The following is an 88,927-nucleotide window of genomic DNA, read 5'->3' as shown; positions in this document are numbered from 1 at the left end:
TGAAACGGCAGGCCTATGGCTTCAGAAACATGGAATACTTCAAGCTCAGGCTCTACAACCTTCACAACTCCAGGTACCCGTTTGCCGGATGAACCATAAAAATTAATACCGAACCGTATCGTCTGCGACACGATTCTCAATCCTCCTCTGGCGTGCTCCTCTCGGGAAGCAACTACAGCTGATTTTCATTAATGATCCAGAGCAATTCGATGATTATTCACTCGGTTATCAACGGGTCAGCACCACAAACCTTCTACAATCCGACGGGACAAACGCGGAAAGTCACTGACGACCGGGCATACCGGGAAAACAAGGCGTATCCAGCTTCCAAATGGCAAAGTGCCCCAAATCGCCATTCTTTCTTTAGTGCCGTGAGCCAATATCGCGGTCTTCATGATTCCCAGATAGAAGCCGTGTTAGTTCATCACAATTTGTCAAACGATTATTTTGAACTGTAAACTGGGCGATTACTTTTACCTGTATGGTCGAACCATCTTTTTTGTTTGCGGTTACGATGTGATTGGTGAAAACCGTATCACCATCCTCGGCTATTGCGAGAAACTCAACTGATAAAGAAGCGACAACCTGCTTCTGTTTTTCCATATGTTCAATAAATCCATCGTAATCAAGCACTACCCCGTCGACATTCTGTACATATGAAGGGGCAATGTATTTGTCTATGACAGAAACATCGACGACTGGCGACTCAAGAACATCCCTGAACAGGTTGATGACTACATCTTTGGCTGTTTTCTTTTTCAATTCACATCGCTCCTTCAAGGACACACCCAGCAGCATTGACAAGCAAAAATTTTTTCATAAGAACAAGACTAAAGAACACTTGCCGTGAACGGTACACGTCATGGCATCCAGCGCACTACCCTCCTAAAAATCCATCACAAAACTGTAGACCCCTTCCTCCAGGCGGCTTTGCACCTTGAGGGCCGAGTGGTTGAACACCGCCTGCATGCGCTCGTTTTCCCGCAGGACCTCGGCGGTGAAGCCGGCGATGCCGTTGCGCTTGGCGATCTTGGTCAGGTGCTGGAAGAGGAAGGTGCCCAGCCCCCTGTTCTGCCAGCCGTCGCGGACCACGAAGGCCACCTCGGCCATGTTGGTCTTCTCGTTGAGGTAGTAGGTGCCGACCGCGATGATCTGCTCGCCGTGCGCTTCCGGAATGGTGCCCACCAGGGCCACGTCGCGGCGGTGGTCGATGTAGACGAAATCCTGGATCTGGCGGGGCGTGAACCGTTGCTGGTGGCTCATGAACCGGTAATAGATGGTCTCCTGGCTGAGGTTGTAGATCAGGTCGCGCATGTGCGGCTCGTCGGTGGGCTTGATCGAGCGGAAGGTCACCTCGGTGCCGTCCTGCATGAGATAGGTGGTGCGGACCGATTCCTCCACCGGCGCCAGGAAGCGGTTGGCGAAGCGGGCCAGGTTGGGCCGCAGGTACTTGGCCTCCACCGCCTCCCGGAACAGCTGTTCCCGGAAATCGGGATGGGCGATGGAGATGAGCGCCATGACCCGCTCCTGGATCGACTTGCCGTGCAGGTAGGCGACGCCGTACTCGGTGACCACGTAGTGCACGCTGGCCCGGTTGATGGTCACCCCGGAGCCGGGTTGCAGGGTGCAGACGATGCGCGACTCGGTGCCCTCCCGGTTGAGCGACGGCAGGGTGATGATCGCCCGGCCCGCTTCCGAGCGGGCGGCGCCGCGGTTGAAATCGATCTGACCGCCGATGCCGGAGTAAAAGCGGCCGCCCACCGAGTCGGAGCAGACCTGGCCGGTGAGGTCGATCTCCAGGGCCATGTTGACCGCCACCATCCGTTTGTGCTTGCCGATGACGTTGGCATCGTTGATGTATTCGGTGGGCCGGAAGCTGAACAGGGGGTTGTCGTTGATGTAATCGTAGAGCTTCTTCGTGCCCATGCAGAAGCTGGCGGTGATCTTGCCCTTGTCGATGGACTTCATCGCCCCGGTCACGGCGCCGGCCTCGACCAGGGGAATGATCGAGTCGGAAATCATCTCGGTGTGGAAGCCGATGTCCTTGCGATCGTCGAGGAATTCCATCACCGCCTGGGGGATGCGGCCGTAGCCGGGTACCCGGCCCAGGCCCAGCTCGATGGTCGAGCCGTTGGGGATGAGCGCCGCGGCTGTGCGGGCGATCTTGCGGCTGATCTCGTTGGGAATCTGCAACTCCCGCTCGAGGATGGGCTTGTCCACCGGCACCAGGATGTCGAGGTCGTGGATGTCGATCTGGGTGTCGCCGTGGGTCCAGGGCATGTTCGGGTTGACCTCGGCGATCACCAGGGAGGCGTTGTCAATGGCGCTGCGGGTGATGTCCACCGAAATGCCCAGGCTCACCTGGCCGTACAGGTTGGGTGGGGTCACCTGGACCAGAGCGATGTCGATGGGCAGGCTGCCGGAGTTGAACAGGCCGGGCACGTCGGAGAGCAGGATCGGGGTATAGTCGCCGAAGCCCTCCTGGATGACGTCGCGGATGTTGGAACTGATGAAAAAGGCGTTGATGGCGAAGCTGTCCGACATCTTCTTGTCGGCGTAGGGGGCGTCGCCCTTGGTGATCAACTGGATGATCTCGACGTTGGACACCGACCGCGCCCGGCCGGTCATGGCCGCGATCAATTCCTGCGGGGCACCGCAGCCGGTGCCGATGAACACCCGGTGCCCGGATTTGAGATGGCTCAGCGCCTGGGCCGGGGTGGCGATCATGTCGCTGTAGATTTCCTGCCAGTCCTTCACATATTCCATGGGTCATTCCTCATCGGATCAACAAACAGGGCGCCGGCGCGCGGCTCAATGCTCCTCGGGGAGCGGCGCGAAGGTCATGCTGGCATCGACCACCACCGGTTCGTTGCCGATTTCGCCGACGATCAGCGGATTGATTTCCAGATCGAGGATCTGGGGAAAGTCGGTGGTCAACTGACTGATGCGCTGCAGGGCCACGGCAATGGCCTGGAGGTCGACCTCCTTGACGCCGCGCTTGCCCTGGAGCAGCTCGTAGGAGCGGGTCGACTTGAGCATCTGCACGGCCTCGTTCTCGGTGATCGGCGCCAGGTGGAAGGTGACGTCCTTCATCACCTCGACGAAGATGCCGCCGAGACCGAACATCAGCATGGGGCCGAACTGGGGGTCGCGGGTCATGCCGATGATCACCTCCAGGCCCTTTTCCGCCATCTTTTCGACATAGATGCCGCCGATGATGGCATTGGGGGCGTGCTTGTTGATGCGCAGCATCATCAGGTCGAAGGAGTCGGCCACCTCCTGGGCGGAGCCGAGGTTGAGGCGGACGCCGCCGAGGTCCGACTTGTGGACGATGGAGGGCGAGATGATCTTGAGCGCCACCGGAAAACCGATGAAGCGGGCGATTTCTACCGCCTCCTCCGGGCTGGTGGTGAGCCGGCCGGGCAGGATGCGGAAGCCGTAGGCCTGGAGGATGTCTTTCGATTTGACCTCGCCCAGCCTGAGCCGGCTGGTCCGCTGCCGCCGGGTGATGATCCGCTCGACCCGCCGCCGGTTGACCGGGAAGCGGACCACGTGCCGGGCCGGCCGATGTTTCCACACGCCGTATTCGTGCATGGCCTTGAGCGCACCCACCGCCCGTTCCGGCGAGTCGTAGAAGGGCAGACCGGCCGCGGCCAGCTCCTTGCGCGAGGGCATGATGTCGCTGCCGCCGAGAAAGGAGGCGATCACCGGGGTGGTCTCGTCGAGGTGGGCGACAATGGCCCGCACCGTGGCTGCCGGCTCGGTCATGTACTGGGGCGCCAGCACCACCAGGATCGAATCGATGTCCGGATCGGCCACGGCGGTGTCGATGGCGGCGGCATAGTGGCGGGGTTCGGCAGCGGCGGAAATGTCGATGGGGTTGTCGATGAAGGCGGTCGCCGGCAGCCGCTCGCGCAACTGCGCCGCCAGCCGCAGACTGAGTGGAGAAACGCTCATGCCTGCCTTTTCCACCGCGTCAGCGGCCATGGTGCAGGCGCCGCCCGAGTTGGTGATGATCAGCACCCGGTCGCCCTTGGGAGTCGGCTGCAGGGCCAGGGCGGTGGCGTAATCGAACAGGGCCTCGAAACTGTCGGCCCGGCAGATGCCGGCCCGCTTGAAGGCCGCGCCGTAGGCGGTGTCCTTGCCGGCGAGCACGCCGGTGTGGTTGGCCGCGGCCCTGGTGCCGGCCACGGTGGTGCCGGCCTTGAGAATCACCACCGGCTTGCGCGAACTCGCCGCCTCCGCCGCCTTGACGAACTTGTCGCCGTCGCTGATGTCTTCGAGGTAGCCGACGATCACCCTGGTCTCCTCGTCGTGGGCCAGGGCTTCGAGGATGTCGACCTCGGTGATGTCGGCCTTGTTGCCGATGGACACCGCCTTCGACACCCCCAGTTCCCGCTCGTCGGCAATGTCCATCATGGCGGTGCACAGGGCACCCGACTGGGACAGAATCGCCAACTGGCCGGCCTGGGGCGAGCGTTTGGAAAAGGAGGCGTTCAGGTTGATGGCGGTGTTGATCACGCCCAGGCAGTTGGGGCCGAGCAGGCGCACGCCGCCCCGGCGGCAGATCTCGATCAGCTCCACCTCGATGAGCCGACCCTGGCGGCCGGATTCCTTGAAGCCGGAGGCCACGACCACCAGGGCACCCGCCCTCTTCCGCACCGCCTCTTCCGCCGCGGCCGGCACCTGGTCCGCCGGCACCGCGACCACCACCAGGTCCACCGGGTCGGGATAGTCCGCGAGCTTCGGATAGACCTTGAGGCCGAAGAGCTCGCCGCCCGCCGGATTGACCGGCACGATCGGTCCCTTGAAACCGCTCTGCACCAGGTTGCTCATGGTGTAATAGCCGACCTTGCCCTCGGTCCTGGCGGCACCGATCAGGGCAATCGACCTGGGCGTAAACAGCTTTTCCAGCATAACAGCCTCTATTCCTTGAATTCGTCGGGAACGTGGATGGTGAAACCGGCGGCTTCGAGTGCCTTGTGCACCGCGCGGATGTTGTAGGTGTTGATGCGGAGGAAGATCATCGCCCGTCCGGTGCTGCCGCCGTCCGTCCGCACCAGGCGGGTAAAGGACACCTGCTTCTCCTCCATCACCCGCACCAGCCGGGACATGGCCTGGGGATCGCCGTTGTCCTCGATGGAAATGAGCACCGAGCCCTTCTCGCCCAGGCCGAACAGGTTGCGGTAGGCGTTCATCAGGTCGGCGGTGCTGAAGATGCCGACCACCTTGTCTTCGTCGCCCACCACCGGCAGGGCGCCGATCTTGCGGGACTGGAAGAGGAGCAGGGCGTCGTCCAGGGTGGCGTTGGGACTGAGGGTGAGGCAGTCGCGGGTCATGAGCACGCTCACCGGCGTGTTGTTGACCTGCTCCTCGACCCGGTGCCGCTCCCTGCTGCGGGCCACGGACGAGGGCCGGGCCGAACGGAGGTCCCGGTCGGAAAGGATGCCCTGAAGCCGGCCCTGTTGGTCGGCCACCAGGAGATGGCGGATATTTTTTTCCTGAACGATGTCGATCGCCTCGGCCACGGTCGTCTCGGGCGTGACCGTGATCGGCAACGGGGTCATATGGTATCGAATAAACATGGCAGTCCTCCCATGATCAACTCTGTGTTCCGGCTGTGCGCCCGCATGCGTCCTGCTCCACCAGCCCTGCCAAATACGCTTCGACGCATTCGCCCAACCGGCGCAGGTTGTAGCCGCCCTCCAGGATGGACACCAACCGTCCCTGGGTGCACTCGGTCGCGATTTCACGGACAAAGACGCCCAAAAGCCGATACAACTCGGCGGTGAAGGCCAGCCCGGACATGTCGTCGTCGCGGTGGGCGTCGAAGCCGGCGGCGACGATCAGGGCCTCGGGTCGGACCTGCTGCACAAACTGGCGGATTTTCGGCAGCAGCCGCATCACCTGCTCCTTGCCGCCGCCGGGCGGCAGAGGCAGGTTGAGGATGGTGCCCCGGCCGGCGCCGATGCCCCGCTCCTCGGCCCAGCCCGTTCCCGGATAGCTGAAGCTGGGGTGTTCGTGGATGGAGATATAGCTGGTTTCGGCCTCTTCCTCAAAGGCGGTCTGGATGCCGTTGCCGTGGTGGGCGTCGAAATCGAAGATGCAGATCCGGCGCCGGCCGTACCGTCGCTGCCAGTACCGGGCCGCGATCACGCAGTTGTTGAAGAAGCAGAAGCCGTAGGGCTGGTTGGGCTCGGCATGGTGGCCCGGCGGGCGGGTCTGGCAGAAGATCGCGCTCCCCGGCCCGGCCTCGGCCAGATCGACGCCGACCAGGCCCGAGCCGGCGGACAGGGTGGCGATTTCGTAGGAATCGTAGCCCACCTGGTTGTCGGGGTGGTCGATGTAGGTCCGGCCGCGCAGCACCAATTCCTCGAAGCGGAACAACCAGCCCTCGGTGTGGAAGGCCAGCAGTTGGTCGCGTTCAGCCGGACGGGGAGGCAGATGGCGGATACGGTTGGCCAGGTCGCCCTCGGCCAGCCGGTCGGTGATCGCCAGCATCCGTTCGGGCGCCTCGGGATGGTCGCTGCCGCCGGTGTCGTGCCGGAGGAATGCCGGCGCGGTGATGATGGTGATGGGCGAATCGCTGTCCATTGCCTCGTTCGTGGTCCTGCCTCGGTGCCGGAAAAGCGGAAAACGCCCCAACGGCAATCCTGCCAACCTTACCGTATTCTTCGGGAAAAACGAAGCGCTATCTTTTGCAGCTCCCCATGGATCCACCGCAGACGGACATCCCCGAGGGCCGGCTTATTTCACCACCAAACGCCGCTCCGGCAGCCGGATGACCTCGCCGCCGGCGCGATGGATCTCGGCAACGACCCGGTGCGAGCCCTGGACCACCGGCCACAGCATCTTCCCTTGATGCGCGGCCGGACAGGCTGTTCCATCCACGAACCAGCGCACCTCGTCATCGGGACGCACGCCGGCAAGGGTAAAGGGAATGGCCTGGGCCGCTCTCGGGATTCTCGCCTCCAGCACCACCTCCATGTCAGGGGTCGGGACCACCATGCGGGGGGGTCCGGTCGGGACCGGTGTCCCCTGCCCTTCGGGACGGGCCAGGGGCACCGTCGGCAGCGGATGCAGGCCATAATGCCGCCGAAGCTCGGCAAAGACCGTGCGGACGAGCAGGGCCGGGCCGGAAGCGCCGGTCATCGCCAGGATCGGCGCGCTCCGATCCAGGTTGCCCATCCAGCTCCCCACCACGAAACGGCCGTCGTAGGCCATGGTCCAGAGATCGTTGCCCTTGGTGGAGGTTCCGGTCTTGACCGCGGTCCGCACCGGAAAATCGAGAATGCTGTCCCGGCCGAACTCGAAACGGCGGCAATCGGCCTCGGACAGGATCATGCCGATGGTGCGCGCGCTCCTTTCAGTGACCACCGGGGTGAACGGTTGGTCCCGGTCGTCCTTGCCCCCGGCGAGCACCGCGACCCGCATCGGCCGCCCGCCCCGGGCCAAGCCGCCATAGGCCTGCACCAACTCAAGCAGGGGGATCTCCGCATTGCCGAGCACCACGCCGTTGCCGTAGACCGCCAGCCCCGCATGCAGGCTGGCGACTCCCAGGCGCCGGAGGGTATCGAGGAAGCGCTGCGGCCCGACGAATTCCAGGGTTCGGATGGCCGGGGTGTTGAGGGAATTGCCCAGGGCATCGGCCAGGGGCACGAGTTCGTGGTAGGTTTCGCTGAAATTACGGTAGACATGGAGGCCGCGCTCCACCGCCTCCGGCACCGGTTCGTCCCGGATCAGGGTCGCCGGGCTCCACCCTGTATCCAGCGCCAGGGCATAGACCATGGGTTTGAGGGTGGAGCCGGGCTGGCGGGGGATGCGCACGGCGTCGAAGCCGGATTCGGGGATAGCCGCGGTCAGTTCGCCGGCCACCGCCCAGACCAGGACCTCGGAGGTGGTGTGGTCGACGACCAGCACCGCCCCATTGCGAAGGCCGGAGCCGGCCAGGTCAACCAACCTTCGTTCGAGGAATTGCTGGGTTTTGTGCTGCAACCCGCCGTCCAGGCTGGTCCGGACCGGACCACCACCGCCCTGGCCGGCGATCCGGTCCTGGGCAAAGGCGACGAAATGGGGCGCCTGTACGGCCAGGTCCGTCCGGGCCCGCGACCAACCCTCCTGGTGGGCCGTCGCCATCTGGTCCGGGGCGAGCATCCCCTGCCGGTGCAGCAGTTCAGCCAGGCCGGCGACCCGGTGGGCGAGCCCCTGCGGTTCCTTGTCCGGGGTCAGCAGGGAGGGCGACCGGACCATGACCGCCAGGGCGAGGAGTTCCTTGGTGTTGAGGGTGGCCAGCGAACGGCCGAACCAGAAGCGGGCGGCCTGGATCACGCCCCGGCGGGAGGAGGCGTAGGGCACCTGGTTGAGATAGAATTCGAGGATATCCGTCTTGGTGAACCGGCCTTCGAGACGCAGGGCGTCCCATCCCTCCAGCCAGCGCGACCAGTAGGTCCGGGGCCGGGGATGGAGGATGCGCACCACCTGTTCGGTGATGGTGCTGGCGCCGCGCACCACCCGGCCGGCCCGCAGGTTCTGCCAGAGGGCATGGATGCGCGCCAGCCAGTCGACCCCACGGTGTCGGTAGAAACGTGCGTCCTCGGCCTGGACCAGGGCGTCGACCAGCAGTGGCGGCGCATCGTGCAGCGCCACCAGATCCTGGCCGTTGAACCGGGTCTGATAGGTGCGGTTGAGCGGGACGCCGTGCCGGTCGGTGAGGGTCGGCGGCGCCGCCCGTCGGACCAGTTCCTGGAGCGAGGTCGCGGGCAGCTCGGCCAGGTCGACCAGGGTGCACCCCAGCAGGACCGCCACCGGCAGCAGCAACCACAGGCCGAGCAGCAGCCCATTGCGCCCGCGTTCAGGGATCGACATGCAGCTGCCCGCTCACCCCCTTGCCATAGACGTCGGCATCGTACATCTCGCCGGCGAACACGGGCAGGACCGTGAAATCGCCTTCGGCGACCGCCTGGGTGGAGTAGGCCAGGTGGTAGTTGCCCGGCGGCAGGTACTCGGCGAAAAACCGGGCGGCATGATGGCGCAGTTCCCGGTGGTTGAAGCCCCAGAACGAGAGGTTGTATGCCTGCCAGTCGGCGAACTGGAACCAGAGCGAACCGCCGGCAAACCGGGCCTTGGCCTTGGCCGCATCCACCTGGGAAGCGGTGGCCAGCTCGGTGTTGACCGGCTCCAGCCCGCCCGGCACCGGATCGTCGACCACCACCTGGGTCCGGGCCGCGGGCAGCCGGAGGAACAGATCGACCCGGACGAGGTCGCCGCGCCTGACCCGATCGTCCCGGCCCAAAAGCCGCCAGCCACCGGTGGCCTTGTCCTCGACCGAGTATTCCCGGAGGATCTCCATGCCGGCGTTGACATTTTTTTCCTGGTCCTCCCTGGTGGCGTACCGCATCACCGTGGAGTAGTAGAGCCGGCCCTCTCCTTCCTTGAAGATGGCCACGGTCTTGCGCTGGCCGGGATCGGAATCGTTGATCGGCCGCGTCACCACCAGGGGCTTGTCCGTGAACGAGCGGATGGACCGGCCCTGTTCAACCCCCTCGTCCTCGAAGACGACCTTGGCCACGAAATTGGGCGGTGCCTGCTCGTACTGCCGGGCATAATCGACCAGCGCGTTCAGACAAAACATGTTTTCCTGCGTATTTTCGAAATGATCCCGATGACCGCGCATGGTTTTGACGGTGCGGGCCAGCTTGGTGGGTATGTCCTGCAACACCTCCGGCCCTTGCGGGGTCTTGGCCAGTTGCATCAGGCTGGAAAGCACGGCGCAGTTGGTTCGCGGCACCGAGGCCAGCATCCGGGAAGAGCCGTCGTCGAGCTGTTCGTTGAAGACCAGCCGACCACCGGTTTCATTGATGCTGCCCAGGATCATGTCGGTGATCCTGTGGACAAGCTCTTCGTGGCCCCCGAGATATAACGCCGCGCTCAGCATCTGGCTTTTGCCGAAGAGGTCCATCTGCTCCAGATGCTGGCCATGACGGGTGAGCATGTCCGCGTCGGCCTGACCCCATCGGGCCAGCGCCGCCAGGGCCACGGCCCGTACCGAAGAGGCCATTCCGTCGGTATAAAAGGTGGGCAGCACGTCGGTGCGCAGCATCTCCTTGAGATAGCCGGTCAGCTTGGCCCGCACCACTGTGGGGGGCTTGAATCCCAGGTTGTCGAGCTGCGCGAACCCCAGGGCGGTATAAGCGGAAAGATACGGATCGACCCGCTCGTTTTCGGGCTTGAAAAAGGCCATGCCGCCGTTGGGGGCCTGAAAATCCCTGGCCCCGTTCAGGGTCTCGGCAATGACGGCGTCGGTTCCTTCCCAGGCGAAATCCGCGGCCAGGTAGGGACGCACCGCCTGGTAGGCGGCGGCCATGACCGCCCGCGACAACAGTTGTTCCCAGCAACCGTACGGATAGTGTTGCATGAAACGGAAGGCGCCTTCGAGGTCGCCGATGACCGTCGGACTGAGGCTGACCGAGACCTCGCCGGCATCGGGCCGGATGTGCCCGGGAAAGAGCAACGGCTGCCTGATCAGGGCCTCGGTGATGGTGCCGTAGTCGGCGCCGACATCGAAAATGGTGCGCTTGAGCACCGGCACATGGTGGCGCAGGCCGTCGCCGTCGAGGGCGTCGCCCGCGCTGACCGTCAGGTCGATCCGTCCCTGTTCCGCCTGCCGGTCGACCGGCACCTTGCCCGCGAGCAGGGGGTATTTGATCGACTTGCGCTGGAAGGGCGCGAGCTCCACCTGCTGTTCCTGGGCAGGCGATGGGGCCGCCAGGGTGCCCTGGGCCCCGATCCGCACCTTGACCGTCCGGTTCTCCGGGCTGCGGTTCATGACCGTGAAGGCGGCGGTGAACCGATCGCCCTCCAGTACCTGGTTGGGCATGGCCGGCTGGATTTCGGTGAGCCGGTTGACCTTGAAGGTGTGGGTACCGAGGCCGAGATGATCGGCGGCATCGACGGCCAACACCAGGATGCGCCAGCCGGTGAGGTTGTCCGGTGCCTTGAAGCTGAGGGAGGCCTTGCCTCGATCGTCGGTAAGCAGGGCGGGCTGCCAGAAGGCCAGCGGCTTGAGGTTGGAACGGAGCTTGTCGGCCATGCCGCCGTCGCCGCCCGGATCGTCCCCCTTCATCGTCGGCTCCGGCGGCGCATGGGTGACCAGCCCCTTGAGGATGTTGTAGTTGGCGACCGTGTCGAGCCGCACCCAGTACATGCCCTTGAATGGATCGAAGTAGTCCAGGCCGCCCTTGATCAGCTCATAGACCGCCTCGTCGAGCACGGCCACGGCCAGCTCCATTGTTCCGGCCGGCGCGCCATCGCCGGGCACGACCCGCACCTCGGCCCGCACCTCCTCGCCCGGCTTGTAGGTGTCTTTATCGGTTGTGATTGCGCAATCGAGGCGGTGTCGTTTCCCTGCCGCCTCCATCCGGGCAGAGCCCATCCGCCATTCGGGCTTGCCCTGGTCGTAGCTGCCGTCGATCTCGCGGGTCTCGGTCCGGGGGGCGAAAACCACCACCGACAGGCCAAAGTTGGGGACCATGTCTTCGCTCACCGGAAAGGTGATCCGGGGCAGGCTGCCGTCCAGATCCTCGACCCAGCTCTTGACGATGCCCTTGCGCTCGATGGTGACCAGGGCCTTGCTGCGGGGATAGGGGTTCTTCACCAGCACCTGGGCCGTTTCGCCGACCGCGTATGTGGTCTTTTCCACCACCAGATCCAGGGTGTTGTCGTCCTTGTTCCCCCAGGCAACGGCATCCGGCCCGGTGACCCAGAGGTTCCAGGTGGTCCGATGCTCACGGCCCTGGCTGTCGCTGACACGCAAGGTCAGTTCGTGCTCGCCGGTGGCGTTGAAGACCATGGCAAAGTCCTGGCCGGTTGTGCCGGAGACGAGTTCCTGGCTGTCGCCATCGGCCACCATTTCGGTGTCGGCGCGAGTGAACAGGGCCTCGCCCGCACCCCTGGCCTTGAAGGCGGTGATCCGGGCGTTGGCCGAATCGACCGCGACCCTGGCCCCTTCCACCGGCAGGCCGTCGCGGTCCACGACCACGAACCGGAAGGTCTGCGGCTGGCCCGCGGTGACGACAAAGCCCGTCCTTTTCAGGCCGACGAAGCGATCCACCCCGAAATAGCGGGCCGTGGCCATGTTGGCGATCTTCTTGCCCCGGTCGTCCTCGACCGCGCTCTCCACCATCAGGGTGCCGGAGCCGATGTCGCCGCCCTCGGCCTTGATCAGGACGGAGGTCTTGCCCTCCTGATCGAGCGTGCCCGTGCTCTCCAGCAACGACACCTCGCCGCAGCCGACCCGCGGGTTGCACCAGGGGCTGCCGAAGGAATACTCCTTTGAGGCCGGATGGGTGGAAACAAAGGGGGCACCGACGATGCGGACGGTATAACGGTTGGTGGCGGCGGTAAAGGGCCCGCCGCTGTGGAGGGTGGCCGCGGTCTCCACCCGCACCTCTTCGCCGGCCCTGTAGACCTCCCCGTTGAGGGTGGTCCGGACCCTGAACGAGGCCGGGACAAAGTCGGCGACCAGGAAGGCGACCCCGGTGCCGAGCCCCTGCTTGGCCGTATTCTTGAGCGTGATGCGATAGCGGCCGGCCGGGCTGGTGACACCGGTCGGGAACACACCGGCATAGCTGCCGAAGGCGGACAGCTCGATGTCCTTGGCTTCAACCACAGTATCTGCCGGATCGCGGATTTCGAGGGTAAAGGTCTTCTGTTCGGGCACCGCCACCCCGAAACTACCCATGGCCCGGACGTAGAGCTTGTACTGCACCTCGGCCCCCGGCTTGTAGACCCCTTGGGCGGTGGTGCCCCAGACGCGGAGATCGCCGAAGAAATCGGCGTCGTCGTCCGCATATTCATGGAAATCACCCGTCGAAACGGGCAGTAGGGCTAGGTCCCGACCCTTGCTCACCAGAATGTGCAGGACCCTCCGTTCCTCGGGTGCATTGGCGTCGACCCCGGCGAGTACGCCCGGCAGGCTGGCCAGCCCCTGGCCATTGCTCACCACCTTGGCCAGTTCCTCCCGCTTGCCCGCATCGGGCTGAAAAACCCCGCCGCGCACCAGACGAACCTCGGCGCCGGCAACCGGCTGGCCGCTCGCCAGATCGGTCACCCAGACCAGGCTGGAGAAGGCGCCCATCTTGGCATGGACATGGAAGGGAGTGACCTGGGCGGCGACGGTGCTGTGCCCGACGGGTTCACCGTAACCGTCCACCACCCGCTCCGGCTCCAGGGTCCGGATGGTCCCGGCAAAGGCACCGGACTCATCGGCCAACAGCCGGCGCACTCCCAGGACCGAGCGGTTGAACCGGTCCGGCGGGCCGACCAGGGTCAGATCCTGGCCGACCTCGCGCAGGCTGCCATCGGCAAACAGGGCCCTGCCCTCCAGGCGGGCACGGACAAGGTTGGCGAAATAAAAGGAGACATCGGACCTGATCCCCTTTTCCAGCACCGCCGGCAGCCCGCTCCACTCCAGGGTCGGCCGGTACCGGTCAGTGGCGAACCCGACGCGGACATCCGTCGGCAGTATCCGGCCGAAGAGGTCATGCAGGGCCGCGCGCTGCGGGTCGTTGTCCGCCGTTTTTTCCCCGTGCAGGCGCAGGACGTAGTCGGTACGCGGCCGCAGGACCGTGGGTAATGGAACGCCGTACCGGTCGCCCATTTCGTGACTGGTGCCATAGCCGAAGTCCCTGTCTTGCAGTTCTTCCAGCGGGTCGCGATCGCTGTTGCGGTAGCGCAGCGCCGGGCTGATGAACTCCGACGACCTGAGCTGGGCCGGATTGATGGGGGCGGAAAAGAGCAACTCCGGTGGATCGACCGAACAGCGCTCCCGATTTTCCCCGGCATGGAGAAGTATCTCCCCGCCGTCATTGGCGGTGCAGCGGATGCCGAGCAAGGCAAAGGGCGGGAAAGTGGCCCCCTGCATGACCAGCCGGTCCTCGATCCCCGGTTCGGGGCCGAAGGCGGAGCGAAGCCCGGGGCGCACCCGCAACGCATACTCGCTCTCTTCCGGGATCGCGGTTTTGGGCCGGACATTCCAGTTGAGCCTGGCCTCGTCGGTGGTCGTGCCCGCGGCCACCGGCTCGTCCTCGACTTTTCTGTTCGTCCGGACCCTGAGCGGCTGTTTCTCCAAGGTCACCTGGAGCACCGCCTCACGCGAGAAGCGGGTGGGGCTGGGCGTCACCTCCAGGGGATATCGCGTGCCCTTGGCCTCGATATACAGTGACTCCGCCACCGACTGCCGGGTCACCTGCTGGTTGAAGCGGACATTGATAATGGGGACGCCCGGCGCCTGCCATCCGCGCACCGCCGTGCCGGAATCGAACTCCAGTCTGCAGCTCTTCACCCTGGGCCTGGCGGTGACAAACTCGTGCTCCATCTTCTTGGCGATGGTTCGCCCCGCTTCATCCCGGATGCCGGGATGCACCTGCACCCGGTAGCGGGTCGCGGGGATCATGTAATCCTTTTCGTCGAGGTTGCAGGCCAGGGCCGAGCGGTTGAGCCAGCGCCAGTGGCAGTTCAGCTCCGGGGCGATCTCCACCGGGATTTCGCTCGCCTCCCGGTCCATGCGGCCGATGGGCACCACCGGCCGGTTAAATTGCAGGACCAGTTGCTGCCGCTGCTCCACATCCTCGCCGCCAGGGGTGATGCGAACAATCCTCAGTTCCTCCTCCCGTGCCGCGGCGGCGGCATCAAAGGACGCGGTTTCCGGAGGCTGCGGCCGCACCGGTTTGTGCATGGCCTTGGCCAATTCCTCGTTTCTTTTACGTATTTCGGCCACCAGACAGGTACGCATCCCGGCCACCTCGTTAGGCAAATCGCCCGTTGCCGGGATGTCGCAGGTGGTCAACCGGGCCTTGAGCCAGGCCCGCTGCGCCTGCAACTGTTCCCGCCGGCTTTCTTTCGTCTCGGCAGCGTTACGTGCGGCCGTGAAGAGCGCCGTCATTTCCTTGTCCAACCCGGCGAGTTGTTCGTCGGAACAAATGAGATGCTCAACGGGCGAAGAGGCCTTGGCGCAGTCGAAACCGGCCTTCAGCGGTGGTTTTTCCTCAGCCACCGGTACCTGCGGACCGGCAAGGACGATTCCGAGAAGAACAATTGCGATCGTTCTTCGAAAAAATATGCGGCCAGACATGATGCACCCTTTCGCTTGGCAATGATGGTGGCTCAAAAAAAATTCGAGACCGGACGATCCGGCAACGACGGTCATTTCCCGTGACGCGGTCGCCTCCGTCGATTTGATTCGATTCAAATGTTCTTACCATGCGGGCATCAAGGCCACAACATCTAAATATTATTAGTATTTATAGGCAAACTTACCTATTTTTTCCCATCACGGCGGGCCGTGTCGGCCCTGGCATCATTTCCGCGTCTATCCGCTTGGGCAACAACGATTCTCTCCGTTGGCCATGCAACAAGAGAAAGAAAATTCGATGGGTTGTGGTATGATACCCTCAATCTGCATCCAGGAGGGAATCGATGCGCGCCGATCCATCCGCCCGGCACCGGGCCACCCGACCATTATTGCATGGAGCATAGCACTGCCGTTACCGACATCCCGCCGCAGGGTGAACCGCAATCGCCCCCGGTCCTGGTGCTTGACGGGGTGGTCAAGACCTTCACCGTGGAGAAGAAGCGGATCGTCGCCCTCGACGACGTGAGCTGCACCGTCCGGCCCGGCATGGTCACCGGCCTGATCGGGCCGGACGGCGCCGGCAAGACCACCCTGATGCGGCTCTGCGCCGGCCTGCTGGCCCCGGACCAAGGCACCCTGCGCGCCCTGGGCCTGGATGCGGTCGCCGAGCCGCTGGCGGTGCAGGCGCGCATCGGCTACATGCCCCAGCGCTTCGGCCTGTACGAGGATTTGAGCGTGCGTGAAAACCTCGACCTCTACGCCGATCTCCAGGGCGTGGCGGCAACGGCGCGGCCCGAACGCTACCGGCAACTGCTGGCCATGGCCGGCCTGGAAGGCTTTCAGGGCCGCCTGGCCGGCCGGCTCTCCGGCGGCATGAAGCAGAAGCTCGGCCTGGTCTGCACCCTGGTGCGGCCGCCGCGCCTGCTGCTGCTCGACGAGCCCACCGTGGGCGTGGACCCGGTCTCGCGGCGGGAACTGTGGCAGATCGTCTACCACCTGGTCGAGGCCGAGGGCATGAGCGTGCTGCTCAGCACCGCCTATCTCGACGAGGCCGAACGGTGCGCCGAGGTGGTGCTCATCCATGGCGGCCGCATCCTCGGCCACGACCGGCCCCAGGCCTTCAGCCGCCAGGTGGACGGCCGCACCTGGCTGGTCCGCGCCCCGGCCCTGGCCAAGCGGGCCCTGCAACGCGCCCTGAGCCGTGAGCCGGCGGTGCTCGACGCCCTCATCCTGGGCACCGCGGTGCGGGTGGTCAGCCGCGACCGCAGGCCACCAGCCCTTTCGACCCTGCCCGCAGCGACAGAGGCCGAGGTGGCGCCGGTGGCGCCCCGGTTCGAGGATTATTTCGTGGCCACCCTCAAGGACGAGACCGCAAACGGGAACAACAACCACATCGCCCTGGGCACGGTCAACAGTCGCACCAACGGCGGCGACGTCATCACCGTCGACAACCTGGTGCGCCGGTTCGGCGACTTCTTCGCGGTCGACCACGTCAGCTTCCGGGTGCGGCCCGGCGAAATTTTCGGCCTGCTGGGCGCCAACGGCGCCGGCAAGACCACCACCTTCCGCATGCTCTGCGGCCTGCTGCCCATCACCAGCGGCGCCTGCACCGTGGCCGGGATGAACCTGCGCACCGCCGCTGCCGCGGCCCGCGCCCGCATCGGCTACATGGCCCAGAAATTCTCCCTGTACGGCAACCTGACCGTGCTGCAGAACCTGCGCTTCTTCAGCAGCGCCTACGGCCTGCGCGGGGCCCGCCGCCGCGATCAGATCGACTGGGCGCTCGCCACCTTCGATCTCGAACCCTACGCCGCCACCGAGAGCCAGGACCTGCCGCTCGGCTTCAAGCAGCGCCTGGCCCTGGCCGTGGCCCTGATGCACGAGCCCGAGGTCCTGTTCCTCGACGAGCCCACCTCCGGGGTCGATCCCCTGGCCCGCCGCGAATTCTGGGCCCAGATCAACAGCCTGGCCGACCAGGGCGTCACCGTGCTGGTCACCACCCACTTCATGGAGGAGGCCGAATACTGCGACCGCCTGGTGATCATGGCCGACGGCCGGGTGCTGGCCGAGGGCACGCCCGAGGAGATGAAGGAGCGCCACGGCGGCGCCCAAGGCCGGGAAGCCACCATGGAAGACGCCTTCATCGGCCTGCTCGAAGCCCATCAACTGACCGGGGCCACCGCATGAAGCCGGGGCCGCTGCTTCGCCTCAGGGGCATGATCCGCAAGGAATGGCTCCAGGTCGTCCGCGACCCGTCGAGCATCGCCATCGCCTTTTTCCTGCCCCTGCTGCTGCTGCTCATCTTCGGTTACGGCGTTTCCCTGGACGCCACGAACATCCGCATGGGCCTGGTGATCGAGCAGCCGGACACCGCCTCGCTCAGCTTCGCCGGCGGCTTCGAGCAGTCGGCCTATTTCGCCCCGGTCCGGCTGGCGTCGATCCAGGAGGCGGAAGCCGCCCTGCGGGCATCGGCCATCGACGGCATCGTCTGGCTGCGCCACGACTTCGGCGCCGACTCTCTCAGTGCCCAGTCGCCGCCGATCGGCGTGCTCGTCAACGGGGTCGACGCCAACACCGCCCGGCTGATCGAGGGTTATGTCCAGGGCATCTGGTTCGGCTGGCTGGAGCAGCAGGCGGAACGGGCCGGCCGGCCGCTGCGCTCGCCGGTGCAACTGGAGCAGCGCATCTGGTTCAACCCCCAGGTGCGCTCCACCGATTTCCTGGTGCCGGGTATCCTGGCGGTGATCATGACCCTGATCGGCGCCCTGCTCACCGCCCTGGTGATCGCCCGCGAATGGGAGCGGGGCACCATGGAATCCCTGCTGGTGACCCGGATTTCGGTCAACGAGATCCTGCTCGGCAAGCTGATCCCCTACTTCATTCTCGGTATGGGCGGCCTGCTCTTGTCCCTGGTCATGGCCCACGTCCTCTTCCACGTGCCGCTGCGCGGCTCGCTCTGGCTGCTGTTCGCGGTCTCGGCCCTGTTTCTCTGGGTGGCCCTGGGCATGGGCTTTTTCATCTCCACCGTCTTCAGGTCGCAGTTCGTGGCCGCCCTGGTGGCCATGATCAGCACCTTCCTCCCGGCCTTCATCCTCTCGGGCTTCATCTTCGACATCCGCTCCATGCCCGCCTTTATCCAGGGCGTGACCTACCTGATCGCCGCCCGCTACTACGTGGCCATCCTCCAGACCCTGTTCCTGGTCGGCAACGTCTGGAGCGTCATCCTGCCCAACGCGGCCGCGCTCACGGCCATGGGCCTCTTCTTCCACGGCCTGGTCTATCGCAAGACCAGGAAACGGCTCGAATAGGTGCTGCTGTGGGCCCCCGTCTCCTCGCCCTGATCGTCAAGGAATTCCTCGCCCTGTTCCGGGACAGGAAAAGCCGGCTGGCGGTCATCGTGCCGCCGATCCTCCAATTGCTGATCTTCGGCTACGCCGCCACCTTCGATCTGGAGCACGCGACCCTGGCCATCTACAACGAGGACAGCGGCGCATTTTCCCGCGACCTGATCGGCCGCTTTGAGCGGTCCCCGGCCTTCGAGGTGGTCGGCTACCTGCGCTCCGAGGAGGAGATCAAGCCGCTCATCGACCGCAAGGGCGCCCTGCTGGTGCTCCGTGTCGGCGAGCAGTGCTCGGCCAATGTCGCCCAGGGCGAGAGCTGCGCGGTGCAGGCGCTCATCGACGGCCGCAACTCCAACACCGCCATGCTGGCGCTCAATTACGTCCGTTCCATCATCACCGACTTCAACGAGGAACGGATCGAACAGACCACCGGCACCAGCCTGCCGGCGCGGCTCGCCATCCGGGCCTGGTTCAACCCCAACCTGGAGAGCCGCTGGTTCATCGTCCCCGGCATCGTGGCCCTGCTGGCCATGATCGTCACCCTGGTGGTCACGGCCCTGTCCGTGGCCCGCGAGCGCGAGGCCGGCACCTTCGACCAGCTGCTGGTTACGCCGCTCCGGCCCTGGGAAATCCTGATCGGCAAGGCCATGCCCGGCCTGATCGTCGGGGTCGGCGAGGCCTCGCTCATCGTGGCCGCAGCCGTCTACTGGTTCCGGGTGCCGCTGGTGGGCGACCTGCTCACCCTGTATCCGGCGCTCATTATTTATGTGCTGTCGATCATCGGCATCGGCCTGATGATCTCCTCCTTTTCCGCCACCCTCCAGCAGGCCCTGCTGGGCTCGTTTTTGTTCATCGTCCCGGCGGTCACCCTGTCCGGCTTCTCGACCCCGATCGCCAACATGCCGGATTTCATGCAGGCCCTGACCTATCTCGACCCCATGCGCTACTTTCTCACCATTGTCCGCCGCGTCTTCCTGGAAGGGGCGGGGTCGGAATACTTCTGGAACGATCTCTGGCCGATGTCGCTCATCGCCGTGGCCACGCTCTCGCTCGCCACCTGGCTGTTCCGGCACCGGATGTACTGAGCGCGGCGATGGCGACCGGCGGGCATTTCTTCGACTTTGCTGGCATGAAGCGTGCTTGAATATCGGGGCGGGACAGCGCGGGCAGGCGCCCGCCGGACGGCGTCATGGCCGATCGATCACTGCATCAGGGGAGCATGCGGACCGGTATGAGAAAACTTCTGCGTTTCGGCGTCATCGCCAAGATCACCCTCGTCCTCTTCTTCTACATCTCCTCCGTGACCATCATGGGGGTTGTCTCCTACAACGATCTCGTCGCCACCGAAGAGAAGGTCGAAATCCTGGAACTGGCCTACAACATCCACAACAACATCCTGGAATCGAGGCGATACGAAAAGAATTATTTCCTGTACGGCAGCGACGACTCCCTCTACGACAGCATCACCATGATCCAGAAGGCATCGGAGATCAGCGACGCCATCCTCCAGCATGACGAGGATCTGGTCATCATTCCGAAATTGAGGGAACTGGAAACGCACATGCATGCGTACACGAAAAACATCTACGAACTGCTGGCCCTCAAGAAAACGAACCTGGAACACTACCAGGCGACCACCGAGGAAATCAGGCATTACGGCAAGATTATTTCGGAGATAAGCGAGCATATCGTCAACGACGAGAAAACCCAGATCCACTCGATGGTCTCGCTGTTGCGGGAGCAGCTGATCGTGTGGTCCTCCGTCGCGATCTTCATCGGCATCATCCTCTCCCTGCTGATCGTCTCCTTTGTCTTCAAGCCGCTGGCCGCCATCAAGCGGGCCACGCAGGCCATCGCCCGGGGGCGGTTTAGCAGGATCGAGGTGATCAACACCAAGGACGAAATCCAGCAGGTCATGGAGGCCTTCAACATCATGGTCCAGGAACTGGAGCACCGCCAGGACCAGCTCATCCAGGCGGAAAAGCTCTCCTCCCTGGGCACCCTCACCGCCGGCGTGGCCCACCAGTTGAACAACCCGCTCAACAACATCTCGACCTCGTGCCAGATCGCCATCGACGAATTCGAGGCCGGCGACGCGCCCCTGCTCAAGCGGATGCTGCACAACATCGACCAGGAAACCCTGCGGGCGCGGGACGTGGTCAAAAGCCTGCTCGAATTCGCCCGCAGCCAGGACTTCACCCTGCGCCGGGCCTCGCTGGCCGAGATCGCCCACAAGGCGGCCCTGCTGGCCAAGAGCCAGGTGCCCCCGGACATCGACGTCTCCATCCGCATCCCCGACGACCTCGTCCTGGCCATGGACGTGCAGCGGATGCAGGAAGTCTTCATCAACATGATCATCAACGCGGCGCAGGCCATCGAGCGGCAGGGGCGGATCACCATCGCCGCCGAGGTGGATGCCGCGGCCCGCGAGGTGGTCATCGAAATCAGCGACACCGGTCTGGGCATCACCGAGCGGAATCTGGCCCGCATCTTCGATCCCTTCTTCACCACCAAGGAGGAGGGCCAGGGCACCGGCCTCGGCCTGTCGGTCGTCTACGGGATTATTCAGCAACATCAGGGCAACATTACCGTGCAAAGCAGCCCCGGTCAGGGTACATCCTTTTTTGTCCGCCTTCCCTATCCCGACGCCAAGGAACCGTAAGCAAGAGCGATGTCCAAACGCACAATCCTGGTGGTCGACGACGAGCCCATCGCCCGCGACAACCTCGCCCACATCATCGCCAAAGACGGCCACGCGGTCCGGGTGGCCGCGGACGGCCGGGAAGCCGTCGCCATTCTCCGGAAAGAAGAGGTCGACCTGGTCCTGACCGATCTGTGCATGCAAGGCATCGACGGCATGGCCGTGCTGGAGGAGGCCAAGCAGCTGTGGCCGGCCGTCGAGGTGGTGGTCATCACCGGCCACGCCAGCGTCGATACCGCGGTGGAGGCCATGCGCAAGGGCGCCTATCATTATGTGGCCAAGCCCTTCAAGATCAACGAACTGCGGGCCATCGTCGACAAGGCCCTGGAAAAGAGCCTGCTGCGGCGGGAGATCCGTTCCCTGCGGGAACAGGTCGACGCCGGCAGGGGGAGCGGGCGCATCGTCGGCCAGAGCCCCAAGATGCAGGCCCTGCGGGAAACCATCAACCAGGTGTCGCAGCTCGACTGCAACGTGCTCGTTCAAGGGGAAACCGGCACCGGCAAGGAACTGGTCGCCCGGACCATCCACGAACTCAGCCCCCGCGCCCGCAAACGGTTCGTGGCCTTCAACTGCGGCGTTTTCACCGAGGAACTGATCACCAGCGAGCTGTTCGGCTACGAGCGGGGGGCCTTCACCGGGGCCGGCAAGGCCAAGAAGGGGTTGCTGGAAATGGCGGAGGGGGGCACGGTCTTTTTCGACGAGGTCGGCGAGTTGCCGCTGGCCATGCAGGTGAAGCTGTTGCGCGTGCTCCAGGAGCGGACCCTGATCCGGGTGGGCGGCACCGAGGAGATCGCCGTGGATTTCCGGGTGCTGGCCGCCACCAACAAGGATCTCAAGCGCGAGGTCGAGGCCGGCACCTTCCGCTCCGACCTCTACTACCGGCTCGACGTGCTGACCATCGCCGTGCCGTCGCTGGCCGAGCGCAAGGAGGACATCCCCCTGCTGGCCCGCCACTTCCTCGCCAAGCATGCCCGGCCGGGCCGGCCGGTGCCGCTGCTCTCGCCCGAGGCGGAACGGCGGCTGCTCTTCTACGATTATCCCGGCAACATCAGGGAGCTGGAAAACATCGCCCAGCGCATGCTCATCACCTGCGACGGCGATGTCATCGAAGCCCAGCACCTCGCCGCCGTGTTCGGCGACAGCGAAGGGGTGGCGGTCCGCGACCAGCGCGAGGACTGGCACACCCTGGAGGAACACGAAAAACAGTACATCCTCGAAGTCCTCGACGAAGTCGAGGGTAACCGCTCGGCAGCGGTGAAGATCCTCGGCATCGACCGGGTCTCGCTCTGGCGCAAGATCAAGCGCTACGGCCTGGAGCACCCGGACACCTGAGCGGCGGCGCCCTCCCCTTTTCTCTCTTGCGGACCCGACCGCCGGTCACGAGGCCAGGATGAAGGTCGGCCGGGCGAGCCGGTCACGAGGCCAGGATGAAGGTCGGCCGGGCGAACAGGGGCTCGATGATCTCGCCGGCCTGGGCCACCAGTTGCAGCCGGATCCCCTCGACCACATCGACCTCCAGGGCCTCCACCTCCTCCTGGTTGGCCTCCGGCAAAAGCACCAGTTGCACCCCGGCCCGCTTCGCGGCCAGCACCTTTTCCCTGATGCCGCTGACCGGCAGAATGCGGCCGGTCAGGGTCATTTCCCCGGTCAGGGCCACGTCGCGCCGGGCCGCCCGCCCGGTGAGCAGCGACAGCAGGGCCGCGAAAATGGTGATCCCGGCCGAGGGGCCGTCCTTGGGGATGGCGCCGGAGGGGAAATGGATGTGGACATCGGCGTTCCTGAAAAAATATTCGGAGATGCCGAAATCGCCGGCCTTGCTGCGCAGAAAGCTGAGCGCGGTCTGGGCCGACTCGCGCAGCACCTCGCCCAGGGATCCGGTGAGGAGCAGGGTGCCCGAACCCGGCATCAGCGCCGCCTCGACGCTGATGATCTCGCCGCCGGTCTCGGCCCAGACCATGCCCGTGGCGATGCCGGGCTGGGGATCGGCCTCGGCCGCCTCCCGGCGGAACCGGCGCGGACCGAGCAGCTTGGTCACGGCCGGGGCGTCGAGCAGGGTCTGCTTGTCCTGCCGGCCGGGGGACTTGAGGCAGAGCATGGCGATCTTGCGGCAGACATCGGCGACCTGCCGCTCCAGGCCGCGCAGGCCCGATTCCCTGGTGTAGTCGTTGATCACCCGCGACAGGGCCTCGTCGGTCAGTTTGACCGCGGACCGAGACAGCCCCGCCACCTTGAGCTGCCGCGGCAGGATGAACTGCCGCGCGATGTGCAGCTTTTCCCGCTCGGTATAGCCGGTGAACTCGATGCACTCCATCCGGTCCAGCAGCGGGCCCGGCAATTTGCTCAGGTCGTTGGCCGTGGCGATGAACATGATCCGGGACAGGTCGAACGGCAGCTCCACATAGTGATCGGTAAAGTGGACGTTCTGCTCCGGATCGAGCACCTCGAGCAGGGCCGAGGCGGGATCGCCGCGGAAATCCTGGCCGATCTTGTCGATCTCGTCGAGCATGAACACCGGGTTGTTGACCCCGACCCGCTTCAGTTCGAGAATGATCCGGCCCGGCAGGGCGCCGACGTAGGTGCGGCGGTGGCCGCGCAGTTCGGCCTCGTCGCGCAGCCCGGCCAGGGAGAGGCGGATGAACTGCCGCTGCAGGGCCTCGGCGATGGCCTTGCCCACCGAGGTTTTGCCGGTGCCCGGCGGACCGGTGAAACAGAGGATCGGCCCCCTGCCCATCTGGACGAACAGCTTCTTCTCCAGCACGTCCTTGACGGTGCGCCGCAGTTCATCGAGGTTGACGGGTTTGCCCAGGTAATGGGCGGCCCCCTTCTTCAGGGCGTCCACCGCCGAGCTGACCGTGGCGAAGCCGGTGACCATGATCACCGGAATTTCCGGGGCAATGCGGTTGATCTGCTCCAGCAGCTCGATGCCGTCCATCTGCTCCATCTTCAGGTCGGTGACCACCAGATCGATCTCGTCGCGGGCCATCACCTCCAGGGCCTCGGCCCCGTTGGCGGCACCGTGGCAACTGTATCCCTCCCTGCCGAGGACATGCATCAGGTTGGTGCGGGCGATCTCCTCGTCGTCGACCACGAGGATGGTCTGGGTGGCCTTGCTGCACAGGGTCTTCGCGGCCAGGAATTCGAGAATCCGCTGCTTGACCTGGGCCAGGCCGTAGTGCCGGGTATCGAGCACGGACTGGGCTCGGGCCAGGTCGAGCTTGCACTGGCTGGAAACGTTCCACGGCAGCGACAGCAGCAACTCGATGTAGTTGATGCCCACCGAATATTCGGCAATGGCCGCATCGGTCTTCTCCAGCTTGTCCAGTTCGCCGGCAACCGCCTCCATGACCTCATGGGGGAGCTGCGCCTCCCCTGCCCGCGCCCGGAGCAGCTCAAGCGGTGAGGGCGCCGCCTCGGGCCGCGGCTGCGGCTCTTCGTTCTGTTCCGCCTTTTTCCTGAAAAACATAGTGCGCTCTCCTTTGCTTTTCCCGGAGAGAAAACGGCTGCGACCGCCGGGGGTGCAGGCCGCATCCCCGCAGGTACGCCGGTTGTCGTCTCCCTGTCCGGCCCTGTTTTCTTTCTATCAGGCCACCGGAACTTTGCAAGAACAATGCCGCGCGCCTCCCGCGGGCCGCGGGCCGCCGATCAATCCCCTCTTCAAGCCGCCTTTCCCTTCCCCCTGTTGTTCCCCATTCCGGTCCCGGCATGCGCCGGCCCGAGGCGCCCGTAACCGGGTCCGCCGGTTGCGCCCTGTTACACGCTTCAGTTGACTATTGCAAAATGCAACAGCGCTCAAGGCCCCCTGCTGCCCATTGGCGCAGGTACCGTTTCATAATGCAACAACCATCCCCCTGCGACCTACCGGGGATCAAAAACAGATTAATACATAACACCATTGAATTACATAACATTTTTCCTTGGCATGCATCTTGATTGAGCACGGGCATCACGAAACGCCAAACCGTTACCATCACGACCGCCATGCCCATCGAATCAGCCGCCATCCGCCTCAGCCAATCCGAGCCCGGTCCGAACACCGGGACTGTTGCGCCGGCCCGACCGAACGAACCGTCCTTCATCATGGCACTGACCCGCAACGGCCACATGTCCGAGCATGTCATGGAGCATGCGGTCAATCTGTCCCAGCGTCTGGGGTACGCGATTCTCGCCGTTCACGTCGACACCCTGCCCCTGTTCAATCGGGGCCGGCGCAGCCGGCTCTTTGCCGCCGCCATGGAAGAAAGCACGGCCCTGCTGGCGGAGATGGCGCAGTACCGGAGCGTGGCGGTCGAGCATCTCGGCGAATCCGGCAAGGTCGGCGACGTGGTCGGCCGGCTGTGCCGGAGCAAAAGGCGCATCGAGTTCATCGTCATCGACAAGGGCATCCGCATGGAGGAAGTGGCCCGCTCCTCGCCCGTTCCCGTATTTCCCGTCCGAACCGCCCGACACGGTCTTTTCAGCAAGACCCTTTCCCATACCCAAAAAACACAAGGAGTATTCGCCATGTCCACCAGCAGCAAAAAACGGTATGTGCGCCAGTGCGTCCTCTTCGGGGCCCTGACTTCGGCACTGTACGCCACGGTGTTCGCCTACCAGGATGTTGTCATGACCTATTTCAGCAAGGGCGGGGTCTATGCCGTCCTGCCGGTGATCACGGTCTTCGCCGTCTCCTATTTCCACGGCAACTTCACCAGCGCCTTCTGGTCCGCGCTGGGCATCGAGGCATCCAAGAAGAGCGCCGCCCGGCAGGTCGCCCCCGAGCAGAAGGTTACGGACACGGCGCCCCGGCCCGACACCCGGCCCCGGTTGCAGGTCAACGCCTAGGAGATCGCCCGGCCGTCCGGCCGCCCTTGTCGCGGCAAGCGCGACGCAGACCCATTCATGAACACACCACAGGAGCAGACACATGCACGGTCCCATCGGTGAAGTGATCCAGTTTATCGATCTCAATGCCTATACCATCATTTTCCTCTTCCTCGTCGGATTCATCGGCGGCCTGGTCAGCGGGTTCATCGGTTCCGGCGGTGCCTTCGTGCTCACGCCGGGCATGATGAGCCTGGGCGTTCCGGGCACCGTCGCCGTGGCCAGCAACATGTGCCACAAATTCCCCAAGGCCCTGGTTGGGGCGATCAAGCGCTACAAATACGGCCAGGTGGACATCAAGCTCGGGCTCATCATGGGCGTCTTCGCCGAGATCGGCGTCCAGGCGGGCATCATGATCCAGAAACACATCCTCGACACCTGGGGCCAGGCCGGCTCCAACCTCTACGTCTCCGTCATCTTCGTGCTGGTACTGGTGACGGTCGGCTCCTTCGTCATGCGCGACGCCATGCGGATGAAGCGGTCGCAGACCGAAACCGGGTCCGGGACGGGCCTGGCTAAGCGGTTGCAACAGATCGAGCTCTGGCCGATGATCCACGTCAAGGCGGCCAACCTGCGCATCAGCCTGTGGTTCCTCGTCCCGGTCGCCCTGGCCACCGGCATGCTGGCGGCCACCATTGCCGTGGGCGGATTCATCGGCGTTCCCGGCCTGATGTACATCATCGGCGTCACCAGCATCGTGGCCTCGGCCACCGAACTGGTCATCGCCTTCGTCATGGGGCTCGGCGGCACCCTGATCTGGGCCTACTACGGCATGGTCGACATCCGCCTGGTCATGATCATCCTGGCCGGCTCGCTGTTCGGGGTGCAGTTGGGCGCGATCGGCACCACCTACGTCAAGGATTACATGATCAAGTACGTCATGGCCATGATCATGCTCATCGTCGCGGTCAGCCGGTTCCTGGCCCTGCCCAAGTATCTCAACGAACTGCACCTGATCGCGGTGAACGATGCCATGGTCGGGGTCATGACCAAGATGAGTTTCGGCATCATGTGTCTGGCCCTGCTGATCGGCGCCTCGATCATCCTGGCCAGCCTGTTCAAGGCCAGACGCCTGGAAAAGGCGGCCGGCCTTGTCTGACGAACACCACCAGGAGGCCATCATGCCCGCGCGTATCGCCACCATCCTCGTCGCCCTCGATCCGGGAAGCGCCAGCAAGGCCGCTTTTCAACAGGCCCTGCGGCTGGCGCTGTTCCTCAAGGCCGAGCTGATCGCCATCTCGGTGACGCCCCGCTACGAGGGGAACATGCACCGCTGGAAGATCAGCAACGCCGAGGAACAGCTCAGCGAGCCGTTCAAGCGCTGCCTGGAAGAGGCGCGGCAGGCCGCCGCCGAGAAGGGGCAGGCCGTGCGCACCATCCACACCGTGGGCGATCCGGTCGACGAGATCCTCCGTGCCGCCGAAGAAGAGCAGGTCGGGCTGGTGCTCCTGGGCTATCCCAAGCGCACGCGGATCGAGCGGGTCCTGCTCGGCCGGACCTCGGCCAAGGTGATCGGCGGCAGCCCCTGCGACGTCCTCATGGTGCCCGAGCATGCCGAGGTCAATTTTTCGCGGATTCTCGTGGGCATAGATGGATCGGGCTTCAGCATGGAGGCCGGGCGGCGGGCGCTCGACCTGGCGCTGGCCTTCGGCGGCGAGGTCCATGCCCTCACCGTGCTCGACATCCCGGTCGAACGCGGTTTCCGTTACGGGGTGCTGGACGAGGCGCGGGGCAAGAGCTTCCCGCCGCTCCAGACCCTCGCCGGCCAGGGGGAACGCCTGGGGGTGCGGGTGGTGACCGAGATCCGGGAAGGATCGCCCTATGCCACCATCGTCAAGTACGGCACGGAAAAGAAGATCGAACTGATCGTGCTGGGCAGCTACGGCCGGACCGCCCTGGGCGATATCCTCATGGGCAGCGTGGTCGAGCGGGTGACATCCCTCTCCTCGCTCCCCACCCTGGTGGTGAAAAAAAGGTGAACGGTGCGTAGGCGCATCAGCAAGGAGGTGGACAATGACGTGGAACGTTTTCTTTGTCGGTCTGATCGCGGCCATCGGCCTGCTTCATCTGGCCACGACTGCCGTGCGGTTCGTCAGCGGCCGGCGCGACAGCCTGTCTCCGGAAGAAACCCGGATGGCGCGCACCGGCGAGCGCGGCGACTGGTATGTCTTTTTCCATTGCGCGGACCTGCTGGGCAGGGCGGCGAACAACGAGGCGCCCGGCAACGCGGTCCGGGACCGGGCCGAAGGTCCGCCGGCCCGGCAGGAAAAGGCCCGGCGCTCCCGCGCCAGGATCAGCCTGTAGCAGCCTGAACGGCCTTCAACTTCTCCGTCGGCGCGGGCGTTTTTTGGCACCGCCCTCGGGAATGCGGTTCGCGTTGGGTCCCTTGCCGCTCCGTACCGGTCTGGCCGCCCGCTTGAAATCCGTGACGAACAAATCGTCCTCGGCCCATTCGGTGGGGATGGGGTGGCCGATATAGGCCTCGATGGCCTCCAGCGACAAGGCTCCCCGTTCGTCGGCCAGGGAGATGGCCTTACCCGTGGCCCCGGCCCTGGCGGTGCGGCCGATGCGGTGCACGTAATCCTCGCTGTCTTCCGGCAGATCGTAGTTGATCACATGGGAGACCCCCTCGATATGCAGCCCCCTGGACGCCACGTCGGTGGCGATCAGCACCGGCAGCTTCCCCGCCTTGAAGTCCCGCATGATCTTCAGCCGCTTTTCCTGGGCGACATCGCCTGAAATCATGCGGCTCTTGCAGTCGTTGGCCGTCATCAGCGCCTGCAGCCGTTCGCCCTCGCGCTTGGTGTTGACGAAGATCATCACCCGCTCCATGGCCTCGCGCCGCAACAGGCCCAGCAGCAGGGAAAATTTTTCCTTGCTGGCCACGTGGTAGAGCACCTCCTCGATATTGGCGGCGGTGAGCTGGTCGGCATCCACCCGCACCTCTTCCGGCATGTTCATGAACTCGTAGGCCAGCTCCATCACCCGGTGGTTGAGGGTGGCGGAGAACATCAGGTTCTGGCGGCGGTCATAGGGCGGCAGGCTTCGGAGGATGTAGCGCAGGTCGCCGATGAAGCCCAGGTCGAACATGCGGTCGGCCTCGTCGATCACCAGCATGTCGACGGCCTTGAGGCTGCACACCTTCTGCTTGAGATAATCGATCAGCCGGCCCGGCGTGCCGATGACGATGTCGACCCCGGCGCGCAGGGTCTCGCGCTGCTTCTGGTAATCGACGCCGCCGTACACGGCCAGGATGGAAAAGCCGCAGTGGGCGCCGAGCAGGCGGGCATCGTGTTCGATCTGCACCACCAGTTCCCTGGTCGGGGCCAGGATGAGGGCGCGTGGCTGGCCGCCGCCGCCCGCCTGCCGCAGAAGCCGGTCGAACAGGGTGATCAGGAAGGCGGCCGTCTTGCCGGTGCCGGTCTGGCCCTGGCCGGCCACGTCTTTGCCCCCGAGGGTGAGGGGCAGGGTCAGGGCCTGGATCGGGGTGCATTCGGTGAAACCCGCCTCGTCAATCCCCTGGCTGAGGGGTTCGGGCAGGGTCAGGGCTTGAAAAAGCATTCAACTCCTTTTTGGTTCGTGGTGGCGCCGCCGCGGTCGCGAGCCTGTCCGGAAGGCAGGGCCGTTCCGGCCGGCCCGGCTGCGAGGCGGCTGATGGGTAATGGGTCTGCGGTTTAAATCCCTCAATCGACCCGGAAGTTGAGGAGCACGGAATCGCGGGAGGGAAAGAACTGGCGGTAGGCGGTGCTCGATTTCTCCAGCATGATCTTCGCCGCCCTGACCGCGTCGGTGTCCTTGTACTTGTCGGAAAGGTAAATGATCTCGTTGATGCCGGCCTGGATGATGACCTTGGTGCATTCGTTGCAGGGAAACAGGGCCACGTAGAGGCGGCAGTCGCGCAAATCGTAGGTGATCGAGTTCAGGACCGCGTTCAGTTCGGCATGGCAGACATAGGGATACTTGGTGTCGAGATAGTCGCCCTCCCGCGCCCAGGGCAGCTCGTCGTCCGAACAGCGCCAGGGAAAGCCGTTGTAGCCGACGCCGACGATCTTGTTCTGGCTGTTGGCCACGCAGGCGCCCACCTGGGTGTTGGGGTCTTTGGAGCGGTGGCCGGAGAGGATGGCCACGGCCATGAAGTATTCGTCCCAGGAGAGGTAATCGGTGCGCTTGGTGGTCATGGGGTTTCCCCCGCGCTCTGTCGGGCCTGCTGTTCCTTGAACTGCCGCCGCCGCTGCCGCCAGTCCGGGGCGATGCCCGCCGCCTTCTCGACGAATTTCCTGATGGCCTGAAAATAGAGCGGTCCGGCCTCGGCAATGAGCGAATTGTGATCGGCTCGGGGCACGATCTGCAGTTCCTTATTTTTGGCCCCGCTCTCGGCCTGGAGGGTTTCGGCCTGCCACAGCGGGATCAGTTGGTCGTACTGGCCGTGGAGGATGAAGGTCGGCTTGGCGATCCGGGCGATCTTGCCGCCGTTGTTAAAGGTCTGCTCCTCGCCGATGCCCATGCCGGCGAGGTCGATGCCGAGCACCTTGGCCAGCGGCAAAGTCCTGGCGAATCCGGACTCGATGATCAGGCCGCCGATGGCCTCCTCGTGGGTGGAGGCCACATCGATGGCACAGGCGCTGCCCAGGGACCGCCCCATGACGAACAGGGCGCCGGTGTAGCCGTGGCCGGCCAGCCAATCCTTCAGGGCGAGGAACACGGTGTTGCCGTCCGGCAACAGGGTGCTGGTCAGGGGCGTGCCAGTGCTCCAGCCGTAGCCGCGGTATTCGGTCACCAGGAAATTGAGGTTTTCCCGGACGTACATCGGGCCGACCTCGTCGTAATCGGGAATGATCTCGCCGTTGCCGTGGAAAAAAATCAGGGTGGGCGAGGTCGGGGCATGGCTGTACAGCCGGCAGGCGATGGTCACGTCGGCGGCGACCGGAACGTCGATGTCGATGGCGCCTGCGGGCGGCGTGTTCCTGGCCACCTTGAGAGGGTGAAAGAGCAGTTGGGTGATTTCTGGTCGGTCCATGTGGGTAAGCATCGCAGACGGATGGATGGGGGTTGACTGTTCCGCCCGACAGGTGGCAATCAGGAGCACGAGCGCCAAGCCCGCCACGCCGGTGCGGCGTTGCCGCCACCTGCCGGCGCGCGCCCGGCACAGGCGACATGGCCGAACGGGCACGGGATGCTGGGAACCGGAGCGCATGGCGGGCACGAACGAACGGGGGTCGGGGACTGAAGCCACAATCGGGTCATGTTTTCCTGCGGTATCGATCACCGCTCCTTACCCCAAGTTGCCGTCTTTGTCAAAATGTCGTTCTTCCGCGCAGGAAAAGATGGGCCGCGGCTCCCGTCGTCGTCCCCGGACGTCCCCACCGCCCCGGTTGCTTGCGGGGCGCCTGCCACGGTCGCCGCGTCGAGACCGCTTGCATTCCTGCCGGAATGTTTTTACTGTGGTGGACAGGATCACCCTGCGCACCCGGCGCCGCCAATCCCCAAGGCGCCACAGCCATTCGACAAAAAACGGGATGCCTCGACACCTCCTTGCCGCCGTTCTGGCTCTGCTCCTCGTTGCCGCTCCGGCCACGGCCGAAAACGGGGCAAACGGAGAGCATCACCCGCAGTTGGCCAGCCCGGCGACCGGGGCCAGGCTCGCCGTCCCGAAGCGCCCGCTCACCCGCGCAAAAAAGGGCCGGACGAGTCCGTTCGTCTACCTGGCCGGGATGATCGCCGCCAACGAATACGTATTCAACTCCTTCACCGATCTCGGCCTGGGCGCGTTTAATCCGGACATCATCGACCGCGTTCTCGCCACCCCGGACACGCACTGGGCCTTTGGCCGGCTTGAGCGGTCCCTGCCCGTCGGCAAGCGTCTGCCGGCGGCCTTCTCACCTTCCGGCAACGACACCGCCGGGCGGTCCGTCGGTGCCAAAGGCGGGCCATCCACCCCGTTTTTCGGCGATCCGTTCAGATCTCTTCCCGGACTTGAGCCCCCGATCTCCATCGGCATGGACGCCGGCTTCGGGGCAGACCCAATCCTGGCCTCACGCAACGGGTCGCACGGTCCGACCGGCGGCGACCTCAGCGCCGGCGGCGGCAATTCCAGCCGGGTTCCCCTGGCCTATCGCTACGCCATGGACAAAAAGACCTCGGTCAATGCCGGGGTGACGTGGATTCAGGATCTCGGCGACGCCACGGGTATGGAGCCCTCCCTGAACGAACCGGGGAGCGACGGCTCGGCCACCAACAGACTGCCCGGCGTGAACCTGAACCTGGGGGCGAGCTACAAGGCGCTGACCCTGACCGGCGGCTACATCCATGCCCTGGACAACCGCACCTCGACCGAGCTTGCCCTGGCGGGCGAAGAGAGCGATCCCGTGGCCTGGAGCAGCGAACTCGCCTATTCCACGGAACTCCTGCGCCGGGAAACGACCCTGGCCGTGGGGTACCAGCGGTCCTCGGAGGCCCTGCACGCCTATCTGCCCGAGGAGCGCTACCGGACCAGGGCCTCCGTGGCCCTCTCCGATTCCACCGTGTTCAGCCTCGAATATTACCTGGACAGGGAAGACGACATGGCCGACAACGGCGATACGGACGGCTACGGCATCACCACCAAGATCGGTTTCGGTTTCTGAACGGCGACACTGGCGGAACGCCGGAGGGATGCGTTCGAGCCCATGGACAGGCGGGAAACCGTGAGTCTACGCGCCCGGGCCGCAGCCGGAAACGACTCAGGCGGCCCGAACGGCCCAGGCCAGATCCGCAGTGCCCTCCGCGAGCCGCAGGGTCAGCTGTTCCCGAATGGCGACACCGGCAACCTGGTCGATCTCCTCGTCGCCGACATAGACGATCACCTCCACCGGGCGGCCGGGGCCGGCTTCCCGCTGGATGGCGATGTCGGCGCAGACCTCGACCCCCGGATACTGCGCCTCGAGATAATCGACGATGATCTGCCCCCGCGTGTCGGCGAGATTGTCGGCGCTCCGTTCAACGTCGAACCCCTCTTCCTGAAACAAATTGCCGGCCATGATGCAGTCGGCCACAATAATACGTGTAATCGCCACTTGTCCGCTCCTTTGCGCGCGTGCATCCCGCATGGTTTCGTGCTGTTCTTCCGGAAACAGCTCTATACCACAGAGCGGCCGCGCGGCCAAGCAGGAAGGCGCGGCACGGCCATCAGGCCGGATTCTTCCGGCAGGGGTGTGCTCCCCGACGGCCGACGGCCACCCCCCTTTTTTCTATGCGGACGGGGGGAGATGCTCTATAGTACGCGGCATGAACATCATCCGCGTACGCGAGGCGGCGGTCATGGCGCCTCGACACGCGAATCCGAAAAGGACTGGCTGGAATTTTGCAGTATCGTCAAGGCACTCGAACCGCCGATGGACCCGCCCTCCATGGTCCGGGACCATCCTGCCGTTCGATCGTGTGCCGCTCCCAACCAATCTTTGCACTTCATGAGGAAACGATGAAATACCTTGCCACCGCAACCGGCGTCATCACGATCCTGTTGACCATGCTGCTGGGCGAAGCCGCCGCCGGCGTCTCGATCAGCGTCGGCGAACCCGGATTTTACGGCCGGATCGACATCGGCAACTTTCCGCAACCGCGGCTGGTCTACGCCGAACCGATAATCGTCCGGCGCGTCACGACCTGGTACCCGCCGATCTATCTGCGGGTGCCGCCCGCCCACGTCAAGCACTGGTACAAACACTGCAATGCGTACAACGCCTGCGGCCGGCCGGTCTACTTTGTCGACGACGCCTGGTACCGCGATGTGTATGCCCCCCGCTACCGGGAACACCATCGCGTCGTGGTGCCTCCTCCTCCGCCCCGCAGACCGACCTACTACGAATACCGCAAGTATGAGCACAGACCGCCGAAAAAGGTCTACATCCGTGATGAACGCCCCAAGAGCGACCATCGCCGTGACCACCGGGACGACCATCGGGGTCGCAGATAACCGGCGGCGCGGTGCGCCATTCACCCGCGCGGGACAGACCCCGCCGCCATCGCGGGTGCGGCTCGCCCTCCCGGCGCTGTGGCTGCTGGCGCTCGTGCTGTGCCCCCACCCCCTGTTCGCCAGGGATGCCATCACCTGGATGGAGGTGAGCATGCCGCCCTACCTCATCCAGGAAGGGTCGGCAAAGGGGCAGGGGTACGGCGACGTGGTCACCGCCATCCTCCGGGAGAACCTGCCCGAGTACGACCACTACACCATGGTCACCAACGTGGTCCGCCATTTTCAGAAATTCAGGGATGGGGAAAAGGTGTGCAGCGTGGGGTTGTACCGGACGCCGGAACGGGAAGCCTTCATGTATTTTTCCATTCCCAGCCTGTTGACCATGCCCGCGGTGCTCATCATCAGGAAGGACAGGCACGCCGATTTCGGGGCAACGGCGAGCGTCAGGCTCGATGATCTCCTCACCCGGCAGGTCGTCATCGGCCTGAGCAAGGACCGCTCCTATGGCGCGGAAATCGATGCCGTGCTCAAACGGCACCGGGGCGGGGAGCAATTGCTGTATTACGGCGGTCAGGAACTTGCCGGCAACTATTTCAGGATGCTCATGCGCAACCGGGTCGACGGCCTGATCGGCCTGCCGGACGAGGCCATGTATCATGCGGAAAGAATGGGCCTGCGGGATCAGCTCATGACCCTGCCCCTCGAGGAGAACCGGCACAGTTACGCGGGCTGGCTCTGCACCGTGGGCTGCTCGAAAAACGCCTGGGGCGAGGCGGTCATCGACAGGATCAACGCCATCCTGGTCCAACAACGGCCGACGGCGCGCTACCGGGCCGCCTACGAACGCTGGCTTGATGGCGCCACTCTGGAGCGGTACCGTGCCGTCTACCGCGAGGTTTTTCTCACCGCCCTGCCCCCTTCGGTTCCGGCCCGGTAATCTTGGCCGGAACAGCCGTAAGAAGGGAATTCCTACTTGCTCTTGCGCTTGGCGATCTTTTTCGAAAACTGCTTTTTGTACAGCCGTCGGGCCTCGGCCAGCCGCTTCTCGCTTTTCTCGATCAGCAACTCCTGGGCCGAGCGCTTTTCCTCCCTGGCCTCGGGCCGCCGCTGCACGTAGCCGCCATCGGGCTGCATCTCCCAGGCCCCGCGCCGGTCGCCCAACTGTAGATTGAGGATTTCCCGCAACTGCGCCTGCAAGGTCGGCGCTTCCACCGGCGCCATCACCTCCACCCGTCGATCCAGATTGCGTTTCATCAGGTCGGCCGAGCCGATGTAATATTCTTCCTGGCCATTGTTGCGGAAATAGTAGATGCGCGAATGCTCGAGAAAACGGCCGACAATGGACACCACCCGGATGTTGTCCGACAGGCCGGCAATGCCGGGCCGCAACAGACAACTGTCGCGGATGATCAGGTCCACCCTGACCCCGGCCTGCGAGGCCTGGTACAGCGCCGCGATCACGTCCATGTCGGTGAGGGCGTTGCTCTTCAACTGGATCAGTCCCTGGTTGCCCTTGCCCTGATGCTCGATCTCCCGTTTGATGTTTTCCAAAAGCGTCTTTTTCAGAATCCGGGGTGAAGGCAGCAGTTTCTTGTAATTCCGTGCCGGCGCATAGCCAAGGGTGAGGAAATTGAAGAACTCGGTGAGGTCGTTGCAGACGTCGGGGGCGCAGGTGAGCAGACCGAGGTCGCTGTAGGCCCGCGCCGTGCCGGCGTGGTAGTTGCCGGTGCCGATGTGGGCGTAGCGTTTGAGGCCGTTGTAGTCGCGGCGGACCACGAAAATGACCTTGGAATGGGTCTTGAGGCCGACCACGCCATAGGTGACGTGGACGCCGGCCTCTTCCAGGTAGGTGGCCCAGTGGATATTGGCCGACTCGTCGAAACGGGCCATCAGCTCGACCACCACCGCCACCTGCTTGCCGTTGCGGGCCGCGTCGAGCAGATACTGGATGATCTGCGAGTTGGCCGAGGTCCGGTACAGGGTCATCTTGATCACCAGCACCTTGGGGTCGGTGCTGGCCTCCCTCAAAAACCGCTCCACCGAGGAGCTGAACGACTCGTAGGGGTGCTGGAGCAAGAACGGCCCCTCTTCCCGGATCAGGTGGAAGATGTTCGGAAAATCGCCGGCGAGCCTGTAGTGGTCGAGGGGCTGGTGGGGCGGATAATGGAGTTCGGGCTTGTCGATGGCCACGATCTCCATCAGGTCGCGCTTGGCCATGATGCCATCAACGGTGAACACGTCGTGGCGGGAATTGATGCCCAACTGCGAGGCCAGCATGCCCCGGTGCTGCCGGGTCATGGCCGGATCGACCTCGAGCCGGACCACCTCGGCGAACTTGCGATCCTGGAGCGCGGTTTCGATCATGGACAGCAGATCGATGGCCTGGTCCGGCCACTGCTCGGTGATGGCGTTGCGGGTCACCCGGAACAGTTCGCAGCTCTCGATCACCATGCCGGGAAAGATGATTTCCAGGTTGTTGGCGATCACGTCCTCGAACAGAACATACACATGCCTGGCCGGATCGACCCGGATGAAGCGCGGGATGCCGGTGCCGGTGGTGGGTATCTTGATCCGGTTGAGGTAGACATGGTCGTCGTTGCTGTGCCGGGTGGCGACCAGGAGGTTCAGCGACAGGTTGGAGATGAAGGGAAAGGGATGGGCCGGGTCCATGCCCTGCGGGGTGAGCAGAGGGTAAATGGAGTCGCGGAAGTAGCCGGCCATCTGCTGGCGCTGCTGCTCGTCGAGTTCGCCGTACTTGAGGATGCGGATCTCCTGGGCGGCCAGGCGGGCGAGCAGTTCGCGTTCCATGGCCTCCTGCCTGTCCAGGAGATCGCGGATGATGGCGTAGCTCTCGTCGATCTGCTGCTGCGGCGTCCGCCCGTCGATGGACAGCAGCTTCAGACCGGCGCCGACCTGCTGCTTGAGGCCTCCGATCCGCTTCATGAAGAACTCGTCGAGGTTGGAGCCGATGATCGACAGAAAAAAGACGCGCTCAAGCAGCGGATTGCGCTCGTCCGTGCTTTCGTGAAACACCCGCCGGTTGAATTCGAGCCAGGTCAGCTCGCGGTTGAGGTACCATTCCGGCGAAGAGAGATCGAACACCTTCTCCTTTTTTCCGGCCGCGCCGTTTTTCGATTCGGGCGACCTGGCCCCCGCTTCCCCTTTCATCTCTAAACCAGCCATTGCCTCCTCCCCATCGAGAGCTTTGCGGTATTTCTGTAAAAATCAATCATACCGCAGTCCAGGGACAGGAGGGTAGCAATTTTTCCGCCCGCCGTGACCGGGGCGCGGGTAATCTGCCGGGAGCAGATCCGCACCGGCGCCCTACAGAGGGGCACGGCGTGGCTGGTGCCGCCAGGGAAGACGAGAGGCGGTCCCGGAAAGAGTCAGCTCCCGGTCAGGGCGGCGACGATCCAGCCGAGCAGGGAACCGGGGAACAGCCCCAGGCCGAGGGCGCCCGCCAGGCACAGGCCTAAGGCGGCGGTCATGCCCGGCGAGAAGGTCAGACTGACGGGGGCCTCGGCCTCGCTCATGTACATCAGGCGGACCACCCGCAGGTAGAAATAAGCCGAGATGGCGCTGAACAGGACCGCGCCGACCACGGTGAGGGTGTAGCCGGCGGTGAAGGCGGCCTTGAGCAGGTAGAACTTGCCTATGAAGCCGCCGGTGGGGGGAATACCGGTGAGGGAGAAGAGAAAGACCAGCATCAGGGCGGCAACCACCGGGTGGCGGGTCGCGAGCCCCTTGCAGTCGTCGATCGACTCGCGGGACTGCCCCGGCGCGGCCAGCAGCATGAGCACGGCGAAGGCGCCGAGGTTCATGAACAGATAGACCACCAGATAGGTCATGGTGGCGGCCATGCCTTCGGCGGTGCCGGGCAGAAGGCCGAGCACGGCGTAGCCGGCATGGGCGATGGAGGAATAGGCCAGCATCCGCTTGAGGCTGTGCTGGCAGAGGGCGGTGATGTTGCCCACGGCCATGGTCAGCAGGGCCAGCACCGCCAGGATCGGACCCCAGTGGCCCTGCAACTGCGGCAGGCCCTCCAGCAGCATCCGGCCGAAGATGGCGAAGCCGGCCGCCTTGGGACCAACCGACATGAAGGCGGTCACCAGGGTCGGCGCCCCTTCGTACACATCCGGGGTCCAGAGATGAAAGGGCGCCACCGCCACCTTGAAGCACAGGCCGGCCAGAAGCAGGCCGAGCGCGGCCAGCAGGGCCGGGTTGGCGGCCAGGTTCCGAGAGGCGATCAACTCGGCGATCCGACCGATGTCGGTGGTGCCGGTGAGTCCGTAGAGGAGCGACATGCCGAACAACAGCAGGGCTGAGGCAAAGGCACCCATGAGGAAGTACTTGATCGCCGCCTCGCTGGTCCGCTGCTCCCGCTTGTGCAGGCCCACCAGGGCGTAGACCGGCAGGGCCATCAGTTCCAGGCCCAGGTAGAGCACCATCAGGTCGCCGGCCGAGGCCATGAGCAACATGCCCACCAGGGAAAAGAGGAGCAGGCTGTCGTATTCGCCCTGGCGCGGACCGATGAGCCGCCGGAACTGTCCGGCCATCAAGGTGGTCAAAATGACCGCGCCCAGGCAGATGACCTTGAAGACCTTGGCATAACCGTCGGCCAGGAACATGCCGCCGAAGGCCGTGACGGGCTGTGCCGCCAGGATCATGGCCAGGGCGGTCAGGCAGCCGAGCACGGTCAGCCAGGGCAGCAGCTGCCGCTGGCGGGGCAGAAACAGGTCGCAGCCGATCAGCAGCACGCCGATGCCGATGAGCAGCAGTTCGGGCAGGATGGGTTCCAGGGCGGTCCAGCTGACAGCCGCAGTGTGTATCATGGTTGGTCCTCGTTCAGATGCACGTGAGATCGTCGCCGGTTACGGGAGATATGAAGTGAGGGGCGGCAACACCGGTCCGGCCAGACCCACGCCATGGACCTGATCGAGCAGATGCCCCACCGAGACATGCAGGAAGCTGAGCAGGGCGTTGGGATAGAGGCCGATCCACAGGATCAGCACCGCCATGGGCGCCAGGGTGAGGATCTCCCGCAGGTTGAGCTGGATCAGCCCCCGCATGCCGTCCCGTACCTCGTTGAAAAAGATGCGCTGGTACAGCCAGAGCATGTACCAGGCCCCGAGGATCAGGCCGGAGGCGGCGATCACCGCGGCCCAGGGCTGGCTCTCGAAGCCGCCGAGCAGAATGAGAAATTCGCCGATGAAGCCGTTGGTGCCGGGCAGGCCCACCGCCGCCAAGGTGAAGAGCAGGAAGAAGCCGGCAAAGACCGGCATGGTCGAGGCCAGGCCGCCGTAGGCCGCGATTTCACGGGTGTGGGTGCGCTCGTAGATCATGCCCACGGCGAGGAACAGGGCGCCGGTGACCAGGCCGTGATTGATCATCTGCAGGATGGACCCTTCCAGGCCGCGCTGGTTCAGGGCGAACAGGCCCAGGGTGACGAAACCCATGTGGCTGACCGAGCTGTAGGCGATCAACCGTTTCAAATCGGTCTGGGCCAGACAGATAACGGCGCCGTAGACGATGGCGATCACCGACAGGGCCAGCATGGGCAGCATCATCTGCTGGGTGGCGTCCGGCAGGATGGGCAGGGAGAAGCGCAGGAACCCGTAGGCGCCCATCTTGATCAGCACGCCGGCCAGGATGACCGAACCGGCGGCCGGGGCCTCGGTGTGGGCGCCGGGCAGCCAGGTGTGCACCGGCCACATCGGCACCTTGACCGCGAAGGCGGCGAAAAAGGCCCAGAAGAGAATCAGTTGCAGCTTGAGCGGATAGGCCTGCCCGGCCAGCTTGAGGATGTCGAAGGTGCGGCCGCCGTGCTGATAGAGAAGAATGATCCCGACCAGCATCAGCAGGCTGCCCACCAGGGTGTAGAGAAAGAACTTGACGGTGGCGTAGATCCGGTTGGGGCCGCCCCAGATGCCGATGATCAGGAACATCGGGATGAGCATGGCCTCCCAGAAGATGTAGAACAGGATAAAATCCGTGGCGCAGAACACGCCCATCATGGCCCCTTCGAGGAGCAGCATGGCAATGAAGAATTCCGGCACCTTGTCGCCGATCGACTCCCAGGACACCAGCACCGACAGGACGATGATCAGGGCGGTGAGCAACAGAAAAAGGATGCTGATGCCGTCGATGCCGAGGCTGTAGTTGATGTGCAGGGCGGGAATCCAAGGATGCTGCTCGACGAACTGCATCACGTGGGTGGATTTGTCGAACAGCAGGACCAGCGGCAGGGTCAGCAACAGTTCGACCAGGCTGACGAAAAAGGCCATCAGCCGGATGGTGGCGGTCTGCTGCCGGGGGACGCACAGCAGGGACAGCCCGCCAAGGATGGGGAAGAAGATCAGGATGCTGAGCAGGGGCATGGACATCGCGAAGGGTTCCGTAAGGGTTCGGGGTTAGAGGCCGATCAGCAGCACCGCCACCAGGGCCAGGGCGCCGCCGCCCATCCAGGCGAGGTAATGCGCCACCTGGCCGTCCTGCAGCCGCCGCAGCCGCTCGGCAAAGGCGCCGATGGCCTTGGGCAGCCCGTTGACCACGCCCTCGATGCAGGCCATATCGACGATCCGCAGCACCACCTTGCGGCTGAAGGCCAGGGTCGGCTTGACCAGGATAGCGTCATACAGTTCGTCGATATAGTACTTGTTCAGCAGCAAGCGGTAGACAAAGGCCAGCCGTTCGGCCGCCAGGCTGGGCAGCTGTGGCTTCAGGCGGTACAGATAGTAGGCTAGGCCGATGCCGCAGACTCCGGCCAAGATCGAGCTGCCCATGAGCAGGGCCTCGGTGGCGGCGGAGACATGGACATGGGGATGGCCGAGCACTGGTTCGAGAAAGTGGGCCCAGTGGTTGTCGCCGCCCAGCAGCGCGGGCACGCCGAACCAACCTGCCGTGACCGCGCCGACGGCCAGCAGCATCAGGGGCACGGTGACCACCGCCGGCGATTCGTGCAGATGGTGGCGCTGCTCCTCGGTGCCGCGGAATTCGCCGTGGAAGATGAGAAACAGCAGGCGGAAGGAATAGAAGGCGGTCATGAAGGCCACCAGGGTGCCGACGGCCCAGGCGAATTTGCCGGCGGCCAGATCGGTGTTGAAGGCCATGAGCAGGATTTCGTCCTTGCTGAAAAAGCCGGCCAGGCCGGGCACGCCGGCAATAGACAGGGAGGCGAGGAGAAAGGTCCAGTAGGTGATGGGCATTTTCTCTTTCAACCCGCCCATGGAGCGCACGTCCTGTTCGTGGTGCATGCCGAGGATCACCGAGCCGCAGCCGAGAAAGAGCAGGGCCTTGAAATAGGCGTGGGTGAACAGGTGAAAGATGCCGGCCGAATAGGCGCCGACGCCGCAGCCGATGAACATGTAGGCCAACTGGCTCACCGTGGAATAGGCCACCACCCGCTTGATGTCGGTCTGGACCAGGGCGATGGTGGCGGCGAACAGGGCGGTGACCGCGCCGAGCACGGTGATCAGGTTGAGCGTCGCCGGCGAGAGGGCGAAGATCGGGTTGCAGCGGGCGATCAGGAAGACGCCGGCCGTGACCATGGTGGCGGCGTGGATCAGAGCACTGACCGGGGTCGGTCCCTCCATGGCATCCGGCAGCCAGACATGGAGCGGGATCTGGGCCGACTTGCCGATCGCCCCGCAGAAGAGCAAAAGCGCGATCAGGGTGGCCGCGTTGACCCGGCTGCCGAACAGATTGATCGTCTGCCCTTCCAGTTCGCCCACCCGGCCGAACACCTCATGGTAATGGAGGCTGCCGAACAGGGTGAAGACGAGAAACAGGCCGAGGAGAAAGCCGAAATCGCCGAAACGGTTGACGATGAAGGCCTTCTTGCCGGCATCGGCAGCCGACCGCTTGTTGTAATAAAACCCGATCAGCAGGTAGGAGGACAGGCCCACAGCCTCCCAGCCGAAAAAGAGCTGGAGGAAGTTGTTGCCCAGCACCAGCATGAGCATCGAGAAAGTGAAGAGGCTCAAGTAGGCGAAAAAACGGTAATAGCCCTCCTCGCCCTTCATGTAGCCCACCGAGTAGATGTGCACCAGCGAGCTGACGCTGGTGACCACGATCAGCATCACCGCGGTCAGTTGATCGACCAGAAAACCCACCGAAACGTTCAAGTTGCCCGACTGGATCCAGGTGTAGATGTCCTGGTTGATGATCACGCCCGACTGCACCCGGAAAAAGGCGGCCAGGGCGCAGCAGAAGGAAAGCAGCACCGCGACGATCGGCAGCCAGTGGGCCCGCGCGCCCCAGCGCCTGCCCACGAGCAGGGTGATGACGAATGAGGCCAGCGGCAACAGCGGAATGGCAAGCAGGGAGGCCGGCATGTTCTTATCCCTTGAGGTGGTTGATGGTGTCGACGTGCACGCTGCGCCGGCTCCGGTAGAGGGCGATGGCAATGCCGAGTCCGATGGCGGCCTCGGCCGCGGCCACGGTGATGATGAAAAAGGTGAAGGCCTGGCCGCGCACGCTGTCGAGGAAATGGCTGAGCGCCACCAGGTTGAGGTTGACGCCGTTGAGCATCAGTTCGATGGACAGGAACATGATGATCACGTTGCGCCGGGTGAGAAAGCCACAGACCCCGATGCAGAACAAAATGGCCGCCAGGGCCAGGTACCAGGACAGGGGAATCACCGGAGCACCTCCTTGCCGTCGGCCCCGGACTCAGGGGCGTCCGCGCCGTTCTCGTCCCGCCGCGCCAGCACCAGGCCGCCGATCAGGGCCACCAGCAGGATCAGGCCGGCGATTTCGAAGGGCAGCAGATAACTGGTATACAATTCCTGGCCCAGGGCCTTGGTGTGGGTCGCCTCACGGATGGCCGCCACGGTCCAGGCACTCTTCTCGCCCAGGCTGAAGGCGGGGATCGTGGCGATCAGGCCCACGGCCAGGCCGGCGGCGATGATCCGGCCGAGCCAGGCGTTGGGCACGAAGGCGGTCAAATGGAGTTCTTCACGCAGGCTGACCAGGAAGAGTACGAACAGATAGAGCACCAGGATGGCGCCGGCGTAGACGATGATCTGCACCGCGGCCAGAAACTCGGCGTTCAGGGTCAGATACAGGCCGGCCATGTGGAAAAAGAGCACCAGGACCATGAGCACGCAATGGACCGGGTTGCGCAGGCTGATGGCCAGAAGGCCGCTGACGACGATCATCAGGGCGCAGTAACCGAAAAAGAGCTGGAGAAACATCGGCGCCTTCCTCAAGATTGTTCCGGGGGGAGATGCTGCCGCCACTTCCGCCCCACCACCTGCTGCTCGCCGCTCCATTCGGGCGGCACCGGCAACCGTTTCGGGCCGGTCAGATTGCGCTCGGCCTGGCCGCGCGGCCGCCAGAACGGATTGACGTATTCCTTGACCGGCTTATCCATCTGGGCCACGAATCGGTCCCAGTTGGCCAGCAGCTGTTCCCTGGTGAAATAGAGCGAGGGCCGCTCGTAGCGGCTGTATTCGTACACCTCGGTGAGAACGATGGCGTTCACCGGGCAGACCTCCTCGCAGTAACCGCAGTAGACGCAGCGCAGGGCCTCGATCCGATAGCAGTCGATCACCCGGCGGCTGCCCGGCTCCTTGTCCTTGTGCGAGCGGATGCGGATGCAGCGCGACGGACAGACCATGGCGCAGCGCATGCAGCCGATGCACTTGCAGTCACCGGTGGCCGGGTCGCGCACCAGGGCGTGCTGGCCACGGAAACCGGGGCGGATCTGCGGCCGCTCGTCGGGATACTGGCGGGTGATCGGCCTGGAAAAAAGCCGTCTCAGGGTCAGACCCATGCCCTGGAGGATCTCGGTCTGAAAGATCGTGCCCAGCCAGCTGCGCCGGGGTTTGTATTGAATCTGCATGGTTTTCCTTGTTTATCCCCCTATGTGAGGATCGCCTTCATGCAGGCGGTGAAAACGATGTTCGCCAGCGCCAGCGGGATGAGCACCTTCCAGCCCAGCCCCATCAACTGATCGTAGCGGTAGCGCGGCAGGGTGGCCCGGATCCAGATGAACACGAACATGAACAGGTAGATCTTGAGCACGAACCACAGCGGCGGGAAAAAGGGCACGGCAAAGGGACCGTTCCAGCCGCCGAGGAAGCAGATGGTGGCAATGGCGGCCATCACCATCATGCCGATGTATTCGGCCATGAAGAAGATGGCGTAGCGCATGCCGCTGTACTCGGTGGAGTAGCCGGAAACCAGTTCGGTTTCCGCTTCGGGCAGGTCGAAGGGCACCCGGTTGGTCTCGGCCAGCATGCTGATGAAGAAGACAAAGAAACCGATGCACTGCGGCATGAGATACATGCCGAGGAAGCGGTCGCCCTGGGCCTCGACGATGGCGCTCAGGTTGAGCGAGCCGGCCATGAGCATCACCCCCACCAGGCTCAGGCCCATGCTGATCTCGTAGCTGATGACCTGGGCCATTGAGCGCATGCCGCCCAGAAAACTGTACTTCGAGTTCGACGACCAGCCAGCCAAAACCACGCCGTAGCTGGCCAGCGAACTCATGGCGAAGATGAACAGGAGGCCGATGTCGATGTCGGCCAGCACCCAGCCCCTGGCAAAGGGCAGCACCGCCAGCGAGGTCATCATCGCCACCAGGCAGATGATGGGCGCGGCCAGGAAGGTCGGCCGGTCGGCGTTCTCGGGGATGATGTCCTCCTTGAAGAAGGACTTGATGCCGTCGGCGATGGGCTGGAGCAGGCCGTGCCAGCCGATCCGCATCGGCCCCAGCCGCACCTGCATGTGCCCGATGATCTTGCGCTCGAAATAGGTCGCGTAGGCCACATGGAGCATGACCACCACAAAGAGGATCACGATCCACACGAGCATGAGCAGGATATCCATACCATTCCTCGGTCAATCAGAACATTCGGTTCGAAAAAAATACAATCAGCGGTCGGACTCGCCCAGCACCACGTCCAGGCTGCCGATGTTGGCGATCAAATCGGCGATCAGCTCGCCCCTGGCAATCGCGGCCAGGGCGCCGATGTGGATGAACGAGGGCGAGCGGATGTGCATCCGGTAGGGCCGGTTGTTGCCGTCGGAGATGAAATAGAAGCCGAGTTCGCCCTTGGGCACTTCGGTGGCCACGTAAACATCGCCGGAAATATACAGGTTGCGGTCGCGGACCAGCTTGATCAGGCCGGTGCCGTAGACATTGGTCCCGGCCTCGATGCGGGCCGGCACCTTGTTGGGCATGACCAGGTCCGGGGCGTCCGGGCCGGCGATCGGGCCGGGCGGCAGTTGATCGATGCACTGCTGGATGATCCGCGCCGACTGGTGCAGTTCCTCCATGCGGCAGCGGTAGCGGGCGTAGATGTCGCCGTCGCTGCCCAGGGGCACCTCGAAATCGACCAGGGCGTAGGCGTCGTAGGGCTGGTGCTTGCGGACATCGTAATCGACGCCCGAGCCGCGCAGGCAGGCCCCGGTCAATCCCAGCGCCAGGGCCTCCTCGCCGCTGACCTTGCCGATGCCCACCGTGCGCTTGAGCCAGATGCGGTTGGTGTCGATCAGGGTCTCGTATTCCTCGATTTTGCTGGGGAAGATGTCGAGAAAGCGCTGCAGGCCGTCGATGAAGCGGGCGGTCACATCCTGGCGGACGCCGCCGATGCGGGGATAGGAAAAGGTCAGCCGCGCCCCGCACAGCTCCTCGAACAGATCGAGCAAAATCTCGCGTTCGCGGAAGCAGTAGAGGAAGACGGTCATGGCGCCGATGTCCAGGGCGTGGGTGGCCAGCCAGAGCAGGTGCGAGCAGATCCGCGACATCTCGGCCACTATGGTGCGGATGTATTTGGCGCGCAGGGGCACGGAGATGTCGAGCAGCCGCTCCACCGCCACACAGTAGCCGACGTTGTTGGCCATGGCGGCGATGTAGTCGAGCCGGTCGGTGAGGATCAAGGCCTGGGCGTAGGTCTTGTTTTCCGCCAGTTTTTCAAAGCCGCGGTGGAGATAGCCCACCTGGGGCGTGCATTCGACGATGGTTTCGCCGTCCAGTTCGAGATCGACCCGGAGCACGCCGTGGGTGGCCGGATGCTGCGGCCCCATGCGCAGGGAGTAGCGTTCGCCCTCGCCGTCGGCCACCGGAATGTCCATGCTCTTCGTGATCGGCCGGGTCATTCTTCGTCCTCCTCGTCCGGTATCGCCTGGCTGTGGGCATGCCCTTCCGGATCGAAACCGAACCGGTCGAGTTCCTGCACCTTGGCGAGCAGTTCGGTCATGCCGGCCCACTCTTCCCTGCCCCTGAGCGGATAGTCCTTGCGCAGGGGATGGCCGACCCAGTCGTCCGGCATCAGCACCCGGCGTAGATCGGGATGGTTGTTGAAGCGGATGCCGAGCAGGTCGTAGGTTTCCCGCTCCAGCCAGTTGGCCCCGGCCCAGAGTTCGACCACCGAATCGATGGCCGGTTCCTTGTCGCCCACCTCGGCCCGCACCCGGATCTCATGGCGCAACGGAATGGAATAGAGGTTGTAGACCACCTCGAACCGCGACAGGCCGGATTCCTTGCGGCGGACGTTGTCCACCCCGCAGAGGGAGCGCAGGTGGTTCATGCGGATGGTGTCGGTATCCCGCAGCCAGCGGAGCATATCGACGATCCGGCCCGGCCGGACGACCACCGCGGTCTGGCCCTGATTGGTGTAGCTGTGCAGGATTTCGTCGGGAAACGCGGCCCGCAATCCATCGACTATCGCCATCTGCTCCATCGGTACTCTTCCTTGCGAATCTTTTCCTGAAGTTGCAGAAACCCTTCGAGCAGCGCCTCGGGGCGGGGCGGGCAGCCGGGGACATAGACGTCCACCGGGATGATTTGGTCGACCCCCTGAGTGACGGCGTAGGTGTCGAAGACGCCGCCGCTGCACGCGCAACTGCCCATGGCCAGGACATAGCGGGGCTCGGGCATCTGATCGTAGACCCGCCGCAGCACCGGCGCCATCTTCTTGCTCAGGGTGCCGGCCACCACCATGCAGTCGGCCTGGCGGGGGCTGGCCCGGAAGAGGATGCCGAAGCGGTCGAGATCGTTGGTCGAGGCGCCGGCGTCCATCATCTCGATGGCGCAGCAGGCTAGGCCGAAGGTCACCGGCCAGATCGAACCGGCCCGGCCCCAATTGACCAGCTTGTTCAGCGGCCCGAGAATGGCGCCCGCGCCGGGAATGTAGCGGACGCCCTCTTCCAGCTTGACCATGGCCGGATCGGCTATTTCTCCCATTGCAGCACCTCCTTCTTCCAGGCGTAGACATAGCCGACCAGGAGCAGGCCGATGAAAAGCAACATCTCCACCAGGGCGAAGAGCCCCAGGCGGTCGTAGCTCACCGCCCAGGGATAGAGGTAGATGGCCTCGACGTCGAACACCACGAACAGGATGGCGATCAAGTAGAACTTCACCGAAAAGCGCATCCGCGGCGCCTCGGTGGGCTCGTTGCCCGACTCGTAGGCGATCAGTTTTTCCCGGTACGGCCTGCTGAGGCGGAAAAACCGGCCCACGAAAAGGGTGAGCACGCCGAAGAGGATGCCGAAAATGAGCAGCAGAAGGATGCCGAGATATTCCCGGGGCAGCGCGTCCATGGTCATGCCCCGTTCAGCGCCGATTCCGGAGCAGCTGTTCGGCGAAGGTCTGCCGCGCCGCCTGCGAGGCGGCCAAGGGCGTGGTGAAGGTCAGGCAGCCGGTGGTGCACTTGGTGACGCAGGCCGGTTCCAGCCCCTCATCGATGCGGTCCTTGCACAGATCGCACTTGCCCACCTTGCCGGTTTCGGGATTCCACTGGGGCACGGTCCAGGGGCAGGCGGTGATACAGGCCTTGCAGCCGACGCAGGCGCTCTCCTCGACAAAGACAATGCCGTCCTGCTCGCGCCGGCGCATGGCGCCGGTCGGACAGGCGTCGACGCACCAGGGTTTCTCGCAGTGGAAGCAGGACAGATAGACGAAATCGATGCGCGGCGGCGAAGTCTTCGCCGAGGTGACCTCGATCATGCGGCAGTAAAACGCGCCGGGACCGGGATTGTTCTTTTCCTTGCAGTGGACCTCGCAGGCCCGGCAGCCAATGCAGTCGGCCACATTCTGGGTGATCATATATATACTCATGGTCTTGCTCCTCTCTTCAGGCCCGGGTCACGGTGACAAAGCTCTCCGCCAGATTGAGGCCGCCGCCGGCCTTGTCCCACTCCTTCAGCTTGCCCTGCATGAATACCTGATCGGCCAGGCCCTTGCCGAACGATCGTTTCTTGGCCGGGACGTCGGTGCCGAAACCGTGCAGCATGAACACCGCCTCCGGGTGGATGAGGTCGGTGACGTAGGCCGCGATCCTGCCCTGGATGTCGCCGTTGGCCACCCGGACCATATCGCCGTCCTTGATGCCGAGCCTGCCGGCGGCGGCGGTATTGATCCACAGCCGGTTGGTGTCGAGCAGATCGTTGAGGATCGGGTTGTTCTGGTGCTGGCCATGCGCCTGGTAGCCGGTACGGCCGAACAGCAGGCGGAACGAGCCCGCGGGCGGGCCATCGGGAGCGACATACGGCGGCAGCGAGGGCACGCCCATGGTCTCCCATTTGGGATTGACCAGTTCGATCTTGCCGGACTCGGTGGCGAACTTGAGTTTGTCGCGATCATGCCAGATGGCCTTGTCGCTCAGCTTGACAAACCCCTTGGCGTCGAAATCGGCAACGGTCAGGCCGGTATTCTGCAACTGGTACTGCCAGATATCCTCGATGGTGTTGAAGGGAAAATATTCGCCCTTGCCCAGCCGTTTGGCCAGTTCGAGGTAGATCTCCCAGCCGGCCTTGGTGTTGTGCAGCGGCTTGACGCATTGCTGCCGCCGGCCGAATCCGGGTTTGAGCCCCTTTTCCGTGCGCAGGATGGAGTCGCGCTCCAGGAAGGTGCTCTCCGGCAGGATCACGTCCGCGTACCAGGCGGTTTCGCTGAAGTTGACATCCACGGCCACGATCAGGTCGAGTTTGTCGAAAATCCGCTGCTGCGCCCTGGTATCGGGCAGGGCGATGAAGGGATTGTGACGATGGACGAAATAGGCCTTGACCGGGTAGGGCTCGCCGCTGTCGATGGCTTCAAAGGCGGTCTGGAGCATGCCCGCGCCCTTGTCCCACTGCGGATAGCGCGTGCCGCAACCGTCGGCCCGTTCCCCGCCCACCGCCGGCACCAGGTCGGCCAGGCTCTTGAGGCCGGATTTGCCGGCATCTTTGGGTCCCTTGGGATAGAAGAGGCCGCCCGGCTGCTCGATACTGCCCATGAGCGCATTGAGGATGTGGATGATCCGCGAGGCATGGAAGGAATCGCGGTAGCGGGCCAGCATCCAGCCGGGATGGATGATCACTTTCGGCCGGTCCTCGTTCAGTTCGCGACAGAAGGCCTCGATTTCGGCGGCGGCAATGCCGGTTTCGCCGGCGGCCCATTCCGGGGTGTAGGGCACGAGAAAATTCTTGAACTCCGCCAAGCCATTGACGTAGCGGTCCACGAATTCGTGGTCGTAATAGCCGTTATGCACGACGCAGTGGGCGATGCCCAGCAGCAGGGCGTAATCGGTGCCGGGCTTGACCTGCCAGTAGCGGCTGGCCTTGCCGGCGGTGACCGAGGCGCGCGGATCAATATAGGTGACCCTGGCGCCCTTCTTTATCCCCTTGAGGAAGCCCTTCACCTCCTTGACCTTCAGCGACTCGGTGATGTTGCGACCAAAAAGAACGATATGGCGGGTGTTTTCGTAGTCATAGGCAAGATCGGTTCGCCCCAGACCGTACACCGACTTGGAGGAATGGTTGACGTTGCGGCCGCAGGTACAGTCGTGGTTGATGTAATTGGGTGACCCCAGGGCCTTGAGGAAGGCCTTGCGCAGGTCGGCAAAGGGACCGCCACGGTCGGACAGCATGATGGACCGGCTGCCGTGTTCGGCGACGATGGCATTCAACCGGCTGGTGATATAGTCGAAGGCCTCGTCCCAGGAGACTTCCCGCCACTCACCTGCCCCGCGCTCGCCCCGGCGCAGGAGCGGCGCCGTCGGCCGTTGCCGGTCCCGGCGCTGGGCAAAGGCCGCCCCGCCCTTGGCGCAGAGGCTTTTGCCCATGCCGCCGTCATGGCTGTTCCCCTCGATCCACACAGGCTCGCCGTCTTCCACCTGCACGGCCACCGGACAGCGAACGGCGCACATCCCGCAAATACTGTATTTCGTCTCTTTCATTGTCAAACTCCTCGATCCCTCCGATCTCAATTCTCGACGTGCCCCGGATGTCACTGTCCTTGTCAATTCAATTGATAGAACATCGTGCATATCGGTCCATGCTCACCCCTCATTCCGGCCCTCTTGTTGCTTTCCTTGCGTGAGGGGGATCGTCACCTTGCCGCCCCTTGGCTTTCTGCCAAAATCATGTCGTCTTCACACGTTTCGCTTATCAGCAAAATTGATCAAAAATACACATCAAGCTAAAATTAATTTAAAAGTGACTGTTATATCTACAAAATTCACGATTAAAATGGAAATCTATTTTTCAGCAGCAAAATATAAATTTTAATGATGACAACAAGCGACTGTCCTCACGATGGTTGCCATGCCGGCACAGTCACGGCATATCGTCGTGGCACCGTTGCATCCGTCCGCCCTTTGCCCCTTTTTTGTTGCCGGTCCTTCAAAAATAGCATCGACTGATCTACAAAAATGTAGACCTTGCCTTCCACGTAGCGATATCAATTGATCAATTAATGATTATCCTTTGACAATTTCAAAATATCCGTTTTGGCCCGGCGTTTGCTTCAAAAAGAATAACGGTTTTTCCTTGCCCAGCCAGACGCCGAAAGAGGTCGAATACAGGAAACAAGCGGGCTCGTGCCGTTGCCGCATTGTTCTTTTTATTCCCGGCTGGCCACGGAAGACAACCTGATTTTTTCGCCTTCGTTATTCTAATTTTGAATAGCGAACGACAGGAGAAGAGGTTATGAAAAAAATATGTACGCTCCCGCCGGAATGCTGTGTGGTCATCGAGATGGAACAAGGAGCAACCTTGGGGTACCGAAAAGCGGTTCTCCTCAACGAGATTCATGCCTTGGGATCCTTGACCAAGGCTGCCAAGGTTTCAAAGATAGACCACAAACACGCCAGAGAGCTGATTCGGGAGATGAACAGGGTCTTTTCTCAACCGCTCGTCGATTTTCTGGGGGATCCCCGGCGCTCCGACAAGGTCGAGTTGACCGAGAAAGGCATGCGGACCATGAAAGCCTATTGGCTCCAGTTCGAACCGGTCTGGCTCTCCATCATCGAAGAGCGGTCGCGCCATTATTGAGCAGGCTGAAACATACGGCGCGGGAACGGCAAGACGGCCCCCTCTCCCCATGCGGTCTGCCAGATATTGGCAACGCAAGGAGAGATAAGGGCACAAACGGCGGAGGTTTACGCGTCGGACACGACGCCCCCCCTGCAGAGTCAGACCTCAGGCATCGAGCATGACGCTTGTCGCCTTGATGACCACCGCAGTCTCCTTGCCGGCGGCCAGTCCAAGCCGGTCCACCGAGCTGGTGGTGATGGCGGCGACAATGTCCACACCCGGCGCGACTTCGACCGTGACCTCTGCCATGACCATGCCTTTTTTTACGTCCTTGACTTTGCCTTTAAACTGGTTGCGTGCGCTCAGGGCCATAACAAACCTCCATATAAGATGAAAAAGAAAATGGGAAACGAGACACTTGCTCCTGTCTCCTTGCCATAATAATCCCACCTGCCAATTTGATTGTCAAGTCAACAGGTTATTTTATTTTTGCATAACGACCGACAGAACATGGGATAAACAAGGCAGTGATCAATGTCCGACAAGAGAATCTGTATGGTTTAATCTTGTTGCATTCTTGTGATGCAGTATCTCGCCTACCGTTATTCTGATTGTTCATATCGATTTTCTGCCGTTCATCATGGACGGCCCCGTTTTCAACAAAGAATATTCACGAAGTAAAGGAATAAACCATGCAGATCGCCTACAATCCCATTGGATATTTTCAAACGCCCTTTACTGAAATCAAGGGCATGCCCATTCAGCCTGTCGGGGCGCAGGGCATCGAGGGCTCCATCGAAATCCTGCCGGAATATCGTCCGGGATTGAAGGACCTGGAAGGATTCTCCCATGTGTTCGTGCTGTACCACCTCCACGAAATCGAGGGCTACGAACTCATGGTCAAACCGTTCCTCGATAACGAACGCCACGGTATCTTTGCCACGCGTTCGCCCAAGCGGCCCAACCCCATCGGCCTGTCGGTGATGCGCCTGAAGGGGGTGACCGACCATTCGGTGCTGCTTGAGTGCGTCGATGTCCTCAATCGGACACCCGTGATCGACATCAAACCCTATGTCGCCGATTTTGACCGTTGCGACGCCAACCGGTTCGGCTGGTTCGAAGGGAAATCGGCCAATGCCAGGCATCACCGCAGCGACGAACGGTTCGCGGCGGGATCGGGAACAACGGGGAGCCCCTCATGAGCGACTGGAGAATCGTCTTGGCGCTGGTCGTGCTGCTGTGCATCCTGGCCGCCTATATCATCGAGGTCCTTCTGGGTTCGCGCCTCGGGACGTTCAATGCCGAACTCGGTCGCGACGCCGATTGCGGCAAAAAGACACGACTTTCACACAGGGAATTCTTTTGCCGGTACCTGCCGATCATGCTGGGGGTCGGCGGGATCCTGTTTTTTTTGACGCAACTGGGGTAGCCACGCCGGCGGATTGCACCGGCAGGACGACGCGATCCCATGGGCGCGGGGTATACCGCGTCTGCACAATCAACGACATACACAGGTGAACACATGGCTTCCTTTCTTTTCGTTCATGGCGCCTTTCAGGGCGGTTGGGTGTGGCGGAACATCCGGCCCCTGCTGCACAACCGGGGACATGCGGTCCATACCCCCACTCTTTCCGGATGCGGCTACCTGTTCTCCGGTTTCCGGCCCGAGCTCGACCTCACCACCTATGTCAAGGATATGGCGAGTTATCTGGATATCGAGGATCTCGACGAGGTCGTTCTGGTCGGTCACAGTTATTCCGGCATGATCTGCGGCGCATTGATGATGCTGCAACCCCAACGGATTCGTCAGGCCATCTTCGTCGATGCCGTCATTCCCCAATCGAACCGCAGTTTCGTCGATATCGCCGGCAAACAGTTCGAGCAGATGCTCACGCAGCACCGATTGGACAACGAGTTGATCCGGCCGTGGCCGGTGCAGGTTTTCGGCATCGACGGTCCGAAAGCCGCCTGGTTCGAATCGCGCCTCCGCCCCTTTCCCCAGCAGGCCTTTCATACCGGATTTCCGGGCCGTTTCGATCCCGCGATCCGGCCGATCAGCTACATCACCTGTCGCAAAACCATGAGTCCCTTCATCCGGGAGGCAGCCCAAAAGGCCGCGGAGCTGTCCTGGCCGGTGCACGAACTGGATTCGGCCCACTGCCCCATGCTCGCCTGCCCGGAAGCCCTGACCGAGCTGCTCGCGACCATCGCGCAGCCCGGCGATACGGCCCCGTGACAGGGGGCCACGGCAGGGAAGGACTTGCAGCGCACCTGGTCAAGCGACTCGCCTTCTTCACGCTCGATCTCCACCTGGAATGCGCCCCCGGCGAGACGGTGCTCCTGACCGGCCCCTCCGGGTCGGGGAAAACGACAACCCTGCGGTGCCTTGCCGGGCTGGACAGGCCGGACAGCGGTTTTATCCACTTTGGCGGCGAGTATTGGCACAAGAGCGAAACCGGCCTGCACATCGGGCCGCGACATCGGGGCATCGGGTTTCTCGCTCAGGAGTACGGGTTGTTTCCGCACATGACAGTGGAAGAGAATGTCCGCTTCGCCCTGAAGGAACCCGGCGGGGCGGCCGCCTATCTCGATTCGGTTGGGATCGCGCATCTCCGCCGCAGGAAACCCCATGAAATATCCGGCGGCGAACGGCAGCGGGCAGCCCTGTGCCAGAGCCTGGCCAGCAAGCCGCGCCTGCTGCTGCTCGACGAACCCTTTTCCGCCTTGGATATCGAAAACCGTCAGCTCATCCGGGAATATCTGGCTGCGGTGCAGAAGGCCTCGGGATTGGCCATCGTCCAGGTGACCCACGATCTCACCGAAGCGCTGACAAGTGCGGTCCGGGTCATTGCCCTGGACAAGGGGCAGGCGGCGCCGGATTGGCTGGAACGGCAGCGGGCGGCGCTCATGCAGGGGCTGGCGGCTCCGCGGCGCGATGGCTCCGTTGCATGATCCGCCACAAGAAACCGTCCATTCATCAATCACGGGAGAAACGTATGCATTTTTTAAAAATCCTCTGCTGTTGCCTCGCATTTCTCGCGGGCTGGACAGCACCGCTTCAGGCGGAAGACACCCTGAACGTCGCCGCAGGGGCCGGCTACAAACGACTGGTCGAGCAGGCCTGTGCGGCGTTCACGGCGCAAACCGGCATTCGGGTACAGCAGGTGTTCGGCAACATGGGCCAGATTGTTCCCCAGGTGAAGGAGGGGGGCGATTTCGACTTCGTTCTCGGAGACAAGACCCACCTCGAATCCACGGATCTTGTTTTTTCGGAAGAGCATGTCCTGGGCAGGGGCAGGCTGGTCGCGGTGGTCGCCAAAGGCGTTGCCATCACCGGTCTGGACCAGCTGACCGCCCCGGCAGCGGGCAGGATAGCCATCGCCGATGCGAAAAAGGCGATCTACGGCCATGCGGCCAGGGAATATCTCGCCAACACCGGCCTGTGGGACCGGCTCCAGCCGAAGCTGCTGGTGGTGGGCACGGTGCCGCAGGTCAGCGCCTATGTGATCAGCGGCGAGGTCGACGTCGGTTTTATCAACCAGACCGAGGCCATGGCCATCGAGCAGAAGGTCGGCCGGGTGCTGCCGGTGGATGAGACGCTGTATTCGCCGGTGCTGATCGTGGCCAAGCGGCTGCAGCACAGCCCGCACACCGGGGCTGCCGACGCCTTTCTCGCCTTTCTCCGCACGGACGCGGCGCGCACCCTGGTCAAACAGCACGGATTGTGATCTTTGCCAGCGGACAGCTGTTCGCCTTCCCGCACGACCCGGTCACCGTGGAATGCATTGTCCTGACGTTGCGCGTGGTCGCGCTGGCCCTGCCGCTGCTGGCGGTGTTCGGCGTGGGCATGGGCTATGTGCTGGGGCGCCACAGGGGACCGTGGATTTCCCTGCTCGATTTCGTGCTGACCCTGCCGCTCATCTTTCCCCCCATCGCCACCGGCTTCCTTCTGCTCCTCCTGCTGGGAAGACGCGGCCCGATCGGTTCCTGGCTCAAGAGCGCATGGGACATCGAGCTGATATTCAGCTTCGGCGGCGTGGTGATCGCGGCCGTCGTCGCCGGGCTGCCGCTCATCACCAAGCAGGTGCAGGCGGCGGTGCGCAAGGAAACGGGCAGCCTGATCGAACAAGCCCAGGTCCTGGGCAAGGGGCCGGCGACGATTCTGTTCCGGGTCGTTCTGCCCTCGCTCCGCAGGAGTGTCGTCATCGGCCTGTCCCTGGCCTTTGCCAGGGTCCTGGGCGAGGTGGGGATCACCCTGATGCTCGGCGGCAACATCAACGGCCGCACCAATACCATCTCCCTTGAGATCTACAACGCCGTCTTCACGGGCGAATACGACAGAGCCCTGACCCTGGTCGCCGTGCTCGGCGGGGTGTCGCTGGTCGTGCTGCTGGTCTCCCGTTGGGTGGCCGCCGATGTCTAGCGCCTCGACATTGTGATTGCTCCCTCGGAATAATTTCGGTACTTCTTGCGCGATGGGAAGAGGGGTTTCCCCTCCCGATTGTATTGTGCGGACTAATGTACCTGCGAGGAAACGCATGCCCAAGGTGAAAAAAGAAAACGAACGCAATGCCCTGGCATCCGGACAGATGCACAAGGGGCTCCAGATCAAGGGTCGCCTCTGGATCGAAAACGAGGGGCGAACCTATCTTTCCTGGGGCCGGATCGTCCTGCTTGAGCGCATCGGCGAACACGGCTCGGTTTCCGCTGCCGCCAAATCCATGCAGATGAGCTTCAGCCACGCCTGGCATCTGGTCGAGGACATGAACGCCCTGTCGCCACAACCGCTGGTCGAAAAACAGGCGGGCGGCCGACGCGGCGGCGGCGCCTGGCTGACCGATGCCGGCCGGCAGGCCATCGACGATTTCTTCCGGCTCGTTGGACGGTTTCAGGGCTGGATCGAACACGAACGTCTCTAACCCCTCCTTTCCCCGCTCAGCGCAACCTACACAGTGGTGCCAACTTTTTTATTGACATCACTATATTTCCTAAAATATAACGTGGGAATTTTGTTTCGCCTTGAAATGCGAAAACGCTGATCAGTATTCATTCAACCGGGAGAAAAAAGCATGCGATATTCTTACTTGGCGCTGCTGGCCATCTTGTGCGCCGCAAGCGGAACAGGGGCCGCGTTTGCCGACGAAGGCAAGAGTGACGGCGGCGGTAAAGGACCAGAGCAGGTGGTGATCCAATCGACCATTGATACGGAAAAAGTGGCCAAACCTGCCTATTTGCCCCATTGGAAGCACCAGTGGCTGGACTGCGACGGCTGTCACCACGGCAAAGGACCCGACGGCAAGAAGATCGACTATGCCGCTGGTCAGAGCATTGCCAAATGCGAAACATGCCACAACAGCAAGGCCGGCATGCCGGAGCGGGTGGCGACGCTCAAACGGGCCGGCCATGTCCTGTGTATGGAATGCCATCTCCAACAGGACAAGACACTGGCCAGATGCAGCGTGTGCCACGACAAGAAATGATACGAAATTCACCTAGCGAGGAATACATGCAAAACGATATGCAGGCCGTAACGAAGACAACAGACACGGGCTTGTCCCGCAGGCAATGGCTGCTCGGCACCGGAGCCGCCGCCACCGCCGCCGCCCTGGTCCCGCTGAGCGGGTGGCTGCGCCCGGCCCAGGCCCAGGGCGGCAGCACCGAGAAATGGCCCTGGCCTTACGAAAAACTCGACCCGACCACGACCGCGGAGCTCGCCTACAAGGAATGGTACCGCGTGTTCTGCGGGTGCGCGGTCATCAGCAGCGTCTTCACCCAACTGCGGGAAAAGGTCGGCGAACCCTACACCTCCTTCCCCATCGACGCCTTTGTCTTTCTCGAAGGCGGCATCGCCAGTTGGGGGACGATCTGCGGCTCGAATGCCGGCGCCAACATCGTCGCCAATCTGATCATCGGTCCCCGGATCGTCGGGGCGGAAGCCGGCCACCTGATCGGCACCGACATCATGCAGTGGTACTGCGAGGCGGCCATGCCGGTGTTCAAGCCGAAGGCGCCGAAATTCACCGGCCACATTCCGCAGACCATCAGCGACTCGCCGCTGTGCCACGTCTCGGTCGGCAAATGGATGGCGGTCGCCGACAAGACACTGGGCAGTCCAGAGCGCAAGGACCGGTGCGCCCGGGTGACGGCGAGCGTCGCCTATCACCTGGTCGAGTTGCTCAACGCCTGGAAGGATGGGAAATACGAAGAGGAAGGCGACTGGACCCCGGTTTCCGACCACGGCATCAATGCCCAGCCCAACTGTATGGAATGTCACAGCGGCGGCGTCCCCGCGGCCCCGATGAAAGGCTGAACCACCCCCTGCCCCGCTTCCTTTCCCAAGGAAAACGGGCGGCGGTTTAAACGAACGAGGCGGGCAACTGCGGTTGCCCGCCTGCCCTCCTCGAGATCACATCAATCTTCTGAAAGCCGAGGCCTTGATCGCGGCCACCACTTCCCTGCCCTCTTCGAGTTCCAACTCCCGCATCGATTCGGGCACGATCTGGACGATCAACTGCCGGGAGCCGCACTGCAACTCCACCCGGACCCGGTTGCCCACGGTGAACAGCTTGCGCACCGTGCAGGACAGGAGGTTGCGGGCGCTGGTCGCCTCGGGATGGCGCTTGAACAGCAAAATCTCCCGGGCGTCCAGCTCAAAGACATTTTCCTGATTGTCGGCGTGCTCGGTGAGGATCAACCGGACATCGCCCCACGGGTAGCTCCACAAATCGCCATGGGGCTCCGGCGGCCCCAGCCTGAGCAGGTTGACATAACTCTGCCGGGGAGCGGCCCAGGTCGACTGGGCCAGTTCCTCGGTGGCCATCTGCCGCTTCACGCTGCCCTGCTCCACCACCAGTACCTGCTCGGTCATCAGCCGCATTTCCAGGAGCGAATGGCTGATGAACAGAAGCGGGATATCGAACTTCGAGAAAACGGAATTCAGGTAGGGCATGATCTGAAATTTCAGCTCCTCGTCCAGGCCGGTGAGCGGTTCGTCCATGAGAATCAGGCGGGGACAGGTAAGGATGGTCCGGCCCAGGGCGACCCGCTGGCGCTCGCCACCGGAGAGGAGATTCACGCCCCGGTCGAGGAGATGGGCCAGATGAAGCACCTCGACGATCGACTCCGGCTCGATGTGCCGGTTCTGCGCAGACGTGCGCCGCCAGCCGTAGAGGAGATTGCGGCGCACGCTCATGTGCGGAAAGAGATGGGCGTGCTGGAAGACCACGCCGATCCGGCGCTGTTCCGGCGGCAGGTTGACGCCGCGCTGGCCGTCGAACAGCACAATGTCGTCCAGGCGGATGCTGCCGCTGTCCGGCTTGAGCAGCCCGGCCAACAGGTACATCAGGGTCGACTTGCCGCTACCCGAGGGTCCGAACAGCCCCACGCGCTGACCGGCCAGGTCGAATTCGGCATCAAAGCTGAAGCTGCCGAGCTTTTTTCGCGCTGAAACGGCGAGTTGCATATTATTTTCTGTCCAGCGACTTGCTGGCCGCGCCGCTGATCAGCAGCACGATGAAGGAAAGCACAATGGAGACCAGGCAGAGCGACAGCGCCATCCGGTCGCCGCCGGGGGTGCTGGTGTATTCGTAGATGGCCAGCGGAATGGTCTGGGTGACGCCCGGGATATTGCCGGCCAGGATGATGGTGGCGCCGAACTCGCCCAGGCTGCGGGCGAACATCAGGGTCATGCCGGCAAAGACGGCCTTGCCGGAAAGCGGCAGGGTGACGGTGAAAAAGGCGTCCCAGCCGCTGGCCCCCAGGGTGCGGGCCGCCCGGCGATACGAGGGATCGACCGATTCCATGCCCAGCCGGATCGAACGGACCAGGAGGGGAAAACCGACCACGGCGGAGGCGATGATCGCGCCGGTGAGGGTGAAGATCACCTGGATATTGTATTCCAGCAGCCAGGAGCCGATCAGGCCACGGCGACCGAACAGCACCAGCAGCAGATAGCCGATGACCACCGGCGGCAGCACCAGGGGGAGGTTGACCGCGCCCTCGATCAGGGATTTGCCCGGAATGCGGGTGTGGACGAGGAGATAGGCGACACCGATACCCACCGGGGTGGACAACAGGGTGGCCGCGCAGGCCACCTTGAAGGAGAGCTGGATCGCGTCGAGATCCGAAGGCTGCAACAGGAACATGGTATCGGTGTCGCCCGGGGTGCGGCAGGGTTATTTCGGGGCGCTGAAACCGTATTTTTGGAAGACCTTCAGCGCTTCCGGACCGGTGATGAACTCGTAGAAAGCCTTGGCCGCGGCATTTTTGGCGCCGGCATCCGTCAGGGCGATGGGGTAGGTCACCTGCTCGTACAGATCCTGCGGCACCTCGAACAGAATGACCGCCTGGGTGGCCATCAGGGCATCGGTTTTGTAGACAAAGGCGCCATCGGCCTCGCCGCGGTCGGCATAGGTGAGCGACTGGCGCACATCCTTGGCCATGACCAGTTTCTGCTCATCCTGCAACTGCTTGTAGATGCCGGCCTTCTCCATGGCCTGGGCCGCATACTCGCCGGCGGGCACGCTCTTCGGGCTGCCGATGGCGATCTGCTTGAGCCCCACGATATCCGCCATTTTCGTTACCGCCGGATTCTTGGCGCCGACAAAGACCAGGGTATTGACCGCGAGAATCTTCTCGGTTTTCGGATCGATCTTCTTCTCGTCGCGGAGGAAGGTCATCCATTTCTGGTTGGCCGAGATGAACAGATCGGTGGGCGCGCCCTCGTTGATCTGCTTGGCCAGGGCGCCGGAAGGACCGAAATTGGGGACAATGGCGACATCCTTGCCCGAGGCCTTGTACTGATCGGCCAACTCCTTGAGAACGTCGGTCATGCTGGCCGCCAACGAGATTCTGATCTCCTCGGCGGCATGCAGGGTTGGGGCGGCAAGCAACAGGCCGGCGGCAAGAATGGTCACGATGGTCTTCAGTCGTTTCATGGTCTTCTCCTCTTCATTTTTACAAAATTCTCCCGATCAATCGGGAGGTTACAGGATAGCGCGATCGGGTTGGCTCAGGCAACGGCCAGCAGCACATCCGAGGCCTTGATCACCGCCGCCACGCGCAGGCCCTCGCGCAGCCCCAGTCGCCTGACGCTCTCCGAGGTCAGGATCGAGGTGACCGTGTTGCCGCCGGCCAGATCGATGATCACCTCGTCGTTGACCGCGCCGGAAACAATCCGGTTCACCGTGCCCTCGAGAACGTTGCGGGCGGATATCTTTTTGGGGTCGACCTCCAGCCCCAACAGCACCGACGGCGCCTTGACGATGGCCAGCACCTCGGCACCCGGCACCAGCTCAAGCCGCTGCACCGAATTGTCGGTGATCACCGAGACAATGGTATCCTGACCCTTCAGGGCCACGGTCACCACGCTGTTCACCGCTCCTTTCTCTATTTGAGCCACATTGCCCAGCCACACATTGCGAGCACTGATTTTCATCTCGATCCTCCTTAGTGTTTTTAGGGTGTTGAACGCCTCTTCCGGCGAAAAATAGAAGAAGTTGAGAAAACTGGTGAACTCCCGCTGGAGGGTATGCGCCCGCTGGATAAACCCATGGCCGGCCTCGGTGAGCACGGTGCCGCCGCCGCCACTGCCGCCCACCTGGCGGCGGATCAGCGGCTCCGGACTGAGATTGTTGACATTCTCGATTCGCTCCCACGCCGCCTTGTAGCTCATCCCCACGGTTTTGGCGGCCTGGTTGATCGAACCGCAGTGATCGATCTCCTCAAGCAGGGCGACCACCGGATTTTTTCGGTTCGATGACCCGAGCATGTATTGCAGAAAAACGGAATCCGGAGCAGGCGGCGATGGTCGGGGTATCATGCAGGACCTCATTTTCGCTATTCAATCATAGAATAACGAAGTACGTCATTTTTCCCCTGTTGTAAAGCAGCAATCATGCCGGGATTGAATCCTCCCGGTACCGTTGTTCTGTTCGTCCGGCCCCATCGAACCGCATTGCCGCGAACTCCCTGTTGAATGGGCGCTCGGGACGGCCGCGCCGACCGTTCGGCGAGGCGCCGGCGCGGACAGGGGCCATGCCGGCGCCATCAGCCACGCCGGGAATGGGGTTGTCAAAATTGTACAAAGTGGTACACAACCGTCAAGTGATCGACAAAATCGGCACCGCGGTCTTCCACGGCTTGCCGACCGACAGGCATCCAACCTCGGCATGGCGGCGGGCATCCCCCCAACCCACTGAGAAAAAACAAAAAAAAATCAGGACTGCCTGCCACTGGCATCGCGATTGCTTGATTTTCACTATACTCTTTAGTATATAGCGGACACAGTGGCACGGCCAATGCGAGAGCCCCGGCCCGTGCTCCCGCACCTGCTGCACCAGCTCAAAGGAGGTCATGACTATGAACGGCAATGCAAACGGGCACGCGGCATCCTTGCGCATCGTCGGCAGGGTCGCCGCCCCCCTGGCGATCCCGATCGAAGCGCTCTGCGCCATGGACAGCATGGAAATGAACGATCTCCCCATGATCTGCGGCAGCGGGGAGCCCAAAGGCCGTATCGGACAGTGCCGGGGGGTTCTTCTCGCCGAGGTGATCAACCGGGCTGAGGTGGTGGTCAAGGAGCACAACGACACCAAAAAGATGTTCGTGGTGGCCGCCTCGGACGACGGCTACAAGGCCGTTTTCTCCTGGCAGGAAATTTTCAACTCCCCCAACGGCGATGGCATCCTGATCGTGCTGGAAAAGGATGGGCGCCCGTTGTACGAGGGAGGCGGCGAGGTCGACCTGCTGTCCGCCCATGACCACCTCACCGGCCCGCGATATGTCCGGCAACTGAAGACCGTTGAAATTGTCATGGTGGACTGATTTTTTTGCCCATCGTTATTCGATTGCTGCATAACGAGCGCATCGATAACGCCGGCAGCCGTCTCCGCTGAAGGCGCACGGCTCAACAATAAAATATTCTTATTTGTTTTTATTCATTTTATTTTTTTGCTCATCGTTATTCCAAAATACAATAACGGCCAACAAGGAAGACACAAACCGCCACCAGATCGCATCGTCCCCCCGCTCTTTCCGGAACGGCGGACCATGCCAGGCGCCGATCACCTGCAATGCAACTGATATCGAAGACCATGATGCACACCATCGATTGGAACGCGGCGTGGCGGCAAGCGCGCACGCACAGGAAGCATGACCGTGGCGGCAAGCAGCACTGGAACAAACGGGCGCCGTCGTTTGCCCAACATGCCAGGAAAAGCAGCTATCCCGCCGATTTTATCCGCCTGATGACGCCGCGGCCGGAATGGAGCGTGCTCGATGTCGGCTGTGGCGCCGGCACCCTGGCCATTCCCCTGGCCGGTCTGGTGCGACGGGTGACGGCCATCGATCTTTCCGACACCATGATCGCTCTTCTCCGCGCCCAGTGCGAGGAACAGGGCATAGCAAACGTCCGCGCCGATGTCCTCGGTTGGGAAGACGACTGGGAGCAGGCCGGCATCGGCGAGCACGACGCGGCCATCGCCTCGCGCTCCCTGGCGGTCGACGACCTGCGCCTGGCGCTCACCAAGCTGCACGACAAGGCGCGCAAGCGGGTGTATCTCGCCTCCCTGGTCGGCGACGGTCCGTTCGACCGGAGGATTTTCGAAGCCATCGGCCGCGACCTCGACCGGGGCCCGGACTACATCTACGTCTACAACCTACTCTATCAGATGGGTATCCATGCCGATGTCAGCTTCGTGATGAACGGGGACGGCGGCAGGGTGTACCGCGACCTCGACGATGCCATGGACAAGTTCGACTGGATGATCGACGGCATCACGCCGGAGGAAACGACCAGCCTCCGCCGGTATTTCGAACAGCATCTCCGCAGGACGACCGGCGGCTGGGTCCTTTCCCATCGCCATGTCGTCCGCTGGGCCATCATTTCCTGGAGCAAGTGACCATGCAGATCAATGCCCGCGCCTTCGACGAAATCGCTCGTACCGTCTTTGCCCCCATCTATCCGATCATCGCCCGGCAGATCGTCGCGCACACCGGCATGACCCGCGGCGTCTGTCTGGACGCAGGCTGCGGCAGCGGCTACCTGGGCGCGGCCCTGGCAAGCATAACCGAACTGCATGTGACATTTTTCGACGAATCCGCGGAGATGCTCGCCCTTGCGGAGAACACCATCAAAGAGAACGGATTGCGGAGCCGGACCGGGACGCTTCAGGGCGATATTGGCTCCATCGCCCTGCCGGCCGGCTCCGTCGATCTCGTCATCAGCCGGGGATCGATCTTTTTCTGGGAGGATCTGCCCCGGGCCCTCCGGGAAGTATCCCGCATCCTGGCCCCCGGCGGGCGGACCTGGATCGGTGGCGGCTTCGGCACCGCCCGGCTGAAGGAATCGATCCGCGACCAGATGGCCGCGCGCAACAAGGGCAGCGGCGCCTTCGGCTCCAAGATACGCTGCAATCTCGGGCCGCAGATGCGCGCCCGCTTCGAGGAGGCCCTGGAGCAGGCCGGCATCGCCGACTACCAGATCGTCCAGAGCGATGACATCGGCCTGTGGATCGACATCCGCAAGGAAGGGAAGGAAAACGGGCCGTAATTCCGGCCATCATTGCTCAAATCGTCATTCGAACCATCATGTCATCATATCAGAAGGGAGGGAAAATGAAGTCTTACCTATGGCCGCGAACCGGCCGGATCACTGTCGCCTTGCTCCTGCTCGCCGGGACCGCCTCCGGAGCGGCCACCGACGCGGAACAACAGGAAACCAGTCAGCAGCTCAAACCCATCGTGGTCGAGGGGCAGGGCGACAGCCAGCGGGAAGATCTCAAGGCCGACAGCACCACCAACCTCTACCGGGTGGAGTCCACCGCCCGTTTCGGTACGGAGGTCTTCACCGAAAAGGACATCAAGGCCTTGAAACCCAACAATGTCTTCGATCTGCTCGACAAGGCCGTCGGCATCAGCCTGACCTACCAGGGGCGCCGCAGCCCCTTCATCGTCGAGGAACGCGGCGGCGGCACCTTTACCTACATCATCGACGGCGCCGTGCTGCCACCCTCCTCCAACCGCATTCTCTTTAAATTCCCCATTGCCGCCATCGAGGAAATGCAGATCGTCCGTGGCTCGACTTCGCTGACCTTGGGGCCGTCCATCCCCATCGGTGCCTCCAATTCGGGTTCCGGCCTCAACACCGGCTTCATCATCATCCGCACCAAGCAGCCGAAGAAAACCGAGGCCGTACTGACGGCCTCGGCGGAAAAGGCGAACGGCGGCCATCCGGTGGAGACCAGTGAAAGCCTGTACGCCGGCACCCGCTTCGGCGAGGGCGACGGCAAGGATGGGGAGGAAAAGCCGAGCCCGGTCAAGGGCTATGTGGCCGGACTGGTGGCCAACATGGACCGCCCCAGCCAGGACTCCTGGTTTGACGGCCGCGAGAACACAAGCGGCATGGGCAGCGCTGGCCTGACCTTTGGCAAATTCAACGCCAACATGATGGCCTACAAGGATTCGGGCTCGTTCGAGATGCAGCGGGGCGTCTCGACCACCGGCGTGTTGCAGGACCAGAAATGGTGGTACGATCCTCTGGAAACCACCATCTATTCCACCGACATGGCCATGCGGTGGACCCCGAACCAGACCACGCTGTTCAACGCCTTCAAAACCGTCTTCGACCAGAAGGAGCACGTGGAATCCTTCACCTCCAGCACCTCCTCCCTCCGGGAATACGACGAGGATACCAGCGGTTTCGGCCTGCGGCACAACGCCCGCTTCGGCAACACCCTGGTGCAGGCGGGCTACCAGTTTTCCGACAGCAGCGGTCTCGGAGGCAACCTCAGTAACAACTACAACCGGTACGACACCTCCATCAGCGGCTGGTCCGCCTCGGTGGAGCAGAAACTCTTCGACGAGGCCCTGGTGCTGGACGCCGGTTACCGCCAGGACACCAAACACATCGACTATTCGAGCACCAATGCCAGGGCGGACCGGGCCAACAACGACGTCGACATGGACCCGGCCAAGGTCTACGCCCTGGGCGGCCGCTGGCGGATCACCGACATGTTCGCCCTGAACGGCCGCTACTACAACGGCGACCAGGGCACTTCAGACGATTTCGACATGCGCCCCCTGCCCGGCAGCGGCCCGCTCCACGGAGAACGGCAGGACCGGATAGAAATCGGCCTGGAAGCGGATATCGTCCCCTGGTTCCAACCGTCGCTCACCTGGTTCGACATCGACATCGACAACGCCAAGACCGCCACCGCCACCACCTATGTGGCCAACGGCGCCACCTACTACTATTACACCGAGTCGGACGAACTGCGCCGCGGCCTGGAAATGGTCATCAAGGGCACCATTGCCGACAACACCACCTACAAACTGAGCTGGACCCGCATGTTCGATGCCGAGACCACCAGTGACGGGGTGACCACCGACGCCATCGGCGTGACCACGCCGGAAAACCTGTTCGGCCTCACCCTGAGCCATACCTGGAGGCTGTACCGGTTCAATCTGTCGGTCAAACAGATGGATAAGTTTACCACTTCCATCGCCCCTTCGCCGGGGATCGTGTCCGTAGTCGACGATCTCGGCGACTACACCCGTGTCGACGCCAACATCCAGCGCGACTTCCAGATCGGCGAAACCCTGCTGACCGCGACCCTGTTCGGCCGCAACCTCGGCGACGACAACTACTCCACCCGATATGTCACCGGCTATTACCAGGATCGCGGCCGGACCATCGGCCTGGAACTCTCGTGGGCGTTTTGAGCGATGAAGATGAACATGGACAAAGGAGGAACGATGCAAGGAAAGACCTGGAGAAGAACCTGCCTGGCGGCCTGCGCCCTGCTGGCCGCCGGACCTGCCGTGGCGGCGCAGAGCGCGGCAACGGATCAGCCGGCGACAACGACCCCGAAAAACGTTGTCGTACCACAGACTGAGGAGGCGACCACAACACCAACTCCGCCTGCCGCGGACAATGTCTTCACCCTGGGGCAGATCACGGTCACCGCCGCGGAAGAAGGTGAAACCCCGATCGGCTATTCCAGCCTCAGCAGGGAAGACCTGGACGATTTCAGCCGGGACGGTCTGCCGGAGGCGCTCAATCTGGTGCCGGGCGTGGCCATGACCACCGGCAGCGGCAACCGCAACGAATCGGTGCTGAGCCTGCGCGGCTTCAACCGTTGGCAGGTGCCGCTCACCATGGACGGCATCCGCCTCTATCTTCCGGCGGACAACAGGATCGATTTCGATCGGTTCCTCACCGCCGACCTCTCGGAAATCCAGGTCTCCAAGGGTTATGTCTCCGTGCTCAACGGTCCGGACGGCATGGGCGGCACCATCAACCTGGTCACCCGCAAGCCGGTCAAGGAGTTTGAGGCGGAATTGCGCGACACTATGTCCCTGGGCAACGACGGCAAATACAGCGGCAACACGGTGTATGGCGATGTCGGCACCCGCCAGGAAAAATTCTACGCCCAGGCCAGCTTCGAGCAGCGCGATATCGACCACTGGCGCCTGTCCGACGATTTCGATGCCACCATCGCCGAAGACGGCGGCAACCGCGACCATACCGACAAGAAGGACTGGCGCACCAACCTCAAGGCAGGCTTCACTCCCAACAGCACCGACGAGTATTCGCTCAACTTCATGAAGCAGGCCGGCGAGAAGCACGGCATCGGTTCCGTTACGGGAACGTCAACGATCAGCCTCTGGGATTGGCCCAAATGGGACGTCACCAGCATCTACTGGTTGGGGCATACCCAGTTGAACGGCACCACCTACCTCAACACCAAGGTGTATTACAATGAATTCAAAAATGACCTGCGGGCCTATACCAACCTCAATCTGACCACACCCAACTGGACCAGCTACTACGACGACAATGCCTACGGCGCCTCCCTTGAACTGGGGACCACCTACTTCTCCAGGCAAACCCTGAAAGGCGCCCTGCACTATCGGCGGGACAATCACACCGAATGGCAGGTGACCCACAGGACAAATTTCACGGAACCGAAGCAGGACACGGAAGAAGACATCTATTCCGTCGCCCTGGAGGATACCATTCACCTCACTTCGCAGCTCGACCTCGTGCTCGGCATCAGCCAGGACGAACGCACCACCCACGAGGCCCAGGAATACGCCAGCAATGCCCTGTTCGATCAACCCACCTCGGATCAATCCGCCACCAATTACCAGGGCGCGGTGATCTACCGCTATCGCGACCAGGGCAAGGTCCATGTCAGCGCCTCCCACCGCACCCGCTTCCCCACCATGTTCGAGCGGTTCAGCTCCCGCTTTGGCGGCGCGCTTTCCAATCCGGGGCTCGATCCGGAACAGGCGCTCAACCTGGAAGTCGGCATCGCCGACACCTTCTTCTCCAAGGTCCATACCGAAGTCAATCTGTTCCACAGCAGGATCGACGATTACATGCAGTCGGTTGCCATCCGGTATAACAACGCCTGGTACACACAGTTCCAGAATGTGGGGGAAGCAACCATCAAGGGCGCTGAATTGATACTCTCCACCATGGTGACCGACACCCTGGAATTGGGCAGCAACTATACCTATATCGACACATCCATCGAGAACCCGGAGGATCCCGACGTACAGTTCATCGGTATCCCGCAGCACAAGCTGTTTATCTACGGCAAATGGCGTCCCTGGGAGGCGCTTTCCATCATCCCCAGCATCGAATACGCCGACCAGCGCCAGTCGGAACGGGCCGACAGCAGTCCCGGTTATATCGAAACCGGCGACTACACCCTGGTCAATCTCAAAATCGGCTATCAGCTGACCCCGCAGTGGGATCTCTCCGTGGCCGGGCGCAACCTGCTCGACAAGAATTATGCGCTCACGGAAGGGTATCCGGACGAGGGGCGGAACTTCCTGGTGACGGCCCGCTACAGATTCTGATCCGGGAAAACGGACGCGGCATGCATCCCTCCGATATCCAGACCTACAACGAAGTGGCCCTGGGCGTGAACGCCCCGATCTACGCCTACTATGCCGACCGGATCGTGGCCCGGACCGGCGTGACCAGCGGCGGCTGCCTCGACATCGGTTGCGGCGGCGGCTACCTGGGGCTGGCCCTGGCCGGCATCACCGATCTCGACCTGGTGTTCCTCGACCAGTCGCCGGCGATGCTGGCCTGCGCCGAGGAAAACATCGTCCGCTTTGGCTGTCGCACCCGCGCCCGTACTCTCCTCGGCCGGGTGCAGGCCATTCCCCTTGGCGAGGGCTCGGTGGACCTGGCGATCAGCCGGGGGTCCCTGCCCTTCTGGGACGATCTCGCCGCGGCCTTCGGCGAAATCCGCCGGGTGCTGCGACCAGGCGGGCATGCCTATGTCGGCGGCGGCCTGGGCGATCCTGCCACGCGGGCCGAGTTGGAACGGCAGCGCAACCGCCTCCATCCGGAGTGGGGTGCGAAAAACCGTCGGCCACCGCAGCGGGCCGACCGGGAGTATATCGACGCGCTCCAGAGCGCCGGTATCGACCTCTTCCGGATCGACCGCGGCGACGACGGGTTGTGGATCACCTTCCGCAGGGAAGCGGCGTGAGGACGGCGATGGAGAAAGCGGTCATGTCGAGCGGGAACGGCGCCCTTCCGCAGGAACAGCAGCCCGCTGCCGGCGGACAGTCGATTGTGGACGAAGCCGCGGCCGTCCTTGCCCAACGGTACGGGACCGACTTGGCGGCGCTCCGGGTCGAACGGCTGGTGGTGGGCGTCTTTTTCGTGGGGGTCAAGCTCAACAACGGCCACGCCGGCGTCGCCTACACGCCGCCGGACCTGGTCCGCAGCGCCGGCCGGCGCATTCTCAAGGGAACCTCGCCGACGGTCCGGGGGATGGCCGCCGAAATGGTGATGCAGGGGGATTTTCCGCATCCCTTCGCCGAAGTCATCCGGCTGGCGACCCTCAACGCGTTGTCCGCGCCCTTCTTCGCCCAGCATCTCTATCCGGCGGGCTGCGGCGAGGATCTCTCCGGGATGGGGTCGCTGTTCCGGGACCGCCGGGTCTGCATGGTGGGGGCGATCATTCCGCTGCTCAAGCGTCTGCGCGAGCTGCGGCCGACCAGCGTCTCCATCATCGACCACAAGCAGGAAACCAGGGCCGAGGCCGAAGCCGATTTCGGCACCTTCATGCCGACGGAACAGACCGCCTTTGCCTTGGCCCGTTGCCAGACCGCGGTTTTCACCGGCGCCGCCATCGCCAACGGCAGCATCGAACAACTGATTGCCCAGGTGCCGGACGACGCCGCCATCGCCGTGGTCGGCCCCACCGCCGGTTTCGTGCCCGAGCCACTGTTCCGGCGCCACGTCGCCCTGGTCGGCACCTCGGTGGTGACCAACAGCGACCGCGCCCTGGAACTGCTGGCCGAGGGCGGCGGCGGTTACCGTTTGTTCACCAGCTGCGTGCGCAAGATCAACCTGCTCAATGCACCACGATTGCAGCAACTGGGGCTGATGCCCACCCATCGATAAAAAGGAGCAACCAATGCAAACTCCCTCTTTCGGGACCTACGAGGAGCTGGTCGAACAGGCCGGCCAGTTTCATGGCGACATCTGCCACGGCATCAAAATCGGCACCCGCATGACCATGGCCGGCCTGCGCCGCATCGGCATCACCGATCCCAAGGGCGCGGACCGCAAGAAACTGATGGTCTTCGTCGAAATCGACCGCTGCACCACCGATGCCATCATGGCCCTGACCGGATGCCGGCCGGGCAAGCGCACCATGAAGATCCGCGACTACGGCAAGATGGCCGCCACCTTCATCAACCTGGAAACCAACACGGCCTTCCGGGTGGTGGTCAAGGGCAACCGGAAACAGGGGGAAAACGGCGGCGAAGAACCCGATTTCGCCACCCTGCCCGAAGAGGAGCTGTTCACCATCAACGAGGTGGCGGTGCCGCTGCGGCCCGAGGACATGCCGGGCAAGCCGCTTTCCCGCGTGCCCTGCGCCCGTTGCGGCGAGACCGTCATGGACGGCCGCGAAGTGCGGGACGGCGAGCGGGTGCTGTGCGTACCCTGCTCCGCGGCGGTTGACTACTACCGCATCACCGATTGAGGAGGGCGAACCATGCGCAGCTGCTTTTGTCCGCGTCCATTCCGCCGTTGGTCGTTGCCCGTGGTGCTGTGTCTGCTGCTGGCGGCCATGCCGCTGCACGCCAGGCACATCGTCGACATGGCCGGCAAGAAGGTTTCCCTGCCCGACACCATCACCAAGGTGGCCGCCGTATCGCCGCCCGGCACCTATCTGATCTATGCCATCGACCCCGCCCTGCTGGCCGGCATCAATTTCCCGCTCTATGACAGCGAAAAAAAATATACCGTGCCCGCCTACCGCCACCTGCCGGTGATCGGCGGCATGGCCGGCCAGGGCAGGACGCTCAACCGCGAGGTGCTGCTCCAGGTCAAACCGGATTTCATGATCCATTGGGCCTGGCGGGAGGATGCCCCCAACGACAAGTTCGTGCAATCCATGGCGGGCATGCCCTTTCCCCTGGTGAACGTCCGTCTGGGCAGCGTGCTCCTGTATCCCGAGGCCCTGCGGTTTGTCGGCGACATCACCGATCGGCAAGAACGCGGCGAAACCCTATCGCGCTACGCCCAAAAGGTTCTGGACGAGGCCAAGGCCCTGGTGGCGGCCATTCCCGAGGAAAAGAAGGTCAGGGTGTATTACGCCGAGGGGACGGACGGCCTCAGCACCGAGCGGGCCGCCTCCCTGCACGCCGAACTGATCCCCCTTGCCGGCGGCGTCAATGTGCACCGGGGTGAGGAACTGGACCATTACGGCATGGAGAAGATTTCCATGGAGCAGCTGCTTCTCTACGATCCGGAGGTCATCCTGGTGAAGGAGAAGACCTTCTACGACACGGTCTATGCCGATGCCCGCTGGCAGAACCTGAAGGCCGTCAAGGACAAGCGGGTGTACCTCATCCCCTACGAGCCGTTCAACTGGTTCGACCGACCGCCGTCGTTCATGCGGCTTCTGGGGATCAAATGGCTGATCAACCTCCTGTATCCCGACCGCTACCCCGTGGACATGGTCGCGGAGACCCGCTCCTTCTACCAACTGTTCCTCGGCGTGGAGTTGACCGAGGCCCAGGCCGGGGAAGTGCTCAACCGATGAAGCGACTCTCCCTGCCCCTGCTGGCCGCGCTCCTGGTGGCTGCCGTGCTTGTCTCCCTGTGCCTGGGCAAGTACCGGGTGCCGCTCGACGACATCCTCGCCTTTGCCGGCTGGAAATTTTTTGGTTTGTCCGGCCTCGACGAGGAAAGCCGCGGCCTGCTGACCAACGTCCTCCTGGACATCCGCCTGCCGCGCATCCTGGCCGCGCTGCTCATCGGCGCCGCCCTCGCCGTTTCCGGGACCGCCTTCCAGGCTCTGTTCATCAACCCCCTGGTTTCGCCGGGCATTCTCGGCGTGCTCGCCGGGGCCTCCTTCGGTGCCGCCCTGGGGATGATGCTGGCGAACAGCTGGCTGGTGGTGCAATGCTCGACCCTGGCGTTCGGCTTCGCCGCCGTGGGCGTGGCCGTGGGCATCGCCCGGCTGTTCCGCTCGCACTCGATTATTATGCTGGTCCTGGGCGGCATCATCAGCGGCGCCTTTTTCACTGCCCTGCTCTCCATCGCCAAATACGCCGCTGACCCGACCAACCAACTGCCGGCCATCGTCTACTGGCTGATGGGCAACCTCGCCGCCGCCGACCGCCCGACCATCCTGACCGTCAGCGTTCCCATGCTGCTCGGCATCGTGCTGCTGCTGTGCCACGGCGGCCGGCTCAACGTGATGAGCATGGGCGAGGAAGAGGCCAGCGCCCTGGGTATCAATGTCAAGCAGGTTCGGATGACCGTCATTTTCCTGGCCACCATGGTCAGCGCCCTGACCGTGGTCATCGGCGGCATCATCGGCTGGGTGGGGCTGATCATCCCCCACATCTGCCGGATGCTGGTCGGCCCGGACAACCGCCTGCTCCTGCCGGCGGCCGCCCTGCTCGGCGCCACCTACCTGCTGGTGGTCGACAATGTCTGCCGGTTGCTCTTCACCTTTGAAATTCCCACCGGCATCGTGACCTCGCTGATCGGCATCCCCTTCTTCGTGCTGGTGCTGAACAATGTGCGCAGGGGGTGGCGATGAGCGCGCTCATGCAGACATTGGGCGTCAACTTCGCCTATCGGGGCCGGAAGGTGCTGCACGACATCTCCCTCGATTTCCGCGCCGGCGAGGTGGTCAGCCTGCTCGGCCCCAACGGCAGCGGCAAGACCACCCTGCTCAAGGTCCTGCTCGGCCTGCTGATGCCGCAAAGCGGTTTCGTCCACTTCGAGGGTCGCCTGCTGCAGAGCTATCGTCGCACCGAACTGGCCAAGCGCATGGCCTATGTGCCCCAGGTGCATCGCGAGGCCTTCGCCTACACCGTGGAAGAGGTGGTGCTGATGGGGCGGATGCCGTATCACGGCTTTTTCTCGACTTATTCCGCCCAGGACCGCGTCCTGGCCCAGACGGCCATGGCCAAGGTCGGCATCGGCCACCTGCAGGACCGGCCCTACACCGAGATCAGCGGCGGCGAACGGCAACTGACCCTGATCGCCCGCGCCCTGGCCCAGGGGGCCGACGTGTTCATCATGGACGAGCCGGTCAACGGCCTCGACTACGGCAACCAGATGCGGCTGCTCAGCGACATCGTCGGCCTGGCCAGGGAGGGGCTGACCTTCATCATGACCACGCATTTTCCCGACCATGCCCTGATGACCGCCGATCGGGTGATTCTGTTCAGGGAGGGTGCGGTCCTGGCCGACGGCCACCCGGCTGCGGTGGTCACCACCGGGTCCTTGCAGGAACTCTACCGCATCGAGGTCAAGGTCATGAACATTCCCGGTCAAACCGGCTCGGCGCGGGTGTGCGTCCCGGCCTGGGCTTTGTGAGATACCTATGGACTGGCTGCATCAACTCATCGATTACGGCGTGCTCGGACTCCTCTTTGTGCTCAGCATCGTCGCCCTGGCCCTGGCTCTGGAGCGGTTCTTCGTTTTCCGCGCCACCCGCGTCGAGGCCTTTGCCGACCGCAAGGAGTTGGAACTGCACCTGACCCGCAAGCTCCACCTCATCGCCACCATCGGCGCCAACGCCCCCTACATCGGCCTGCTCGGCACCGTGCTCGGCATCATGCTCACCTTCTACGACATCGGCGCCGCCGGCTTCGACACCACCAAGATCATGACCGGCCTGGCCTTGGCGCTCAAGGCCACCGCCTTGGGCCTGCTGGTGGCCATCCCGGCGGTCACCCTCTACAACCTGCTTTTGCGCAAATGCAAGGTGCTCCTCATCCAGTGGGATATCCGCCATGGACGAGAAGGAATTTGATTACTTAAACGTCATCCCGCTGGTCGACGTCATGCTGGTGCTGCTGACCATCGTCCTCACCACCTCCACCTTCATCGCCACCGGCGGTATCAAGGTGGAGCTGCCCAAAACCCAGGAGAGCGAGGAGATCCAGGACCTGCATCCCCGCACCGTGGTGATCAACAAGGAGGGGCGGATCTGGCTGGACGCGGAAGAGATGTCCCTCGACCAGCTCACCGCAATCCTGGAGGGGTTTGACCGGGAAACACCCATTCTGGTGCGGGCGGACAGGGAGTTGGTCCTGCAGGGGTTTGTCGATGTCTTTGCCGCCATCAGGCAGTGCGGTTTCACCCGTCTCAGCCTGCAAACCGAACAGAGCCCATGACGCCCCAGACCAAGGCCACCCAACTCTCCCTGGTCGTGCACGCCTTGGTCGTGCTCGGCGTGCTTTTGTTCAGCAGGTATGCGGAGCCCGAGACCCCGTTGGTGATCGATTTTTCCCTGGCCATCGCCGAGTCGGCCCATGCGGGCACCGGACCGCCTCCCGGACCGGAAGCCCCGCAACCGCAGGCCGCTCCCGCCCCGGAACAACCGCCCGAGCCGAAGAAGAAGCCGGTAAAGGCTCCGCCAAAGGTGGCGAAGAAAAAACCGGCCAAGCAGGTGCAAACCCCGCCGAAGCAGGAACCGCGACCGGAGCCGGCCCCGGAAGAGGCGACCGCCCAGACGGAGACAGCGCAGGATGCCCTGCAAGCCGAGCAGGGCGGCACCGCCGGAACCGCGGCCCATGCCGGCGCGGGCCAGACGGCGGCCGGCGGCCAACCGACGGGCAGCGGCGATGGCGGCGGCGGTCTGCCCTATTCGTACGAATATGTGCGCCGGCTGATCATGAAGCACCTGACCTTCCCCGCCACAGCCCGGCGCATGGGTCTCTCCGGCAAGGTGGTGGTCTCTTTCCTGCTCAAGAAGGACGGCCGGGCCGAGGACATCGCCATTGTCGTAAGCTCAGGGCACGAGATCCTGGATACAGCCGTGGTCACCACCATCCGCAGCATTGTGCCCTTCCCCAAACCGCCCGCACCTGCCCACCTCACCCTCCCCATCGTCTTCAATCTCAGAAAATAGCGTGGGTTGCGGGCCGCGTCTCGGCCCTATTCGAGGTCCGACGGGACGGGCTCATCTATTCATTAAAAAGACGGCGACGGCCGCGAGCGCGTATTCCCGAGGATCGGAGAATATTCCCGGTTAGAGGAGCACCAGTACTGCCGCGACGATGACACCGGCGGCGGCAATGGCAACGGATCGTTTGAAGTATCTGCTTTCAGGTTTGTACATCCAGAAAGAAGAGATCGCGAGGAATACAAGGCACAGCGCATACAGCACCGTGAACCACTGCCGTGGATCATGGCTGGGCACTTTGTGCAGGTCGTTCAATTTCCTCAATACCAGCGGAAGCTCCTGGCTCGTATACGATGCGGTTCCCGTTGTTTTGTCATAGATTCCGCCGGTAAAACGAATTGCCTGTTCATCTTCGCCGATTACCTCCATTTTTTTAAGATGGAGGGCTCGGCCGAGCTGGTTGCTGTCCAGTCCGGGCGCAACAGTTTTCTCAATATGGGTTTCACTCTTCAACAAGCCGGTTTCACGATAGGTCAGCATGATACCGCTGACACCGTAGATCACGGTCAGGCCGACGACAAAAAAACCGATGTCCCGGTGCAATATGCGCATCCACCGGTGAAGCGACCTGTTCTTTCCTGCTTCCATTCTCTTTTATCTCGTTTTGTTGTTTGTTGTTGGTGGCGTGATGGTGTTTTTGGGGGGCGGAGCCAGATAGCTCCGGAAAACCAGAATCAGAGGCAACGATTGACATTGCCTCTTGTTCGCTTCAATGGGGCCGGAGCCAGATAGCTCCGGAAAACCATCCCCCCTCCGGAGCGTCCGACCAGCGCGCAGTCGCTTCAATTGGCCATTGTATCTTTCAGGATACTCAGCAAATCTATTTGAATTGAGAATGTTTTTCGGCCCCGGCTACCGGATTTATTACCCCATCAGAAATAATACAGTCATTCTCCTTTTGGCCGGTGGCAATAAATCGACCCAGGCCAGGATATCGCAAGGATCTCTGAAATCATGGCAAACATGGAGGAATAAGGTATGACCGTCAAAACCCGCTCGTTCGACGTTGTCGAGGAAGGAACGGAAGAGGAATTCATCCACGCCCTCAACACGGCTGCCAGGACAAAGGGCATGACCAAAATTCCAGACAGGCGGGAGTGACCAGGGCAAGCCTCTACAAATCGCTTGCCCCTGGAGGACGTCCGCGCTTCGACACCATCGTCAAGGTGATCAAAGCCCTGGGCTGTACATTGGCGGTGGTGGAGTTTTCTCAGCGGCGGAATCCGTGCCCCGCGCGGCAGAGTGGTGCAGGAGAGGACGATGCGCCGCATTCCTCCCCATCAGAGAAGCAGCCGGGGCCGGGAAGGCCGGTGGCGCATCCGCATAAACGATCAGCGGCGGGATATACTCTTGGCGAATTCGATCACTTCGCGACTCCAAGAAATAATGCCAAACAGCGGTCGATTTCCTGCATAAGCGCATAGTCGGCCCTGCCGATCACGTCGCCTATTTTTTCGCGCGGTATGGTTGTTGTCTTATCCACCATGATTTCGGACGGCTTGTGCAGGCCATTGCCCGCTGTTGGCGAGATTGGCACGCGGAACAGGGGCGTTTCGCGCAATTCGCTGGTGATCGGCAGGACCGAAACCGAAGGATGGGCGTCGAAAAGGTCGGACTGCACAATCAAAGCCGGGCGCGGTTTTCCATATGCGCCCGGCAAGACAACCGCGACGATATCGCCGCGCATCACTTCCAGTCCTCAAAATCCGTTACCGCCTCGACCCACGTCATGATTTCTGTTTCGTGCGGATCGTTCAGCAGGACCAGCGATTGCCGACGGCATTCCTCCGCAAACCCCGGTCGTCGCGTGTCAGGAATCCATATCTGGACAGGCCTCAATCCGGCTTGACGCAATTTTTCACGGTGCTTTCGCACCCGCTCTGTTGTTCCACTCATTTCGCACCTCCTGTTTCATGTAACGTAATCCTTTCTGTTTCATGAAACAAGGGCGTCCATCTGTTTTTCAAAATTTGAGCATCAGACTGCCCAAGCAGCGGAGGATCATTTTCCATCAACGGTCAATACGGGGGATATTGGCAGGAACCGAGGGTGTATTCCTTGATCGGGTTGCCGGAGCGGTCGAGCAGGGTCCGGCCGTACTGGTCGAGCACGTAGCGCTCCCACCGACACATGCCCGGCGGCACGGCCGGGGCATAGGTGGTGATCGGCGGTGGCGCGTAATAGGCCGGAGGAGGAGGCGCCGCATAGACCACCGCCGGCGGGCGATAGGCGATGGAGGTCAGCACCGAGCCCAGGAAAAATCCGGTCAATCCCCAGGCCAAGGCCGCGCCGCCGTGATGATGGCTCCATCCCGCCGTGGGCGCGAACGGCACCAGCAGCAGACAGCAGATAAGGACACGAAGCGTTTTCTTTCCCATTTCCGTACCTCACGAACGCAGGGATTAGCGTCTTTCCCCACCCCCTGCCCGATCGCTTTATACCATAATTCGCCGTGTTGGGCGCATTATTTTTCGTTCGTGCCGGTCACGGTCCGTGGCCTGATGTCTCCAGGGCGGCCAGGAGGGTGAAGGGCAGGTCGAAGGCCTCGGCAACGCCCTGGCAGGCGATGCGGCCGTCCACCATGTTGACGCCCCGGCCGATGCCGGGATCGTCCTGCGCGGCCCGCTGCCATCCCTTGTCGGCCAGGGCCAGGACATAGGGCAGGGTCGCGTTGGTCAGGGCCAGGGTCGAGGTCAGGGGCACGGCGCCGGGCATGTTGGCGACGCAGTAATGGAGGATGCCGTCCACCTCGAACACCGGCCGGCTGTGGGTGGTCGGGCGTGAGGTTTCGCAGCAGCCGCCCTGGTCGATGGCGACATCGACCACCACCGCCCTCTGTTTCATGGTGGCCAGCAACTCGCGGGTGATCAGCTTGGGTGCCTTGGCGCCGGGCAGCAGGACCGCGCCGATGACGGCATCGACCTGGCCCGCCAGTTCGCGGATGGCGGCCGGCGAGGACATCAGCAGGGTGCAGTTGCCGGGCAGCACCTCGGCCAGATGGCGCAGGCGGGGCAGGCTGGTGTCGAGCAGATGCACCGTCGCCCCGAGGCCGCAGGCGATCCGCGCCGCCTCCGTGCCGACCACGCCGCCCCCGAGGATCAGGACCCGGGCCGGGGCCACGCCCGGCACGCCGCCCATGAGGATGCCGCGCCCGCCCTGGCTGCGTTCCAGATACCTGGCCGCCTCCTGGGCCGCCATCCGGCCCGCGATCTCGCTCATCGGCGTGAGCAGCGGCAGCCCGCCGCTTTGGTCGGTGAGCGTCTCGTAGGCGATGCACACCGCCCGGCTGACCATCATCGCCCTGGTCAGCTCCTCCGAGGCGGCGAAATGGAAATAGGTGAACAGCACCTGCCCCGGCCGGATCATGCCGTATTCCGCCGGCTGGGGCTCCTTGACGTGGAGCACCATTTCGGCCTGCCGGTACACCTCGGCCGGCCCGGCCACCATCACCGCGCCGGCCTGTTCATACCGGGCGTCGTCGAACTCGCTGCCCGCGCCCGCACCCGGCTCCACCAGCACCCGGTGGCCGTTCTTCACCAGGATCTCGACCCCGGCCGGGGTCATGCTGACGCGATTTTCCTCTGTCTTGATCTCCTTGAGAATACCGACGATCATGGGCGTGCTCCTGTAGGCAATGGGGACAAGGCCGTCATCCGCTTTTCTTTTTTGTATTGTAAGCGGCGCGGAAAACAGCGGCAATGCCCGGCGGTTCTTTATCGGAAATATATGGGCCGCCGACCTGGGCCGTTGCCGGCAAACGGGAGGCACAGGGGACGAAGGCCGACCTACCGGAGCAGGGAGGCGATGGCCGCACGGATGTTTTCGGGAGAGTCGAGCTTGTCGACAATGCCGGCCGGACGCACGGAACGGGCCCGGTCGAGCATTTGCCGATCCTGGTAGCCGGTGAAGAAAAGAATGGGAATGTCCTGCCTGGCCTTGATCATCCGGGCGGTTTCGATCCCGTCCAGCATGCCGGCGAGGCTGATGTCCATCAGCACGGCATCCGGCGGATCGCGATGGACGGCCCGCATCGCCGCCTGGCCGGTGGTCACGACGGCGGTGACCTCGCATCCCAGGTCCCGGACCTCCTCGGCCAGCATCAGACCGATCAGCTGTTCGTCCTCGACAACCAGTATCCTTTTCGGCATGGACCGCTCGCAACGGGAAAGACACGCATGTCGACAGGGGGCTGCCGACGGAACCGATCCCGGCCAACTTGGCAGAGAAGCGCGGCGGCGTCAAGAGGTATGTGCACGTGGCGCATCGGTTTTTTTCTGCGACGCGGCGGCGTGACCGTTCAAAAACGGAGGCGGCGGCCGTTGCGGGCATCGCCCCCATGCATTTTCCTGCAAAATGCTTGTCAACTGGTGGCAGAAAGGGTAGGTGAGGTGAGGCGGTGCCCGGCCCGGCATGACCGGCGGGGCACCACGCGGCAGTACCAAGAATCAATCAAACCGACGGCAAGGACCAGGACCATCCATGGAACAATTCTTTGACCCGAAAAGCATCGCGGTGATCGGCGCCAACGACCGGCAGGGTTCCATCGGCGCGGCCCTGATCGACAACCTCATCCTGGGCGGGTACGGCGGCACCGTCGTGCCGGTCAACCCCAACCACGAAACCGTGCGGGGGCTGAAATCGTACCGCAGCATCACCGAGGTGGAGCCGGCGCCGGAAATGGCGCTCATCGCCACCCCCATCGCCACCGTGCCGGAGATCGTCCGCCAGTGCGTGCGGGCCGGCACCCAGGGGGTGATCATCATCTCCGCCGGTGGCAAGGAACTGGGCGAGGAGGGCGCCTTCATCGAGGAACAGATCCAAGGGGCGGCCGAGGGGTCCGGCATGCGCATCATCGGCCCCAACTGCATGGGGGTCATCCGGCCGGCCAAAAACCTCAACGCCACCTTTGCCGGCGGCATGCCGGCCAAGGGCAGCCTGGCGGTGATTTCCCAGAGCGGTGCCATCTGCGCGGCGATCCTCGACCGGGCTGCCGTGGAAAACATGGGATTTAGCCATTTCGTCTCCATCGGCTCCATGCTGGATGTCGATTTCGGCGACCTGATCGATTACCTGGGCAACGACGGCTCGGTCAAGGCCATCCTCCTCTACATGGAAAACCTGACCAACCCCCGCAAGTTCATGAGCGCGGCCCGGGCGGTATCGCGGATCAAGCCGATCATCGTGCTCAAGGCCGGCAAGAGCAGGGTCGGCGCCCGTGCCGCCTCCACCCATATCGGCGCCATGGCCGGCGAGGACGCGGTCTACGACGCGGCCTTCAAGCGGGCCGGCATCGTGCGGGTGCCCTCGCTGGCCCGGCTGTTCGACTGTGCCGAGCTGATGGCCAAGCAGCCCCGGCCGGCGGGCACGCGGCTGGCGATCATCACCAACGGCGGCGGGCCGGGGGTCATGGCCGCCGATACCCTGGCCGAGTACGGCCTGGAGCCGGCACCGCTGAGCGACGAAATCATGGCCAAGCTGGGCGAGATCCTGCCTCCCTACTGGAGCCGGGGCAATCCCATCGACATCCTCGGCAACGCCACGGTGGAGCGGTTCGTCTCGGTGCTCGAACTCTGCCTGGCCAGCAGGGAATTCGACGGCATCCTCATCATCATGGTGCCCCAGGACCTGACCGCGCCGGAGGACGTCGCCGCCGCGCTGGCCAAGCTGGTGCGGCGCAAGCGGGTGCCGGTCTTCGCCTCCTGGATGGGCGGCCAACGGATAGCCGAAGCCGTCGACATCCTCAACCAGGCGGACATTCCCACCTACGAGACCCCAGAACGGGCGGTGCGCGCCTTTCTCTACATGGTCGAGTACACCCGGAACCTGGAGCTGCTCTCCCAGGCGCCGCCCAAGCTGCCCACCGAACTCTATTTCAACCGGGACCAGGTCTTCCGCACCATCTACGAGTGTTTCGAGCAGGAGACGGAGATGCTGTCGGAGATCCAGAGCAAGGAGGTCCTGGCCGCCTACGGCATCCCGGTGAACCCGACCGTGCTGGCCGTGTCGGCCGACGAGGCGGTGGCCCTGGCCGGCGACATGGACATGCCGGTGGCCATGAAGCTGGTGTCGCCGGACATCAGCCACAAGTCGGACGCGGGCGGCGTGCAGCTCGACCTGCGCAACGAGGAGGATATCCGCCGGGCCTTCCACCGGATCGTGGCCGGCGCCAGGGCGCACAATCCCGAGGCGCGGATTGTCGGGGTCTCGCTCCAGCCCTTCATCGCCGGCGCCGATTTCGAGGTGCTGCTCGGCAGCAAGACCGACGACAATTTCGGCCCGGTCCTCTGTTTCGGCTCGGGCGGCGTCTTTGCCGAACTGCTCGACGACAAGGCCCTGGGCCTGCCGCCGCTCAACCGGCTGCTCGCCCGGCGGATGATGGAGGCCACCCGCATCCTGCCGCTGCTGGCGGGCAATCGCAACACGCCGCCGGCCGACCTGGACAAGCTGGAAGAACTCCTGGTGCGGCTCTCCCAACTGGTGATCGATTTCCCCGAGATCGTCGAGATGGACATCAACCCGGTGCTGATCAAGAACGGCGAGCCCTGCGCGGTCGACGCCCGCATCCGGATCCACCGCACCGAGGGCCACACCAACAACCTCAACAACCTCCACCTGGTGATCAGCCCCTATCCCCAGCACCTGGAGCGGCACGATCTCACCGACATGCAGATGCCGCTGTTCATCCGGCCGATCAAGCCCGAGGACGCGCCGCTCTTCGTCGAGTTGTTCAATTCGCTCACCCCCACCAGCATCTACTACCGGTTCTTCAGCGTGGTCAAGACGCTTTCGCCCGAGATCCTCGCCCGCTTCACCCAGGTGGACTACGACCGGGAAATCTCCTTCGTCGCCCTGGACGACGACGAGGAGGGCACGGAGCGCATGCTCGGCGTGGCCAACATCGTCGGCGAGCCCGACGGCAGGCGCGGCGAGTTCTCCGTGCTCATCGGCGATCCCTGGCAGGGCAAGGGCATCGGCGCCAAGCTCTTGCTGCAATGCCTTGAGATAGCGCAGGAACGCGGCATGGAGATCGTCTGGGGTACGGTGCTGGCCGAAAACCGCTACATGATCGCCCTGGGCAAGAAGCTGGGATTCACCATCAAACAGGGCGAAGATCCATCGGAATACAAGTTGACGATTGACCTGAAAACTGCAAAACTGTGACCCCTGAACCGCCCCGGCCGGCAAGGCTCCGCGTCTCCGGACCAGGCCGGCCCGCCCGGCGCATACCACCGAAGAACGAACCGCTGTCCGCTCCGATGCCGAGGGACGGCTTTTTTAACGCTGCATGAGGAAAAGCATGGCAAAACAAGTGACAATCGATCAGGAAGAATGTCTGGGCTGCGAGGCCTGCGTGGAAATCTGTCCGGAAATCTTCGGCTTCGACATCGACGTGGGCAAGGCCTACGTCATCATGGAGGAAGGCGGGGACGAGGAGTGCGTCGAGGAGGCGGTCGGTTCCTGTCCGGCGGGATGCATCTCCTACGAAGAGTGAGCCCGCCCCGGAAAGACTCGCCGGCCGGGCCGGAGCGCCCGGCCGTTTTTTTGCAACGTATCGATTGCCGACCGCCGAGCGGATCGGATCCCGAGGTGCAACGATGGTGACAGCGATCATTCTGATCAACGCCGAACGCAACCGAATCAACGAACTCGCCGAACACATGCAGGAAATCGGCGGGGTCTCCGAGGTCTATTCGGTGAGCGGCAAGTACGACCTGGTGGCCATCATCCGGGTCAAGACCAACGACGACCTGGCCGACCTGGTGACCAGGAAACTGCTCGCCATGGAAGGCATCGTCAAGACCGAGACCATGCTCGCCTTCCAGGCCTACTCCCGCCACGACCTGGAAGCCATGTTCGCCGTGGGGATGTAATTCCCTTCCGGATCAGCCAAGGCCGTCCTCGCCCGGCGCAACGCGGCAAGGACGGCCTGTCATATCGACGCGCGAAGCGACGGGACATCCCCTCGCCACACCGCTGCCGCCCGGCCCGGCGGCAATGAACACCCCTCCCTTTCCGCCAACCTGAACTCCCTACGGAAACGCCGCTGCCGCGCCGCAGGCGCCGGAGACAGCGGTGCGCGCTGGCCGGCGCTCCCGTCGGGCGCCCGCCTGGATGGTGCCTTTCTTTCGGGAAGGCAAGAAAGCGAACAAGGCGGCCCTTCACCAAAGGACCGCCTTGTCTGTTGTCAACCCGCTGCCGTGTGGTCCCGCCGCTACGCCGAAAAGCGGGCACGAGCGGGGGTCAGGAAGTGGTCGTCCTCCGCGCCCATATCAGCGAACGGATCCATTTTTCCAGGGAAATGATCGGGAAAATGAGAAAGCTGGCGGCGGCGGTCAGGCCGAGGTCGGCAAGCGACAGCGGCGCCGTCCGGAACACCTGCTGGAAAAACGGCAGGTAGACGAACAGGGCCTGGAGGGCGAGGATGACACCGATGCCCCAGAAGATCGTCGGGTTGCTGAACAGGCCGATGGCGAGGATGTTGTCCCGCAGCGAGCGGCAGTGGATCATGTAGAAGATCTGGAAAAAGATGACGAAGGTCACGGCAATGGTCTGGGCCCTGGCCAGTGCCCGTTCGGGGGAGACCCCGGCGGCCAGCGCCTGGCCGTGCTCCATGACGAACAGGGCGATAGTGCCGCCGGTCATCAGCACGGAAACGGCCACCACCCGGAAGACCACGAAGCCGTTGAACAGCGGGGCGTCGGGGTCGCGCGGCGGCCGGCGCATGACATCGGGCTCCTGGACCTCGAAGGCCAGCGGCAGCGCCAGGGCCACGGCCGCCACCAGGTTGATCCACAGCAACTGGGTCGGCAGCATGGGCAGGAGCAGGACCTTGCTCACCGGATCGAAGGGAAAGAACATGATGCCGTAGATGAGGATCAGGGCCAGCCCGAGGTTGGTGGGCAGCAGGAAGGCCAGCGACTTGACCAGGTTGTCGTAGACCCGGCGGCCCTCCTCCACCGCGGCGCTGATGCTGGCGAAGTTGTCGTCGGCGAGCACGATGTCCGCCGACTCCTTGGAAACCGCCGTGCCGGTGATGCCCATGGCCACACCGATGTTGGCCTGCTTGAGCGAGGGCGCGTCGTTGACTCCGTCGCCGGTCATGGCCACGATGTGGTTTTCCGCCTGCAGGGCCCTGACCAGCCGCAGCTTGTGTTCCGGGGCCACCCTGGCAAAGATATGGGTGTCGCGGGATGTCTGCCGGAGGGTTTCTTCGTCCATGGTCGCCAGCTCGACGCCGGTCACCACCCGGCCATCGGCCGCCAGGTTGAGGCCGGTGCCGATGGCCTGGGCCGTGGTCCGGTGATCGCCGGTAATCATCTTCACATCGATCCCCGCCCGGTGGCAGGCGGCGATCGCCTGGACCGCCTCGGTCCGCGGCGGGTCGATCATGCCGATCAGGCCGAGAAAATCGAAGTCCCCGTCGACCGCGTCCTCGGTCAGTTGATCCGTCGCCCCCGGCCACGGTTTCGCCGCCAGGGCCAGCACCCGCATGCCGTCCGCGCCCATGCGGCCCATCTCGGCCGTCATCCGCCGGTGCAGGTCTTCATCCCCGGCCTGGCGGCAACGGTGGAAGACCGCCTCCGGGGCGCCCTTGATGGCGACCATCGGCGCCGCTCCGCCGTGGAGGGTGGCCATGTACTGGTTTTCCGAGGCAAAGGGGATGGCGTCGAGCCGGGGGAGACGGGCCGTGGCCTCCCCGGCCGTTATGCCGGCCTTGGCCGCGGCCACCAGCAGCGCCGCCTCGGTGGGATCGCCGGTGATGGCCCACGCGCCGTTCTCCTGCCCCAGGGTGGCATCGTTGCACAGCACCGCCACGGTCAGCAGGTTGCCGAGTTCCGCGGGCAACTGTGTCACGGCCTGGCCGTCGATGGCAAAACCGCCCTCGGGATCGTAGCCGGTACCGCTGACCCGGCACACATGGCCGGGCGTCACCAATTCGGTGACGGTCATCTCGTTGCAGGTCAGGGTGCCGGTCTTGTCGGAGCAGATCACCGTGGTGGACCCCAGGGTTTCCACCGCCGGCAGACGGCGGATGATGGCGTTGCGCCGGGCCATGCGCTGCACGCCGATGGCCAGGGCGATGGTCACCACCGCCGGCAGGCCCTCGGGAATGGCGCCCACCGCCAGGGCGATGGCGAACACCAGCGTCTCCTTGAGGGCCGCGCCGAGCGGGATGCCCATGTCCAGGGCCCGCTTGACCCCGATGGCCAGGATGACCGCGGAAATGAGGACGATGCCGATGGTGATCCAGGTGCTCACCTCGGCCAGCTTCTTGGTCAGCGGGGTTTCGAGGTCCACCGTGCTCGCCAGCATGTCGGAGATCCGGCCCAGTTCGGTGGCCATGCCGGTGCCGGTCACCACTGCCGTGGCCGTGCCCGAGGTGACCAGGGTACCGCTGTAGGCCATGCAGGTCCGGTCGCCCAGCACGGCGTCGGCCGCAACCGGGGCCACCGATTTTTCCACCGGCACCGACTCGCCGGTGAGGGCGGCCTCCTCCACCTGGAGATTTTTCAGGCCGACGATGCGCATGTCGGCGGGCACGCTGTCGCCGGCCGCCAGCAGGACCAGATCGCCGGGCACCAGCTCGATTGCCGGCACCGTCTGGTTCCTGCCGTCGCGGATGACCGTCGCGTTCCGGGGGACCATGCCCGACAGGGCCTCGATCGCCCGGCCGGCCTTGAATTCCTGGATGAAGCCGATCACGGCGTTGATCACCACCACCGACAGCACCACCAAGCCGTCGGTGAGCTTGCCCAGCAGCATCGCCAGGCCGGCCGAGGCCAGCAGTACCCAGATCAGGGGATTGTTGATCTGCCGCCAGAGGAGCTGCGCCACGCTGTCCTTCGGCTTTCTCTTGATCTGATTGGGGCCGTGCAGGCGGAGCCGTTCGTCGGCCGCCGCCGCGCTCAACCCCGCCTCGCCGCTGGCGAGCGCCTGCAACACGGCCGCCGTGTCCATGGTGTGCCAGGCATCGGCCTGTGCATGACTGCTTCGTTCGGGATGCATCGGTTTCCTTGTGCCGGGGAATGCTTGCGAAAGAGAAAAGAGTTTTTCCCTTTATAACCATCGTCGCCGGCCGCGCAACCGGTTCCCGGCCGCGCAACGGGGCTGTCCGATGAAAACGCTCCGCAAGACAGGCTGATATGGGCTGCGGAAAAATGTGCGGCCAAGGCCGCCGCGCATGTTCCGCACCCGCCGAACCGGCCTTACATCCGCCAGTCGATCGCCGCCGGCTTGCGGGTGGGCAGGCGATGGTAGACGAACTTCGGGTAGCCGATCATCATCGCACCAAAGCACTGGTGTCCCGCCGGAAGGCCCAGGGCCTCCTGCAGCGGCGGAAAGACGGCGGCCGCGGCATTGAAATACCCGGCCCAGCAGCCGCCCAGCCCCAGGGAGGTGGCCGCCAGTTCCAGGGTGGCGAGGGCGATGGTGCAGGTGGACAGGGACATGCGGTTGTCCCTGTCCCCATGGGCGACGATCAGCGCTGGCGCTCCCCGGAGGATGACATCCTCACCTGCCCGCCACCGGCCGATGGTCCGTTCGACATGCATTCCCCTGGCAATTTCGGGCATCCCGGTCTGCAACCAGCACATCCAATCGATGACCAGGCCGGCGAGCCGACGCAATGCCTCGCGGTCGCCGATGACCAGCCAGCGCGCCCCCTGGGAGTTGATGCCCGACGGGGCGTAGCGGGCCATGTCGATCAAACGGGCCAGGATCTCCCGCTCCACCGGGCGCTGCCGGTACGCCCGGATGGATCGCCGGCTGCGAATGAAATGCGCGCACTGTTCGGGGTCGAGCCGGAATTCCGGCCGCACCGGCGGGCAATCCGCCACCGGCATGTCGCAATGATTGAGGCTGCCGGTGGGGCAGACCGCCACGCAATGGCCGCAGCGGATGCACAACTGTTCCGCGTCGGCGGTGGGTGCGGGGCAAGCGCCCTGACTCCAGGCGATGATGCCGTACGGGCAGACGGCGGCGCAGATGCCGTCGCGGTTGCAGGTTTCCTGATTGACGGTGAAGAGTGCCATGGATGTTCTCCGCGCTGAAGGATTGACAGGGGATGGGCAAAGATGGTTTCTTGCGGCATCGCGGCAGGACGGGCGGATGCCTTGTCCCCTGCCCCAGAGTAACACATCCCCGCCCCTCTCCGGCACTGTTTTCGTTTGTGCGCGCAAACGAAGCCGGCGGAGAGCCGGTCCCGAACAAGGAGACAGTGGTTTGTCCACCAGTACACCCAAAAAAACGCCTCCCCCGCCCGCCGCGCCGGACGGGACAGAAACGCCCCCGAAAAAAAAGCAAAAAAAGCCGGGCACCAGCCGGCCCCGGCCCAGGACCGGCAAAAGCGGCGGCAAGCGGCGGCGCAAGAAACCGGCCGTTTCCACCAAAGAGCTGATCGTCTGGACAGGCCTGGAGGTTTTCGGTCTGGTCGTGACCGCGGCCACCGGCGTCGTCGTCCTGCTCGGATGCGCGGCGGCCCGATTTTCCGGCACCCGGTTTTTCTCGCACCTGCTACCGTTTACCCTGGGCGTGCTGGGCTTGATCCTGACCGGCGCCCTGCTGCTGCTCGGCTGGCTGTGGCTGCGGCGCTGGTTGCGGCAGAAAAAGCTGTTTCTGCCCGCTGCCGTCGCCCTGACCCTGGCCCTGATCACCGGCATCATGACCATCAAGGGGGATTTCTTCTTCGCTTTCAGCCAGTTCCGCATCCTGGTCGGCGGCAGGGAGGAGGCAGGCCGGACCACCATCGCCCACCAGGTCTTCGCCGCCTACCGTCGTCTCGATACCGCCCAGTTGCGACAGCTCATCGACCGGGCCAAGCCTTTCAGCCCGGCAATCGACGCCGCGGCCAAGGCCTTCCACCTGGACCCCGATCTGCTCCACGGCATCGCCGCCGCCGAATCGTCCTTTCTGCCGCGCGACAGCAAGGATGGCGGCCAGGGCCTGTTCCAGATCACCCAGATTCCGGAAGCGGCCATGCAGGAGGCGGCGAGCCGGCTGGGGGTGGCCCGGCCGCTGGCCGACGACCACCGGCACAACAGCTATCTGGCCGCGGCGACTCTGGCGCACTATCTCGCCCAGATGCGGAGCGACCTGTTCCTCGGCCTGCTGGCCTACAACATCGGTCCCAAAAACGGCGGTCTGCGCTTCATCATGCAGCAGTACGGGGCCACCGATTTCGTCACCGTCCAGCCCTACCTCCAGCAACTGCCGCGCGATTACCCCATCCGGGTCCTGGGCAACGCCCTCGCCTTCCGCCTCTTCCGCACCCTCGGCACCCTGCCGGCCTACGAGGAGGGGCTCAACGCAGTCCGCATCCAGCAGATCGGCATTCCGGGGATGTAAGCTCCCTGCCGCCGCTCAAATCAAATTTTTTTATAGTAATTTCGAATAGTTCAGCACAGAACGACCTCCCGCCACGACGAGATTTCTCCGCGCTGTGCGCGTCAAAATGACAAATCGTACCTGCTGCCAACAGGTTTTTCCCCATCTGTTCCGCTGAGCATCGCAGGTCAGGGCGGATAAGACATGGGCACTGTTCGAGCATAAGCGAGTTTGTCCAATACGCCGTGTGGTCTCGCTGCTTCGCCGCTCGCCACACCGCTTCCACCCTGACCGAGAAGCGCAAGGAAGCCCGAAGGGCCTTAAGCAGCGGGGTGCTCTTTTCTTGGTCCTTCTTTTGAGCAAACAAAGCAAAAGGACGGCCCCGCGCCCAGCGGAACGCCGCTTTATCCCCGCGAAATGTTCTTTTCTTTGCTTGCCAAAAGAAAAGAACGAGAAAAAAGCAGCCCTGCCGTCTTCAAGCCAGGGCGGCGATGGTTCTACGAAACCGAACCAGCGCCAGCGCGAACAGCACCGTGCCGATTATCGCCAGGGCCAGGTACTGCGGCCAGACCACCTCCAGGGTTTCTTGAAAATTAAGTGCAGTAACCAGCAACAAGCTTAAATATCAACTTGTTGATTTTGCGCTAAAATGTTATGTTATCCATCGTTTTAAAGGGCGCCGACAACCTCACCTGATGGAGACCAGCCATGATCCAGCCCGGCTTCTTTGACCTGCACGACCGATTGCACAACATCGACAAAAACGGCGATCCGCTTACCAAGATCAACGAGACGGTCAACTGGGAACTGTTTCGTCCGGCGCTTGAAAAGGCTCGGGACAAGGGTCGGCAATCCAATGTTGGTCCCAAGGGATACGATGTCCTCTTGCTGTTCAAGATTCTTA

The 88,927-nt window shown here is 63.4% G+C and carries 81 protein-coding genes and 2 pseudogenes; 43 read left to right on the top strand and 40 right to left on the bottom strand.

Translation table 11 applies throughout. From position 1 onward, the window contains the following. Positions 1-363: 363 nt before the first annotated feature. The 7 genes from Q362_RS0110585 to Q362_RS20205 form a co-directional block, all read right to left on the bottom strand. Complete coding sequence (locus Q362_RS0110585) at positions 364-762, bottom strand: nuclear transport factor 2 family protein (RefSeq protein WP_028318669.1); 399 nt, start codon at positions 760-762, stop codon at positions 364-366. 123 nt (positions 763-885) lie between these two features. After that, positions 886-2,766, bottom strand: a complete 1,881-nt coding sequence (locus Q362_RS0110580; protein WP_028318668.1) for a bifunctional acetyl-CoA hydrolase/transferase family protein/GNAT family N-acetyltransferase — start codon at positions 2,764-2,766, stop codon at positions 886-888. Positions 2,767-2,811: 45 nt separating this feature from the next. After that, positions 2,812-4,917 (bottom strand): acetate--CoA ligase family protein, encoded by a 2,106-nt coding sequence (locus Q362_RS0110575; protein ID WP_028318667.1) that lies wholly within the window; start codon positions 4,915-4,917, stop codon positions 2,812-2,814. Between the two features lie 8 nt (positions 4,918-4,925). Continuing rightward, on the bottom strand, positions 4,926-5,585 hold the full coding sequence (locus Q362_RS0110570; protein WP_028318666.1) for a CBS domain-containing protein: 660 nt from the start codon (positions 5,583-5,585) through the stop codon (positions 4,926-4,928). A gap of 16 nt (positions 5,586-5,601) precedes the next feature. After that, a complete protein-coding gene (locus Q362_RS0110565; RefSeq protein ID WP_028318665.1) occupies positions 5,602-6,594 on the bottom strand; it encodes a histone deacetylase family protein in 993 nt (330 codons plus the stop codon). A 153-nt stretch (positions 6,595-6,747) separates the two neighbouring features. Further along, complete coding sequence (locus Q362_RS20210; RefSeq protein ID WP_051554109.1) at positions 6,748-8,865, bottom strand: transglycosylase domain-containing protein; 2,118 nt, start codon at positions 8,863-8,865, stop codon at positions 6,748-6,750. Continuing rightward, positions 8,852-15,052 (bottom strand): alpha-2-macroglobulin family protein, encoded by a 6,201-nt coding sequence (locus tag Q362_RS20205; RefSeq protein WP_169737407.1) that lies wholly within the window; start codon positions 15,050-15,052, stop codon positions 8,852-8,854. Before Q362_RS20205 ends, Q362_RS20210 begins: the two co-directional genes overlap by 14 nt. Before the next feature lie 471 nt (positions 15,053-15,523). On the opposite strand from Q362_RS20205, the gene Q362_RS0110545 reads away from it, so the two are divergent. The 5 genes from Q362_RS0110545 (at position 15,524) to Q362_RS0110525 (ending at position 22,504) form a co-directional block, all read left to right on the top strand. Further along, positions 15,524-17,317 carry an ATP-binding cassette domain-containing protein gene (locus Q362_RS0110545; RefSeq protein WP_051554103.1) on the top strand — a complete coding sequence of 598 codons (1,794 nt, stop codon included), beginning with the start codon at positions 15,524-15,526 and terminating at the stop codon, positions 17,315-17,317. Next, entirely contained in the window at positions 17,314-18,438 is a 1,125-nt protein-coding gene (locus Q362_RS0110540; protein ID WP_028318663.1) for an ABC transporter permease, read from the top strand. The genes Q362_RS0110545 and Q362_RS0110540 overlap by 4 nt, the downstream gene beginning before the upstream one ends. 8 nt (positions 18,439-18,446) lie before the next feature. After that, complete coding sequence (locus tag Q362_RS0110535) at positions 18,447-19,556, top strand: ABC transporter permease (RefSeq protein WP_028318662.1); 1,110 nt, start codon at positions 18,447-18,449, stop codon at positions 19,554-19,556. A gap of 146 nt (positions 19,557-19,702) precedes the next feature. Beyond that, a complete protein-coding gene (locus Q362_RS20200; protein ID WP_035216412.1) occupies positions 19,703-21,133 on the top strand; it encodes a sensor histidine kinase in 1,431 nt (476 codons plus the stop codon). 9 nt (positions 21,134-21,142) lie between these two features. After that, on the top strand, positions 21,143-22,504 hold the full coding sequence (locus Q362_RS0110525; protein ID WP_028318661.1) for a sigma-54-dependent transcriptional regulator: 1,362 nt from the start codon (positions 21,143-21,145) through the stop codon (positions 22,502-22,504). 82 nt (positions 22,505-22,586) lie between these two features. Here Q362_RS0110525 and lon read toward each other — a convergent pair whose 3' ends face one another. Further along, the gene (lon, locus tag Q362_RS0110520; protein WP_028318660.1) at positions 22,587-24,635 is read right to left on the bottom strand and encodes an endopeptidase La; all 2,049 of its coding nucleotides are present in this window, start codon (positions 24,633-24,635) and stop codon (positions 22,587-22,589) included. 515 nt (positions 24,636-25,150) lie between these two features. On the opposite strand from lon, the gene Q362_RS22270 reads away from it, so the two are divergent. From Q362_RS22270 to Q362_RS0110500, 4 genes are all read left to right on the top strand, one after another. After that, the gene (locus Q362_RS22270) at positions 25,151-25,993 is read left to right on the top strand and encodes a universal stress protein (protein ID WP_157470029.1); all 843 of its coding nucleotides are present in this window, start codon (positions 25,151-25,153) and stop codon (positions 25,991-25,993) included. 82 nt (positions 25,994-26,075) lie between these two features. Next, positions 26,076-27,131: a sulfite exporter TauE/SafE family protein gene (locus Q362_RS0110510; RefSeq protein ID WP_028318658.1), complete on the top strand. Its 1,056-nt coding sequence runs from the start codon at positions 26,076-26,078 to the stop codon at positions 27,129-27,131. A gap of 22 nt (positions 27,132-27,153) precedes the next feature. Continuing rightward, positions 27,154-28,011, top strand: coding sequence for a universal stress protein (locus Q362_RS0110505; protein WP_035216387.1), 858 nt, complete (start codon positions 27,154-27,156; stop codon positions 28,009-28,011). Between the two features lie 34 nt (positions 28,012-28,045). Further along, positions 28,046-28,336, top strand: coding sequence for a hypothetical protein (locus Q362_RS0110500; RefSeq protein WP_028318656.1), 291 nt, complete (start codon positions 28,046-28,048; stop codon positions 28,334-28,336). Between the two features lie 15 nt (positions 28,337-28,351). On the opposite strand, the gene Q362_RS0110495 is transcribed toward Q362_RS0110500, so the two are convergent. The 3 genes from Q362_RS0110495 to Q362_RS0110485 all read right to left on the bottom strand — a co-directional run bounded on the left by Q362_RS0110495 (position 28,352) and on the right by Q362_RS0110485 (position 31,049). Beyond that, positions 28,352-29,593 (bottom strand): DEAD/DEAH box helicase, encoded by a 1,242-nt coding sequence (locus Q362_RS0110495; protein WP_028318655.1) that lies wholly within the window; start codon positions 29,591-29,593, stop codon positions 28,352-28,354. Positions 29,594-29,715: 122 nt separating this feature from the next. After that, the gene (locus Q362_RS0110490) at positions 29,716-30,210 is read right to left on the bottom strand and encodes a deoxycytidylate deaminase (RefSeq protein WP_028318654.1); all 495 of its coding nucleotides are present in this window, start codon (positions 30,208-30,210) and stop codon (positions 29,716-29,718) included. Beyond that, positions 30,207-31,049 (bottom strand): alpha/beta hydrolase, encoded by an 843-nt coding sequence (locus tag Q362_RS0110485; RefSeq protein WP_028318653.1) that lies wholly within the window; start codon positions 31,047-31,049, stop codon positions 30,207-30,209. The genes Q362_RS0110490 and Q362_RS0110485 overlap by 4 nt, the downstream gene beginning before the upstream one ends. A gap of 499 nt (positions 31,050-31,548) precedes the next feature. Here Q362_RS0110485 and Q362_RS0110480 point away from each other — a divergent pair, with 499 nt between their 5' ends. After that, positions 31,549-32,655, top strand: coding sequence for an LbtU family siderophore porin (locus tag Q362_RS0110480; protein ID WP_028318652.1), 1,107 nt, complete (start codon positions 31,549-31,551; stop codon positions 32,653-32,655). Positions 32,656-32,751: 96 nt separating this feature from the next. On the opposite strand, the gene Q362_RS0110475 is transcribed toward Q362_RS0110480, so the two are convergent. Beyond that, on the bottom strand, positions 32,752-33,084 hold the full coding sequence (locus Q362_RS0110475) for a hypothetical protein (RefSeq protein ID WP_157470025.1): 333 nt from the start codon (positions 33,082-33,084) through the stop codon (positions 32,752-32,754). 404 nt (positions 33,085-33,488) lie between these two features. On the opposite strand from Q362_RS0110475, the gene Q362_RS24260 reads away from it, so the two are divergent. Together Q362_RS24260 and Q362_RS0110465 are read left to right on the top strand one after the other, a co-directional pair. Continuing rightward, positions 33,489-33,983: a hypothetical protein gene (locus Q362_RS24260; protein ID WP_051554098.1), complete on the top strand. Its 495-nt coding sequence runs from the start codon at positions 33,489-33,491 to the stop codon at positions 33,981-33,983. Further along, positions 33,922-34,920 (top strand): TIGR02285 family protein, encoded by a 999-nt coding sequence (locus Q362_RS0110465; protein WP_245590205.1) that lies wholly within the window; start codon positions 33,922-33,924, stop codon positions 34,918-34,920. The genes Q362_RS24260 and Q362_RS0110465 overlap by 62 nt, the downstream gene beginning before the upstream one ends. Before the next feature lie 32 nt (positions 34,921-34,952). On the opposite strand, the gene ppk1 is transcribed toward Q362_RS0110465, so the two are convergent. From ppk1 to Q362_RS0110395, 14 genes are all read right to left on the bottom strand, one after another. Further along, positions 34,953-37,166 carry a polyphosphate kinase 1 gene (gene ppk1 / locus Q362_RS0110460; RefSeq protein WP_028318649.1) on the bottom strand — a complete coding sequence of 738 codons (2,214 nt, stop codon included), beginning with the start codon at positions 37,164-37,166 and terminating at the stop codon, positions 34,953-34,955. Between the two features lie 203 nt (positions 37,167-37,369). Beyond that, positions 37,370-38,815 carry an NADH-quinone oxidoreductase subunit N gene (locus Q362_RS0110455; RefSeq protein ID WP_028318648.1) on the bottom strand — a complete coding sequence of 482 codons (1,446 nt, stop codon included), beginning with the start codon at positions 38,813-38,815 and terminating at the stop codon, positions 37,370-37,372. Positions 38,816-38,854: 39 nt separating this feature from the next. Beyond that, the gene (locus tag Q362_RS20190; protein WP_035216380.1) at positions 38,855-40,366 is read right to left on the bottom strand and encodes an NADH-quinone oxidoreductase subunit M; all 1,512 of its coding nucleotides are present in this window, start codon (positions 40,364-40,366) and stop codon (positions 38,855-38,857) included. 27 nt (positions 40,367-40,393) lie between these two features. Beyond that, complete coding sequence (gene nuoL, locus Q362_RS0110445; protein ID WP_028318647.1) at positions 40,394-42,316, bottom strand: NADH-quinone oxidoreductase subunit L; 1,923 nt, start codon at positions 42,314-42,316, stop codon at positions 40,394-40,396. Positions 42,317-42,320: 4 nt separating this feature from the next. After that, positions 42,321-42,623, bottom strand: a complete 303-nt coding sequence (gene nuoK / locus Q362_RS0110440; protein ID WP_028318646.1) for an NADH-quinone oxidoreductase subunit NuoK — start codon at positions 42,621-42,623, stop codon at positions 42,321-42,323. Further along, a complete protein-coding gene (locus Q362_RS0110435; RefSeq protein ID WP_028318645.1) occupies positions 42,620-43,177 on the bottom strand; it encodes an NADH-quinone oxidoreductase subunit J family protein in 558 nt (185 codons plus the stop codon). Before Q362_RS0110435 ends, nuoK begins: the two co-directional genes overlap by 4 nt. 11 nt (positions 43,178-43,188) lie before the next feature. Next, the gene (gene nuoI, locus Q362_RS0110430) at positions 43,189-43,827 is read right to left on the bottom strand and encodes an NADH-quinone oxidoreductase subunit NuoI (protein ID WP_028318644.1); all 639 of its coding nucleotides are present in this window, start codon (positions 43,825-43,827) and stop codon (positions 43,189-43,191) included. Between the two features lie 20 nt (positions 43,828-43,847). Further along, positions 43,848-44,816, bottom strand: coding sequence for an NADH-quinone oxidoreductase subunit NuoH (gene nuoH, locus Q362_RS0110425; RefSeq protein WP_028318643.1), 969 nt, complete (start codon positions 44,814-44,816; stop codon positions 43,848-43,850). Positions 44,817-44,861: 45 nt separating this feature from the next. Next, a complete protein-coding gene (locus Q362_RS0110420; RefSeq protein WP_084312563.1) occupies positions 44,862-46,088 on the bottom strand; it encodes an NADH-quinone oxidoreductase subunit D in 1,227 nt (408 codons plus the stop codon). Continuing rightward, positions 46,085-46,663: an NADH-quinone oxidoreductase subunit C gene (locus Q362_RS20185; protein ID WP_245590204.1), complete on the bottom strand. Its 579-nt coding sequence runs from the start codon at positions 46,661-46,663 to the stop codon at positions 46,085-46,087. The genes Q362_RS0110420 and Q362_RS20185 overlap by 4 nt, the downstream gene beginning before the upstream one ends. Continuing rightward, on the bottom strand, positions 46,654-47,151 hold the full coding sequence (locus tag Q362_RS0110410; protein ID WP_051554111.1) for an NADH-quinone oxidoreductase subunit B: 498 nt from the start codon (positions 47,149-47,151) through the stop codon (positions 46,654-46,656). Before Q362_RS0110410 ends, Q362_RS20185 begins: the two co-directional genes overlap by 10 nt. 11 nt (positions 47,152-47,162) lie before the next feature. Beyond that, positions 47,163-47,531, bottom strand: a complete 369-nt coding sequence (locus tag Q362_RS0110405; RefSeq protein WP_028318640.1) for an NADH-quinone oxidoreductase subunit A — start codon at positions 47,529-47,531, stop codon at positions 47,163-47,165. Between the two features lie 13 nt (positions 47,532-47,544). Continuing rightward, entirely contained in the window at positions 47,545-48,048 is a 504-nt protein-coding gene (locus tag Q362_RS0110400) for a 4Fe-4S dicluster domain-containing protein (RefSeq protein ID WP_028318639.1), read from the bottom strand. Between the two features lie 16 nt (positions 48,049-48,064). After that, positions 48,065-50,149: a molybdopterin-dependent oxidoreductase gene (locus Q362_RS0110395; protein ID WP_028318638.1), complete on the bottom strand. Its 2,085-nt coding sequence runs from the start codon at positions 50,147-50,149 to the stop codon at positions 48,065-48,067. Between the two features lie 751 nt (positions 50,150-50,900). Here Q362_RS0110395 and Q362_RS20180 point away from each other — a divergent pair. Beyond that, entirely contained in the window at positions 50,901-51,245 is a 345-nt protein-coding gene (locus tag Q362_RS20180) for a winged helix-turn-helix domain-containing protein (RefSeq protein WP_035216372.1), read from the top strand. 147 nt (positions 51,246-51,392) lie between these two features. Here Q362_RS20180 and Q362_RS0110380 read toward each other — a convergent pair whose 3' ends face one another. Then, positions 51,393-51,599, bottom strand: a complete 207-nt coding sequence (locus tag Q362_RS0110380) for a TOBE domain-containing protein (protein WP_028318637.1) — start codon at positions 51,597-51,599, stop codon at positions 51,393-51,395. Between the two features lie 320 nt (positions 51,600-51,919). On the opposite strand from Q362_RS0110380, the gene tsaA reads away from it, so the two are divergent. The 9 genes from tsaA to Q362_RS0110335 all read left to right on the top strand — a co-directional run bounded on the left by tsaA (position 51,920) and on the right by Q362_RS0110335 (position 57,537). Then, positions 51,920-52,429, top strand: coding sequence for a tRNA (N6-threonylcarbamoyladenosine(37)-N6)-methyltransferase TrmO (gene tsaA, locus Q362_RS0110375; protein ID WP_028318636.1), 510 nt, complete (start codon positions 51,920-51,922; stop codon positions 52,427-52,429). Then, the gene (locus Q362_RS0110370) at positions 52,426-52,656 is read left to right on the top strand and encodes a hypothetical protein (RefSeq protein WP_028318635.1); all 231 of its coding nucleotides are present in this window, start codon (positions 52,426-52,428) and stop codon (positions 52,654-52,656) included. Before tsaA ends, Q362_RS0110370 begins: the two co-directional genes overlap by 4 nt. Positions 52,657-52,749: 93 nt before the next feature. Then, positions 52,750-53,463 carry an alpha/beta fold hydrolase gene (locus tag Q362_RS0110365; protein WP_028318634.1) on the top strand — a complete coding sequence of 238 codons (714 nt, stop codon included), beginning with the start codon at positions 52,750-52,752 and terminating at the stop codon, positions 53,461-53,463. Continuing rightward, positions 53,460-54,179, top strand: coding sequence for a sulfate/molybdate ABC transporter ATP-binding protein (locus Q362_RS20175; protein WP_051554094.1), 720 nt, complete (start codon positions 53,460-53,462; stop codon positions 54,177-54,179). The genes Q362_RS0110365 and Q362_RS20175 overlap by 4 nt, the downstream gene beginning before the upstream one ends. Before the next feature lie 44 nt (positions 54,180-54,223). After that, positions 54,224-54,955: a molybdate ABC transporter substrate-binding protein gene (gene modA, locus Q362_RS0110355; protein WP_028318633.1), complete on the top strand. Its 732-nt coding sequence runs from the start codon at positions 54,224-54,226 to the stop codon at positions 54,953-54,955. After that, complete coding sequence (locus Q362_RS0110350) at positions 54,955-55,650, top strand: molybdate ABC transporter permease subunit (RefSeq protein WP_425389234.1); 696 nt, start codon at positions 54,955-54,957, stop codon at positions 55,648-55,650. The genes modA (Q362_RS0110355) and Q362_RS0110350 overlap by 1 nt, the downstream gene beginning before the upstream one ends. 115 nt (positions 55,651-55,765) lie before the next feature. Continuing rightward, positions 55,766-56,146, top strand: coding sequence for a winged helix-turn-helix domain-containing protein (locus Q362_RS0110345; protein ID WP_169737405.1), 381 nt, complete (start codon positions 55,766-55,768; stop codon positions 56,144-56,146). Between the two features lie 165 nt (positions 56,147-56,311). Next, entirely contained in the window at positions 56,312-56,707 is a 396-nt protein-coding gene (locus Q362_RS0110340; protein ID WP_245590203.1) for a cytochrome c3 family protein, read from the top strand. A 26-nt stretch (positions 56,708-56,733) separates the two neighbouring features. Then, positions 56,734-57,537: a C-GCAxxG-C-C family protein gene (locus Q362_RS0110335; protein WP_245590202.1), complete on the top strand. Its 804-nt coding sequence runs from the start codon at positions 56,734-56,736 to the stop codon at positions 57,535-57,537. Between the two features lie 96 nt (positions 57,538-57,633). On the opposite strand, the gene modC is transcribed toward Q362_RS0110335, so the two are convergent. From modC to Q362_RS0110315, 4 genes are all read right to left on the bottom strand, one after another. Continuing rightward, complete coding sequence (gene modC, locus Q362_RS0110330) at positions 57,634-58,689, bottom strand: molybdenum ABC transporter ATP-binding protein (RefSeq protein WP_028318628.1); 1,056 nt, start codon at positions 58,687-58,689, stop codon at positions 57,634-57,636. Between the two features lies 1 nt (position 58,690). Then, positions 58,691-59,371, bottom strand: coding sequence for a molybdate ABC transporter permease subunit (gene modB / locus Q362_RS0110325; RefSeq protein ID WP_028318627.1), 681 nt, complete (start codon positions 59,369-59,371; stop codon positions 58,691-58,693). Positions 59,372-59,401: 30 nt separating this feature from the next. After that, a complete protein-coding gene (gene modA, locus Q362_RS0110320) occupies positions 59,402-60,163 on the bottom strand; it encodes a molybdate ABC transporter substrate-binding protein (protein WP_028318626.1) in 762 nt (253 codons plus the stop codon). 74 nt (positions 60,164-60,237) lie between these two features. After that, the gene (locus Q362_RS0110315; protein WP_028318625.1) at positions 60,238-61,047 is read right to left on the bottom strand and encodes a TOBE domain-containing protein; all 810 of its coding nucleotides are present in this window, start codon (positions 61,045-61,047) and stop codon (positions 60,238-60,240) included. A 539-nt stretch (positions 61,048-61,586) separates the two neighbouring features. Between Q362_RS0110315 and Q362_RS20170 the strand changes: the two genes are divergently transcribed. The 14 genes from Q362_RS20170 to Q362_RS22265 all read left to right on the top strand — a co-directional run bounded on the left by Q362_RS20170 (position 61,587) and on the right by Q362_RS22265 (position 74,646). Next, positions 61,587-62,051, top strand: coding sequence for a molybdopterin-binding protein (locus tag Q362_RS20170; RefSeq protein ID WP_051554090.1), 465 nt, complete (start codon positions 61,587-61,589; stop codon positions 62,049-62,051). Between the two features lie 248 nt (positions 62,052-62,299). Continuing rightward, entirely contained in the window at positions 62,300-63,127 is an 828-nt protein-coding gene (locus Q362_RS0110300) for a class I SAM-dependent methyltransferase (RefSeq protein WP_028318623.1), read from the top strand. Between the two features lie 2 nt (positions 63,128-63,129). Further along, positions 63,130-63,777: a class I SAM-dependent methyltransferase gene (locus tag Q362_RS0110295; protein WP_028318622.1), complete on the top strand. Its 648-nt coding sequence runs from the start codon at positions 63,130-63,132 to the stop codon at positions 63,775-63,777. 65 nt (positions 63,778-63,842) lie between these two features. Continuing rightward, positions 63,843-65,948, top strand: a complete 2,106-nt coding sequence (locus Q362_RS0110290; RefSeq protein ID WP_028318621.1) for a TonB-dependent receptor plug domain-containing protein — start codon at positions 63,843-63,845, stop codon at positions 65,946-65,948. 33 nt (positions 65,949-65,981) lie between these two features. After that, positions 65,982-68,096, top strand: a complete 2,115-nt coding sequence (locus Q362_RS0110285) for a TonB-dependent receptor plug domain-containing protein (RefSeq protein WP_051554088.1) — start codon at positions 65,982-65,984, stop codon at positions 68,094-68,096. A gap of 20 nt (positions 68,097-68,116) precedes the next feature. Next, positions 68,117-68,740, top strand: a complete 624-nt coding sequence (locus Q362_RS0110280; RefSeq protein ID WP_028318619.1) for a class I SAM-dependent methyltransferase — start codon at positions 68,117-68,119, stop codon at positions 68,738-68,740. Between the two features lie 23 nt (positions 68,741-68,763). Beyond that, entirely contained in the window at positions 68,764-69,663 is a 900-nt protein-coding gene (locus Q362_RS20165; RefSeq protein ID WP_035216397.1) for a DUF364 domain-containing protein, read from the top strand. A gap of 13 nt (positions 69,664-69,676) precedes the next feature. Next, on the top strand, positions 69,677-70,249 hold the full coding sequence (locus Q362_RS0110270; RefSeq protein ID WP_028318618.1) for an FmdE family protein: 573 nt from the start codon (positions 69,677-69,679) through the stop codon (positions 70,247-70,249). A gap of 12 nt (positions 70,250-70,261) precedes the next feature. Beyond that, positions 70,262-71,314: an ABC transporter substrate-binding protein gene (locus tag Q362_RS0110265; RefSeq protein ID WP_028318617.1), complete on the top strand. Its 1,053-nt coding sequence runs from the start codon at positions 70,262-70,264 to the stop codon at positions 71,312-71,314. Next, positions 71,311-72,321 (top strand): FecCD family ABC transporter permease, encoded by a 1,011-nt coding sequence (locus Q362_RS0110260; protein WP_028318616.1) that lies wholly within the window; start codon positions 71,311-71,313, stop codon positions 72,319-72,321. The genes Q362_RS0110265 and Q362_RS0110260 overlap by 4 nt, the downstream gene beginning before the upstream one ends. Continuing rightward, positions 72,318-73,106, top strand: a complete 789-nt coding sequence (locus Q362_RS0110255) for an ABC transporter ATP-binding protein (RefSeq protein WP_035216367.1) — start codon at positions 72,318-72,320, stop codon at positions 73,104-73,106. The genes Q362_RS0110260 and Q362_RS0110255 overlap by 4 nt, the downstream gene beginning before the upstream one ends. Before the next feature lie 7 nt (positions 73,107-73,113). Then, positions 73,114-73,545: a TonB-system energizer ExbB gene (gene exbB, locus Q362_RS0110250; protein ID WP_028318614.1), complete on the top strand. Its 432-nt coding sequence runs from the start codon at positions 73,114-73,116 to the stop codon at positions 73,543-73,545. Continuing rightward, on the top strand, positions 73,526-73,909 hold the full coding sequence (locus tag Q362_RS0110245) for an ExbD/TolR family protein (protein ID WP_028318613.1): 384 nt from the start codon (positions 73,526-73,528) through the stop codon (positions 73,907-73,909). Before exbB ends, Q362_RS0110245 begins: the two co-directional genes overlap by 20 nt. Next, positions 73,906-74,646, top strand: a complete 741-nt coding sequence (locus Q362_RS22265) for an energy transducer TonB (protein WP_028318612.1) — start codon at positions 73,906-73,908, stop codon at positions 74,644-74,646. Before Q362_RS0110245 ends, Q362_RS22265 begins: the two co-directional genes overlap by 4 nt. A gap of 120 nt (positions 74,647-74,766) precedes the next feature. Here the strand turns inward: Q362_RS22265 and Q362_RS0110235 are convergent, their stop codons facing one another. Continuing rightward, positions 74,767-75,288: a PepSY-associated TM helix domain-containing protein gene (locus Q362_RS0110235; protein WP_028318611.1), complete on the bottom strand. Its 522-nt coding sequence runs from the start codon at positions 75,286-75,288 to the stop codon at positions 74,767-74,769. A 390-nt stretch (positions 75,289-75,678) separates the two neighbouring features. Here Q362_RS0110235 and Q362_RS24740 point away from each other — a divergent pair, with 390 nt between their 5' ends. Next, positions 75,679-75,801: a helix-turn-helix domain-containing protein gene (locus Q362_RS24740; protein WP_281172881.1), complete on the top strand. Its 123-nt coding sequence runs from the start codon at positions 75,679-75,681 to the stop codon at positions 75,799-75,801. Then, on the top strand, positions 75,798-76,124 hold the full coding sequence (locus Q362_RS24840) for a helix-turn-helix domain-containing transcriptional regulator (protein ID WP_342670233.1): 327 nt from the start codon (positions 75,798-75,800) through the stop codon (positions 76,122-76,124). The genes Q362_RS24740 and Q362_RS24840 overlap by 4 nt, the downstream gene beginning before the upstream one ends. Here the strand turns inward: Q362_RS24840 and Q362_RS0110225 are convergent. The 5 genes from Q362_RS0110225 to Q362_RS20145 form a co-directional block, all read right to left on the bottom strand. Continuing rightward, a complete protein-coding gene (locus Q362_RS0110225) occupies positions 76,064-76,390 on the bottom strand; it encodes a type II toxin-antitoxin system PemK/MazF family toxin (protein ID WP_028318610.1) in 327 nt (108 codons plus the stop codon). The two genes, Q362_RS24840 and Q362_RS0110225, sit on opposite strands and share 61 nt — an antisense overlap. Next, on the bottom strand, positions 76,387-76,596 hold the full coding sequence (locus Q362_RS0110220) for an antitoxin MazE family protein (RefSeq protein WP_028318609.1): 210 nt from the start codon (positions 76,594-76,596) through the stop codon (positions 76,387-76,389). Before Q362_RS0110220 ends, Q362_RS0110225 begins: the two co-directional genes overlap by 4 nt. Before the next feature lie 122 nt (positions 76,597-76,718). Beyond that, entirely contained in the window at positions 76,719-77,078 is a 360-nt protein-coding gene (locus Q362_RS20150) for a hypothetical protein (RefSeq protein WP_035216363.1), read from the bottom strand. A 106-nt stretch (positions 77,079-77,184) separates the two neighbouring features. Beyond that, positions 77,185-78,315, bottom strand: a complete 1,131-nt coding sequence (gene ald / locus Q362_RS0110210; RefSeq protein ID WP_028318608.1) for an alanine dehydrogenase — start codon at positions 78,313-78,315, stop codon at positions 77,185-77,187. Between the two features lie 170 nt (positions 78,316-78,485). Continuing rightward, entirely contained in the window at positions 78,486-78,848 is a 363-nt protein-coding gene (locus Q362_RS20145) for a response regulator (RefSeq protein ID WP_035216362.1), read from the bottom strand. 331 nt (positions 78,849-79,179) lie between these two features. Here Q362_RS20145 and Q362_RS0110200 point away from each other — a divergent pair, with 331 nt between their 5' ends. The 3 genes from Q362_RS0110200 (at position 79,180) to Q362_RS0110190 (ending at position 82,571) form a co-directional block, all read left to right on the top strand. After that, positions 79,180-81,861 carry a bifunctional acetate--CoA ligase family protein/GNAT family N-acetyltransferase gene (locus Q362_RS0110200; RefSeq protein WP_028318607.1) on the top strand — a complete coding sequence of 894 codons (2,682 nt, stop codon included), beginning with the start codon at positions 79,180-79,182 and terminating at the stop codon, positions 81,859-81,861. Between the two features lie 136 nt (positions 81,862-81,997). Further along, positions 81,998-82,192, top strand: coding sequence for a ferredoxin (locus Q362_RS0110195; protein WP_028318606.1), 195 nt, complete (start codon positions 81,998-82,000; stop codon positions 82,190-82,192). A 103-nt stretch (positions 82,193-82,295) separates the two neighbouring features. Next, positions 82,296-82,571: an Lrp/AsnC family transcriptional regulator gene (locus tag Q362_RS0110190; protein ID WP_028318605.1), complete on the top strand. Its 276-nt coding sequence runs from the start codon at positions 82,296-82,298 to the stop codon at positions 82,569-82,571. Between the two features lie 370 nt (positions 82,572-82,941). On the opposite strand, the gene Q362_RS20140 is transcribed toward Q362_RS0110190, so the two are convergent. Further along, on the bottom strand, positions 82,942-85,707 hold the full coding sequence (locus tag Q362_RS20140) for a cation-translocating P-type ATPase (RefSeq protein ID WP_035216358.1): 2,766 nt from the start codon (positions 85,705-85,707) through the stop codon (positions 82,942-82,944). Between the two features lie 200 nt (positions 85,708-85,907). After that, entirely contained in the window at positions 85,908-86,732 is an 825-nt protein-coding gene (locus Q362_RS0110180) for a nitroreductase family protein (protein ID WP_028318604.1), read from the bottom strand. 190 nt (positions 86,733-86,922) lie between these two features. On the opposite strand from Q362_RS0110180, the gene Q362_RS20135 reads away from it, so the two are divergent. Further along, a complete protein-coding gene (locus Q362_RS20135) occupies positions 86,923-88,044 on the top strand; it encodes a transglycosylase SLT domain-containing protein (protein WP_051554084.1) in 1,122 nt (373 codons plus the stop codon). Positions 88,045-88,498: 454 nt separating this feature from the next. On the opposite strand, the pseudogene Q362_RS23570 reads toward Q362_RS20135, so the two are convergent. Next, positions 88,499-88,603: pseudogene (locus Q362_RS23570) on the bottom strand (ABC transporter permease); the annotation flags it as partial. Between the two features lie 128 nt (positions 88,604-88,731). Between Q362_RS23570 and Q362_RS0110165 the strand changes: the two are divergent. Beyond that, positions 88,732-88,927 (top strand): annotated as a pseudogene (locus Q362_RS0110165) (IS5/IS1182 family transposase); the annotation flags it as partial.

The organism is Desulfobulbus elongatus DSM 2908 (assembly GCF_000621145.1).
GTDB classification, from domain to species: Bacteria; Desulfobacterota; Desulfobulbia; order Desulfobulbales; family Desulfobulbaceae; genus Desulfobulbus; species Desulfobulbus elongatus.
This window is presented reverse-complemented; position numbering and strand designations above follow the sequence as displayed.

Excerpts from the sequence above, each read along its gene's own strand:
- Q362_RS0110265 (WP_028318617.1), top strand. The coding sequence starts at position 70,262 with ATGCGCAGCTGCTTTTGTCCGCGTCCATTCCGCCGTTGGTCGTTGCCC.
- tsaA (WP_028318636.1), top strand. The coding sequence starts at position 51,920 with ATGCAGATCGCCTACAATCCCATTGGATATTTTCAAACGCCCTTTACT.
- Q362_RS20185 (WP_245590204.1), bottom strand. The coding sequence starts at position 46,663 with ATGGCGATAGTCGATGGATTGCGGGCCGCGTTTCCCGACGAAATCCTG.
- nuoL (WP_028318647.1), bottom strand. The coding sequence starts at position 42,316 with ATGCCGGCCTCCCTGCTTGCCATTCCGCTGTTGCCGCTGGCCTCATTC.
- Q362_RS0110465 (WP_245590205.1), top strand. The coding sequence starts at position 33,922 with ATGAACGCCCCAAGAGCGACCATCGCCGTGACCACCGGGACGACCATC.
- Q362_RS20210 (WP_051554109.1), bottom strand. The coding sequence starts at position 8,865 with ATGTCGATCCCTGAACGCGGGCGCAATGGGCTGCTGCTCGGCCTGTGG.
- modB (WP_028318627.1), bottom strand. The coding sequence starts at position 59,371 with ATGTTCCTGTTGCAGCCTTCGGATCTCGACGCGATCCAGCTCTCCTTC.
- Q362_RS20170 (WP_051554090.1), top strand. The coding sequence starts at position 61,587 with ATGAACGGCAATGCAAACGGGCACGCGGCATCCTTGCGCATCGTCGGC.
- Q362_RS0110485 (WP_028318653.1), bottom strand. The coding sequence starts at position 31,049 with ATGGACCGACCAGAAATCACCCAACTGCTCTTTCACCCTCTCAAGGTG.
- exbB (WP_028318614.1), top strand. The coding sequence starts at position 73,114 with ATGGACTGGCTGCATCAACTCATCGATTACGGCGTGCTCGGACTCCTC.
- Q362_RS0110505 (WP_035216387.1), top strand. The coding sequence starts at position 27,154 with ATGCCCGCGCGTATCGCCACCATCCTCGTCGCCCTCGATCCGGGAAGC.
- Q362_RS0110410 (WP_051554111.1), bottom strand. The coding sequence starts at position 47,151 with ATGGTCAAGCTGGAAGAGGGCGTCCGCTACATTCCCGGCGCGGGCGCC.
- Q362_RS0110540 (WP_028318663.1), top strand. The coding sequence starts at position 17,314 with ATGAAGCCGGGGCCGCTGCTTCGCCTCAGGGGCATGATCCGCAAGGAA.
- modA (WP_028318633.1), top strand. The coding sequence starts at position 54,224 with ATGCATTTTTTAAAAATCCTCTGCTGTTGCCTCGCATTTCTCGCGGGC.
- nuoH (WP_028318643.1), bottom strand. The coding sequence starts at position 44,816 with ATGGATATCCTGCTCATGCTCGTGTGGATCGTGATCCTCTTTGTGGTG.
- Q362_RS22270 (WP_157470029.1), top strand. The coding sequence starts at position 25,151 with ATGCCCATCGAATCAGCCGCCATCCGCCTCAGCCAATCCGAGCCCGGT.
- Q362_RS0110455 (WP_028318648.1), bottom strand. The coding sequence starts at position 38,815 with ATGATACACACTGCGGCTGTCAGCTGGACCGCCCTGGAACCCATCCTG.
- Q362_RS0110435 (WP_028318645.1), bottom strand. The coding sequence starts at position 43,177 with ATGTTTCTCCAGCTCTTTTTCGGTTACTGCGCCCTGATGATCGTCGTC.
- Q362_RS0110295 (WP_028318622.1), top strand. The coding sequence starts at position 63,130 with ATGCAGATCAATGCCCGCGCCTTCGACGAAATCGCTCGTACCGTCTTT.
- Q362_RS0110255 (WP_035216367.1), top strand. The coding sequence starts at position 72,318 with ATGAGCGCGCTCATGCAGACATTGGGCGTCAACTTCGCCTATCGGGGC.
- Q362_RS22265 (WP_028318612.1), top strand. The coding sequence starts at position 73,906 with ATGACGCCCCAGACCAAGGCCACCCAACTCTCCCTGGTCGTGCACGCC.
- Q362_RS0110370 (WP_028318635.1), top strand. The coding sequence starts at position 52,426 with ATGAGCGACTGGAGAATCGTCTTGGCGCTGGTCGTGCTGCTGTGCATC.
- Q362_RS0110365 (WP_028318634.1), top strand. The coding sequence starts at position 52,750 with ATGGCTTCCTTTCTTTTCGTTCATGGCGCCTTTCAGGGCGGTTGGGTG.
- Q362_RS0110545 (WP_051554103.1), top strand. The coding sequence starts at position 15,524 with ATGGAGCATAGCACTGCCGTTACCGACATCCCGCCGCAGGGTGAACCG.
- ald (WP_028318608.1), bottom strand. The coding sequence starts at position 78,315 with ATGATCGTCGGTATTCTCAAGGAGATCAAGACAGAGGAAAATCGCGTC.
- Q362_RS0110575 (WP_028318667.1), bottom strand. The coding sequence starts at position 4,917 with ATGCTGGAAAAGCTGTTTACGCCCAGGTCGATTGCCCTGATCGGTGCC.
- Q362_RS0110235 (WP_028318611.1), bottom strand. The coding sequence starts at position 75,288 with ATGGAAGCAGGAAAGAACAGGTCGCTTCACCGGTGGATGCGCATATTG.
- Q362_RS0110405 (WP_028318640.1), bottom strand. The coding sequence starts at position 47,531 with ATGGACGCGCTGCCCCGGGAATATCTCGGCATCCTTCTGCTGCTCATT.
- Q362_RS0110490 (WP_028318654.1), bottom strand. The coding sequence starts at position 30,210 with ATGACCACCAAGCGCACCGATTACCTCTCCTGGGACGAATACTTCATG.
- Q362_RS0110270 (WP_028318618.1), top strand. The coding sequence starts at position 69,677 with ATGCAAACTCCCTCTTTCGGGACCTACGAGGAGCTGGTCGAACAGGCC.
- Q362_RS20180 (WP_035216372.1), top strand. The coding sequence starts at position 50,901 with ATGAAAAAAATATGTACGCTCCCGCCGGAATGCTGTGTGGTCATCGAG.
- Q362_RS0110195 (WP_028318606.1), top strand. The coding sequence starts at position 81,998 with ATGGCAAAACAAGTGACAATCGATCAGGAAGAATGTCTGGGCTGCGAG.
- Q362_RS0110280 (WP_028318619.1), top strand. The coding sequence starts at position 68,117 with ATGCATCCCTCCGATATCCAGACCTACAACGAAGTGGCCCTGGGCGTG.
- Q362_RS0110335 (WP_245590202.1), top strand. The coding sequence starts at position 56,734 with ATGCAAAACGATATGCAGGCCGTAACGAAGACAACAGACACGGGCTTG.
- Q362_RS0110180 (WP_028318604.1), bottom strand. The coding sequence starts at position 86,732 with ATGGCACTCTTCACCGTCAATCAGGAAACCTGCAACCGCGACGGCATC.
- Q362_RS0110300 (WP_028318623.1), top strand. The coding sequence starts at position 62,300 with ATGCAACTGATATCGAAGACCATGATGCACACCATCGATTGGAACGCG.
- Q362_RS0110380 (WP_028318637.1), bottom strand. The coding sequence starts at position 51,599 with ATGGCCCTGAGCGCACGCAACCAGTTTAAAGGCAAAGTCAAGGACGTA.
- Q362_RS0110510 (WP_028318658.1), top strand. The coding sequence starts at position 26,076 with ATGCACGGTCCCATCGGTGAAGTGATCCAGTTTATCGATCTCAATGCC.
- Q362_RS0110500 (WP_028318656.1), top strand. The coding sequence starts at position 28,046 with ATGACGTGGAACGTTTTCTTTGTCGGTCTGATCGCGGCCATCGGCCTG.
- Q362_RS0110400 (WP_028318639.1), bottom strand. The coding sequence starts at position 48,048 with ATGAGTATATATATGATCACCCAGAATGTGGCCGACTGCATTGGCTGC.
- Q362_RS24260 (WP_051554098.1), top strand. The coding sequence starts at position 33,489 with ATGAAATACCTTGCCACCGCAACCGGCGTCATCACGATCCTGTTGACC.
- Q362_RS0110245 (WP_028318613.1), top strand. The coding sequence starts at position 73,526 with ATGGACGAGAAGGAATTTGATTACTTAAACGTCATCCCGCTGGTCGAC.
- Q362_RS0110220 (WP_028318609.1), bottom strand. The coding sequence starts at position 76,596 with ATGAGTGGAACAACAGAGCGGGTGCGAAAGCACCGTGAAAAATTGCGT.
- Q362_RS0110290 (WP_028318621.1), top strand. The coding sequence starts at position 63,843 with ATGAAGTCTTACCTATGGCCGCGAACCGGCCGGATCACTGTCGCCTTG.
- Q362_RS20190 (WP_035216380.1), bottom strand. The coding sequence starts at position 40,366 with ATGTCCATGCCCCTGCTCAGCATCCTGATCTTCTTCCCCATCCTTGGC.
- Q362_RS0110200 (WP_028318607.1), top strand. The coding sequence starts at position 79,180 with ATGGAACAATTCTTTGACCCGAAAAGCATCGCGGTGATCGGCGCCAAC.
- Q362_RS20200 (WP_035216412.1), top strand. The coding sequence starts at position 19,703 with ATGAGAAAACTTCTGCGTTTCGGCGTCATCGCCAAGATCACCCTCGTC.
- Q362_RS20145 (WP_035216362.1), bottom strand. The coding sequence starts at position 78,848 with ATGCCGAAAAGGATACTGGTTGTCGAGGACGAACAGCTGATCGGTCTG.
- Q362_RS20150 (WP_035216363.1), bottom strand. The coding sequence starts at position 77,078 with ATGGGAAAGAAAACGCTTCGTGTCCTTATCTGCTGTCTGCTGCTGGTG.
- ppk1 (WP_028318649.1), bottom strand. The coding sequence starts at position 37,166 with ATGGCTGGTTTAGAGATGAAAGGGGAAGCGGGGGCCAGGTCGCCCGAA.
- Q362_RS0110570 (WP_028318666.1), bottom strand. The coding sequence starts at position 5,585 with ATGTTTATTCGATACCATATGACCCCGTTGCCGATCACGGTCACGCCC.
- lon (WP_028318660.1), bottom strand. The coding sequence starts at position 24,635 with ATGTTTTTCAGGAAAAAGGCGGAACAGAACGAAGAGCCGCAGCCGCGG.
- Q362_RS0110315 (WP_028318625.1), bottom strand. The coding sequence starts at position 61,047 with ATGATACCCCGACCATCGCCGCCTGCTCCGGATTCCGTTTTTCTGCAA.
- Q362_RS0110495 (WP_028318655.1), bottom strand. The coding sequence starts at position 29,593 with ATGCTTTTTCAAGCCCTGACCCTGCCCGAACCCCTCAGCCAGGGGATT.
- Q362_RS0110580 (WP_028318668.1), bottom strand. The coding sequence starts at position 2,766 with ATGGAATATGTGAAGGACTGGCAGGAAATCTACAGCGACATGATCGCC.
- Q362_RS0110525 (WP_028318661.1), top strand. The coding sequence starts at position 21,143 with ATGTCCAAACGCACAATCCTGGTGGTCGACGACGAGCCCATCGCCCGC.
- Q362_RS0110565 (WP_028318665.1), bottom strand. The coding sequence starts at position 6,594 with ATGGACAGCGATTCGCCCATCACCATCATCACCGCGCCGGCATTCCTC.
- Q362_RS0110420 (WP_084312563.1), bottom strand. The coding sequence starts at position 46,088 with ATGACCCGGCCGATCACGAAGAGCATGGACATTCCGGTGGCCGACGGC.
- modA (WP_028318626.1), bottom strand. The coding sequence starts at position 60,163 with ATGAAACGACTGAAGACCATCGTGACCATTCTTGCCGCCGGCCTGTTG.
- Q362_RS0110285 (WP_051554088.1), top strand. The coding sequence starts at position 65,982 with ATGCAAGGAAAGACCTGGAGAAGAACCTGCCTGGCGGCCTGCGCCCTG.
- Q362_RS0110395 (WP_028318638.1), bottom strand. The coding sequence starts at position 50,149 with ATGAAAGAGACGAAATACAGTATTTGCGGGATGTGCGCCGTTCGCTGT.
- Q362_RS20165 (WP_035216397.1), top strand. The coding sequence starts at position 68,764 with ATGTCGAGCGGGAACGGCGCCCTTCCGCAGGAACAGCAGCCCGCTGCC.
- Q362_RS0110345 (WP_169737405.1), top strand. The coding sequence starts at position 55,766 with ATGCCCAAGGTGAAAAAAGAAAACGAACGCAATGCCCTGGCATCCGGA.
- modC (WP_028318628.1), bottom strand. The coding sequence starts at position 58,689 with ATGCAACTCGCCGTTTCAGCGCGAAAAAAGCTCGGCAGCTTCAGCTTT.
- Q362_RS24740 (WP_281172881.1), top strand. The coding sequence starts at position 75,679 with ATGACCGTCAAAACCCGCTCGTTCGACGTTGTCGAGGAAGGAACGGAA.
- Q362_RS20140 (WP_035216358.1), bottom strand. The coding sequence starts at position 85,707 with ATGCATCCCGAACGAAGCAGTCATGCACAGGCCGATGCCTGGCACACC.
- Q362_RS0110190 (WP_028318605.1), top strand. The coding sequence starts at position 82,296 with ATGGTGACAGCGATCATTCTGATCAACGCCGAACGCAACCGAATCAAC.
- nuoI (WP_028318644.1), bottom strand. The coding sequence starts at position 43,827 with ATGCAGATTCAATACAAACCCCGGCGCAGCTGGCTGGGCACGATCTTT.
- Q362_RS0110260 (WP_028318616.1), top strand. The coding sequence starts at position 71,311 with ATGAAGCGACTCTCCCTGCCCCTGCTGGCCGCGCTCCTGGTGGCTGCC.
- Q362_RS0110480 (WP_028318652.1), top strand. The coding sequence starts at position 31,549 with ATGCCTCGACACCTCCTTGCCGCCGTTCTGGCTCTGCTCCTCGTTGCC.